Genomic DNA, 97,867 nt, shown 5'->3' with positions numbered 1-97,867 from the left:
ACCTTTACTATAGCTTGGTATTGGTGTTCGATTCGGCTTGTGTAGGATAGGTGGGAGACTGTGAAGCTGGCACGCCAGTGCTGGTGGAGTCATCGTTGAAATACCACTCTGGTCGTATTGGATGTCTAACCTCGGTCCGTGATCCGGATCAGGGACAGTGCCTGGTGGGTAGTTTAACTGGGGCGGTTGCCTCCCAAAGAGTAACGGAGGCGCTCAAAGGTTCCCTCAGCCTGGTTGGCAATCAGGTGTTGAGTGCAAGTGCACAAGGGAGCTTGACTGTGAGACTGACGGGTCGAGCAGGGACGAAAGTCGGAACTAGTGATCCGGCCATGGCTTGTGGAAGCGTGGTCGCTCAACGGATAAAAGGTACCCCGGGGATAACAGGCTGATCTTGCCCAAGAGTCCATATCGACGGCATGGTTTGGCACCTCGATGTCGGCTCGTCGCATCCTGGGGCTGGAGTAGGTCCCAAGGGTTGGGCTGTTCGCCCATTAAAGCGGTACGCGAGCTGGGTTTAGAACGTCGTGAGACAGTTCGGTCCCTATCCGCCGCGCGCGTAGGATACTTGAGGAAGGCTGTCCCTAGTACGAGAGGACCGGGACGGACGGACCGCTGGTGTGCCAGTTGTTCTGCCAAGAGCATTGCTGGTTGGCTACGTTCGGAAGGGATAACCGCTGAAGGCATCTAAGCGGGAAGCTCGTTCCAAGATGAGGTATCCCACTCTTCGTGAGTTAAGGCCCCCAGCTAGACCACTGGGTTGATAGGCCAGAGGTGGAAGACCGGTAACGGTTGGAGCTGACTGGTACTAATAGGCCGAGGACTTGTTACAAAGACGCTACGCATCCACTGTGCGGTTCTGGAAGAACCGAGCGGCACCGATCGCCGCAGGTACAACTCCACAGAGTTTCGGTGGTTATAGCGTTGGGGAAACACCCGGTCCCATTCCGAACCCGGTAGTTAAGCCCTTCTGCGCCGATGGTACTGCACTGGTTACGGTGTGGGAGAGTAGGTCGCCGCCGGACAATCTTTCAGAAGACCCCTGAGGGTCGAGCACTTCGGTGCTCCCCTCCGGGGTCTTTTGCGTGCCAGCGGCCGCACCACTTCAGATTTTCGCTTGCCCACCCTGGTCTGATGGACCCATGGACGCGGTCGTGCACAGCACCCTGGAATCGTTCGACGCCGCCACGCACGATCGGCTCGCAGCCGATCCGGTGCGCAACACCATCGCGCTCACCTCCCTGGACCGCATCCGCCGCCTGCCGGCCACCGACACCCCGCCGATCCTCATCACGTTCCACGAAAACGGCGAAGTAGTCGGCTCCCTGGTCCGCACCCCGCCCTGGCCCTTCCAAGCCGCCGACCTCCCCCTGACCGCGGCAGCCCTGGCGGCACGAATCGCAAGCGAGATCGACCCGGACGCCCCAGGCGTGACCGGTCCGCGACAGAGGTCAGAGGCGTTCGCCACAGCAACGGGCAAGAACTTCACCGAATCCCTGGCCACCAGGCTGTACCGCCTGGGCACCCTGGCCCCACCCACCATCGAAGGCGCCGGCCGCATGGCCACCGAGGCCGACGTGGAGCTCCTCGGCGCCTGGCGCAAAGCCTTCACGGCCGAAGCCGTGCCAGAGGCACCCCCAGAACAGGAAGTCGAGCTCATGCGAAGCTCCCTGCGCCTGGGCAACGGCCACGCGCTCTGGGAACACGACGGCGTGCCCGTGGCCTGGGCCGCAGCCAGCCTCCCCCACGCGGGCATGACCAGAGTCGGCCCGGTCTACACCCCACCCGAGCACCGCAGACACGGCTACGGCGCCGCAGTCAGCGCAATGGTCAGCCAGTGGGCCCTCGACCAGGGCGCCACCAACGTCCTCCTCTTCGCCGACCTGACCAACCCGATCTCGAACTCGATCTACCAACGCATCGGCTACCAACCACTCGACGACTGGGCGGAGTTCTGGTGGAAGCCCTGACTCACGCTCACCTTGACGACTGGCCGGAGTAGACGACTGGGCGGAGCAGTGGTGGAGGCAGTGACTCGCGACGACCTCGACAGCTGGTCGGAGATCTGGTGGTAGCGCTGACCCACGGCCACCTCGACAACTGGGCGGAGGCCTCGTGGAGGTGCTGACCCATGACGACCTCGACAACTGGGCGGAGGCCTGGTGGAAGCACTGACCCACAACGACCTCGAGGACTTCCTGGCGGTGGCCGGCGACTTCCTCAACGCCGACCCCGTGAACCACAGCGTGCACCTGACCACCGTGGACTCGGCTCGGCGCGGCATCAGGCAGCCCGCGGCCCTGATCTCGTTGCACGACAAGGGCTCCCTGGTAGGCGCGGTGACCCGCATGCAGGACCGCCCGCTTCACGTGGCGGCCATGCCACCCACCGCCGCGCAGGCCGTGGCGAACGCCCTGCGCGGCCAGGAGATCGACGCAGTCACCGGACCCCTGGACCGCGTGGAGGCGTTCCGATCCCTCTGGCGCGACGGCGGCCAGGAGATGTACCGCCTACGTCTCTACCGGCTGGGCGACCTCGTGGTCCCAGACGTGCCAGGCGAGTCCCGTCTCGCCGCCGCCGAGGACGACGACCTCATCACCGAGTGGTGGCTGCAGTTCGCCGCGGAGCTCGACGGCCTCGCCCGGGACGAGGCGGAAAAGGTGATGCGCGGCAGCCGGAACATGCCGGCGGGCCACGTCCTCTGGGTCGTCGACGGCACACCGGTCTCCTGGGCGGGCACCACCGAACCGGTTGCTGGAGTCTCGCGGGTCGGCCCGGTCTACACGCCGCCTGAGCACCGCCGGCACGGCTACGCGGCCGCGGCGACGGCGGCCGTCAGCCGGTGGGCGCACCGGGCCGGGGCCGACCAGGTCGTGCTGACCGCGGACCTGAAGGACCCGACGGCGAACTCCGTGTACCAAGGCATCGGGTTCGTGCCGGTCTCGGACTGGTCGGAGTACAGGTGGTGAGGCAGGTCTGCGGCGACGTCTGGGGGCTCCCATCGCGCGCTTCCTTCTCTCGCGGAGGTAGATGACCATGATTTCCGGACACGTACAAGGCGCCTCCAGGCGTGAATCCGGACATCAATCACTCGTGTGGGTGAGGAAGTGCCACCAGGCCCGAAGGAGATGGCGCCTCTAGGCCCAAAGCAACGTGGTGCTACCAGGCCCCAAGCGGCGTGGCGCCACCAGGCCCCAAGCGACGTTGTGCCACCAGACCCAAAGCGACGTAGCGCCACCAGGCCAAGCGGCGCGGCGCCACCAGGCCCAATCCGCAGTCGCCGTAACCGCCACCCCGACACCCTGCCCAGACCACCGCCACTCCCGACACCGCGCTCACCGCTCACTTCCGACCTCAGTGTCAGACCAGGCCCCCACGCCCTAGTCGAACAGCGCAGCCTCCACCGGCCGGTTGCGCACATGAGACGAGAACACCAGCGACGTCGTGGTGTCGCCGTACCGCTGCATCACCTCGACCAGTTCCTCGAGCTCGACCATCGACCGGCACACCACGCGCAGCAGCCAGCAGTCATCTCCTGTCACGTGGTCGGCGTCCCGGATCTGCGGCAGCGCCAGCACGTGGGAGCGGAACCGGGGCGTGTCCAGCGAGCGGACCCGCACCCGCACGATCGACTCGATCGGCAGGCCCAGCCTGGCCGGGGAGACCACGGCGACGAAGCCCGTGATCACGCCCAGGGCTTCCAGGCGGCGCACGCGTTCGGTCACGGCCGGGGCCGACAGCGACACGACGCGGCCCAGCGCGGTGTAGGACATCCGCCCGTCCTGCTGCAGGAGGTCCAGGATCTTCCAGTCCACGGCGTCGAGTTCCACCTGGAAATCATAAGGAGAACGGGCCGAACACCTGGACTTCCGCATGTCCTCATCCAGGACCGTCCAAGCAGGATCAAGGACATGACCAACGCACTGCGCTTCCCCGCCGCCGACCCGACCGCGGCCGTTATCTTCTTCGCCGCCGAGCTCGCGCTGGAGGCCGACCCCGACGACGTTCACCGGGACATGCTGGACGGCGACACGTCCGGCTACGTCCTGGTGGAGACGAGGAGTCCCGAGGCGTTCGCGAAGGCCCGCATCCCCGGCGCGATCAACCTGCCCTACCGCGACCTGCCGGAGCAGCTCGACCTCGACCCCGAGCTCGTCTACATCTGCTACTGCGAGAGCTTCCAGTGCAACGCGGCGACCAAAGGGGCTCTCGCGCTCGCGCAACGGGGCTACAAGGTGAAGCGGCTCGCCGGGGGTATCACCGCCTGGCAGGAGGCGGGCTATCCGGTCGAGTCGGATCAGCTCATCGGCGCCGGTGTTTCTAAGGTCGCGTGTCATTGCTGAGTCAACCCGACATAGGCTCACATGTGTGACCGCACCGCGTTTGCTCGTCCTGCAGCCCTCGCAGTCAGACCCTCTGGCCGAGCTCGGCGACTGGCTGGAGGCCGAGGGCATCGAGCTGCACCTCGTGTCGCTGAAGGACGAGCCCGCGCCGGAGAGCCTCGACGGCTACGACGGCGTCATCTGCCTCGGCGGTGAGATGGGGGCGCTCGACGACACCGAGCACCCGTGGCTCGCCGACGCCCGCCGGCTGCTGTCGAACGCGGTGGCGCGGAAGCTGCCCACGCTCGCGATCTGCCTCGGCGCGCAGCTGCTCGCCGTCGCCACCGGAGGTCAGGTGCGCAAGGGTCCACAAGGGCCGGAGGTCGGCGTGCTGCTGGTGGCGAAGCGGGACTCGTCGGCGAACGACCCGCTGTTCGCCGACCTGCCGTTCACGCCCGACGTCCTGCAGTTCCACTCGGACGAGGTTCACCTGTTGCCGCCCGGCGCCGAGCACCTGGCTGCCTCACCGAAATATCCGAATCAGGCGTTTCGGGTGGGGGCGTGCGCTTACGGGTTGCAGTTCCACATCGAGACGACCCCGGAAATCGTCTTGAACTGGGCGGCCAAGGACCCTGTCTCGGCGGCGTGCGCGCGCCCGCAGCACTTCGACCAGGACTTCCTCGCCGAGGCCCATCGGGACCTCGCGGAGGTCTGGCAGCCGTTCGTGGCCCGCTTCGCCAAGATGGTGCGGGGGGAACTGTCGCCCGCGGGGTGTTTGGGCACACAACTTCCGTTGGTGTGACACTACTTTCGTAAGTTATAGGGCATCCTGAGTACCCGGTACCGTCACCTGTCGGACACCTTGTTCGATCCAGCCGGAGGATCAGTGTGGATCCCGCACTTGTAGTGATCATCGTTGTCGTCACTGCTCTCATCTTCGACTTCACCAACGGGTTCCACGACACGGCCAACGCCATGGCCACCTCCATCGCCACCGGTGCTCTGAAGCCCCGGACGGCGGTCGCCCTGTCGGCGGTCCTCAACCTCGTCGGCGCGTTCCTGTCGGTCGAGGTGGCCAAGACCATCTCCGGCGGGATCGTCGACGACGCCCAGATCACGCCGGCCGTCATCTTCGGCGGGCTGGTCGGCGCGATCATGTGGAACCTCGTCACCTGGTACGTCGGCCTGCCGTCGAGCTCGTCGCACGCGCTGTTCGGCGGCCTGATCGGTGCGGCCTGGGTGTCGTCCGGAGTGGACGCCATCCACTTCGCCAAGGTGGTCGACAAGGTCCTGGTGCCCGCCATCGCGGCGCCGCTGATCGCCGGCCTGGTCGCGGCGATGGCCACGATCGTCGTCTACCGGCTCAAGAAGGCCGCCGACCCGCGCGTCTCGCACACCGGGTTCAAGGTCGGCCAGGTCGCGTCCGCCTCGCTGGTCTCGCTCGCGCACGGCACGAACGACGCGCAGAAGACCATGGGCATCATCACGCTGGCGCTGATCACGTCCGGCTCGCTCGCCCCCGGTTCGGCGCCGCCCACCTGGGTGATCGTCAGCGCCGGTCTCGCGATCGCGCTCGGCACGTACCTCGGCGGCTGGCGCATCACGCACACCCTGGGCCGCGGCCTGACGACCATCGAGCCCGCGCAGGGCTTCGCGGCGCAGACCTCGACCGCCACGGCGATCCTCGCGTCGTCGCACCTCGGCTTCGCGCTGTCCACCACGCACGTCGCGTCCGGCGGCATCATGGGTTCCGGCCTCGGCCGCGACCGGCACGGCGTCAGGTGGGGCACGATGGGCAAGATGGCCGCCGGCTGGCTGTTCACGCTCCCCGCCGCAGGCATCGTCGGCGCGACCGCCGGCAAGTGGGCGTCCAGCGGCACCACCGGCGTCATCGGTGTCGCCGTGATCGGCGCCGCGGTGTCGATCGGCATCTGGATCCTCGCGCGGCGTGAGCCGGTGAAGCCCGAACACATCGTCGACGAGGTCGCCGCCCAGGCCGAGCTGCACAAGGTGGCGGCATGACGATCAAGTGGGAAGCGCTGCTGCAGGTCTTCGGCGCCACGATGCTGACCACGTTGCTCGTGGTGACGCTGTTCGTGCTCGGCATCCGCGCGTTGTCGAGCGACAAGAAGGTTCCCGCGTACGCGAGCTTCGCCGGTTGCGTCGCGGTCGTGCTCTACGGGCTCTCTCTGATCGTCTTCTAGGGCTGTGAGGACTAGGTTGGCTCCTGATGAGCGAACCAGTCCGCCACGCGTCACCAGCAAGATTCGGACTCACCGAGCCGCGCAGCGAGGAAGTGCTGCGCGGCCTCGGCCTGTGGGCTGACCGCCGTCCCGCGGACGGCTCCGAGCCGGTGCTGGCCGCCCTCTCCCGCGCACCGGACCCCGATCTCGCGCTGCGCGGATTGGAGCGGCTCCAAGCGGTCACCGAGTGGGACGCCCTGTCGGTCGCGCTGCACCAGGACGAGGTGGTGCGAGGGCGGCTGCTCGCCGTGCTGGGGTCGTCGACCGCGCTGGCGGACTTCCTCGTCGTGAACCCGGACCGGTGGCGTTCGCTCACCGAAGACGTCGACGTGTCGCTGGAGCTGCCGGACGGCGCCGTGCTGCGCACCGAGTACCGGGCGAAGCTGCTGCTCGTTGCCGCCAACGACCTTGCGCACGTCGTCGAGCCCATTCTGCCGTTCGTCCCGTACGACACGGTGGCGGCGCAGCTGTCCGATCTCGCTGTGTCTGCGTTGCGCGCGTCGCTGACCCTCGCGGCGAAGCGGGTCAACGGTGCCGACCGCTGCCGGCTCGCGGTGATCGCGATGGGCAAGTGCGGCGCGAACGAGCTGAACTACGTGAGCGACGTCGACGTCGTGTTCGTCGCCGAGGGCGACCTGGGCGTGGCGACCCGGCTGGCCAGCACGATGATGCAGATCGCGGGCCAGTCGTGCTTCGAGGTCGACGCGGCGCTGCGGCCGGAGGGCAAGGCGGGAGCGCTGGTCCGCACGCTCGACGGGCACGCCTCCTACTACCAGAAGTGGGCGCGGACCTGGGAGTTCCAGGCGCTGCTGAAGGCACGGCCGGTCGCGGGCGACGCCGAGCTCGGGCAGGCGTACCTCGACGTCGTGCGGCCGTACGTGTGGACGGCGGCCGAGCGCGAGAACTTCGTCGAGGACGTGCAGGCGATGCGTCGGCGCGTCGAGGACCACGTGCCGTCAGGGCTCGCCGACCGGGAGCTGAAGCTCGGCCGCGGTGGCCTGCGGGACGTCGAGTTCGCGGTGCAGCTGCTGCAGCTCGTGCACGGCCGTTCGGACGAGGAGCTGCGCATCCAGGCGACGACGGCCGCATTGGCCGCGTTGGGCCGTGGCGGGTACGTCGGACGCAACGACGCGGCGGACTTCGGGCGTTCGTACCGGTTCCTGCGCACGTTGGAGCACCGGCTCCAGTTGCAGCGTTTACTGCGCACGCACCTCTTCCCCGCAGACGACGACGTCACGGCGTTGCGCTGGCTCGCGCGGTCGGTCGGTCTGCACGCCGATGGGCGGAAGTCGGAGGGGCAGGTGCTGCTCGCGGAGTTCCGCAAGCACGCCAACCAGGTCCGGCGGCTGCACGAAAAGCTGTTCTACCGGCCGCTGCTGCAGTCCGTTGCGGGTGTACCGACCGAGGCGTTGCGGCTCACCACCAAGGAGGCCGTGGCGAGGCTCGCGGCCCTCGGCTACACCTCGCCCGAGGGCGCGTTGCGGCACATCCAGGCGTTGACCCACGGCGTGTCCCGGCGTGCGCGCATCCAGGGCGCACTGCTGCCGGTGCTGCTGGACCTGTTCGCCGGCACACCCGATGCGGACGGTGGGCTGCTCGCGTACCGGAAGGTGTCCGAGGCGCTCGCCGAAACCCCCTGGTACCTGCGGCTGCTGCGGGACGAGGGCGCTGTCGTCGAACGGCTCGCGGTGCTGCTCGGCACCTCCCGCTTCGTGCCGGACCTGCTGGTGCGGGCGCCGGAGGTGCTGCGGCTGCTCGCGGACACCGAGGCGCTGGTCGGGCGTGATCCGCACGCGGTCGGCAACCCGCTGCGCAGCGCGGTCGCCCGGTACGACGACCTGACGCGCGCGGTCGCCGCCGCACGGTCGTTGCGGCGCCACGAGATGTTGCGCATCGCCGCGGCGGACCTGCTGGGGTTCATGCCGCTCGAGACGGTGTGCGTGTCGCTGTCCGAGGTGTGGGGCGCGGTGCTCCAGAGCGCTTTGGACGCGGCTGTGCGCGCGGCCGGGGAGCCGGTCGCCGCGCTGGCCGTGATCGGCATGGGACGGCTCGGCGGGCACGAGCTCGGCTACGGCTCCGACGCGGACGTGCTGTTCGTGTGCCGGCCGTTCGACGGCGTGTCCGACGCCGAGGCGGTGAAGTGGGCGAGCGGTGTCGTGGAGAAGATCCGGCGGCTGCTCGGCGCGCCGTCGCAGGACCCGCCGCTGCAGGTGGACGCGGACCTGCGGCCGGAGGGAAGGCAGGGCCCGCTCGTGCGGACCCTGGAGTCGTACCGCGCCTACTACCGGCAGTGGGCGGAGATCTGGGAGAAGCAGGCGCTGCTGCGGGCGCGTTTCATCGCCGGGGACGACTCGTTGGGCGCGGAGTTCAAGGCGTTGATCGATCCGTTGCGCTATCCGGCTGCCGGGCTGGACGCGGCGTCCGTGCGGGAGATCAGGCGGATCAAGGCGCGGGTCGACGCGGAACGGCTGCCGCGCGGAGCCGACCCGAGCACGCACACCAAGCTCGGCCGCGGCGGGCTCGCGGACGTGGAGTGGACCGTGCAGCTGTTGCAGCTCCAGCACGCCGGTGCTGTGCCTGACCTGCGCACACCGTCCACAATGGCCGCGATGGCCGCCGCCGTTGAGGCAGGGCTGCTCGCCGCTGACGACGCCGCCGCGCTGACCGCGGCGTGGAACCTCGCGACGCACGCCCGCAACGCCGTGACGCTGGTGCGGGGCAAGGCGTCGGACCAGCTGCCGACGTCCGGGCGCGACCTCGTCGCCGTCGCCTCGGTCATGGGGTACCCGCCCGGCGGTGATCCCGGCGAGTTCCTCGAGGAGTACCGGCGCACCACCCGTCGTGCGCGTGCGGTGGCGGAGCGGGTCTTCTACGGTGAGGGACTGTGAAAGCGATCGCGCTTACCGAGTTCGGCGACGCCGAGGTCATGTCGTTGCAGGAGCTGCCCGATCCGCTGCTGGGGCCCGACCAGGTCCTGGTGGAGGTCCGCGCGGCCGGGATCAACCCGGTGGACTTCAAGATCAGAGCCGGGTACCTGCGGGGCCTGATGCCGCACCACACGCCGTTGATCCCCGGCTGGGACGTGGCCGGCGTGGTGCGCGCCGTCGGCATCGGCGTGCAGGACTGGAAACCGGGCGACGAGGTGCTCGCCTACGCGCGCAAGGACCACGTCCAGTTCGGCGCCTACGCCGAGCTGATCTCGGTGCCGGACAGGATGATCGCGCGCAAACCGTCCACCGTGGACTTCGTGACCGCGGCCGCGCTGCCGCTCGCCGGGCTGACGGCGTTGCAGGCGTTGAAGGCCGTCGGCACCGGCGCCGGTGACGTCGTGCTCGTGCACGCCGCCGCCGGCGGTGTGGGACATCTCCAGGTGCAGATCGCGCTCGAGCTCGGTGCCGCGCGGGTGCTGGGCACCGCGTCGCCGCGCAACCACGACTTCGTGCGGTCGCTGGGCGCCGAACCGGTGGCCTACGGCGACGCGCTGGTCGACGCGGTGGCGGAGCTGGCCGGTGGCGACGGCAGGGTCGACGTGGTGATCGACAACGTCGGCGGACTCGCGTTCGACCAGTCGTTGCAGCTGGTGCGCGACCGGGAGCGGATGACGTCCATTGTGGACGGGCCGCGGGCGCTGGAGCACGGTGTGATCAACACCTGGGCCCGGCCGAACGCCGAGCAGACCCAGTGGCTCGTCGACCTGGTCGCGGCCGGGAAGTTGCGCGTCGAGGTGCAGCAGACGTTTCCGTTGGCCGACGCGGTGAAAGCGCACAAACTGCTCGAAGGCGGGCACGTGCGCGGAAAAGTCGTACTAACAGTCTGAAAGATTCATGTATTGCTTCAGGTTTGGGGGCACTCCTGGTGGGGTGCCCCCACTTCTGGGCTGCTCAGTCCTCGTCCTGGTCGGGGTCGACAGCGGGAGCGCTGGTGTAAACCTCGACCACCCACTCCTCCTCCAACGACTCGGCGTCGTCGGCGTCGGGAACGAGACGGTTGTAGACGCGGACCCCGAGGTCGAGCACGTCAGCGGCCTGAACCGCTTCGAGCGCCTCGGCTGCCGAGTCGACGATGTGGGTGGTGAGCAGCTGCGGAGCCGTGAATTCGGCGACATCTTGAGACACGGGCGGACCCTAGCGCATTGACGTTTCACCCGATCGAGATGAGACTAGCTGCGCTCAGCGGGGGAGCTGTTGTTTGTCACGGGGGTCGAACAGAGGAAGTCATGCAGCATCGTCGGGTCACGCGCCGAGGTAAGACCGTGATCGCCATTGCGGGCGTTGCTGTCGGTGTGCTCGCGTCACTGGGTGTGATCCAGTTTGCACTCAGCGGCGAGAACTCCGCCGCTCAGCCCAACACGACGTCGACGACGACTACGTCGAACGGCGTCCAAACCCCTGACGGCGCACTGGAAACCACCGAGCCTTCCGCCGACGTGAAGGTGCAGACGGGCTCGTTCAAGCAGCAGCGCGGCATGCTCACCATCGAAGTGACACGCGTGGAAGCCGCGAACGGCCGTGTGAAGCTCTTCGTGACGGCCACGAACGCCTCCCAGGCCAGAATGACCCTCCCCGTGAACGGCATCGCCGTCCTGGACGATCTGAAGCGCACTTACGCGGCATCGAGCAGCAAGTGGGACGGCCTCGTCACCCAGGGCACCACCGCCTCGGGCACCGTGGTGCTCGACGAGAAGGTCGGCGCGGGTGTGAACTCGCTCACGCTGACGTTCAACTCGATCTCCGGCCAGTTCGCCCCGACGGGCGCCGCGATCACGGTCACCGGGATCCCGCTGCCGAAGTGATTGAGCCCCGCCGAACGGGTACGCCTCCTGCATGGCACAACGCGGAAGTGATCAACACGGCTTCGTGGCGGACGACCACCTGAAGAAGGAGCTCGAGAACGAGCTGCGCGCCAACGGCCCGACCCGGTCGGAGGCGTGGCGCGAACCCGAGATGCCGGCGCCGGACGAAAACGACGAGGACTCACGCGACCAGGTCACCTAGCCTGTCGTGCGTGAAGTACCTGTTCTTCTGGGGCCATCAGCCCGAACGTGACGGCAGCATCGGCAAGGGATGCCTGTCGCAGTGGTGGCCGTGCTCCTTCGTCGTTGACGGGCAACAGTTCTCGTCGGCCGAGCACTACATGATGTGGCGCAAGGCCTTGCTGTTCGACGACACCTCGGTCGCCGAACGGGTGCTGGCCGCGCGCACTCCCGCCGAGGCCAAGGCTTTGGGCCGTCAGGTCTCGGGTTTCTCCGACGCCGAGTGGGTTTCGGCGCGGCTGGAGATCGTGGTCGACGGCAACCTGGCGAAGTTCGGGCAGGATCCCGCGCTGCGTTCCTACTTGCTGGGAACGGGTTCGCGGATCCTGGTCGAGGCCAGCCCGCAGGACCGCGTGTGGGGCATCGGTTTGGTGGCGTCCGACCCGCGGGCTGCCGACCCGTCGACCTGGTTGGGGCTGAACCTGCTCGGGGAGGCGCTGATGGAGGTCCGCACGCGGCTGTCCGCGTGACGGTCTGTCCATTGCGGACTGCGGGAGTGCGTCACCACTGCCAGCAGTACAGGTGAAGCGTCCCGGCCGACTCGAGAGCGGCGGAGGCCAGCTCCGCGACGCCCTGCACCACCCGCGAAAGGACGGTCAGGCGCGCTCTCGTCGTCGGGAGCGAGATAGCAAGAGTTCTGAACCCCGCGCCCGCCCCACTCGTGTGTCAGAGCATGTTCAGCTACTCAGGACCGGCCCGGCTCGTGTACGCGGACGGCAGTGCGGTCGAGCTGGATCGCGTGGACCTGATCGAGACGGTGGCCGACGGCGTCTGGCAGCTCTCCGGCGCGGGAACGGCCGCGGAGACTCTCGACGGCGGTGAGGCCCGGATCAAACTGCCGACCGGTGGTGAGGCCGACGTCGTGGTCTCCAACGTGCGGGTGCACACGGGCGCGCGTGGGCTGTCGTGCAGCGTGACGTTGTTCAGCGCCTGATCGCCGTTCGGAAAGCCGGAAGGCCCGGCGGGGGATCCCGCCGGGCCTTCCGGTAGAGCTCAGTCGATCACACGTCGTAGTACAGCGCGAACTCGTAGGGGTTCGGGCGCAGACGCAGCGGGTCGATTTCCTGCTCACGCTTGTACGAGATCCAGGTGTCGATCACGTCCGGGGTGAACACGCCGCCCTCGAGCAGGAACTCGTGGTCGGCCTCCAGGTTGTCCAGCACGGCGTCGAGCGTCGCGGGGACCTGCTTGACGTCGCGGGCCTCCTCGGGCGGGAGCTCGTAGAGGTCCTTGTCGATCGGGGCCGGCGGCTCGATCTTGTTCTTCACGCCGTCGAGGCCCGCCATGACCATCGCCGAGAAGGCGAGGTACGGGTTGCCCGAGGAGTCGGGGCAGCGGAACTCGATGCGCTTGGCCTTCGGGTTGTTGCCCGTGATCGGGATGCGGACACACGCCGAGCGGTTGCGCTGGGAGTAGACCAGCGAGACCGGGGCCTCGTAGCCGGGGACCAGGCGGTGGTAGGAGTTCACCGTCGGGTTGGTGAAGGCCAGCAGCGACGGCGCGTGGTGCAGGATGCCGCCGATGTAGTGGCGGGCGGTGTCGGACAGGCCCGCGTAGCCGCTCTCGTCGTGGAACAGCGGCGCGCCGTCCTTCCACAGCGACTGGTGCGTGTGCATGCCCGAGCCGTTGTCGCCGAACAGCGGCTTCGGCATGAAGGTGACGGTCTTGCCGGCCTGCCACGCGGTGTTCTTGATGATGTACTTGAACAGCATCAGGTCGTCGGCGGCGTGCAGCAGCGTGTTGAAGCGGTAGTTGATCTCCGCCTGGCCCGCGGTGCCGACCTCGTGGTGGGCGCGCTCGACCGCGAAGCCGTTCGCCTCCATGTTGAGGACCATCTGGTCGCGGAGGTCCGCGTAGTGGTCGGTCGGCGTGACGGGGAAGTAGCCGCCCTTGTACTTGACCTTGTAGCCGAGGTTGCCGCCCTCTTCGTCACGGCCCGTGTTCCACCAGCCGGACTCGGAGTCGATCTTGTGGAACGACCCGTTCGCCGTGGTGTCGAACTGGATCGAGTCGAAGATGTAGAACTCGGCCTCGGCACCGAAGTACGCGGTGTCGGCGATGCCCGAGTCGGTGATGTACTGCTCGGCCTTGCGCGCGATGTTGCGCGGGTCGCGGCTGTACGCCTCACGCGTGAACGGGTCGTGCACGAAGAAGTTGACGATCAGCGTCTTCTCGATGCGGAACGGGTCGAGACGCGCGGTGTAGAGGTCGGGCAGCAGCAGCATGTCCGACTCGTGGATGGACTGGAAGCCGCGCACGGAGGAGCCGTCGAAGGCGAGACCCTCTTCGATCGCGTCGGCGTCGAACGCCTTGGCCGGCAGCGTGAAGTGCTGCATCACGCCGGGCAGGTCGCTGAACCGCACGTCGACGAACTTGACGCCCTCGTCGGAGATGAACTTCAGCACCTCGTCGGAATTTTTGAACACCCTCGTCGACTCCTTGACTATGGACAACGGCTGGTCATCGCGAGCGACCGTATGTCGGCGGTGTTGCCCGTCCGTCACTCGGATGTTTCGCCAGTGTTAACGGGGCGGTCCGAGGCGGCAAGACGACCTGCCGGTCCTCACCCGATGTTCACAGGCTTACTCTGGTGGAGTGAGCAGGTGGACCGGTTCGTGGCTGTCAGGACCCCAATCGGTGCTGTCTCCGGGTGAGGACTCGAACGACGGCACTCAACAGCGCTGGCGTGGTGAGCGTCACGGCTTCCCGGAGAAGGGGCCGGGCTCCATCGCCTCGATCGGGAGGCGCACGTTCGCCATCCTGACCGACTTCGTCCTCGCGGCCGGTGTCGCCGCGGTGTTCACGCGGCCTGAGCTGCCGAAGAACTGGAGCCTGCTGGCCTGGTTCGTCATCACCGTGGTCGCGGTCGCGTTCTTCGGGTTCACGCCGGGGCACGCGCTGTTCGGCCTGCGGGTGGCGCGCATCGACGGCAAGGCCTTCGTGCACCTGCCCCGCGCGCTGCTGCGCACGATCCTCATCTTCCCGCTCATCCCGGCGCTGGTCTGGGACTCGGACGGGCGGTGCCTGCACGACAAGGCCGCGGGCACGGTCGTCATCAAGGTCAGGTAGTCCCGAGCACGCGAAAGGGCCCGCCGCACGAGTTGTGCGGCGGGCCCTTCCACGTGGTGGGAGCTGGTCAGGGACGACGACCTGAGGTCAGCGGCGGCGCAGCGTGCGCTGGACGTTGCGCATCTTGGCGCCTTGCGGCATCGGGCCCTTGGGCAGCGCGGCGCCGCGGCTGGCGAGCGCCGCGAGACGGGTCTCGAGCGCGTCGACCTGGGCGGCCGTGATGTTGCGCGGCAGCTTCATCAGCGTCGACTGGAGCTTCTTCAGCGGGACCTGGCCCTCGCCGGTGCCGATGATGAAGTCGTAGATCGGGGTCTCGCCGACGACACGCGAGATGCGCTTCTTCTCCTGGGCGAGGAGCGGCTTGACCCGCTGCGGCGCACCCTCGGCGACCAGGACGACACCGGGACGGCCGAGCACGCGGTGCACGGCGTCGAGCTGCGTGGTGCCCGCGACGGCGGGGGTGACACGCCAGCGGCCGCGCAGGTTCTCGAGCGCCCACGCGCCCGCGCCCGGCTGGCCGTCGGCCTTGCGGAAGACGTTGCTCTGCACGCGGCGGCCGAAGATGATCACGGCCAGCAGCGCGCCGATCGCGACGCCCAGCGGCACGAACATCCAGACCGCGTTGAAGATCAGGCCGAGGACCACGGCAATCGCCGTGACGCCGAGGACAGCCCCCAGCATCAGCGGGATCAGCGCCTTGTCCTCGCGGCGTTGCATCTTGAACGCCTCGAAGATCTGCTTGCGCCGTTCGCGTGATGCCGCGCGACGAGCCTTCGCCGCTTCCTTGGCAGCCGCCTTGTCCTGCTTACCAGCCATACCCATCAGGATACGTGCCCGGAAAAATTGGACACAGCGGTCTCAACAATGAGCGCGGATCGTCCGTCTGCGAGACTGCCGGGCATGGAGGCGTTGCTGGAGGGTCTTGATCCGGAACAGCGCGCAGCGGTCGAAGCGCCGCGCGGCCCGGTGTGCGTGCTCGCGGGCGCCGGTACCGGAAAAACGCGCACCATCACGCACCGCATCGCCTACCTGTGCCAACGCGGTCACGTCGCCCCGTCGCAGGTCCTCGCGGTCACGTTCACCAAACGCGCCGCAGGGGAGATGCGCACCCGTCTGCGTTCTCTGGACGTGCACGGCGCACAGGCCGTGACGTTCCACGCCGCCGCCTCACGTCAGTTGCGCTACTTCTGGCCACGCGTCATCGGCGGCCCGCGGTGGGAGCTCGTCGACCAGAAGATCCGCGTCGTCGCCCGTGCCGCGTCCCGGCTGGGCCTGCCGACCGAAGCCGACGCGCTGCGCGACCTGACCAGCGAGATCGAGTGGGCGAAGGCGTCGCTGCTGACGCCGGAGGACTACCCGGTTGCCGCCGCCCGCGCCGCGCGGGACATCCCGGCGCCCGCCGAGCAGATCATGAAGCTCTACACGACCTACGAGCAGCTCAAGAACGAGGCGCAGCTGCTCGACTTCGACGACCTGCTGCTCTACACGGCGGGGGCGCTGGAGGACAACGCGGAGGTCGCGCAGGAGTTCCGCGACCGCTACCGCTGCTTCGTCGTCGACGAGTACCAGGACGTGACGCCGTTGCAGCAGCGCGTGCTCGACGCGTGGCTCGGCGGCCGCGACGACCTGACCGTGGTCGGCGACGCGAACCAGACCATCTACTCGTTCGCCGGCGCCTCGCCGCAGCCGCTGCTCAACTTCGCGCGGCGGTTCCCCGAGGCCGTCGTCGTGCGGCTCGAGCGCGACTACCGGTCGACGCCCCAGGTCGTTGGGCTGGCCAACGACGTCATCAAGTGGGCACGCGGCCGTCCTGCCGGGTCGCGGCTGCAGCTGATCGGACAGCGGCCGGACGGGCCGATGCCGCGGTTCCACGAGTTCGACGACGAACCGGCCGAGGCGGACGCCGTCGCCGGGCGGATCAAGACACTGCTCGACGAGGGCGTGGCGGCGTCGGAGATCGCGATCCTCTACCGGGTCAACGCGCAGTCCGAGGCGTACGAGCAGGCGCTCGCGTCGCTCGGCATCCCGTACCTCGTGCGCGGTGGCGAACGGTTCTTCGAGCGCGCCGAGGTGCGCCAGGCGATGATCGCGCTGCGCTCTGCGGGCGAACGCGACGGGAGCCTGCCCGAGGTCGTCCGCGCGGTGCTGGGCCGGGTCGGGCTGACCGACGAACCGCCGACCGGCGGCTCGGCCCGTGAGCGCTGGGAGTCGTTGCTCGCGCTGGTCGAGCTCGCCGAGGAGTTCGCCGCCGCGGTGCCGGACGCCGACCTGCCGCGGTTCTGCGCGGAGCTGGACGTGCGGGCCGAGGCACAGCACCCGCCGACCGTCGAGGGAGTCACGCTCGCCTCGCTGCACGCGTCGAAGGGTCTGGAGTGGGACGCCGTGTTCCTCGTCGGACTCGTCGAGGGCACGATGCCGATCCAGTACGCCGACGGTGACGAGGCGAAGGTCGAAGAAGAACGCCGCCTTCTGTATGTAGGTGTCACGCGCGCGCGTGAGCACCTCTGGCTGTCGTGGGCGTTGTCGCGCGCGGCCGGTGGGCGCAAGTACCGCCGCCGGTCGAGGTTCCTGTACAGCCTCGTGCCCGAGAACCACCCCGCCGCACGGGTATCTGCGGGCGCTCAGCGGCCACCTCTGATGAAGAAGGAAAAACCGACCTGCCGGGTCTGCGCGGCGACTCTGGTCGAGGCGCAGGCCGTGAAGCTCGGTCGTTGCAGGTCCTGCCCGTCCGATGTGGACGAGGAACTGCTCGAGTCGCTCCGTCAGTGGCGTGCGGCGCGGGCGCGGGAGCTCAAGGTGCCCGCGTACGTGGTCTTCACCGACGCGACCCTGATGGCGATCGCGGAGCAGCGACCCACGGATTCGGCCGGACTCGTGGCGATCTCGGGCATCGGCGCGTCGAAGCTTGATAAGTTCGGCGACGACGTGTTGGGCCTGGTCCGGGCCGGTGTCGGGTACTCCGCCACCTGATCGGGACAAGTTTCGTTAAATAGGTTGCGAGCCCGTGGGACGGGGTCATAACCTGCTCATGCCGGGTCCGGAGGACCCGTCTGGGGAAGAAGAACTACTACTAGCTCTCTACAGCAGAGCTCTCTTGGAGGAGGTGGCCGTTGTGAAGCTCTTCACGACTTCGCGCGCGCTCGGCCTCCCGTTGACCGAGGGCCTCTGCACGTCCGCAGCCGCTCAGGCCATGTGGCACAAGTCTGCCCACAAGCCAGTGGCACTGCTGGGTCGTGAGCGCGGCACCGCCCTGCGCGGGATCGCACTGCGCGGCACCGAACTGACCAGCGAGCAGCCGATCGTGCTGCCGGTCGTCGATGACAACTACACGAATGCGCCGTCCGCGCATCAAGTGAGAAGGCTCCTGCCGACCCCATAAGGGGGTCGAAGGACCACCAGGCTCACGAAAGCCGCGGACTCGCACAGAGTCCGCGGCTTTCGTGTTTTTGCAGTACCCCACACAAGGAGAAAACCCAGATGTTGACCGCGACTGTCCCGCTCACCGGCGAGACACTTCCGGACCTCGCGGAGGGGCTCGACATCCCCTGCCGCACCCACAACCCCGACCTCTGGTTCGCTGACGCGCCGGCCGACCTCGAGAAGGCGAAGTCCTTCTGCGGGACCTGCCCGGTGCTGGCGGAGTGCCTCGCCGGCGCGCTCGCCCGTCACGAGCCGTGGGGCGTCTGGGGTGGAGAGATCTTCGAGCGCGGTGTCGTCATCGCGCGGAAGCGGCCGCGTGGCCGTCCGCGCAAGGACGCGGCAGTTGTTCCGGCCAGCAGGACGGAGTCGGCGGCGTGAACACCGTGCAGATCAACCACAGCGCACTGCCCGCCTACCTGAACGAGGGCCTGACACCCATGTCTCTGAACGAAGAATTCGTGCGAATACGAATACAAGAAGCCCAGAGGTTCGCTGAAGAGCAACGCCTGGCGAACCGCCTCGCGTCAGCGCAACGTTGGCGCAGGTTGTCGCGATGGGCGGGACGCAGAGCGGCTCGCTTCGACCTCTGACAGTCTCGAGCTGAGGCCGTCATCCACGAGAAGGTGGATGGCGGCCTCGGCCGTTCCTCCGTACCGTTCCCTTTGTGCCGCACCACACCCACGACGGAATCGACTGGTCCGCTCGACTGAGCGGAATGAGGCGCTACGGCGCCCTGCAAGAAGAGGCGTTGTCTCAGGTCGCACGGAGACTCGTCGCACCTCTCCCCGACTCGCCGGTGGTCATGGACGTCGGCTGCGGCGCGGGCTCCATGAGCGTGCCCCTGGTCTCAGCCCTGCGCGAACACGGCGGAGGCGTCCTCGTCCTGGTGGACGCCACCCCCGAACTCCTGGACGCAGCCTGCACCGCCGCGCGCGCCGAAGCAGACGGCGCCGTGTCGGTGAAGCCCGTCCTGGCAGACCTCGCCACCGAAGACCCGCTGTCGTTCGCCGGCCCGGTCGAGCTCATCTGGGGCTCGCGGGTGATCCACCACCTCCCTGACCAGCTGCGCGGCGTCCGCCGCCTGGTCTCCGCCCTGGCTCCGGGCGGCTGGCTGGCCCTGGCCGAGGGAGGCCTCGAAACTCGCTTCCTGCCCTGGGACCTGGGCGTCGGCGAACCGGGCCTGGCCGACCGCCTGGCCGCGGCCCGCGCCGAGTGGTTCGTGTCGATGCGCGAGGGCATGACCGGCGCGGTCCGGCTACCCGTCGGCTGGAACGTCGCGCTGGCCGACGCGGGCCTGGGCGAGATCAGCGCCTTCAGCTTCGTCGTCGATCACCCGGCCCCGGCCAAGCACTTCGTGCGCGAGTGGGCGGTGGACCGCCTGACCTGGCTGGCCGAGGTCACCTCGTCACGCCTGCACGCCGCCGACCGCGACGCGCTGCGCCGGCTGCTGAACCCCTCCGACTCGGAGTACGTCGGCGCACGTGAGGACGTGTTCCTGCTGGAGACGGACACCGTCCACCTGGGACGGCGCCGGTGACCGCGTGCCACAGATGTGGGCGGTTGCGCACCTCCGTTTCTGACCTGGAGTTCCTGGCCTGGTCGTCGGAGCGGATCGGTGGGTCGGTTCGGTGGTTGTGTCACGTCTGCGCGAAGACGCACGTGCGGGACATCGAAGGGAAGTTGCCGGACGAGTACTGGCGCTGATTCGCGGGGGTTGGGTCCGGTGTGGACGGTCGACCTCGTGTGGGCAGCGTTGGTGGTCGGGTGGGATCCAGGTCCGGGGTCGGGGTCGGGGTCGGGTGGGACCCAGGTCCGGGGTTGGTGGCCGGGTGGGATCACGGGTTGGGGTTGGTGGCCGGGGGATCCAGGTCCAGGGTTGGTGGCTGGGTGGGATCACGGGCTGGAGTTGGTGGCGGGGGACCCAGGTTCGGGGTCGGGGGACGGGCGGGACCCAGGTCCGGGGTCGGGGGCCAGGTGGGCCCAGGTCAGAGGTCGGAGCCGAGCGGAACCGAGGTTCGGGGTTGGCGGCCGGGCGGGACTCAGGTTCGGGGTTGCCGGCCGGTTCGAGTTCCAGGGCCAGGGTTGGCGGCCGGGTCGAACCCAGGTCCGGGATCGGTGGCCGGCTGGGACCACGGGCCGGGGTTGGCGCTCAGGTGTCCTTTCGGCGTTTGATGGCGTTGGTGTGCTGCTCGGGCGAGATGGTCGGTCGGCGGTGTTGGTCGCACGGCGCGGCCTTCGCGGCGTGGGTAGGTCTGGGCGGCCAGTTCGTCGGAAGGCGTCGGTGGATGGTCGAAGTCGTTGCCCGGCGCGGGTCGGTTCCTCGTCGGGAAGCGTTCGTGAGTGCTTGAAGTCGATGTCCGCCACGGCGTTCTGTCGGACGGGTGAGTGTGTTGGCGCGCTGCTCGGGCCGGTGTTCGGCAGAGGTGGGCAGATGCACGTCGCGCCTCATGCCTGGCAGGTCGGATGCGCTCGGCTCTCCGTCGGAAGTGCCGGTTGACTGAGTCGGGACAGCCCGGCAGGTCCGGATGTGCTCGGCTCTCCGTCGGAAGTGCCGGTTGACTGAGTCGGGACAGCCCGGCAGGTCCGGATGTGCTCGGCTCTCCGTCGGAAGTGCCGGTTGACTGAGTCGGGACAGCCCGGCAGGTCCGGATGTGCTCGGCTCTCCGTCGGAAGTGCCGGTTGACTGAGTCGGGACAGCCCGGCAGGTCCGGATGTGCTCGGCTCACGGTCGGAAGCGCCGGTTGACTGAGTCGGCACAGCCCTGCAGGTCGGATGTGCTCGGCTCACCGTCGGAAGCGTCGGTGGACCGAGGCGGCACAGCCCGGTCGGCCCTCCGCCGGTCAAACCGGAAACAGGTGGCGTAAGGCCTGCCTGACCAGCGCCGTTCCGCGTCGGCAGCTCCGCCGCAGCTCCTCGCGAAGATCACCCGGTGAACACAGCCGAGCCTGTACCACCGCGTCGAGGATCTCCACGACCGCTCGCGGGTTCGTCTCGCGGCGGGCCATGTCCAGTGCGGCCCGAGCCGGAAGAGCCAGCCGAAGTCCGTCGCGCGACACCACGCCCGGTGGCCGGGTCGTGCGTTCCAGCAGGATCGACGGATGGGCTCTTCGCGCGTTGCTGCCCGCCAGCACGTGGATGTGCCGGGGGAGTGGAAGCGTGGCGCCTTGCCGCGTCAGTGCGTCCGCGCCCGTGATGACCGCGGAAGGGCCCGCGTAGGACAGCACCGCGCGAAGCCGGTCCAGCCGGGTCGGGGGTGATGGCTTCTGCAGAACAACGCCGGGCAGCAGCTGTTGCCACTGTCCGGCCGGAGTGCAGTGGCGCAGGATCTCCCGCGAGGAGACACCGGATTTACGCAGGTCAGCGGTGGTTGTGATGGTTGCCATGGGGTCATCGTGGCCTACTGGCGAGCCAGCAAATGGGGCTCAGCACCAACCTGTGGACAACTCGAGCAATGTTCACTCGGACGAGTTAGGGCCTGTGTTGAAGACCAGTCCGCGACAGCCGGGCCTGAGGCGGCCGCCGGCGGCACGGCCGAGCGGCCCGTGTGCCACACCGGTGTGCGGGTCGCTCGGCTGCACCACCAGGAACCACCTCAAGCCCGACTCTCGTCGAACCAGACTTCGGCACGGGCTCTAGTCGTCGAACCCCGGCTGCCAGCGCGCGACGATGTCGCGTGCCGTCACGTGGGCGTCGAGCTGGCAGAGGATGCCCGTCGCGCCCAGCGTCACGCGGTGGATCAGCAGGTACTGCGGCGGAAGGTTCAACGACCTGCCCGTCTGCGAGTCCGGGCTGCGCAGGTCGCCCACCCGTTCCGCCTGCGACTGCAGCCAGCGGCGGGTGAAGTGGAACGACTCGGTGCGCAGCGGCTCCACGAACGGGGCCAGGTAGCCGAGCACGTCGTCGCCGTGCAGGACCATGCCCTCGCGGATGAAGTTCTCGGTGCGCAGGAGCTCCACCAGGTCCGCCGACCTGCCGTCCAGCGCGAGCCTGGTCATCAGACCGAGCGTCTTGGGCAGGCCGTCGGGGAGGCGGGCCACGGCGCCGAAGTCGATCACGCGCAGCAGGCCGTCGTCGCCCAGCATGAAGTTGCCCGGATGCGGGTCGGCGTGCAGCAGGCCGGAGCGCGACGGGGCCGAGAAGTGGAACTCGGCCAGCAGCTGTCCGGCCAGGTCTCGCTCTTCGACGGACCCCTCGCGGATGATCTGCGACAACGGCGTGCCCGAGGTCCACTCGGTCACCATGACCTTGGGTGCCGAGGCGACGACACGGGGGACCAGCACGCGCGGGTCGTTCTCGAAGGCCTTCGCGAACGTGCGCTGGTTCGCCGCCTCGTCGCGGTAGTCGAGCTCCTCCAGGTACCGGTCGCGCAGCTCCTCCAGCAGGGGGCGCACGTCGGTGCCGGGCATGATCGCCTGCAACAGCCTCGAGAACCGCAGCAGCTGCTTCAGGTCCGCGCGCAGGGCCTCGTCCGCGCCGGGGTACTGGACCTTCACCGCCACGTCGCGGCCGTCGTGCCACACGGCCCGGTGCACCTGGCCGATGGACGCCGACGCGGCCGGCTCGTCGTCGAACGACTGGAAGCGCTTCGCCCATGACGAGCCGAGCTGTTCGGCGAGCACGCGGTGCGTGGTGCGGGCGGGCATCGGCGGGGCCGCGGTCTGCAGCTTCGTCAGCGCCTCGCGGTACGGGGCCGCGAGCTCGTCCGGGACCGCAGCCTCGAACACGCTCAGCGCCTGGCCGAACTTCATGGCGCCGCCCTTGAGCTGGCCGAGCACCGCGAAGACCTGTTCCGCCGTCTTGGCCGTCACCTCGGCGTTGACCTCGTCGGCCGCGCGTCCGGTCAGTCGCTTCCCCCAGCCGCCCACCACCCGGCCGGCCACCCCGAGCGGGAGGCTCGCCAGCTTGGCGGTGCGCTGCACGGCCTTGCGCGGAATCTCGGTCACTCGGCCATGTTATGTGCGGAGCACTGACAGTCAGGGTGCGGATACCAGCTTCGTCTCTCAGCAACACCCGCGACGAGGTCGAGTTCGACAGTGGCGTTCAGCACGGGCGGCGGGGCGAGGTCGCGGCCCCGGACGAAGATCAGCGACTCCAGGATCTGCACCACCGCCAGCGCGGCCGTTCCCGTCGCGAACAGCACGTCCGTGGAGGCCGGTTTGCCGACGAGCTGGGCCGCGATGGCGGGCCAGGCGGGATCGTGGTCGGTGCGGTGCAGGTCCGCGCAGTTCAGGCAGCTCGTGCGGCCGGGGAGGACGAGCGGTCCGACGATGCCCACGCCCTCACGCACGCGCACGGTCAGATGCGGCGTCCGCGACGCCATCAGCCCGCTCACGACGGTCGGATCGGGGACGAGCGTGGCCGCCAGCACCACCAGATCGGCGTGGTGAGCCAGGCGAACGCCCGATTCAGCTAGAAGCGAAGTAATTGAAAGTGCAAGGTGTCCGGCGCCCTGGACGGCGACCGACGCGCCCTTCGCGGGGGAGCCGGTGTCGAGCAGACCGGCTTCTTCGAGTGCGGCGAGAACATCACTCAACTGGGTGGGGTCCTCGCCACGTGCTTTGAGTCTTTCACCCAGTTCGGCGACGGTGTGGCGGCCGTCGAGGATGATCAGTTCGTCGACCAGCGCCTCGGGCAGCGAGTCGATCACCACAGCGTGCTTCGGGTCCGTGCCGACCTGGACGACGCCGGGTCCGCGACGCACCACGGCGAGTCCTGCACGGACGCGAGGTCTGGTGTCCACATGAGAAAGACTGGCAGGGGGCGAGGCCCCCTGCCAGCGGAAACGTCAGACCTTGGCCTTGCCGAGGATCCGCGTCATCTTCGTTCCGCAGACAGGGCAGGTGCCCTTCGCCATGCGCCGGCCGTTGGTCTCCTCGACCTTGCCGTCGAAGTCGCGCTTCTCCCGGCACTTGACGCAGTAGCCGTTGTACTTCTCGGCCACAGCCCCTCCCTTGCAGTTGTGAGTGCGGACACACTCGGGGACCTTGGCGCGACGGTACCTCCGCGAGGCGGCGAAACCGCGCATGTCGATCCTGCGCGTGTCCAGCCGCCGTTCGGTGGAACTTCACCCGCCGGGTGCGCGGCTGCCGCCGGTTGGGGGCGGAAAATTGTCGGTGGCGCCGTTTACGGTGACTGCATGGCCGAACCGCGGGTGGAGGTGCGGCGGAGCCCCCGGCGCCGCCGCATGGTCAGCGCGTACCGGGAGGGCGACACCGTCGTCGTCCTTCTGCCGGCACGGATGACCAAGGGGGAAGAGAAGCACTGGGTGGCGGAGATGTTGAGCCGCCTCCAGCGCAGTGAGACGCGCAGGAAATCTCCTGCGCGGACGTCGGACGAGGCGCTGATGGCGCGGTGCGCCGAGCTGTCGGCGCGCTACCTGGACTCGCTCGCCGACCCCGTCAGCGTGCGCTGGGTGCCGCCCATGCGCACGCGCTGGGCGTCCTGCACGCCGACCGAGGGCACGATCAGGGTGTCCGAACGGCTGCGCGACGTGCCGCCGTGGGTGCTCGACTACGTGCTCGTGCACGAGTTGGCGCACCTGCTGGTGCCAGGGCACGGCAAGGACTTCTGGGAGTGGGTGCACCGCTACCCGAAGACCGATCGGGCCATGGGTTACCTGGAAGGTCTCTCGGCCGCCGCAGGCTGGGGGATCACCGAAGACTGACGAACCACTACGCGAAACGCCCGGCGAGGGTGTGCTCGCCGGGCGTTTCGCATGTTCAGGAGGTGATCAGCTCTCGTCGGGCTTGCCGCCGTCCTCCGGCTTGCCCTCGGTTTCGCGCATCGTGCGCTCGAGCTCGGCGATCGGGTCCTCGAGCGCCTTGCGGGTGTTGGCGAGGCGCTCGGCGAACTCCAGCGGGTCGTCGAGGTCCTCCGCGGTCGGGATGAGCTCGGCGTGGTCCCACACGCTGTCGCGCACCTCCACGCCGTGCTGGTCGCCGATGAGCTTCCACAGGGCGGAGGCGGCGCGCAGGCGGCGGGGACGCAGTTCGAGGCCGACCAGGGTCGCGAACGTCTGCTCGGCCGGGCCACCGGAGGCGCGGCGGCGGCGCAGCGTCTCGCGCAGGGCCGCGGAGCCGGGGAGACGCTCGGACACGGCCGCGTCGACGACGACGTCGACCCAGCCTTCGACCAGGGCCAGCAAGGTCTCCAGGCGGTTCAGCGCCGCTTTCTGCTCCGGGGTGGTCTGCGGTTCGAGCAGGCCCGAGCCCATGGCCTCCTCGATGGAGGCGGGGTTCGACGGGTCGATCTGGCCGGCGAGCTGCTCCAGGGCCGACGTGTCGACCTTGATGCCCTTGGCGAACTCCTCGACGGTGTCGAGCAGGCGCTGCCGCAGCCACGGCACGTGCGTGAAGAGGCGCTGGTGCGCGGCCTCGCGGGCGGCGAGGAACACCATCACCTCGGAGGCGGGGCGTTCCAGGCCCTCGGTGAACTTCTCGATGTTCGCGGGCAGCAGGGCCGCCGTGCCCTCGGGGCCGAGCGGCAGGCCGACGTCGGTCGAGGTGAGGACCTCGGAGCCGAGCTGCGCCAGCGCGTTGCCGAGCTGAGACCCGAAGGCCATGCCGCCCATCTGGCCGAGCATCGACAGCAGCGGACCGGCCGCCTGCTTCGCCTCGGCGGGCATCGCCTCGACCCACGCACCGGACATGCGCTGCGCGACCGGGTCGCACAGGCGCTGCCAGGTGGGGATGGTGCGCTCGATCCAGTCGCGGGCGGTCCACGCCTGCGTGGTGCGGGTGCCCGCGGGCAGTGACGTGACCGGGTCGAGCCACATCTCGGCCAGGTGCACGGCGTCGGTGACCGCGCTCGACTGGTCGGCGGCGAACCCGATGGTGGTCGTCGTCGAGGACAGCTGCTGGAACGCGATCTGCTTGGCGAGGTCGTAGTTCACCGGCCCGCTCGACGTCCCCGCGCTGCTCAGCATCGCGCCCAGCTGGCTCAGCATGTTGCCCAGCTGGCTGAAGTCGAACGGGTTGTCTCCCGGCTTCCCGCTCTTGTCGTCGGGGTCGTGCGGGCTGAACCCGAACGGCACGTCACTCATGCCTCTACCGTACGCGGATCCACATGGTCGTACGCTGTTCAGCCGTGAGTGAAACCGTCACGACCGCACCCGCTCCCGCGCCCCCGCCGAGGGAGCGCGGACTGACCCGCCGGACGTGGACGCTGATCGTCAGCTTCCTAGTGGTGGCGGCACTCGGACTGCTCGGCGGTTTCGCCAGAGTCCCGTACGTCGCGCTGGGCCCCGGCCCTACCTACGACGTGCTCGGCAAGGTCAAGGACACCGACGTGGTCGCGGTGGACGGCCAGAACACGTTCCCCACCGGCGGAACACTGCGCATGACGACGGTCTCGCTCACCGACGACGTGTCCCTCTTCGGCGCGCTCGGCCTGTGGCTGTCGGGCCGCTACGCCCTCGCGCCGCGCGAGGAGTTCTTCAAGCCCGGCGAGTCGGAGGAGCAGGTCCAGAAGAACAACGAGCTCGCGTTCAGCGAGTCCCAGACGGCCGCTGAGGTCGCGGCACTGCACTACCTCGGCTATCCCGGCAAGGTGATCGCCAACCAGGTCACCAAGGGCAGCCCCGCGGACAACGTCATCCCGCTCGGCGCCCGCATCATCTCGGTCAACGGCAAGCAGGTGCAGAGCGCCGCCGACGTCAGCGCGGCCCTGGAGAACACCAAGCCCGGCGACCGCATCGAGGTGGCGTTCGAGAAGGACGGCACCTCGAAGTCGACCCAGATCACCCTCGCCACCCGCGACGACGGCCGCCCGGCCGGCTTCATCGGCATCTCGCCGGTGGACCGCGCCGACGTGCCGTTCAAGATCAAGATCAGCCTCTCCGACGTCGGCGGTCCGTCGGCCGGCCTGATCTTCGCACTCGGCATCGTCGACAAGCTGACGCCCGGCGAGCTCAACGGCGGCAAGGCCATCGCGGGCACCGGCGAGATCACCGGCGACGGCACGGTGAAGCCCATCGGCGGCATCGCGTTCAAGATGGTCGCCGCGAAGGAGGCGGGCGCGACGGCGTTCCTCGTGCCGTCGGCCAACTGCACGGACGCGAAGCAGCAGGCTCCCGAGGGGCTCAAGCTGATCAAGGTCGAGAACCTGAAGGACGCGGTGTCGTCGCTGGAGGCGCTCAACGCCGGCAAGGACACGCCGGGCTGCTGACAACGGTCACCCTGACCAGGCACGACGGTTTTTGTCGGTGCTGTCTGGGAGAATTGAAAGCAGGGGACCCCCTGGAGGGGACCCCTGCTTCGGCTTGTGCCAGCCTGGACCGGTGGGGACCAGGCAGGTCAGGGGCGCAGCGTGGCGAGCAGGGCGTCGGTGAGGTTGGGCGCCAGCTCCGGGTGCTCGACGACCTCCTCCGGCACCTCGGCGGTGCCGCGCAGCCGCAGCACGCACGAGACGGAGCCGTCGCGCAGCACTGCCGCGACCAGGCGGGCCTCGCGGCGCGCCGGGTGTTCCGCGGCGAACCTGCGGGCTGCCTCGTCGTCGAGCTCGCCGTGGCTGAGCTCCGTTTCCGCCTCCGGGGGCAGCACGACGATCTCCTGGGCCAGGGCGCACCCCGTCACGGCCGGGGGCCACTCGATGCCCGCCAGCGCGTCGCCCAGATCGCCTTCCAGCGCGTCCTGGGCGATCGGGGTCAGCGGGCTCGACTCCGGGTCGAGCTGCGACCGCAGCTCCGGTTGCTGGGCGATCAGGTCTGACGTGGCCACGAGGGCGAAGAGTTGCGGTGGCTGCTCCCAGCCGCCTGCCGCTACGAACTCCTCTACCTCGCGGGCGACCGTCGGGAGGATGACCGCTGGCGTTTCACTCGCTGACACGCGTGTCATCGTAAGACTGCGGACTTCACGGGAACCCAGGGCGTCGTCCGTAGAGTTGGACTAAACGTACGTATTGAAATTCCGCGATCCAGGAGCGTGCCTCGTGGCCACACGGCCTCCAGTCGGACTGCCGAAACTGTCCCGACGCAGCCGAATCCTGCTCATCGTCGGTGTTGTGCTCCTGTTCGGTCTCATCACGGGATCGCGGCTGCTCGACACCTACGTGAACTGGCTGTGGTTCGGCGAGGTGAATTTCCGCAACGTCTACAGCACAGTCCTGCTCACCCGCCTGGGGCTGTTCGTGGCCGTCGGGGCGGTGGTCGGCGGCATCGTCGCGCTCAACCTGTACCTCGCGTACCGGTCGCGACCGGTGTTCGTCCCGGTCTCCGGGCCCGACGACCCGGTGGCGCGCTACCGCACGGTCGTCATGCGACGCATGCGGTTGTTCGCGATCGGCATCCCGCTGTTCGTCGGGTTGATCGCGGGAGCGTCCGCGCAGACCGAGTGGCAGCAGATCCAGCTCTTCCTCAACGCCCAGCCGTTCGGCGTGATCGACCCGCAGTTCGGGCACGACATCGGCTTCTACGCGTTCGAGCTGCCGTTCTACGAGTGGCTGCTGTCGTGGCTGTTCATCACGACCGCGGTGTCGTTCATCGGCGCGGTGATCGCGCACTACCTGTTCGGCGGCATCCGGCTGGCCGGTCGCGGCGGTCAGCTCTCCGGGCCCGCGCGGCTGCACCTGGCGCTGGTCGCCGGCACGTTCGTGCTGCTGAAGGCGGTCGCGTACTTCTTCGACCGGTACGAGCTTCTGCTGCACGAGAACGAGAAGTTCGTCGGCGCCAGCTACACCGACCTCAACGCGGTGCTGCCGGCCAAGCTGATCCTGCTGTGCATCGCGGTGTTCTGCGCGGTCGCGTTCTTCGCGGGCGCGTTCATGCGCAACGTGCAGCTGCCCGCCATCGCGACCGTTCTGCTGGTGCTGTCGAGCGTGCTCGTCGGTGCCGCGTGGCCCGCGGTGCTGGAGCAGTTCTCGGTCAAGCCGAACGCCATCCAGAAGGAAGCCACGTCGATCACCCGCAACATCGCGGCGACACGGCAGTCGTTCGGGCTGACCGAGGACAAGGTCTCCACCAAGCCCTACGAGGGCAAGCAGACCGTCACCAACGACCAGATCAAGACCAACGACCAGGCGACGCTCGGCAACATCCGCCTGCTCGACCCGGCCGTGCTGTCGCGGACCTTCACGCAGTTCACGCAGCTGCGGCCGTTCTACGGGTTCCCGAACAAGCTCGACGTCGACCGGTACACAGTGGACGGAAAGCTGCGCGACTACATCGTCGCGGTCCGCGAGCTCAAGCTCGACAGCCTGCCGCAGGGTCAGCGCGACTGGATCAACCAGCACCTCATCTACACGCACGGCAACGGTTTCGTGTACGCCGAGGCGAACAAGGTGAACGCGGTCGCCGACCAGACCAACGGCGGTTACCCGGACTTCAAGACTGGTGAGGTCAAGCCGAACGGCGACGTCGGCAACGAGCCGAACGGCATCAAGGTCGACCAGCCGCGCACGTACTACGGCGAGCTGTTCGGCATGAACGACTACTCGATCGTGGGTGGTCGTCCGGAGGGTTCGGCGGCGGAGTACGACACGGACTCCAAGTCCTACACCTACACCGGTGCCGGCGGTGTCCCGATCGGCAGCCTGTTCAACAAGCTCGCGTTCGCCGCGTACTACGGCGAGCGGAACATCCTGTTCAACCAGTCGATCGCGGACGACTCGAAGATCCTGTTCAAGCGCACGCCGCGCGACCGCGTGCAGGCCGTGGCGCCGTGGCTGACCGTGGACAGCGACCCGTACCCGGCCGTCGTCAACGGCCGCATCACGTGGATCGTCGACGGCTACACCACGCTCGACAACTACCCGTACGCGCAGCGCACGCAGCTCGGTGACGCGACGAACGACTCGCTCACCGCGGACGGCGTGGTGATCTCGCAGGTCAACAAGCCCGTCAACTACATCCGCAACTCGGTCAAGGCCACTGTGGACGCCTACGACGGCTCGGTGAACCTGTACGCGATCGACGACAAGGACCCGGTCCTCAAGGCGTGGATGGGCGTCTTCCCGGGCACGGTGAAGCCGGGCAGCGACATTTCCAACGAACTGCGCCAGCACTTCCGCTACCCCGAGGACCTCTTCAAGGTGCAGCGGCAGATCCTGTCGAAGTACCACGTCTCGTCGCCGTCGGACTTCTACTCCGGTGTGTCCTACTGGTCGCCGGCGCAGGACCCGACGATCGACAACGTGACCACGGCCGACGCCCAGCGCGACGCGGCGAGCAAGCGCAGGGACGCCCAGCCGCCGTTCTACGTCCTCGCCGGCGACCCGAGCGACGCGAGCAAGGTCCGCTTCCAGCTGACCAGCCCGCTCGTGCGGGAGAACCGGGAGTTCATGGCGGCCTACGTCTCCGTGGGATCCGACCCGGACAACTACGGCAAGATCAGCGTGCTCCAGCTCAACACCGACGCCAAGGGCCCGCAGCAGATCCAGACGCAGTTCCTCACGTCGGACAACGTCAGCCGCGAGCTGAACCTGCTGGCACAGCAGAAGACGACGGTCGTCTACGGCAACCTGCTCACGCTGCCGGTGGGTGGTGCGCTGCTCTACGTCGAACCGGTCTACATCGAGCGAGCGTCCAACAACACCTCGTATCCGCAGCTGTCGAAGGTCCTCGTCTGGTACGGCGACCGGGTCGGGTACGCGTCCACGTTGAACGAGGCGCTGGACCAGGTGCTCAGCGGTGCCGGAGCGGTCGTGCCGCCGCCGAGCAACAACAACGGCAACGGCCAGACCTCGACGACGCCGTCGACGCCGGCGCCCACCAACGGGGTGCTGAGCCCCGAACTGCAGAAGGCGATCAACGACATCGACGCGGCACTCGCGGACGTCCGCAAGGCGCAGCAGGACGGCAACTTCACCGAGCTCGGCCAGGCGTACTCACGTCTGGACGACGCGACGAAGAGGTTCAAGCAGTACAACACCGGGGCCGCGGCGCCGCCGGCGACGGGCCAGTCGTCCGTTGTGCCGAGCCCCACACCGTCAGGCTGACCTGACGATTTGCATCAACCGCTCCACCCCGCGTAAGGTTCTATTCATACCGACGCGGGGTGGAGCAGCTCGGTAGCTCGCTGGGCTCATAACCCAGAGGTCGCAGGTTCAAATCCTGTCCCCGCTACAAAGTGGGAGAGCCCTGTCTGCGGAGATCGCAGACAGGGCTTTTTCGCATTTCACATTGGGGGCGGAGCCCCCAAACCCCACCCTGGGGGCAAGCCCCCAGACCCCCGGCCGCCTTGCCTTCGGCTTCGGCAGACCCCCGGCCGCCTTGCCTTCGGCTTCGGCAGGCCCTATCCGATGAGTCGGCTTTCTGGGTCGGCCTTCCGCTGGGTCTTCCGAGTCGGCTTTCCTGCCGGGTCGCCCTCTTCCTGGTCGTGACCTGCGGGAACTCGGGTTGGAGGGGGTGGTGAAAATGGGGTTTTGGAGGGGTGTATAGTTCTACTTACAACAGCAAGGCAAGCTAGAAGCGGCGCGGGGTGGAGCAGCTCGGTAGCTCGCTGGGCTCATAACCCAGAGGTCGCAGGTTCAAATCCTGTCCCCGCTACTAGACAGAAGGCCGGAGCCATCAGGCTCCGGCCTTCTGCTTATTCCCGATCACGTGACCTGCCGCGACCGGCGAGGCCTTTCAGGTCATGTTCTCCGCCCAGTACTGGGCGCACAGCATGCTCGAGCAGATCCGGCCCTCTCCGTTGACCGTGCGGTGCTTGCGGATCTGTTTGCCGCACACCATGCACTCGTCCTTGCCCGCCTGCTCCGGAATGCCTCCGGTCATCCACGCCACCGTGTGCGCCGCCACCTTCTTGTGGTCCAGCCACTTGATGTTCATCGTCCCCGACCTCCGTGGGTCTCGCTCGGCCTGCCTGGCAATGATCATTTTCCCGGTCGGACGGCTCTGGGAAAGGGGTGCGCGCCGACATCACCGGGTCGTGCGACGAGGTCCCACGTCCGTCCATTCGGGTGGCTTCGGCCGGTGAGAGTCGTACCGCCGATCGAGTGAGATCGGGGGACTTTCGTTTCTGCGAAAGGGTTTTTCCATCCGGGATGGACACGGACGGTCAAGCGGCCAAACGCGTGAGTCACGAAAACTGCCGCTTACTCAGCGAGACTTTTCGTTGCTCCGCATGGCCCATCAGACTAGCCCGGTGATCAGCCACTGTGGACAGAACGGCTGACCATTGTGGACAGCTTCCCCCAGACGTGGGAACGTTGTCGTTGTGTCAGACCTGAATGCGACCGCAGCCGCCCTGCTCGGGCTGCTGCACGACGGACCCAAGACCGGTGGCCAGTTGGTGGCGGAGGCAGGAGACCGCTTCGGCGCGTTCTTCAGCGTGACCCGCAGCCAGGTGTACCGCGAGCTGCCCGCGCTGGCCGATCAGGGCCTGCTGCGACTCGGCAAGCAAGGACCGCGGTCAAGCCAGCAGTACGTGCTCACCGCGGCGGGCAAGAAGGCCTTCAAGAACTGGCTGCTGTCCGAGCCCGGCCCGGACCACCTGCGCAGCCCGCTCATCCTGCGCCTCGTGCACGCCGGCTCCCTGACCGCGAAGCAGCGCGAGTCGCTGATCACGACCGCGCGGTCGACGTACGGCCAGGAGCAGGAGAGCGCGAAGAGCGCGGCGAAGACGGCGGAGGACCCCTACGCCAAGGCGGTGGCCGAGTTCGGCCTCGCTCACGCGAAGGCCGTTCTCAAGCTGCTGGACGCGATTCCGACGGCCTGAAAGAGACCGCCAGCGAGCACCGGTCGCGAACGGTGACCGGTGCTGGCGTAATCTTTTGCCGTGAACCCGGACGTCGAAGCAGACATCAAGGACCTCTCCGCCACGCTCTCGAGCATCGAGGCGGTGATGGATCTCGATGCGTTGCGCGCCGCGGTCGCGGACCTGGAGGAGCAGGCGGCCAAGCCCGACCTCTGGAACGACCAGGAGAAGGCGCAGCAGGTCACCAGCCAGCTCTCCCACAAGCAGGGCGAGCTGCGCCGGGTCACCGGCCTGCGCGAACGCCTGGACGACCTCCCGCTGCTCTACGAGCTCGCGGAGGAGGCCGACGACTCGGACGCGCTGGCCGACGCCGACAACGACCGGGCGAAGCTGCGCGAGGAGATCGCGTCGCTCGAGGTCCGCACGCTGCTGTCCGGTGAGTACGACGAGCGCAACGCGCTGGTCACCATCCGCGCGGAGGCCGGCGGCGTCGACGCCGCGGACTTCGCGGAGATGCTGCTGCGCATGTACTCGCGCTGGGCCGAGCGCCACAACTACGGCATCGAGGTCTTCGACACCTCCTACGCCGAAGAGGCCGGCATCAAGTCCGCCACGTTCCGCGTCACCGCGCCGTACGCCTACGGCACGCTGAGCGTCGAGCAGGGCACGCACCGCCTCGTGCGCATCTCGCCGTTCGACAACCAGGGCCGCCGCCAGACGTCGTTCGCCGGCGTCGAGGTCGTGCCCGTCGTCGAGCAGACCGACCACGTCGAGATCGACGAGAAGGACCTGCGCGTCGACGTCTACCGCTCGTCCGGCCCCGGCGGCCAGGGCGTCAACACGACCGACTCGGCGGTGCGCCTCACGCACATCCCGACCGGCATCGTCGTGTCCTGCCAGAACGAGCGCTCGCAGCTGCAGAACAAGGCCACGGCCATGAACGTCCTGCAGGCCAAGCTGCTCGAGCGCCGCCGGCAGGAGGAGCAGGCGAAGATGGACGCGTTGAAGGACTCCGGTTCCAGCTGGGGCAACCAGATGCGCTCCTACGTGCTGCACCCGTACCAGATGGTCAAGGACCTGCGGAACAACCACGAGGTCGGCAACCCGTCGGCGGTGCTGGACGGCGAGATCGACGACTTCCTCGAGGCCGGCATCCGGTGGCGCAAGCAGAGCCAGGCGTAAGCGAGTTCCGGGGGTTCGTCCACGAGTTCGCCCGCCGCAGCCGGGGCGAGGTGGCCGAGTTCCGGCTGGCCCGGTACGACACCCCGAACTTCCACCAGGGCGTGCTCACCTACCGCGATCGCACGGTCGCGGTGGTGGGCACGCGCTACTACGGACGGATGGCCTTGGCTGAACCCAGGGTCATCGAGTTCACCAACGGGAGCGTGAGCACCTTGCCGCTCACGTTTCTCGACGAACCCGATCTGGTGGCCGTTCTCACGGATCTGGCAGCTCAGACGAAGTACCGGGTCTATCCCAAGGCCGAGCTGGACGGCCCGTTCGACCCCGCGGCCTGGCCGATGATGTCGGCGCACGACATCAGGTGCTGGCGGCCGGAAACCCTGGGCGCGGCGCTCTTCAACTGGTGGGACTGACCCCGCCCTTCGTGCTGATCTGAGTCGAAGAGCACGTTCGGTCCCGACGGTGGTCCGAACGTGCTCCTTTTTCAGCCCGTTGTGCCAGGTCGACCACGCCGTGTGGGGGGTCAGGACCGCCTTTCCGGGGTGGGAAGTTAACCGGAACGGGGGCTTTACCCCGGCCATGGGTAGACTCGCGCCTCGTGATTCGTCTCGAACACGTTTCCAAGGTCTACAAGACCTCCACGCGTCCCGCGCTCGACGACGTGTCCGTCGAGATGGAAAAGGGCGAGTTCGTCTTCCTGATCGGGCCCTCCGGGTCCGGCAAGTCGACGTTCCTGCGCCTGCTGCTGCGCGAAGAGGTGCCGACCAGGGGACGCGTCTACGTGTCCAACTTCGACGTCGCCAAGATGTCGCGGCGCAGGGTCCCCCGCCTGCGTCAGTCCATCGGCTGCGTGTTCCAGGACTTCCGCCTTCTGCCCACGAAGACGGTCGCCGAGAACGTCGCGTTCGCCCTGGAGGTCATCGGCAAGCCTCGCAACACCATCGTCAAGGTGGTGCCCGAGGTGCTGCAGCTGGTGGGCCTCGACGGCAAGGAGGACCGGTTCCCGACCGAGCTGTCCGGTGGTGAGCAGCAGCGCGTCGCGATCGCCCGTGCGTTCGTGAACCGCCCGCTGGTGCTGATCGCCGACGAGCCGACCGGAAACCTGGACCCCGACACGAGCCAGGACATCATGTTGCTGCTGGAGCGGATCAACCGCACCGGCACGACCGTCATCATGGCCACCCACGACCACGGCATCGTCGACTCGATGCGCCGCCGCGTCGTGGAGCTGTCGTACGGCAAGGTCGTCCGCGATGACGCGCGCGGTGTTTACGGCGTTGGCCGCTAAACACTCCTAGATCCCCGACCCCCAAGGAACCCCGCCCCCGATGCGTACCAGCTTCGTGTTCAGCGAGGTCATCACCGGACTTCGCCGGAACGTCACGATGACGATCGCGATGATCCTCACGACCGCCATCTCGCTCGGGCTGCTCGGCGGTGGCCTGCTCGTCGTCCGCATGGTCGACAAGATGCAGGCCAACTACGCGGGCAAGCTCGAGGTCTCCGTGCTGCTGACCAACGACGTCAGCGCCAACGACAAGGACTGCACCCAGCAGCCCTGCGCGGGTCTGCGTTCCCAGCTCGAGCAGACCTCCGGTGTCGAGACCGTGGTGTTCCAGAACCGCGACGAGGGCTTCGAGCGCTTCAAGAAGATCTTCGAAGCGCAGCCGGAGCTCCTCAAGCTCGCGCGTCCCGAGGCCATTCCGGCGACGTTCCGCGTCAAGCTGGAAGACCCGGAACGCACCGACGTGATCAAGCAGGCCTTCGAGGGCAAGCCCGGTGTGAAGGGCGTCGACGACCAGGGCAAGTTCCTGGACCGGTTCTTCGAGGGCCTCAACGGTCTGCGCGACGTCGCCCTGATCCTCGCGCTCATCCAGGCGTTCGCCGCGTTGCTGCTGATCTCGAACACCATCCAGGTGTCGGCGTTCACCCGCCGCGTCGAGGTCGGCATCATGCGCCTGGTCGGCGCGACCCGGTGGTACACGCAGCTGCCGTTCCTCATCGAGGCGGTCGTCGCGGGCATCATCGGCTCGGTCACCGCGGTCGCCGGCCTGGTGCTGTTCAAGGCGTTCTTCCTCGACCGGATCACCAGGAACCTCACCGAGTCGGGCATCATCCCGCCCACGGGGTACCTGGACATCCTGATCGTGTCGCCGTGGCTGTTCCTCGTCGCGATCGTCATCTCGGCCACGACGGGCTACGTCACTCTGCGGCTCTACGTGCGGCTTTAACGGTTTTACCGACCACGTAAAGTTGTCGCCATGGTCAAGGAACGCGGGCAGAAGGTCATCGCGTCGAACCGCAAGGCTCGGCACGACTGGACCATTCTCGACACCTACGAGGCCGGCATTCAGCTCGTCGGCACCGAGGTGAAGAGCCTGCGCATGGGACGGGCGTCCCTCGTGGACGCCTTCGCCCAGGTCGACGACGGCGAGATCTGGCTGCACGCGCTGCACATCCCGGAGTACGTCGCGGGGACGTGGACGAACCACGAGGTCCGGCGCAAGCGCAAGCTCCTGCTGCACAAGGCGGAGATCGAACGGCTGATCGGCAAGACCAAGGAGTCCGGTCTGTCGCTGATCCCGCTGCAGATGTACTTCAAGGACGGCTACGTCAAGGTCGAGATCGCCCTCGCGAAGGGCAAGAAGGCCTACGACAAGCGCCAGGACATCGCGAAGCGCGACGCCAACCGCGAGATCGCCAAGGCACACGGACGGGCCCTGAAGGGCCGTTACTGATGGCGTTGGTGGACATCCATGTTCACTCGCTCGGGTAGAAGTGTGTCCGCGGAAAGCGCGGACCATGCCTCGCTCAGTGTCTTGCGGGGACGCCCCGCACCCCGGGAATGCCTCAGAACGTCCTCGACAAGGTCTGGGCGTACTTCGACCGCGTGCGCGAATCCGGTGTCGACTGGTCCATCTGGTACCGCACAGACGAGAACGCCCGGCTCACCGCACTGCGGGAGCTGGGCGTCGTCGCGTTCGCACCACTGGTCTACCCGCACCGGCCGGGCATGGCGGAGTGGCTGAACGAGTGGGCGGCCGACTTCGCGGCGCGCGTTCCCGAAGCTGTCCAGACGGGCACCTTCTACGCGGAGCCGGGCGCCGAGGCGTACGTGCGCAAGGCGTTGGAGGCCGGTGCGCGGTGCTTCAAGTCGCACGTCCAGGTCGGCGGCTACGACCCGCGTGACGAGCTGCTGGACGGTGTCTGGGGCCAGCTCGCGGAGGCCGGTGTGCCGGTCGTCGTGCACTGCGGCGACGGGCCGGTGCCGGGTGAGTTCACCGGTCTCGGCGTCTTCGAAGGGGTGCTGCGCAGGCACCCGGCGTTGACCGCGGTGATCGCGCACGCCGGGATGCCGGACTACTCGGGTGCGTTGGACCTGGTGGAGCGCTACCGGAACGTGCACGTCGACACGACCATGGTGGGCGTGGCGTTCACCGAGCGGATGGTGCCGCTGCCCGCCGGCTGGACGTCCAGGATCGCCGGGCTCGCGGACAGGGTCGTGCTGGGCAGCGACTTCCCGAACATCCCGTACCCGTACGAGGTTCAGCTCGACGCCATCAGGTCGTGGGGCCTGGACGCCGCGGCCGAGCAGGCGGTCCTGCACGACAACGGCGTCCGTCTGCTTCAGCTGTCCAGGTAGGCCAGGACGGCCCGCACGCGGCGGTGTTCCGAGTTCGACGGTTCCAGGCCTAGCTTCGCGAAGATGTTGCCGACGTGCTTCTCCACGGCGCCGTCGGACACCACGAGCGTCGCGGCGATGGCGGTGTTGGACAGTCCCTGTGCCATCAGCCCGAGCACCTCGCGTTCGCGGGGCGTCAACGAGTCGACGGGGCTCTTCTTGCTGCGCACCATGAGCTGCGTGATCACCTCGTGGTCGATGCTCGTGCCGCCGTCGGCGACCCGCCGCACCGCGTCGACGAACTCCTTCACGTCCGCGACCCGTTCCTTGAGCAGGTAACCGACCCCGCTCGCACCGCCCGCGAGGAGCTCCACTGCGTAGCGCTCCTCCACGTACTGCGACAGCACAAGCACCGGCAGCCCCGGATAGCGGCGGCGGCACTCGATGGCGGCCCGCAGGCCCTCGTCCGTGAACGTCGGCGGCATCCGCACGTCCACCACGCACAGGTCCGGCTTGTGCTCGGTCACGGCGTCGAGCAGCCCGTCGCCGTTCTCCACGGCCGCAACGGTTTCGATGCCCTCGTCGGCGAGCAGCCGCTGCACGCCCTCCCTCAGCAGCACCGAGTCCTCGGCGATCACCACGCGCACGGCAACTCCGCTCGAATCACGGTCGGCCCACCAACGGGGCTGACGACGACAACCACACCGTCGATCGTGGCAGCCCGGTCGGCCAGGCCGGCGAGACCGCCGCCCGGCTTCAGCTCGGCGCCGCCCTGACCGTTGTCGGTGACCTCGACCAGCACCCCGGTCTCCACCCTGTTGACCCGCACGGTCGCCTTGGTGCCGTTGGAGTGCTTGGTGATGTTCGTGAGCGCCTCGCCGACGGTGAAGTACGCGGCGCTCTCCACCGCTGTCGGCGGGCGCGGGTCCACGTCGACCTGGAGGTCGACCTCGATCGGCACTCGCGCGGCCAGCGCGGACAGTGCCGCGTCGAGCCCGCGGTCGCCCAGCACGGACGGGTAGATCCCGCGCGCCAGGTCGCGCAGCTCCTTGATGGCGAGCTTCGCGTCCGCGTGCGCCTCCGCGATGAGCGCGGCCGCCGCCTCCGGATCCGAGTCCATTTTGGACTTCGCGCGGCCCAGCCCCATCGCCACCGCCACGAGCCGCTGCTGCGCGCCGTCGTGCAGGTCGCGTTCGATGCGCCGGCGCTCCGCCTCCGCCGCCTCGACCCCGCGGGCACGACTCGACTGCAGCCGCTCGGCCTCGACGGCCAGCTGGTCGGCACGCGTCGGCCCGAGCATGGCGCGGGCGAGCCCGCCGTGCAGCGCACCCATCCACCGCGTGCCCCACAGTGCGAACGGGATCAGCGCCAGCCCGACCGCCGCCACCGGCAGTGCCGAGTAGAACGAGTTGATCGTCCAGACCTCGCCCACGACCACGGCGAACGGCGCGTCGCCGATCCAGAACGGCACGGCGGCCAGTGCCGTCACGACCGTCCACATCGAGATCAACGCGGCGAACTCGGCCGCGCCCACCGGCACGGCCAGCGCGAGGTAACCGAGGTCACGCCAGGTGGCCGGGTCCGTGAACTGCTGCTTCCACTTCTGCCACACCGACCCCTGGACGCTCTCGCGGTACGGGTTGGGGATGTCCGTGCGCAACGCGACCCGAACCCACGACCGCTCGATCGAGGCCCCCACCCGCCCGGCGTTCATCGCGAGCCACAGGATCGGCAGACCGACCCACAGAACGGACGTCGCGAACCCGACCACGGTCAGCACGACGGTGAGGGTGAACCAGAAGAGGCCGGTCACCAGGTGGGTCAGCAGGTAGAACCCGGCTGCGAGCGCGTTCGGTTTCCTCATGACGTCCATGTTGTAGTTCTTGCTGGTCAGAGACCATGTGGCTAGCTATGCGGTCCGGGGTGGGGACAGCCCTACCTGCCTCGGGAAGAACTCGGTGGCCGCCATCGTTATGCTATGCGTACCACTACAAGGGGGTGAACGGTTTCGACTGTGGACGTTGATTCAGGGGAAGCGTGCCGGTGCAGGCGAGAGACCACCGCAAGCGTCATCGCAAACCAATAAGCGCCACGTCTAACGACAAGCGCGCGTTCGCTCTCGCCGCCTGAGGCGAGTAGCAACGCTGTCGGCCTAGGAGTGCCTTCGGCCTAGTTTCCGGCATCAGCTAGAGGGCTTACCAGCAGTCCCGGTCGCGGGGACTGTTCGGGAAACTCACAGCGACTGGGCCTGTCACATCAGCTCGTTCGCGTGACTGATGGGGTCAAGCAGAGGCAGAGCGAACTGCGCACGGAGAAGCCCTGATGAGCCGCCACAGGACCCGGGTTCGATTCCCGGCACCTCCACTCGGCCGAAGGCTGCTCGGTGGCCCTTTGGGCCACCTTCGCCGGCTCGTTCCGGGTGTTTGTCTGGGGGGCGACCCCCAGACCCCCGGTCGTTCGGGCGCTTGGCGCCCTCACGCGACCCTCGTGAGGTTGGCGTGGGAAGGCTTAAGCGGCGCCGACTGCTCCGTCACCTCCGTCTTGCCCTTCCTTGGGCTTGACCATGGCGCGCTGGCCTGGCGCCGCCTGCGAGGTGATCAAGAACGGTGCGTGGTCGGGATTACGTTGGCCAGGGACTTCAGGAAGTCCTCGGCGTCGAACATTGCTCCTGCTGAGGCCACGCCGGTGGTGTTGAAGCGGCCGGTCAGCAGGCGTTCGACTGCCTCTACGGCCAGTGGGGCGCTCACGGCGTAGATGTCGCGGCCGGCGACGGTCAGGCGGCGTTCTTCGGTGCCTCGGCGGACGCGCACGTCCACCTCGAACGTCTCGGGCTCCTGGCGGTCCTGGGCGTCGTGCAGGCCTTGGGCCGCGGTGGCTGACATGTACGAGGTCACCTCCGGGATCGCGAGGTGGCTCGGGACTGTGACGACGTCGGCCATCGAGAACTCGCCGATCACCGGGCGCGGTCCGCTCGGGAAGTCCCACTCCAGCGTCGGAGGGGTGTCGTCGTGGTACTGGAGCTCGCCGTCGCGGAAGCGGACGCGCCGGCCGTTGCGCCGGTCGCGGGAGACGGCACCGGCGGCGAGCGTGCCCGCAGTGGGCTGCCAGCCGCTCAGGCCGTAGGCGATGTGCGCGGAGTCCGCGTCGGTCCAGTCACCCATCGCGGCGGTGACCAGCAGGTCCGCCAGGCCGCCGAAGAACGCCATCGCGGGCACCACCGGCACCGAGGCGCCGCGGGCGACGGTGTCGGCGTTCGCCTCGATCTCGGCCGCCACGTCGACGTACGGGATGCCCGCACGTTCGGCCGCGGAGATCAGCGGGGCCGCCGTCACCGCGAACGGACCGGCGGTGTTGATCACCGCGGCGGCACCTTCCAGTGCGCGGTCAAGAGCCTCGGGGTCGTCTGCCGTTGCCTGCGCACGCCCGAAGGGGAGCGGCTCGAAGCCGCGCTTTTCCAGTTCTGCCAACACGAAACGCCCGGTGGTACCTGAAGCGCCGTAGACCGCGATCTTGTGTCCCATGCGAATCATTCAACTGGCGGAGACGAGAACGAACTAGTGTCTGGAACGACACGATGCGTACAATTTCGGACATGCTTGCGTTCGCCGTGACCGACGGGATGCTGCACTTCGAGCTGACCGCCACCTACGAGATCTTCACCGCCCCTCAGCTCGACTACGACGTCAAGGTCTGCGGCAACGGGCCGGTGCGCGTCGGCCGGTTCACGCTGGAGCCGGATCTGCCGCTCGACCAGCTCGGTCGCGCCGACACGGTGATCGTGCCCGCCGTCGCGGACGTGGACGAGCCGATCGACTTGGAGCTCGTCCAAGCCGTGCGGGCCGCCCACGACGCGGGCGCGCGGATCGTGTCGTTGTGCACGGGCGCGTTCGTGCTGGCTGAGGCGGGGCTGCTCGACGGCCTCAGGGCGACGACGCACTGGGCGCACACCGACGTGCTGGCCGAGCGGTATCCGCGCGTGGAGGTCGACCCGGACGTGCTGTACGTCGACAACGGCCAGGTGATGACGAGCGCGGGCAAGGCGGCGGCGATCGACCTCAGCCTGTACCTGATCCGCGGTGACCACGGGACCGCCACGGCCAACACGGCGGCCAGGAGGCTCGTCGTGTCACCGCACCGGGACGGCGGGCAGGCCCAGTTCGTGCTCGCGCCCGTGCCGTCCGACGAAGGTCATCCGCTCACGGAGCTGTTCGGCTGGGCGCTCACCCGGCTCGACCAGGCGCTGACGGTCGAGGACATGGCGCGGCAGGCGAACATGAGCTCGCGCCACCTCGCCCGGCTCTTCAAGGCCGTGACGGGCACCACGCCGTTGCAGTGGCTGCACGCCCAGCGGATCAGGCGCGCCCAGGAGCTGCTGGAGATGACGGACGACAGCGTCGAGATGATCGCGGAGGTCTCCGGGATGGGCACCGCCACGACGTTGCGCAGGCACTTCCACCGCACGGTCGGTGTGCCGCCGGACACTTACCGCCGCACGTTCCGCCCGGTTGGTGGCCGCCCATAACTGACTGACCGGTTAGGTTGTCCTGATGAGCAACGAGCAGCGCATCGGGGCGCGAGTGTTGCGGCGCAAGCCGATCGACCAGCTGACGCATCCCGGCAGCGAGATGAAGCGCACCATGGGCGTCGGTCACCTCACGATGATCAGCATCGGCGCCACGCTCGGCACCGGCATCTTCGTCGTGCTGGGGCAGGCTGTGCCGCTCGCCGGTCCCGCCATCGTGGTGTCGTTCGTGCTGGCCGGCATCACCGCGTTGTTCTCGGCGCTGTCCTACGCCGAACTGGCTGGCCTCATTCCGGCGTCGGGCTCCTCGTACTCCTACACCTACGCCACGCTCGGCGAGATCGTCGCGTGGGTGTGCGGCTGGTGTCTGGTGCTGGAGTACGGCGTCTCGGTCGCGGCGGTCGCGGTCGGGTGGGGCCAGTACGTCAACGAGCTGCTGGATCTGGTGACGGGGCTGCGCATTCCCGACGTGCTGAGCCAGCCGCCCGGTGCGGGCGGGATCGTGAACGTCCCCGCCGTGCTGGTCGTGGTCATCTCGATGCTCGTGTTGCTGGGCGGTGCCAAGGGCAGTGCGCGCACGAACACGATCCTGGTGTGGGTGAAGGTCGGCGCGCTGCTGATGTTCTGCGCGGTCGCGTTCACCGCGTTCAAGGCGGGCAACCTGCAGCCGCTGCTCCCGCTCGGTCTGGCGGGCATGAGCGCCGGCGCGGCCACGTTGTTCTTCTCCTACATCGGGTTCGACGCCGCGTCGACCGCCGGCGAGGAGGCGAAGAACCCGCAGCGCGACCTGCCGCGCGCGATCATCCTCTCCCTGGTCGTGATCACCGCGCTGTACTGCGCGGTGGCCCTGGCCGCGGTCGGTGCCATGCCGTGGCAGACGTTCGAGGGCACCGAGGCCGCGCTGAGCCGGGTGCTGACCGACAACGTGAGCGGTGCGATCTGGCCGATCCTGCTGTCCATCGGCGCTGTGGTCGCGACCACGTCCGTCGTGCTTACCGTCCTCTACGGACAGACGCGGATCCTTTACGCGATGTCCCGCGACGGGCTCGTGCCGTCGATCTTCGCGAAGCTCAGCCCGAAGACCGGTGTGCCGTTCGTGAACACGGTCGTCGTCGGCCTGTTCATCGCGGTGCTCGCCGCGCTGGTGCCCCTGGGTTCGCTGGCCGACGCGACCAGCATCGGCACGCTGTTCGCGTTCGCGCTGGTCAACATCGCGGTGATCATCCTGCGCCGCACCGAGCCGGACCGCCGGCGGACCTTCCGGGTGCCGTTCTCGCCGGTCACGCCGTTGCTGGGACTCGGTTTCTGCGTCTACATGATGTTCAGTCTCGGGCTGGACACGTGGATCGCGTTCGTGGCGTGGATGGTCCTGGGGTTCGTCATCTACTTCGGGTACAGCGTGAGGAAGGCCCGCCTTGCGGTTCCGAGTGATCTCTGACGTTCCCGGCATCGCCCGCGTCGCCGCCTACTACGCCGAGGTCTGGGAGACGACCGAGGACGTCCTGTCGACGGAGACGTTGCACTGCATCCGGCACGCGGGCGGCGCGACGATCGGAGCGTTCGACGGCGACGAGCTGATCGGCGCCACGACCGGGCTCTTCTGCCCGGACGGGTCGGTGTACTCGATGATCGCGGCGGCGCGGTCCGGCGTCGGGCACCCGTTGAAAGTCGCGCAGAAGGACTGGGCCGTCGGGCTCGGCGCCAGGTCGATGCGGTGGACCTACGACCCGCTGGTGGCGCGCAACGCCCGGTTCAACCTGGTCAAGCTCGGCGCCGTCGCCGTCGAGTACACAGTGGACTTCTACGGGCCGATGCGCGACGGCGTGAACGACGGCGACGAGAGCGACCGGCTGACCGTGCGGTGGGACCTCACCGGGTCCCGCGAGCCGCGAGAGTCGTTGCCCGCTGGTGAGGTCTTTCGTACCGCGCCGGACGGGGAACCGTTGGCGCGCACGGACGGTGAGCGGATCTGGTGCCGGGTGCCGCACGACGTCGTGCGGGTGCGCAAGGAGTCCGCGGAGCTCGCCCGGCAGTGGCGCGAGGCGGTGCGCGAAGTGTTCGTCGACGCCTTCGCGCGGGGTTGCGTGGCGACGTCGATGTCCCGTGACGGCTGGTACGGGTTGGAGCGTCTGTGAAGATCGAACGGGTAGAGCTGCTGCACGTCGCGATTCCGCTGGTGTCGCCGTTCCGCACGTCGTTCGGGACGATGACGACGAAGGACACGTTCCTGCTGCGCGTGGTCACGGACTCCGCCGAGGGCTGGTCGGAGTTCGCCGCCGACCCGGAACCGCTGTACTGCTCGGAGTTCGTCGGCGCCGCGGAGCTCGTGCTCTCTCAGCACCTCGTGCCGCGGGTGACGCCCGAGGTCACCGCCGCCGAGGTCGTCCAACGGACCGAGGCGGTCAAGGGCCACAAGCTCGCCAAGGCCGCGCTGGAGACCGCGGTCCTGGACGCCGAGCTGCGGTCGTACGGGATGGCGATCGGGACGTACCTGGGCGCCACGGCCGATCGCGTGCCCGCCGGGGTGTCGGTCGGGATCAAGGACTCGATCCCCGAGCTGCTCGCGGACGTCGAGGCTACCTCGCCGAGGGCTACGCCAGGATCAAGCTCAAGATCGAGCCGGGCTGGGACGTCGAACCGGTGCGGGCCGTGCGGGAACGGTTCGGGGACGTGCTGCTGCAGGTCGACGCGAACACCGCATACACGCTGGCCGACGCGGAACACCTGTGTCGCCTCGACGAGTTCGGTCTCCTGCTGGTGGAACAGCCGCTGGCGGAGGACGACATCCGCGGCCATTCGCTGCTCGCGCAACGGATCCGCACACCGATCTGCCTCGACGAGTCGATCACCTCCGCCAAGGACGCGGCGACGGCGATCGCGCTGGACGCGTGCCGGGTCATCAACATCAAGCCCGCGCGCGTCGGCGGGTACCTGGAGGCGCGGCGGATCCACGACGTCGCGGTCGCGCACGGGATCGCGGTGTGGTGTGGTGGAATGCTGGAGACCGGCATCGGGCGCGGGCCGAACCTCGCGCTGGCGGCGTTGCCCGGATTCGTGCTGCCGGGCGACGTTTCGGCGTCGCGCCGGTACTTCGCGGAGGACGTCACCGAGCCGTTCGAGCTGAAGGACGGGTTCATGCACGTGCCGACGGGGCCTGGTATCGGTGTCGAGCCGATTCCGGAGACGTTGCGGCGCTTCACCACCGCGACCCGAGTGCTCTACTCCAGCGACTGAAGTTCGCGCGCGAGGTTCGCCCGCGCGGTGGCGTCCCACAGCTGCCGTGCGGGTTCGGTGACGAACAGGACCTCGCGGTCCAGCAGGGTTTTCAGCACCTTGGCGCGTCCGAGGCGCCACGTGGCGTCGTCGTACTGCGCGTACTCCTGGCGCACGGCCCGGCTGTAGCGCTCGTACTGCTCCGGATCCGAGCCGAGGATCGCGAGGTCGGCGTCGAGCAGCACGTGCGCGAGCGGATCGCCGGACGAGTGCGTGATCGTGGCCAGCACCAGCGACTCCACGCGTGCGATGTACTCTTCTTCCAGCCCTGCCAGGTGTTCTCGCGCCCATGCCGCCGAGGCGCGTTCGTCGTCGCCCGGTTTGCCGTCGTAGATCACGTCGTGGGCGCAGGCGGCGAGCGTCAGGATCGCGCGTTCCTCCGCGGTGAACGCGAACGCGTCGGCCAGCTTCGCCGAGTCGCGCACGACGCACGCCACGTGAACGGCGTTGTGGTACGCCCGATGCGGTTCGGTGTAGCGCTCGACGAGATCGCCCGCGTCCGGTGTGCCGCCGAGCGTGCGGACCGCGTCGTCCCAGAACCGTCTCACCGCGCGAGCTCCTCCTCGACGACGTCCGCCGCGGCCGTGCCGCCGCCCGCACGCTGAATCATCCGCTGCATGTCCTTCACCCGTGCGGCGATCGAGGAATCCGACGTCAGCTGGTCGACCAGCGAGCGCACGCTCTCCTCTGTCACGGTGTCGAGCAGCACGCCGAGCCCGAGCTCCTCGACGCGCTGGCCGTTGAGCCGCTGGTCGGTCATGTGCGGGACGACGATCATGGGAACACCGTGGTGCAGCGCCTCCATGACGCCGCCGATGCCGCCGCGGGTGACGAACACGCTCGCGTGCCTCAACACGGCGAGCTGCGGCACCTCGTGGTGCACCTCGACGTTCGGCGCGGAAGTGCGGACCTTGCCCTTGGTGACGAGGTGCCACGGCATTCCGCGCGCCGCGTCGGCGCAGACCTGCGTGCCGGTCGTCGCGAGCACCACCGGTTTTCCGCCCGGAGGCTCCCAGGCGCCCTGGAACGCCCGTTCGGTGAGAGCCGGCCCCGTGAAGACGAACCGCTCGTCGAACGTGTCCCCCTCGGGCTGGAACTCCCTGGGGAACAGGGCGATCCGGCGCTGGGCGCCCGCGACGAACTCGGGCAGTGAGCCGCCGACAAAGCTTTGAACGCTGGTGAAGAACCTGATCGCCTCGCGGTCGAACGTCCGCGCCGGCAGGACCGCGGCGCCGAGTGACCAGTGCGCGTTGCTGGTCAGAAAGCTGTCCAGCAGGAGGTGCGGCACGCCGAGCCGGCGGGCGATCACCCCGCCCGCCCAGGCCGCGATGTCCCACACCACGAGGTCGGGACGGTCGTCGCGGAACCTGCCCTCCAGCTGCGGCAACGCCGATTCCGCCTCGGTGAGCGCGAGCCGCGCCGCGTCGTAGAGCGACTCGGGCAGCTGCGGCGGAAGCGTTGTGGTGTACGGGATCGCGTTCGCGCCGCACTCGGTGACGGCCGCGGTGAACGGGGCGGTGGCCGGGCAGCTCACGCGGTGACCGCGGCGCACGAGCTCGGCGATCATCCCGAGCACGGGCAGGAAGTGTCCGCGCTCGGGCATGAGGAAGATCGCGATGTGCGCCATAGACAACAATAACGTTGTTCGATTCCTAATGGTTCAAAGCGGTCGCTCATCTGCTCTTGTCGTAGGGCCGCTCGGGCCAGTGGTGCTTGGGATACCTGCCCTTGAGCTCACTGCGCACCCGCAGGTAGCCGTTGCGCCAGAAGGTCCTGAGATCGCTGGTCACGGCGGTGGGACGGCCCGCGGGGGAGAGCAGGTGCACCACGACGGGAACGCCCGCGATCTGCGGTGTGTCGGCCCACTTCATGGCGTCCTGGATGCGGACGTGCAGCGCGGGCTGGTCCTGGGTGTAGTCGACCTTGCCCTGGCCGATGCGTTCCGGAGCGAGCTGGTCGAACTCGGCCGCCTCCGGCCACGGCAGCAGGCCGCGCAACAACGCGGTCGTGTCGATCTTCGCCAGGTCGGAGCGCTTCTTCGCCTGACCGAGGTCGATCGCTTTGATCAGGCTCTCGTCGTCCACGCTCGGCCAGTCGCGGGTGCGGTGCAGGAACGCCATGCGCTCGCGCAAGCGTTTGGCGGCGTCGGTCCACTTGAGCAGGCCCAGGCCCTCGGCTTCGAGGCCCATGCGGAGTGCCTGCTGGGACTTGGCGAGGTCGGTGAGCTTGCGTTCGTCGAGCGTGATCGCTCCGAGCTTGCGGACGCTGTTCGCGATGACGTCACCGTTCCACCGGATGTCGTCCTCGGTGTGCACCAGGGCCGCGGCGGCGGTGACGGCCAGCTCTTCGTCGGCGGGGGCGGCGAGCCGGATGCGGCCGTGCTTGCTGCCCGGTTCGCGGTCGGCGATCGCGACGGCCAGCCACTTGGCGTGCGAGTCGGTGTGTTCGACGGCCGTGCCGTTGGCCATCAGGTAGACGGTGCTGTTCTTGGACCGGCGTTTCGCCAGCCGTTCCGGGTAGGCGAGTGCCACGACGAGCGCCGGGTCGCCGTTGCCCGCCGGGTTGCTGCCGAGCTTCTCGAGCTTCTTGGCTTCCTTGCGCCACTTGCCGGGGGCTTTCAACGCGGTCGCCAGGTCGGTCGTGCCGGGGTGGGTGCTGTCGTCGAGCAGGGCCACGACCTCGGCGGCGGTGCGGTTGCCCGCCAGCGCGCTGCCGTCGATGAGCGCGCGGCCGAGCCGGGGGTGCAGGCCGACGTTCGCGATGCGGTCGCGGCGGTCCGGTTCGAGGGCGCCGAGCGCGTTCAGGGTCTCCTGGGCGGCCTTGAGCGCACCCTCCGGCGGGGAGTCCCACCAGTTCAGGCCGGTGCCGTCCGGCGTGCCCCACACCGCGAGCTCCAGGGCGAGCCGGGTCAGGTCGGCCGTGCGGATCTCCGGTTCCGGGTAGCGGGGCAGCGTCGAGTGCTCGTGCTCGGGCCAGCAGCGGTAGACGCGGCCGGGGGCCTCGCGTCCCGCTCGTCCGGCGCGCTGGTCGGCCACCGCTTGGGAGACGCGGATCGTGGTGAGCCCGGCGAGGCCGCGCCGGTGGTCGACCCTGGGCACGCGGGCGAGGCCGGCGTCGACGACCGCGCGCACGCCGGGAACGGTGAGGCTCGACTCGGCGATGCTCGTGGCGAGCACGACCCGCTGGCGGCTACCGGGTTTCAGGGCGGCGTCCTGCGTCTGGGCGTTGAGCTGGCCGTGCAGGATCACGGTGTCGGCGTTGAGCAGGCTCGCCGTGCGGTTGATCTCTCGCACGCCGGGCAGGAACGCGAGGACGTCGCCGTCCACTTCGGACAGAGCCTTGGTGATGGCTCTGGCGACGGTGTTCTCGATGTGCTCGTTGCGCGCCGGCGGGACGTAGGTCATCTCCGTCGGGTACATGCGCGACTCGCTGTGCAGGACCGGGGCGTTGAGCAGGTCGGAGAGTCGTTGCGCGGCAACGGTTGCGCTCGTGGCCAGGAGCTTGAGGTCCGGGCGCAGGCCCGCCTTGGCGTCCAGGAGGAGCGTGAGGAGCAGGTCGGCGTCGAGGTGACGTTCGTGGCACTCGTCGAGCAGGACGGTCCCCACGCCCTTGAGCTCCTGGTCGTGCTGGAGCCTGCGGACGAGCAGCCCGCTGGTCACGACCTCGATCCGGGTGTGCCTGCTGGTCTTGCGGTCGCCGCGGACCGAGTAGCCGACGGTGTGACCCACGGGTTCGCCGAGCAGACTCGCCATGCGCGCGGCGGCTGCTCTGGCGGCGATCCTGCGCGGCTCGGCCACCACGACCCTGCCTTCGAGGGCGAGCGGGACGAGCGTGGTCTTGCCGGTGCCCGGTGGTGCGACGAGCACTGCCGCGCCGTGCTCGTCGAGCTGCTGGAGGAGCTCGGGGAGGACGGACTTCACGGGGAGATCGGGCAGGTGCACACCGTTGAGTGTGTCAGGGTGGACATATGGGGATGCTTGGTGCCGTGCACGCGGGGTTGTCCGTGTTGCGGTCCGCACGGAACGTGGCGCAGTGGCAGCACGTGGCGAAGCTGTCGTCGTCGACGAAGACCGCGTCCGTGCTGGCTGTCGTGCCGGCGCGCAACGAGGAAGCGACGTTGCCGTCGTTGCTGTCCGGGTTGGTCGGTCAGCCCGGTGTGCGCGTTGTGGTGGTGGACGACGCTTCTGCGGATGCGACCGCGTCTGTCGCTCGTTCTCGTGGTGCCGAAGTGATCGAGTCGTCCGGTCCTGCTGCTGGTTGGGCTGGCAAGACGCATGCGATGCATCTCGGCGTTGGGGCCGCACGGGACGAGGAATGGCTTCTGTTCGTGGACGCGGACGTGACGTGCGCGCCCGATCTGGTGGGACGGCTGGTGGCCACAGCCGGTGAGCTGGGCGCGGACCTCGTGTCGTCGTCGGGGCGTGGCTCGGGGGTGGCCTGGTGGTTCCTGCTGCCCGCGTTCAACACGCTGGTGTTCGAGGGTTCGCCGCCATCAGGGCGTGGTCCGACGGCGCTCGCGGTCGGGCACTGCGTCCTGGTGCGGCGGTCGGTGTTCGTGGCTGCCGGTGGCTGGCAGGCGCTCGCTCCGACCCACGCCGACGACGTCGGGCTGGCGACGTTGATCAGGGACTCCGGCGGGGTGGTCCGGTTCGTCGACGCCGCCGCGTTGCTGACCACGTCGGGGCTGGATTCTTTTGGTGACACGTGGCGGTCGTTGCGCAAGAGCATCCAACCCTCGATGAGGGAGATGTTCGGGCCGTGGGGGCGCGTGTTGTTGGTGGTTGCCGGGTTGTTGCACCTGGCGTACGGGTTGATGCCGGTGTTGCGCTGGCGTTCGCGGTGGTCGTGGCTGGCGTGGTTCGCGCAGGCCGTGTCGCACCGCGAGTTCGTGCGGCGGGTCGGTGCTCCTGAGGTGTCCGCCGTGCTGGCTCCGTTGTCGTGGGCGACGATCGGGGTGTTCCTGCTGGACTGCGCGGTGCGTCCAGGTGCTTCGTGGAAGGGCCGTCGAGTTGGTTGACCCGTTGCGTGATCCGGACGACCCGGAGCTGCTGGACCCGTACCAGGCGCGGTCGCTCGCGATCCTGGTGGAGGGAGCGCGGCTCGCGTCCGGTGCGGTGCGCTACGGCAAGGTCGGCAGGGTCGGATGCGCGGCGGTCGTGATCAACCGCGAGAACCCGCTGCCGTCCGGGAACTTCGGCTGCGCGCTGGACGGCTCGTCGGTCGAGGTCGCGTCCACGTTGTTGCAGCTGGAGCAGACGTTCGCGGACGTGGGACGCGCCGAGGCGGTGGTGTACGCGTCGCCGACGACCGTCGACGAGATCGAGGGGATCGCCGACGACTCCGGCTGGTACGCGGTCGAGGAGCTGTTGACCGTGGTTCACCGCGGGCCTGCTTCGGTGGCGTCCGAGGTCAGGAGGGCTGTCGACGCGGACCTGCCGGGGATCGTCGAGCTGCTGTCGGACGAGCTGGTCGGCAACCGGGAGAGGTTGGCGAGGTGGCTCGGGCATCGATTGGACGATCCGCGTTGTTCGTTGTTGGTGGTGGACGACGGCGACCGGATCGGCGGGTTCGTGTCGGGGTTCGCCGAACGCGGTGTGGGGTTGGTCGAGCAGTGCGTCGTGCGTCCGGCACGGCGGCGGCGTGGCGTTGGGCGGTCGTTGGTGGTGTCTGCTGCTGCGGTGCTGCGTTCTGCCGGTGCGCACCTGGTCGCGTCGCAGGTGGACGAGGGGCCGGGGGAGCGGTTCGCCGAGGCGTGCGGGTTCATGGCCGCCTATCCCGTGACGGCATATGTACGCAGAGTGGATGAGCTGCTCGACTGAGTTATTTAGTTGCCGCGTGACATATCCTTAGCAGGGCTAAAGGAGGCTGTGTGCGCGAGCGGTTACCGGTCGAGGTGTGGGTTCTGGTCGCGGCGAGCTTCATCATCGCCATCGGGTTCGGGATCGTGGCACCGGTGCTGCCGGTGTACGCCGCGTCGTTCGGCGTCGGTCACACCGCTGTCGCGGCTCTGATCAGCACGTTCGCGTTCGTGCGACTGGCGTTCGCGCCGATGAGCGGCAGACTCGTCAACAAGTTCGGCGAACCGCACGTCTACATCGTCGGCATCCTCATCGTGGCCGTCGGCACCGCGTTGTCGGGCTTCTCGTCGAGCTATCCCGAGATGCTGGGGTGGCGTGCGCTCGCCGGCATCGGGTCGACGATGTTCACGGTGGCCGCGCTGGGCCTGTTGATCCGCATCACGCCGGCGCCGATGCGCGGGCGGGCGTCCGGGCTGTGGGCGGCGGGCTTCCTCGTCGGCAACGTGTGCGGCCCGATCGTCGGTGCTGGCCTCGTGCCGTTCGGCGTGTGGGTGCCGTTCGTGTCGTACGGCCTGTTGCTGTGCCTCGCCGCGTTCGTGGTCTGGTTCTTCCTGCGCCGTTCGACTCTCGCTGCTCTCGACAAGACCAACACCGACATCCCGATGACGGTTCGTGAGGCCGTGCGGCACCGGGCCTACCGTGCGGCGTTGGCGTCCGGGTTCGCGAACGGCTGGGCCGTGTTCGGCGTGCGGATCTCGTTGGTGCCGGTGTTCGTCATCGAGGCGTTGCACCACAGCGCGGCCGTGGCGGGCATCTCGATGTCGGTGTTCGCCGCCGGCAACGCGTCGATGCTGTTCCTGTCCGGCAAGATCGCCGACACCCGCGGCCGCAAGCCCGTCGCCGTCGCCGGCCTGGTGGTGAGCGGTCTCGCGACGATCTGGATGGGCTTCACCGGTGACGTGTGGATGTTCATGGCCGCGTCGCTGATCGCGGGCATGGGCGCCGGCCTGCTGAACCCGCCGCAGAACGCCGTGGTGGCCGACGTGATCGGCGCCAAGGGCAAGGGCGGCCCGGTGCTGGCGGGCTTCCAGATGGTGACCGACCTGGGCGCGATCATCGGCCCGATGTGCGCAGGCCTGCTGGCCGACTCGTTCGGCTTCGAAGCCTCGTTCGCCATCACCGGCGCGTCGCTCCTGCTGGCCGTCGGCTTCTGGTTCGTCGCCCCCGAGACCCTGCCCACCCACGAGGAGGAGCACACGGCCGAGGCCGTCGCACCCGAGTGCGGCTGCCTGGACGAGAGCGCCGAGATCCCGACCGGCGAACGGGTCGGCGGCAAGCCACGCCACCCGGAAGCGTGATCGGGTACTCAGCTTTCCTTTAGTTTGTGTCGCTACCCTCGTCGCCGTGGGTGGAGCAGAGCGCAGTGCGCGGAAGAAGAAGCAGGCCGCGCGTGCGGTGGCCCAGGCCCGTTCGACGGGCGGTTCGGACCGGACCAAGATCATCGCAGGCGTGGCCGTCGTAGCGGTGCTGGCCATCGCCGTCATCGGCTACGTCGTGTTCCAGTCGACGAAGTCCGCGGCCCCCGCGTCCGACGGCGCGATCCCGCAAACGTCCCCGGACCACATCATCTCGGCCCCCGCGGTCCGCGACGGCAGCTCCGTGCTGGTCGGCAAGGACACCGCGACCGTGACGATCGACGTGTACGAGGACTTCCTCTGCCCGATCTGCGGCACGTTCGAGAAGACCTACGGCTCGAGCATCAAGAAGGCGGTCGAGGACGGCAAGGTCAAGATCCGCTACAACATCCTGCCGATGCTGAACCGCCTCTCGAAGCCCGAGGGCTACTCGACCGAGTCGGCCAACGCCGCGCTGTGCGTGGCCGACGGCGGCAAGTTCAACGAGTTCCACGCGGCGCTGTTCGGCGCGCAGCCGGAGGAAGGCGAAGCCGGCTACACCAAGGACCAGCTCATCAAGCTGGGCAAGGACCTCGGCGTCACGTCGGCAGGCTTCGAATCCTGCGTGCAGAACCAGACCTACAAGACGCAGCTCGACGAGCTGATGTCCAAGACCAGCAACGATCCTGTGCTGAAGGACCCGGACACCGGTCGCTTCCGCGGGACGCCGAGCGTTGCCGCGAACGGCAAGCTCGTCGACCTGGACAACAAGAACTGGCTGTCCGACCTCGCCAAGTAGCCCCGTCGATCAGCGCCTGGCCCTGTTCCACCGGGCCAGGCGTCGTTCGTGATGTCCTGTGTGTCCTGTGTGGACTCGACGGCCACGTGCAGCTGTGCCGCGCGTCACTCCAACTTCTCTCCGTCTGGAGCCTGGAAGCTGACGGTGCTCAAGAGGCGGTCTCCAGGGCCTCTGGGGTGCCGTTTGTGCAGCTCGCGGCGGGCCTCGGGGGCTGGGCACTCGATCTTCGGATCGACGGGGCTCTGGTGGTTGTCACCCGGCTCTACCAGGCCGAATGCGGTTCGGGTACCCCCGATTTTTATCTTGTGGCACGGGTGATGTACGGTATTGCCACACGAGAACGAGAGGGAAACCTCCCGGAAACGTGGACCTTCAAGGGGCTGTGGCGCAGCTGGTAGCGCATCACACTGGCAGTGTGAGGGTCAGGGGTTCGAGTCCCCTCAGCTCCACCAGATAACTCGATACACGAACACCCAGAGGGGCGGGCCCGGATAGTCGGGTTTCCGCCCCTTCTGCATCCGCGGCATCGGCGGCTGTGGGTGCTGGTGGCACTCGGAGAACGGGGACCATGCGGCCCGGTCCGGTGATCTTGATCTTGACTACGAAGGTCTCTACGACGGCCTTGCGTTGGTTGGGGTTGCCCGCCTTGATGATGGTGCGGATGTTGTTGTTGACGGTGTCCAGGGTGGCGGCGTCGGGCATGGTCGGCTCGTTCTCCAGGTCCTCCATGAGTTCGGCCTCTCGTGCCTGTAGCTGCTTCTGCGTGGTGCGGTGCCTGCGCATCCGTTCCTTGGCGGTGTCGTCGTCGGCGTCGAAGGTGTCGGCTTCGAACGCGTCGAGATACTTGTCGATCTTCGCGGTGACCTTGGTGATCTCGGATCTCACGGCCTTGAGTTCGGCGGTCACCTTCTCGTGGCTGGACTCGTAGACCTTGCGGGCCTCGGCGACGGCGTCGCGGATGAGTTGGTGCTGGTTGCCGTAGAAGCTGGCGACGGAGTCGAGTACGGCCTGGTCGAGCGCATCTGCGTTGATGCGGTCTTGGTCGCAGGAATCCGTGCCGTACTTCAGCCGCTTGTTGCACGTGTAGTAGCGGTAGGTCTTGGTCTTGCCAGTTGCCCTTGTGCCGACCATTGCCGTGTGGCACTTGGGGCAGGACAGGCGGCCGGTGGCCATGTAGTCCGAGCCGTTCGACCTGCGGCGCGAATGGCTTTCGCTGCGTGAGTCCATGATGCGTTCGGCTTCGTCGAACTGCTCGGGCGTGATGATGCCGGGGTGGGCATCGAGGGTGATGACGTCGCGGTAGTGGATCTCTCCGAGGTAGACGCGGTTCTCCAGGATCGTGAGAACCCTTTTGAAGGGCCAGAGTCCGCCGCTTCGGGTGCGGTACCCGCGTTCGTTGAGTTCGTTGGCGATCGCGTGGGAGCCGAGGCGGTCCTTTGTGTACAGATCGAAGATCAGCCGGATGATGACGGCCTCGGATTCGACCACGACCAGCTTGTGAGTGACCGGGTCCATCATGTAGCCGGGCGGGGCGTAGCCGCCCTTCCACTGTCCGGCTTCCGCCTTCTTCTCCATGCCCGCCGTGACACGGTCCACGATGAGATCCCGCTCGAACTGCGCGAACATCGACAGCAGCTGAAGCATCATCCGGCCGACCGGAGTCGAGGTGTCGAACGGCTCGGTCGCGGAGCGGAACGCCACGCCGACCTTGTCCAGCTCATCCAGCAGTGTCACGGTGTCACGCAGGTTGCGGGAGAACCGGTCTACTCGATACACGAGCAAGACGTCGATCATGTTCGCTTTGGCCCACTGCATCGCCTTTTGCAGGCCGGGCCGGTCGGTGTTCTTGCCTGACGCGTCGTCCTTGAACTTCTTGACGATCTTCCAACCCGGTTGCGACTGGACGTAGGCATCTAACCGGGTGTCCTGCGCCTCGATCGAGTAGGGCTGGTTCTCGTCGTCGGTGCTGCGCCGCAGGTAGATACCGACCCGCACGGTGTCCAGGTCGAGCCCCGCCGCAGCGGTGCTCACCCTTTTTGTTCTCGTCCGCCTAGACAAAGAAGTTCCCCCAAGTAATCGGCGTAGGCGCATGAATAGGCGCTGTTTTTGGCAAGACTCTGCTCATTCCGGTAATTCCCTCTGTCATGTTCCGGAATGTAGCACTCTTGGTCCCAATTTATTAATGGTCGGCTTTACGCGGAGCGCTGTATTTCATTCCAGGAATTGATGAGCGTCGCGAGAGTGCTCACGCCCTGGTCGCGCTGCGCGTCGTCCAAGGGCTCGGTCTCGATGTGGTCGACCGTCCAGGCGTCCGGCTGCTGGGCTGCTGCGGTCATTCGCGGGTCCCCCCGGTGAAGGCGCGGGAGTCCCCAGGCCAGCGCGAGGCCTAGGGACTCCTCGCGCTGGTGGGCGTGGGCTAGCTGTGCTGGTGGGTCACTCGACGTTGAGAGGGTGCAGGGGTCGGCCGGCGTCGTCGCGTGGGTCCAAGGTCGGGGTGACCTTGCGTTCTCCGGCGAGCGCGACGCCGAACGCGCCGAGCAGCGCGAGGACCGCGGCGACGGTGCCGTTGATGGCGTCGGCCTGGCCGGTGGTGAGTAGGCCGGAGCCGACCAGCCAGGAGACCAGCGCGGTGATCAGGCCTACCCAGGTCGCGACGGCGCGCAGCGGGCGGGGACGGGGTTCGAGCAAAGGAGCAACCTCCGGTGTGGGTTGGGTGTCGTCGTGGCGTTCGAGCCACAGCACGGCGGCCCGGCTGCCCTTGATGAGCAGCCAGACGACGAGGGCGAGGGAGATGACCCAGTGCCCGCCGGGCGTGAGCGCGGCGGGCACTGGTTGTGGGGTCATGGGCGGATGAGGTCGGCCCAGTCGTCCCACCAGACCTCGCCCCAGCGGGACGTGCTGTTGGGCCGGTAGGCGCGCTGCCAGGCGGAGACGGCGTCGGCGGTGGGCTGCTCGAATATTCCGTCGGCCCAGCCGGGGTAGTTGGGGGCGAAGCCGAGGCGCTGCAACTCTTCCTGGATGAGCCGGACGTAGTACTGCTCGTTCGGGATGCCGCCCATCGACTCGGGCGCACCACCGTGGGACTCGTTCGGTCCGGTGATCAGGCCGAAGTAGTGGCCTTCGGGCAGGGGGAACCGTGGCTTTGTCGGCGGCCGGGTCGGCGGCTGGGTGCTGGCGCCGCCGAGGATCGGCAGGTTCCACGGGCGCGGGTCGTCGCACAGCGGGGAGGCGACGACCGACAGGTGAAAGTGCGACGTGTGCGGGTTGTCGCCGGTGTAGCGGACCCACTGCCACGGGTTGAACTGCGGCCGGGTGTCCATGATCAGTCCGTTGGCGATAACGTACTTGATCCGCGGGTCGCGCGACGCCTGGAGTTCGTCGGTGATGCGGTCGATGTCCACGCCGTGGGCGGGGTCGTGGGTGATGTCGATGGCGGTGACGATGCCGCCGTACCAGGGGTTGTGGTCGCTGTCGGTGCCCTGGTGGCTGGGGTCGCCGATGGTGCCGTCACTGGCCTTGTTGCGGCCGGGGAACTTGGCGTTGAACTGGTCTCGGAGGGTGAGCAGGGAGTTGGCTACGCGCCAGGCCAATGTGTTCTCTTCCTGTTGGTGGGCAACAAAAAACGGCCGTCACCAGGCGGTGACGGCCGTTCGCTTGTGGGGGTGGGGTTAGGTGTGGCGTCGCACGGCGGCGGCGATGTCCTCGGCTGCGCGGCGGCGGTCGCGCTCGCGGTCGAGTTCGTCTTCCAGTTCGGCGATGCGCTCTTCGAGCACGGACACGCGATTGCGCAGCGCGGTCAGCGCCTCGGCGTGCGCGGTTTCGCGTGCGGCCAGGGCTTTGAGGTACTCGGCGCGGTCGGACCGGTTGGCGGTCATGAGCCTGTGGTTGGCGGTGAGTAGGTAGCCCACGACGATCACGAGCGCTGCGGCCACGCCGAGCTGGGGCAGCAGGGACGGGTCCATGAACCTCCGTCTCGGGTGGTCAGGGAACCCGGACGCCTTCACGCTGGAGCTGTGCGCGGGCGTCGGGGCTCAAGGCGGGATCGGGGAACAGGCCCGCGTCTGCGGGTGGGCCGGGGCTGGTGGTGGCGCGCAGGGTGAGGACCTGGCGGATGCGGCCGGTGCTGTCGCCGCTGATCTTGTTGCCGACGATCCAGGCCGGTGTGGACAGTGCCGCGCCGACGTCGTCGACCACGCGCACGAGGTCGCCGAGCTGGAGCCGCGGGTCCGGCAGGATCTCTACGTCGCCGAGGATCGGCAGCGGTGAAGCGGCCACGCTGAGGAGGTAGTCCGCGATGCGTCCGGCGGCGGTGGACATCTGAATCCACGGGGTGGCGGGGACGACGTAGACCTGGGAGCCGTAGCGGTCGCGGCTGGTCTGGTCGTAGCGGCGGATGGAGAACCGTTGCGGGCTACCGGATGCGAGCGTGATCGCGGCGATGGACACCGAGGGGGTGCCGGTGTTGGTGGTGAGGAAGAGGTCGTTTCCGGTGCGGTTGCGGAAGGTGATGATCAGCTGGTCGCCGTCGCGTTCGGTGGTGGACTCCACCGCGCCGTGCACGCCTCCGAGACCGTTGGACTGGTTGGAGAACCGGACGCGGCTGGTGTTGGCCGGGACGGTGTTGACGTAGACGATCGGGGGCGGGCTGTCGTACTCGGAGCTGTCGTAGTCGTAGCGCAACGTCAGCGTGCCGAACGCGGGAATCCACGAGCCTTCGGTGTCTGTGAACCGGGTGGTCGTCGCGCCCGCTGTGTACACGGAGTACGGGACGTCGATGACGTTGCGGACGGCGTCGATCGCTTCCGAGACGCGCAGCGAGGCGATCTCGCGTGCGCTGGTCACGGTCGCCATCGGCGAGCCCGGTGAGGTGAAGCGGGTGTTGCGGCGCCACCGGAAGATGCCGAACTCGTCGAACTCGGCCGTGGCCTGTTCGGCTTTGGCGACGGCGGTGATGATCTCCCACGCGGAGCCTTGGGTGGGTGGGATGGCGTTGAGCTGGGAGCCGACGTCATCGAGCACCGCGCCGCGCTGCCACGGTGGTTCCCAGTCGTCTTTGGTGTTGATGAACGTGTCCATCTTGGACACCTGCACCGCTTCGACGGGCAGACCGGCGACGAGCTCGACGTAGTTGAGCTGGGTGGCGGGCATGACCGGGAACCGGCCCATGTCGAGGGTGTAGAACGGGTCCGGTGCGTTGGGGCCGGACATGAAGAAGTAGCCGTGCAACACGCGGTCGAAGCCGACTGCCCAGTAGACCCCGCAGTGCCACCGGCCTTTGGTCCGTAACCGGCTGGTGTTGATGGTGGCCGAGGTGCCGTCGGTGCCCAGCGTGATGGCCTCGTTGACGAAGTCGACGCTGAAGCGGACGTTGTTGGTCTGCGTGTCGGCCTGGAAGAACAGGCCGAGCTGAACCTTTCCGCCGACCGATCCGAGGTTGGTGTTGTCCACCCAGAACTCGGCCAGCAACTGCGCGCCGGGAACGGTGGTGCGGGTACGCGGGTCCCAGCGTGCGGTGTACTGGCCCCAGCCGGGGACCGGGGCGATCTCCCACGGGGCCAGGTCGCGCCGCCAGTCCAGCAGGTTCAGGACGTGGTCACGGTAGAAGCCGATGTTGGGGGCCAGGCCGCCGTGCATCGAGGCGTAGAGGATGCAGCCGGGGCGCGGTGGCGGGCTGGTGTGGATGCCCGCGTTGCGCAACAGGTGATCGACCACCCACACCCCGGACGCGATGGGCGTGGTGTTCGCGGACACAGCCGCGGGCAACCTCGCCGCGTCGCGCAGCCGCTCGGCGCCGTCGAGCGCGGACAGCTCCACCACCCCTGTGGCGCTGGTGGCGGCGCGGTCGCGGACCATGCCCCGGAAGCCGGGCAGGGCCTCGCCCGCGATACCCCAGCCGTGCGTGACGGACTGGCGCGGCCGGGCGATGTCGGCGGTGGCGTGCGGAGCGTAGGGGCTGTAGAGCTGCGCGGCGGTCTTGCCGTCCGCGCCGGACAGCGTCATGCGCAGCTCGGCCGAGGCGCTGCCGTTCGCGGCGCGCATCTGCTCGGGCAGGTCCGAGTCGTAAGCGCGGTCGAGGCTCCATGACGTGACTTGGTCGGTGAGGTCGCGGCCGGCGAGCCGGGTCAGGCTGGTGTTGGTGCGCTCGGCGTCGAGCAGGGCGGAGATGAGGTTTCCGCTAGCGGGGAGTACGGCGCACCTCCACCAGGTTCAGTGTGAGGTCGTGGTGCGGCGGCCGGGCTTTGTCGCTGTAGGCGGTGACGGACATCGGCGGGCATCCGTCGCCGAGCGCGCCGAGGTCGCCGGGGGCGATCGGCTCGCCCATGCGCATCAGGACGGGGCCGATCGGCCTTGTTCCGCTCCACGCGCGCAGGATCACCCGAAGCGCGACGAACGCCGCGCCAGCAGGCGGCATGACGGTCAAGGTCGGCGCGGGTCCGTGTGAGCTGACGAACCCCTCAGTTGCTGTGTAGAACGTCATTTGGCACTGCGCGTCTGGCAGCCCTGCTGCCAGGTGTACGGGAAGGCCAGCGGTGACGGGGTAGCCGATCCAGTGCGAGTGGTCGTAGACCAGCTGGTCGTTGTCGCGGGGATCGGTGAGCGTCAGGACGTGGTCGTCGCGTTCGATGAGCGTGCCCCATCCGCCGTTGCTGATGGCGGAGCGGGGGCCGTAGCCCTGCGATTGGCCGCCCTCCAAGAGGTTGCGGGAGGCGGGGTCGATCACGGCCAGCGGCCCAGGCCCGTACACGTTGCGCGCCAACGCTTCCATCCACTGCGATTCACTGTCGGCGAGCGCGGACCAGGACAGCGACAGCCGTCGGGGCGGCGCGGCCAGACGGGTAGTGGTGACCCCGCCCGACAGCGCCGCGAACTCCTCGATCCCGAGCTGGACCGAGCGGTCGAACTCTGTTGCCGCGCTGCGGACTTCACGCATACGTCCGGGCGGTCCGATCCACAGCGAACCCATCAGATCACCTCCGGGACAACGCGTGCTGGCCTTCGGCCGTGGCGCGAGCGATCTCGGTCGCGCCGACCTGCACCACGACCGGCCGCGCGGCCAGGCGCTCGATCGCGTCGACCAGCGCGGCGAGGTCCGCGTCTGAGCCGCGGTCCCGGCCGGCCGTGGCAGCAGCCTGTCCGGCGAGTCGTTGCGCGGCAACGGGTCCGGTCTCGACGGCGAGCGTGGCGGCGGGGATACGGTCGGTCAGGTCTGTGAGGTAGCGGCGCACGGCCGGTTCCTCGGCCTCGAAGCCGTCCACGAGGGAGCGCATGATGAGTACACCGTTGGCGCGCAACAGTTTCGCGTCTCGCTCGGGCGGTCCCTTCCAGTCGGGCAGGAGGTCGGTCAGCTCCCGCAACTTCGCGCGGACGGTGGCGATCATGGACTCGATGCCGCGCAGGAAGCCCCGAATCAGCGACTTGCCCGCCTCCATCAGCAGCGAGCCGACGTTGCCGAAGCTGGCCAGGATCTGGCCGGGGACGCCGCCCAGGAAGCCGAGCAGGGACCGGATGCCCAGCTCGGCGCCGGAGACGAGCAGCCGCCACCCAGCCGCCGCGATCTCTTGCAGGCCGCGGAAGGCGCCGCTCCAGTCGCCGCGGAGCAGTGCGAGGGCGGTGTTGACCACGCCTTGGATGAGCGCGAGCGCGCTGGAGATGATCTCTACGGCGTTGCGGAAGGCGGGCGCGACGCCGTCGCTGACGAACAGCTTCAGCGCGGGGATCACGTAGTCGAGGAAGACACCGGCGAACTTGAGCAGCCCGGCGTTCCAGACGGTCATGATGCCGAGCGCCTGAGTGATCAGCGGCACGAGCTCGGCGAGCAGCGGCAGCAGCTCGGGCAGCAGCTCGGAGACGATGCGCAGCAACAGCGGCGTCATCGGCAGCAGGCCCTCGCTCCAGAATTGCACCCACGCCGCGACCAGCGGCGGGATCAGCGGAACGAGGTTGCGCAGCGCGTCAGCGAGGATCTTGCCCAGCAGCGAGCCGGTCTCGACCAGTGACGGCGTGGCGGCCGACAGGTCGAGCGCGGTCACGAGCTGCTTGATGGACTCGACCAAGATCGGTAGGACGGGCCGTGCCTGCTCCCAGGCTGCCAGCAGGACGTCCGACCAGATCGTCGCGAGGATCGTGACCAGCGGTAGCGCCGCTTCGATGGCCTGAACCAGCGCGCCGCCCAGCTCGGTCGCGATCGGGGTCAAGGCCTTGAGCAGCGCGGACGCGGCGGGCACGGCCGCTTGAAGGGCTTGAACGAGGAGGCGGCCGAGGGAGGCGACCAGCGGTTTCGCGGCGCGGGCGAGTTCGAGCAGGTCGGGTGTGAGTTCGCGGATGCCGTCGGCCAGTGCGCCGCCGACGAGCTCCTGTACGAGCTCGCCGACGACGGGCGCGAGCTCGGCCGCGATGCCCGAGACGGCGCCCAATGCCGGCACGAGCACCGAGGCGAGCGCCTGCGCGGCGACCCCCGCCAGGGGTGCGAGGACGGCCAGGATTTCAGCGGCGGGCTTCGCCCCGGCGGCCAGGATCGTGAAGGCCTGCCCCAGGGACGCGCCGAGCTGCCCAATAGCGGGCACCGTGTCGGAGGCGAACGCGCGGCCTACGGCCTGGAGCAGGGTCAGCAGCCCGGAGGCGGCGGCGTTGAGACCGCTGAAGAGCTGGTGCAGCGCGGTGGTTCCCTCCGCACTGCGGAGGAACGCGAGCATGGACCCGGTCAGTGCCGAGAGCGTGCCGAACAGGTTGGCGCCGTGGGTGTTGGCGGCCTGGAGGACCGTGAACACGATCCGGGCCAGGTTTCCCAGCGTGGTCAGGAAGTCGCCGACCGCCGAGAGCCCGGCGCTCATCCACTCGCGTAGCTGCCCGGTCTCGCGGGCACGGGCGACGAAGGCGGCCAGACTCGTTGCGCCATCGGCGAAGCCGGACGCGAAGCCGGGAAGGAACTGCGAGCCGACCGCCGCCAGGTCACGGATGATCTGGAGCAGTGGCGCGGCCCCGCCGGACAGTGCGCGGACGGACTGGCTGGTTTGGTCGAGGATCAGCCGGACGTCGTCGACGGTGCGGCCGTCGCGGGCGAACGTCGCGGCGTTGCGGGCCGCTTGGTTGAAGCCTCCGGCGATGTCGGCCAGGCCGTGCCGCAGCACCGGAAGGTAGGTGCCGCCGAGCTGCTCGACCTCCTTCCCGAGCCCGGCGAACAGGTTGGCGCGGACGTCGAGCTGGAGGCCGTCGAGTTGCGGCCGCAATGCCCGGACGGCGTCGGTGGTCTCCCGCATGGCGGGCGGGAAGTCCTTGACCGCCTTGGCGTAGTCCTGCGCGGACTCGGCCTTGAACGCATCGGACAGACCGTCAAGGCCGAGCTTGAGCGTGCGGACCGCGACGGCCGCGGCGACGCCCACGGCCGGGAGCACCAGCAGCGACCCCGACGCCGTGGCCACCGCCGCACCCAGGCCACCGGTGAGGCTGATGGCTTGGGCGAGCGCTCCGGCATACGCGCCGTACTTCAGCGCGGCAGCACCCACAGCGGCGGTGTTGCGGGTGATCTCGGTCGTGGTGCCGGTGAGTGCCCGGTCGAGCTGACCGAGGCCCGCCAGGCTGGTCGTGAACGACTTGTCCAGAACCGCCCGGATCTTGATTTCCTTGCGGCTCTGGCGTTCCCGCAGCGCGGCGGCTTCACGTTCGGCCGGGGCGGCGTCGAGCTGGGCGAGCAACCTTATGGCGGTCTGGTCGCCCTCGGCGGCGAGCCGTTGGAGCTGGGCGCGGGCGAGCGCGGTTTGGATCTGCGCACCCAGGCTGATGTCCGGGGCGCCGCGCTCCTCCTCGTTGATCGCCTTCTTCACCGCCGCGCCGAGGCCGACGAGGGTGGGCAGGACCTTGAGGTAGGTGTGTCCGACGAAGGTCAGGGGCGATCACCCGCCCCGCATCCACAACGCGATCTCGCGCAGGGACTTCGTCTCGGGCTCGGTGCCACCTCCTTCCGCAGCAGGGGCGGAGGACGAGGCGGTGAGCTGGTCGAGTGGACTGGTCACGTCGGCCTCGGTGACCTCGTGGCCCAGCGCGGTGGCGACGGTCGCCCACAGCAGCGTGACGCGGCGTTCCAGCGCGGCCAGCGCGAGATCCGCGCGAGTCCAGCCGGCGTCTGCCCCGCCCGTGCGCCAGACCGCCGCGTCCTCGGGCAGGTTCGCGACGAGCGCGCACACGCGGCGGTAGGACAAGCGGCCTCGGTAAAGGTCAAGCAGGTCGACGCCGTAGCGCAGTAGATCGGTTTCGAGGGCTTCGGCGGTGGTGTCGTCGGCCAGCAGACGGCCGACGACTACCGGTTTCCCCGCCCCAGCTCCCGCATGATCGCCTTGGAGAAGTCGTCGGCGTCGCCGGTGGTCTTGGCCAGCTCCCGAAACGTCAGGTACTGGTCTTCGCCGAGGATGAGCCGCAGCGCCTTGAGCGTGCGACCCTCCTCTTCGGCCTCAATCGCCTCCAGCGGGTAGTCCTCCGGCGCGGGCAGAGTAAACCGCTTCCCTCGCCACATCACCGAAGACGTGGGCGCGGGCGCGGGCTGGCCGCTCGCCTCACGGCGCTGGCGGTTGCTCACGGATGGGTCTCCTTCATGTCGTGGCCAAATGGGTGAACGGTGATCACGAACCTGGGCGGCTATGGTTCGGGGATGGCAACGCCGCTGGAAGACGAGCAGACGGCGGCATGGGTTCTTCAGACCGCTGTGCACGACGTGCTGGCAGCGATGATCAACGGTGAGGTGTGTGGTCCCCACGCCTTTCCCTACTTCGTGGCTCGGGGTGAGCTCAGCGCGTGGGACCGTGCCGCGATCCTGATCGCAGCAGTGGAGCCCTGGTTACGAGGGCTGCACCCAGACCTGATCGCAGCGCTGCACAGCGGGGTGCGGTGCGCGCTCGCCGGGAATGCCGATGAGGCGATGATTCACCTGTTTCGGGTGTGGGAGCCGCTGGTGGTCATGGCGCAGGCGGAACTGGATCTGCCGACCCGCCAGGTGGGTTGAGTCGGCTGAGGTCGTTAGCTCTCCGCCTTGGCGGCGGTCACCGTGGGTGTGACGAGCAGAACGGCGGGGTCATCGGTCAGCCACACGGCCAACGTGGTGCCGGATGCGGGCGAGAGTGCGGCGAAGGTGAGGCCCCAGCGGGCTTCCTGGGTGCGGGTCCACTGGGCGTCGGCGGTCTCGGAGACCTCGACGCGGGGCAGGTAGAGCCGGTGGTGGTAGATCTCGGTGGCGCTGATCTGGTCTGTCCAGTCCACGCACAGCGCGCGTTCGTCGCCCTTGGGGACGGCGCTGATCTCGGCGCGGTACTTCTTGCTGCCGGTGCCGGTCTCGGCGAAGGTCATCCCGCCGAAGTAGACGCCGAGCACCGCGCCCTTGGACTCCTGGAACACCGACGCCACGGTGAGTTCCTGGCTGGTGTAGATGTAGCGGGCGGGGGTGATCTGCTGCCAGTGCGTGGTGCCGGACTTCTCGATCGTGCGCTTGATCGTCACGCCGTCTTCGGTGGACAGACCGAGGCCGGTCCAGGCGGCGGGCAGGGCCGTGGTCGAGTCGGGCGGTTCGGGTGTGCCCGGTGGGGCGAGGGACAGTTCCCCGGTGCCGGGGACACGGACAAGGGTCGGATGCAGGCTCAAGCGGGAGGCCTCCAGAAGGGAGGCTCCGCGCGCTTCCGGAATCGTCTCGAGTACGGAGGGCGGCAGCCTCCGTAGCGGGACAGGGTCAGGGGCGGGCAGGTGTCCGGATATGGACGGCAACCGTCGCGGTCGCGAGGGGCTTGCGGGTGTGTGGGTCCGGTGCGGCGATCGGGCCGACGATCGGATCCACGTCGAGCAGGCCGCGCACGCCGCGCAGCGAGCACAGCACGGCGAGCGCGAGACCGGCCGCGGCTTTCGCGTCGTGGTCGGTGCGGTGCCAGCAGGTCAGCCGGATCACGACGCGTTGCACGGCGGGCCACCGCCAGGTGTGGCCTTCCTCGGTGAGCCGCAGCCACGGCAGCGACGGCGGCCCACCCTGCTGGCCGTGGCCGGTCTCGGTGCCGACCTTCAATCCGGTCAGGACGGGTTCGGGGCGGGCGGCCAGCAGCGGGCGCAGCACGGCGAGCACGAGTTCCACCGCGTCGACAGGGACCGGAATCGGAGACGGGCCGGTCATGTGTCGCGGTGGGTGTCGATGCCGTGCACGTCCAGGCCGAGGGCTTCGGCCGCGCGGGTCAGGACGCCGTGCTTGGCCTCCATGCCCATCCCGGCAGGGTGCTTGATCGCCACGGTGTAGCCGACACGATCAGGGGCGGGGTCGTGCAGGACGTCGACGGGCAGCAGTTCGCCGGAGGTGACGCGGTGGCCCTGCAAGCGGGCAGCGGTCGCGACCTCTTCCGCGAGTGCCTTGACGTGTGCGGCCAGCTCGGGCGAGCGCAGGATCTCGGCGACGCCGTCACGGTCGACGCGGAAACCCTCGAAAGCGCGAGGCATGCTCAGCCCTCCACTTCGACCAAGCGCACCCAGAACCGGGTCCGGCCGAACGCGGGTTCCCACATCTCCGGATCGCCGTCCACGCGGAACACCCGACCGCGCCACTCCACCTGTTCACGCGCGCCGACCGGCGAGTACGTGAACAACCGCCACCGCGTGATCTTCGGCTGACGGCCGGTCTCGGCGGGTTCGGTCGAGGTGTGCGGCTGCATGTAGCCGCGAATGTCGCGGCGCGGTGCGCCAGGGCCGTAGTCGGCCGCGGGGCTGGGGTTGCCGTACTGGTCTTCAACTTCCAGGGGCTCTACGAGGGTCACGATGTGGGGAAGTTGCACCCTCACCACCTTCCGTAACAGGGCACAGATCGAGGGGCGATACACCCACACCAGGGGGAATTGCGAGGAACCGTCATGGCCGAGCGGGACCTGACGAGCGGCGGAGCACAAGCGGTGCTCGGCTTGTCGGTGCTCGTGCTGCTGTCCTGCGCGGTGGGCAACGTGCTGCTCGCGGTCACCGAGTCGGTGTGGTGGCCGTTGTTCGTGGGCGTGGGCTGGTGGGGTGTCGCGGCCGGCGTGACGGCCTGGGCAACGGTGGCGGCTACGTCCAGATCGAGAACGCCCCACGCGGCACCGGAACGGGTGGGCGCAGGAGTTTCAGCTCATCGGCGGTGAAGTACAGGCCGCCGCCGTCGTGCGCGAGGGTGCGGGAGTGCCCGCCGATCGCCTCGTCTTTCAACCCTTCCGGTGGCGTGGCCAGCGCGCGCAGGACGGCGGCGCTGACCACGCCCACCGCCGTGGCGGGCGGCGGGTCGGTCATCGCGGGAACGAGGGTGCGCGCCATCGCCGAGGCGTCCGCGCACAGGACTGTGACGCGGGCGCGCTCGGCGGGCGTGAACTGCTGCTCGGTGCGGGCCTGGACGTCGTCGGCGGTGGCAAGAGGAGCGAGTGATGGCATGGCATCACCCGTTCGCGTGTCCGCAATGGAAGTCAGTAGCTGGGCTACAGCCTGCGGCATATTCTGACCGGTTCGACTCCGTCGAGTTGAGAGAGTGTGTGCAGAGATGAAGTTGTGGACGCCGCCTGGAACCGACCTCGGTGAGTTCGCGCCGCCAGACCCTGACCCGATGATGCTCAAGATGATCGGGGGCTTCGACGACAACGGCGAGGAACGACCGATGACCTACCGCCGCCTCAAAGAGGTGGCCCAAGACCTCGTCATCACGTCCACCACACCGGAAGGCCCTGCGAACCTTTTGGACGACGCCCGCGAGATGTTCGCGATGTCGTTCTACCGGTACCCGATGGTGACCGGGTCTGCGGTTTTCTCGATCTTCGCTGTTGAGGCTGCCTTGAAGCTACGCCTCAACAACAGGGACAACTTTCAGGCGAACATCCAGAGGGCAACGCAGCAGGGTTTGATCAGTGCCGAGGCTGCTGAAGCGGTGGACGCCGGGCGCCAGATTCGCAACAACTACCTCCACGAAGGTAAGCGGCCACAGTGGACGCTCGGCCAGGCCTATCCCGCCATCGGCGCGTCGTTTCGCCTGGTGAGTGAGCGGTACCCGGAGCCTGTGGGTCCGGGCGCGGGCTAACCCGACGGCGTTAGTTCGACTTGGAGGCTGGGGTAGGCGGGCGACCGCCGACCGCGCGCACGCCGAATTCCGCAGGCAGCCCGCGTAGCGCGTCGGCGGTGGCCTTGTCGGGCACCTCGGCCTCGCCGTCGACGAACGTCACGCCGAGGTCGTGCACGACGAGTTCCTTGTAGATGCTGGAGGTGAACCTCACGCGCCACCTCCGGCCGGGGCTGCGGTGGTCAGGCCGGTGACCTTGCCGTGGGCGATTTCCGGTCCGAACTCCAGCGAGATCTCACCGTAGATCTGCGCCTTGTCCGTGGAACCGGTGCGCGCCAACGGCTCGGAGAACAGGAAGCCCTTGCCGGGCGTCTCCAGCAGCACGGGGGCGCACTGGTCGAGGCTGACCACCTGCACGGTGTCGGCAGGCATGTACCGGTTCAACATGATGTTGAGCCGTCCGAAGTCCGTCTCGATCGTGGAGACGGCGACGCCGCCGACGTTGCGCGACTGCTCCTGATAGTTCTTCTTGGTGACGAACTCATTGGTGAGCTGACGCTTCTGCCACGCCGCGCACATCAGGGTGGCGGTCTCGGAGACCTGGATGCCGCCGTTCTCCCAGACCTTCTGCAACAGGTCGAGGATCATCGCCTCGGTCAGCGGCTTGGGCTGCGCGTTGGTGAGGACGTTGGTCTTGGTGGCCTCCAGGATGCCGCGCGTCTTGCGCACGGTGGAGTTGTCGGTGGGCTCCTGGAGCTTGCCGACGATGAACCCGAGTTCGACGTCGCGGCCGATCTGCGTGAGCGCCTGGCGGGTCTGCCAGTCCATTTCGTTCAGGACGGCGTTGGTGCCGCCGATGCTCGCCGCGTTCGGGTTCGGTGACCCGGTTCCGGCGAACATCTGCTGGGAGGCCTGCCGGGTGTAGGAGACGCCTACGGTTTCCTGGTGGATTTCCAGGACGTTGCGGTCCTGGCCTCGGACGCGGGTCTCTGCGGCGGGGGCGTCGCCGCCTTCGAGGCGCTGCCGGTTCGGGTCCGGTGGGCGCAGGTCGTACACCGACCAGGTGTGCACGATCCCGTTCGCGCGCTTGCCACCGGTCAGGCCGCCGATGGAGGACAGGAACGGGGTGTCGGTCGGGGTGAGCGCGAACAACTCGCCGACGAAGTTGGGGCTGTTGTAGGTGTTGGCAATGGCGGCTACGCCAGGCATGGAATCCTTTGCTGGTAAGGGATTCCTCGGCGTGTCACCAGGCGGGCGGCGGAGTGTTGCGCGTGCGTGTGCGTGACCTCGGCCGCCCGTCCCTGCTTGCGCGAGATGCGCGGTTGTGGCGGTGCCGAGGTTTCGTGGTGGCAGAGAAGGTGTTGCGGGTCAGCGCTGTTCGCGCGCGAGTGCGGCGAGTTGCTGGTTCTTCAGGCTGATGGCCGTGGCCCAGTCGCCGCGTGCTTCGGCGTCGCGGATCTGTTCCGCAGTGCCGGAAGGGCCGTGGCGCTGGCCCTGTGACGGGTCGGGAGCCGGGCGGCGTGGGCCGTCGACGCGGGCGAGGTGCGGGCGCTGGGTGAGCACCGCGGCGAGGTCCGCTGTGATGGCGGCGGTGTCGACCGTGCCGTCCTCGGTGAGGTAGCGGTCCCGGTCGTCGAGGTAGCGCGGCGCGTCGCTCGGGTCGGCCCATCCGGTTGCGGCAGCGCGGATCTCCGCGTCCACGGCGGTGCGGCGCATCGTCGCGAGCTGCTGTTCCACCGCCGTCGCGCGGGCGGTGGCGCGTTCGGCCTCGGTCTGCTGGGAGGCCTCGATCTCGTCCAGACGCTTGGCCTTAGCGCTGTGCTCCCGCGCCGTGCTCTCGGCCTTGGTGAGCTTGGTCTGTGCCTGCTCGTAGAGCGCCTTGTAGTCCGGGGTGGACGTGTCGGCGGGCGGCTCGGTGACGGGGGCTGGTGGCTGTGCCGGTGGGGTGGCCGGGGGCTGTGCGGGGGCGTGGGGCGGGTTCTCGGCAGGGTTGGCGGGTGGGCTGGTCGGCTGGGACAACGGGAGGAGAAACCCCCTTTCCGGGGCGAGGAGGAAACAGGAAACCCTCAGGTCAGCGCAGGTAGCCGAACCTGCGGAGCTGGCGGATCAGCTCGGCGCGGTCGGGGACGGTGTTGACCAGTTGGGCGGCGGTCGGGCGCGGGACGCGGGAGCGGCTGTACCGGCCGCCTTGCTTGGCCAGCTCGCCGAGCTGGCGGCCGTGGCCGCGCACGGTGGTGGCGTCGAGGGTGTATTCGTGCCCGCCCGCGACGTAGACCGCGTTCTTACGGCGGGCGTTGACCGTGCGGGAGATGTCCGCACCGGCCCGGATCGCCTCGGCGTCGCCGACCCCGAAGGCCTTGTTCTGCTGCTCCGGGGTCATCGAGTCGAACAGGCCGCGTGGGGTGTTGCCGGGGCGGTCGTCGTGCCACTGCTCGTGGGTGACGGGGCGCATGTCGCAGTCGCAGCGCGGGTGCCGTAGGAAGCCGGTGGAGAAGGTGTAGAGGCGTCCGGCCAGCAGGATGCAGCGTCCGCACGCGGGCAGCGTCACGACCCGTTCGTATCCGGCGAGCTCGGGTTCGAGGATCGCGGCGGCGTGGCGGGCGAGGCGGCCAGCGTCCGCGGCCTCGGTCGTGACGTAGGTCAGCAGCTTGGCCAGTCCGAGCGCGTGCGCCTCGGACGGGGGCACGCCGGCGAGCAGAGCCAGCCGGTAGCGGCGCAACGCGAAGTCCACCAACGCGGCCAGCGGCAGACCGTTGGCGGCCAGCCCGGAGAACATCGCCGACACGAGCGCACCGACCGGATTGGACAAAGCGCCGAGCGCGGCCAGCGTGGCGGCGACGTACAGCGGTGCCAACGATGCGGCCTCGGCCTGCGCCTCTTCGAGGGTCGCGACCACCTGCAAACGGACATCAGCGGCGGCGGCCGAGTCGATCGCCGCGCTGCCGAGCTCACGCCAGGCGGTCTGGGCCTGGTTGGCGGCGGTACGGACTATGCGCTGCTGTGCGGTGTAGAACTCGGCGTCCACTTCCGTCATGGGCGCGGTCATCGGGCATCACCACCAGATGGTCAGATCGCCGGTTGCGGCTCGATGAACTGCACGGCGGGCGGCGGGAGCACCTGGCCGCCGAGCTGCCCGACCGGACGACGCGGCGAGGGCAGCGACACGGCCGCGGTCTCACGTTCGCGTGGCTCGGGAAGCGGCTTCGGGCCGAACTCCGAGGCTTGATCGCCACCCGCGACGCGCGAATACGCCTCGGCGTCCTCGGCCTCCATGTCCCGGATGTCGGTGTCGGAGTAGCCCAGCGAACGGCGAGCGAAGCGGCGCGGCAACAGCCGGTCCGCCGAGTACAACTTGACGGCGGCGTCGGCCTGCGCGGCGAACGTCGGCGTGGCGGCGTCGGCCCACTGCGATTCCATCCGCAGCGCCTCGGCCGGAATGCGGCCGTCACGCACCATCAGCACGATGCGCATGATCTGTTCCCAGCTGTCGCCGAACGTGCGCTGACGGCGCTCCGCCCGCTTGATGTGCCGCGACTCCGACGAACGGATACCGTCCGCGCTGGCGGGGTTCTCGGTGGCATAACCGAGGTAGTGCGGCGGCAGGCCGGACAGGCTGGAGACGACGCGCGCCAGGGTGTTGAGCGTGTCGTGGAAGTTCGACAGGTTCGCCTCAGGGAACTGGCCGACGCTGACGCCGTCTTCCTTGGGGGACTTGGGAGACGCCCACAACACACCCGCGACGGACTCCCACGGCGTGAGCTGTCGCCCTTGCGCGTCAACGAAGTCGTCCTTGTCGAAGCCGAGCGCGTACCTGCGCGGCATCGCGTGATACTCGGCGCTGATCATCATGTCCGTGGCGATCTTGCAGGCTGCGTCGGACAGCGGAAGAACGCTGATCAGCTCGGAGCGCCCGAGCCGGGGCGGTGCGGTGCGGCGTCGGCGGATGCGCGGCCGGTTGATGATCGGGACCACGGGCACGGTGCCCATGCCGTGCTCGTCGCGGTTGAGCTCTACCCAGGTGCCGCCGCCGTTGTCGCTGGAGTACCAGACGGTTTCGTTCGGCAGGTAGAGCGTGGCGTAGGCCTCGGTGTAGCCGTCGCCGTCCTCCTCGTACTGCCGTTTCAACGCGGCCCGGACCTCGCGCGTGCGCGGGTCCAGGTCAACGTGGACCTCCAACGGAGATTCCACCGTCACCAGCGGAGTGGCGCGGTCGCGCTCGTTGCTGCCCACGATCGCGTAGGAGCGGCCCAGCGCGAGCGCGTCCACATGCGCCTGCTCGGAATGCAGGTCCAGCCGATTGGCCTGCCAGATGTGCCACAGCTCCCGATCGGCCGCCGCCTCACCGCCGAGCCGGAACCCGGTGACGTCCAGGCGCTCGTCCAGCGAGTCCACGATCAACTGAGGCCAGTTGATCACCACCGAGCGCAGGCGGGAGTCCAAGCGCCGCAACAACTCGGGGTGCATGTAGGACAGCGGCTGTTCGCCCTCGTAGTAGGCGTCCAGTAGTTCGAGCTCGGGGAGTTGCCGGTTGTGCAGCCGCGCGAGGCGGGTCACCCACTGCTCGGGTGACAACGTGAACTTCGTGGTAATGGCCAGCAAGACCACCACCATCGTGTAATCCACACCCGTGAGGGCAGTGGTTAGGGTTGGTACATGGGAATGTCGGTGCCATTGTGGGTCACGATCATGCTCGGCGTTCTCGCCGTGATCGGCACTGTCGGCGGTGCCTGGGGCGGTCAGATCCTTGCCGCGCGCCGCGATGACCGCCGCTGGGAGCGCGAGCAACAGCGTGAGGACCTGCGCTGGAGCCGCGAACGTGAAAGGGAACAGCGAAAGGAACTCGCCGAGCGAGCCCACGACAACGTCAAGGAACTTCGCCAACAACGAATCGAGCTCTACGCCAGGTACCTTGCCGCGTACCGGAAATGGCTGATCCAGTTGCACATCAACTGGTTGTTCGTGCGCGTGAACCAGAAATCTGACGACGTGATGGAGCTGGTCGAGCGAGACAAGATCTCAAAGGCAGAAGCGGACGTGACTGAGGCGCTTGCCATGATCGCCTTCATCGCTTCCGACCACGTTGTGGCGGTTACCACCGAGGCTCACCAGAAGGCTCTTCCACTGCAACGAGCGCTCACGGAAAAGGGCGGCAAAGTGGAGAACGTCCTGTCTGCACAGAGCCCCTACGAGGACCGTGACGGCACGGCAGCCGCGTTTATCGCGGCGTTCCGCCGGGACCTGGGTACATCTGGTGCGACGATCGTTGATCTTGAGGCCACCGATTAGCCCATCACGACCATCCTCCCTGACTTCTTCGGCTTCGCGCCGCGCAGCTTCCAGCCTCCTACAGCCATCGCGGCGGTGGGTACGGCGTCGATGCGCTTGCCTGTCTTGCCTCGTTCGGGCTTGTCGGGGCGGATGAGGTCGGGTTCGCCTGCGGGGTGGCGGACCTCGACGGAGTCGAAGCAGTATTCGGCGACGGGGTTTCCGTGGTGTGACCAGGCGCGGGACTTGGTCAGGGCCATGAGCTCGGTCATGCCGTGGGTCATGCCCTTGTAGGTCTGCGGCACGGGGTACATGGGGACGCCGGTGCGGCGTTCGAGGCGTTGACGGACGGGTTCGCCGGACCACTCGTCGTAGGAGATGTCCGCGACCCGCACCAGGCCGGTGTCCGCGGTGATGTCGTTCTCGATGACGTCATAGTCGATGACCTCGCCGTCCGTGGCCGTGATCCAGCCCTGCTCAACCCACTGCGAGACCTTGCCCTCAGTGCGCTTGTCCAGCGCCTCAACGGCCGACTCGGGCAGCCAGAACCGCCACAGCGCGGAGGCGTGGCCGTCGATGCCGGCCGGGATGATCAGGCACCACGCGGTCAGGTCCATTTTGGACGCGAGGTCGAGGCCACCCCACGCGGGGCGGCCGGCGTGCAGCTCCCGCAGCCGGTCCGCGGACGTCGCATCCGTGCCGACGCACAAGGCGTAGAGGTGCATAGGCATCCACCGCGACGACTGGCTGACCCACTGGTTCAGCCTGTACTGGCGGAACACGTTCTCTTTGGACGGATCGTTGCGGGCCTCGATCGCCTCTTCCCGCAACGCCTGCAACGAAAGGAAGTCGCCCAGCGCGGGGTTGGCGAGGTGCCAGTTGGCTTCGTCCCACGGGTCGGCGTCCTCGGGCAGGTTGCGCAGGTACACGAACCGGTGCGGGGCGCGGTCGGGGTTCTCGGCGATCTTCACGCACTCGTCGTGCTCGGCCTTGGCGAACGACGTGGGGTCGTTGCCTGCTGTGGTGGCGGCGATGAGCAGCGGCTCAAGCCGGGTGCCCATGCCGGTGCGCATCGCGTGCCAGAAGTCGCCGGAGGGCTGCGTCAAGACCTCGTCGAAGATCACGGCGGAGGGGTTGGAGCCGAGGTTGCCCAGCGCGTCGGAGGGCACGACCGCGTAGACGCTGTTGGTCTTCTCGTCGACGATGCGCGCCGAGTGCTCGATCACCCGCAACCGACGAGACAGAACGGGGCTCAACCGGACCATACGGGCGGCGACGTTGAACACCAGCTTCGCCTGCTCGGTGTCGCGCGCACAGCCGTAGATCTCCGCGGACTCGACACCGTCGCCGACCAGCATGTACAGCGCCACGAACGCCAGAAGCTCGCTCTTGCCGTTCTTCCTGGCAATCTCAATCCACGCGATCCTGAAGCGACGGACGTAGCAGGAAGCCTCAGCGTCCCAACGGACTTCGCCGAACAATGGCCTGACGATGTCGTCTCGCTGCCATGGCGCGAGGATGAACGGCTTACGTGCCCAACGGTCTTTCGTGTGGACGCAGATCTCCTGTGCGAACGCCTGCGCGTGATCTGCGCGCGGGACACAGAAGTGGTTGCCGCGCTTGCGGCAGCGCGATCCGTCGAACTCCCGGCCGCACACGGGAAGCCGCGGGGAGGACTTCGCGGTCTTGCGGGAGGTCTTAGGAGAGGAGGCGGTCCGCGCCGCCCTTGTTGCCATCGCGGCCCACCTCGACCTTGATGGACTGCCGATCGCTTGGCGTCAGCCCAAAGCGCGCGGCGACCTGCAAGAAAGTGCGCTCCGCTTCGGCCTGCACCTGCAACGCCGGGTTCTTCATCAGCCCCGAACCGCCTTGAACGAGCAGGGCGGAGCCGTTGACGAGCTGGGTTGCCGAGCGGTAGCGGGCCAGTGCCTCGCACAGCAGCAGGAACGCGTCCACGTCCCAGACGGTCAGCACCCCGCGTTCTTCCAGGCCGGGCGCGAGGCGCTGCCAGATTGAGCGCGCGTCCTCGGAAGCCCAGTCAGGACAACGGATCTCGTCCTCGGGCGGCTCGGGTTCGTCGGCGTTGATCCGGTCGGCCCTGTCACCGTGCAGGATGCGGAGCTTGGTTGGCTTCGCGGCCGGGCCGCGCTTGCCCATCGGCACCACCTCGCCGATGTGCGCAGGTGTGCGAGCTGTGTGCGAGATGTGTGCCAGCTGTTGCGCACATCGGCGGCACGCCTTGAAGATTGCTGTACGACCCTGGTGTCCAGCGCCACAAGTGGAGTTGCGTGCGACACCTGCGTGTGCTGGTCGGCAGAACGCACTCAGTGGGGGGACCGCTGATCAGCCATCAGCGTGGGATTAGCGATTTAGGGCAAGCGAAGGTCGTTCACCTGGGCATCTCTCGCTAGGCTGACGACCGCGAAACGGAAGCCACCACCCGATCGGGCTCCCCGATGATCAGCGGCCAGATAGGCTTCTGTACGTGCGGTTGCTGTTGCTGCCGCATCGCTCGGTTGGCAACTGTGTTCGGTCTTCCTCTACGACACGTGGGTAGGGGACGCCGACACCCCCTACGTCGACAAGTCGTGTCGGCAAGGAGGCACACAGTGGTCAAACGAGGTGGGCGAGACGACAAGCGTTCCGGCAGGAAGCCGAGACGCAAGCCGAGCCGCAGCTGTCACTGCGGCTCGACTCACGTCGTCGGACTCATGGGACTAGGCGTCAGGATCGCTCATTTCCTGTACGACGTCCTGGTCCCCTAGTGGTACCGGCCGGGTGGCGTGCCCACGTGGTGGGCGCGTCACCCGCTCCGGCAGGTCAGACAGACGTTGACAGTCTGACCCCGCTAGCCGTACTAACCGTACCAATTTCCTAACCACAAAATCGCGGGTACTCAATTGCGGCTCAGGTGCCGGAGCTGCGGCCTCGCGAGGGGCTGGCGGCGCGGCGCGAGATGGCGCGGCGGGCGCCTGCGATCAGTCGGCCGATACGGCCTCGCATGGTGATCACTCCTCTCCGGTGTCGGTGGTGGGCATGTCGACGCCGAGCACAGCGGCGGCGGCTCGGCCGTCGAGGTACTTGTCTCCGATGTGCATCAGGCCCGCGGCCTTGAGGAACGCGTCCTTGTCCTCTCGGGACTTGAAGCACAGGGCGAACCAGAACTCGGAGTCGGTGGCGAGGCGGAAGCGTTCGTCTTCGCGCTTGGTGCGTTCGCGGAACCCGATCGCCAGGGCGTCGAGCTCGGCGCCAGCGTCGACGGCGAGGTCGCCGGTGTACTCGACGTCCTGCAGGGGATCGGGCAGCGGTTCGGCGTTGAGCTGCGCGAGCAGGTCCGCGTTCGAGGCAGGGCCGCCGAGCACGGCGGTGGACTTGAGCTGTGCCAGCAGATCGGCGTTGGGGTCAGGCGGCGAGGTTACGGCGGAACACCTCCAGGTCGGCGAGCGGGAACCACTCAAGGATTCGCTCGTAGTCGTCGGGCGCGTGCTGGCGGATCGGGTCGAGGAACCGGAAGTCCAGTCCGTCGAACGACCGGCCGAACCACTCGTACTCGGGCGGCAGCGGGCAGTTGTGCCGCTTCAGCGCCTCGCGGACGTCGGCGATGCGCCAGTCCCACACGATCGACACCTTGCGCAGCTGTTCGCGTTTCGGGCCGTGGGTGACCATCGCCATGCGCCGGTTCGGCGAGTCCGCGGCGCGCACGCCATCGGCGTTCCACGAGCCGGCGAGCCCCAGGTCTTCCCGGAGCATGTCCGCGATCTCCTCGTACACGGGTTCGGGGAGCTGCGCGGCCTCGATCACCGCCGCCCGCTCCGGGGGCTGGAAGAGCAGGCCGTTGAGCCAGCGGTAGAGCGACGGGTGCGGCAGGTTCAGGATCTCGGTCTGGAAGAAGTCCTCGTAGAACTTCCTGGAGTCCTCGACGAACCGCAGGTTCGGGATCAGGTACAGGTGATACGGGACGACGGTGATCCCGGCTTCGCGCATCGCCAGCCACGCGGCCAGCGAGTCCTTGCCCCGGCTGAAGCCGAGCAGAACCGGGTTTCCTTCGGCGGCGAGCTCGGCGCGGATCTGTTCCGAGCTCGCGATGCCGTCGATCTCGATGGGCAGCGGGTCACCTCCAGGTGGTGTGATGCGCGGTGCATCGTGTGATGCGCGGTGCATCACGAACGGCGGTCGGCGGGGGAGTGCTCACGCGCGGCGAGGCGGGACACCGTGGACTGGTCCACGTTCGCGTGCGGCGCGATTCGCCGTTGCGGAATGCCACGTTCGACGGCTTGGCGCACAAGGGATTCCCAGCGCGCGGTCCACGCGGCCACCTGGTCGGCGGCCTGCTCGATCTCGTCGAGCAAATCCTCTGGGTCGGCGCCGGCGTCGGTGCTCACCCACTGGCCCCGCGGACGTGGGTTCGGGCGTCGGCAAAACCTGGCGGGACCCGGACGGCCCTCAGTGGCTTGTGCCCGGTTGCGCGGCGGAAGGGTCCTCCCCCTGGGTGGGGCGTGCGGCCGGATCGGGCGGCGTCGGCGGCGTGGCTCACGGGCTGTTCCACCCTCCTCGGGTGCGTGGGTCCAGGGCTGTTGCCTTGGCATGACAGGGGGCACACAGACCACGGCCACGGGCAGGCTGGTCAGGGTCCAGGCACGCGGCCACCAGCTCACGGCGGGTGAGCGGCCAGTGATCCGCCACGGTGGCCGGTTGTCGGCACGGCTGACCGGTGTGGGCGGCACAGTCCAGGCGGTCACAGCGGCACACCTGGTCACGGGCCAGCACAGCGGGGCGGAACCGGGATCGGTGCTGTCCGGTGTAGCCACGCTGCGCGCTGGTCCCGTAGGCCCTGCGGCCTCGGGAACGGCACGGCTGGCAGTGGCCACCGGTGGTAGTGGTGTTCGGGCAGCCCGGACGGGTGCACGGGCGCGCGGCACGGGACGGCACGGCCTCACCCCTCGGACATGAGACAGCCCCGGCACGGGGTGCCGGGGCTGTCGGGGGTTCAGTTGTACGGCGGCCAGTCGGACGGCGGGTGTTCCTTGCTGCGGATCATGTGCTGGTCCAGGGCTTCCCAGTCGGCGGCCAGCTGGTCCAGGTCAACCGGGTTGCCCTGGTAGTGCTGGTTGAACGCCTCCCGGATGCGGTGGAGCAGCCTGTCCGGGTCGGCGGTCATTTGGTGCCCTTGACTGCCTTGCGGGCCATGCGGAACGCGTCGTGTACGTAGTGCTTGGAGCTGAACAGCACATCCACGGCGCGTCCCTGCTCGTCCAGCTGCTCGTTCTCCAGCCTCTTGGCCGGGTCGAGGTGCTCGGCAATGATCATGACGGCCTGGAGTGCGGCCCACCACGTCCCGGCAATGGCGGCAGTGATGTCCACCTTGCCGTACACCAACGCCTTCATGGCTACGTAGACCAGGTTGTGCCGCTCGCGCTTGTCCTTGGGGGCGGTGTCACCGGGGAACGGGAACAGCATGTTGGTGAGCTTGGTGAACTCGTCATCGGTGATCTTCTTGCCCATCAGCTCATTGGCTGCCTGGGTGAACCACTCGGTGTAGGTGTTCAGCAGGTTCAGGGCATCGCTGGTCTCGGTGGTTCGCGTGTCCTTGTCATCGGCGGCCGACAGGTCGTAGACGTTCGGGCAGGGCTCACCAAAGCCGAACGGGAACGTGGTCTGACTTGCGGTCCGGACGGGGCTGATGATCACCTGGGACTTGCGGCCGGGCACCAGGGAGTTGACCAGGACCAGGCGGATCTCGACCGGGTCCTTGCCTCCCACCATCACCGGTTCGGGCAGGCGGATGCTGGCGAACGCTCCCTTGCCCTCCCACAGCGGCCCGGCGGGTCCGGTCTTGGCCTTGGTCTCCTTCATGATCGAGGTCAGCATCTCCGCGCGGACCTCGATCGGCACCGGAGGCTTTTCGGACTTGGTGTGTCCGAGCACGTCCCACCCGAACTCGGAATCCGGGTTCTCACGCATCAGCGCGAAGGATCCCAACATCGGGATCGGAATGCAGGTGTCATCCCTGATGACACGGGGGTTCGCGTCCGGCTCGTCCAGGCTCGGGCATTCCTTGGTGTGCAGCTCCCCGACCGCCCTCTCGCAGTCAATGCACAATCCGGTCGGCGCGAGGGCCACCACGCCTTCCGGCTGCACATTCCAACCGGACAATCCAGCCTTGTTCAACAGGTCGGAAATCGACCGGGAGCCATTGTTGCGGGTCGCGATCCTCGCCCACGAGTCCTTACCAGCCTTGATCGGCTCCGCCTTCACGGCGGCCTTGGCGCCCTTGTCGGCGGCGGCCTTGGGGCTGCCAGCCTTGGCAACCGGAGCCTTGGCGGGTGCCTTGTCGGCGGCGGCCTTGGCGGCCGGAGCCTTGGTAGCGGCGGCCTTGGTGGCAGCGGCCTTGATGGCGGTGGGCTTAGCGGCCGGGGCCTTGGCGGGTGCCTTGGCTGCGGCGGCCTTGGTGCTGCCCTTGGCGGCCGGAGCCTTGTCGGCGGTCTGATTGGGTGCCGGGGTGTTCTGGGCAGGCTTAACCGGTTCGGTCATTGGTTGTTCCTCTGGGATTCGGACAACACTCATTCACGGTGCTGTTCGGTGTGGGAGTTGGTGACACCACAAACACTACTGGTGAACCACGGCCACACAAGCAATTCAGAGGAATTCTGAACAAAGAGACTACGAACGGTCTAGCGTATTGTTTTTCGATCTTGCGCGAGTGATTGCGTAATGAGAAAAGGCCTGCGAACCGGAGTTCGCAGGCCTTTCCTGTCCTCGTGAAACTCGTGTCACCAAATCCCAGAGGAACGCGTGTCATCCTGCCGGGCAACCCGCGCGCTGTCGAGCATCCTCGGCGGCCTCGGGTCAGCCGCCATCGCGTGCGGCCCGAGCCCGTGCCTGGTCGGTCGCCGCGCGCATGGCCGCGCGCATCGTGATGCGTTCCTCGATGCGTGCCAGCTCGAACTCGGTCAGCATCCACGCCATGGTGACCGCGTAGCCGACCATCGTCACGGTGTAGCGGTGGTGCCGGTGGCAGTAGGACACCATCTCGCGGGCCAGCAGATCCGCCATGTCCAGGGGCGTGGTGGTCATCGTCACGAGGAGGGCGTCACCGTCGAGGCGGTTGATGTGCCGCATGACGTTCACGGCGCGGCGGTCACGCTCGATCTGTGCTCGCAGCATCTCCGCGCGCTCGGCCATCGTCCCGTGCACACCCTCGCCGTAGCGGGTGATGTCGGTGGCCTGTTCCGCCCATGTGCTCTGCGCACCGAGGCTGTGGAGCAGCCCGCACGCGCACGCCGGTACCGGCTCCCTGCTGAGCCGCACGTAAATAACCCTGTCAGTCAACGACTTTCCCCTTGTACGTCAACGAAAATGTGATCGGTGAAGGACTCGGCGGCGACCAGGACGGCCGCCGCCGAGCGGGTCTACTTCCAGGTCACGACGCGCCAGAGCGCGTCCACCTCGGACAGATGCCGGTGCGGGGTGATGCGCTCGATCCAGTCGAGAAGGTCGGCGCGGCCCGCGTCGGTGAGGTGGTACGGGACCAGTACGGCGTCCGGCTCACCCACGGGCGGAGCCACCAGGCCGCGCCTGATCGCCCGATTCCGCGCGGCCGGGATCGTGACGTCCTCCAGCAGCCACGGCCAGGTCCAGCCGGAGGCCAGCATCCACAGGACGCGTCGCACCGGAAGGTCCTCGGCCAGCTTCTTGAAGGCCTCGGAGTCGTGGGTCACGCGCTCGGGACCGGTGTCCTGTCCGGCCTCGGGATCGGTGACCAGGTCGACAGCCTCGACGAGTGCGTGCCGTCCGCACGCGCGTCGCATCGAGGGGATTCCGCCTGTGCTGGGCGTTGACGCCGTGGTGCTGGCCTGCCCGGTGTCGGTCGGCCGGGTCACCACGAGATCACGTCCCGCCAGAGCTGCGCGAAACGCTCGTCGCGCAGGTGCGGCCTGAGCGCCTCTTTCCAGTCCCACAACGCCCCGAGGCCTTCGGCCGTGAGCGCGAGTCGGCGATCTCCGGTGATCCAGCCCTGTTCGCGGGCGTGGTAGACGCTCGACGGCTCGGTCCGCTCGTGCACGGCCTGCGAGCCGAGGTCCAGGTACAGGAAGAACAGCACCCGGATCACGTCCTCGTCCTCACTCAGACGCTCGTGCAGTGCGGTGACCCGCTCGGCGGAGCGCTGGCGCGCGAACTGGAATCGCTCGTATGCCTCCACGAGGGATAGGCGTCTCTTGGGAGTTGGGCTAGCATGTTCCACGTTGGGCGTCCTCTCGGAGTTTCCTCTTTTGGTTTCCGCTCCGCGAGAAGGCCCGACCACACCCTGGGGGCTGTGCTAGCAGCCTGCCAGGGCCTTTTCATTCGGCCGGGCCTCCTCGCACGTGAGACGGCGGTCAGGAAGCGGCAGAAGCAGAGGACAGGAACACCCCGGACGGGTGTTCACGTTCCGCCTGCTGCGCCTCGTCCAGCAAATGCACGGAGAAGATGAACCGGCGGTCAAGGCCGTCATCCGGGTGCGTCCAGTTGAACGCCTCGAAGAACTCCTCGACCGAGTCGTACAACTCCTGTGCCTCGCAGGTGTACATCTCACCGTTGAACAGGAACTCGTCGGTGAGGCCCAGGACCTTCACCACGATGTTCTGTTCACCGTTGTGCACGAGCGCGAATTCCGTCCCTGTCGGCACGGTCACATGATTGACCGACCGGGTGAGCACCCTGTACATGCAGTCGACCAACTCGGAGAAATCTTTGGTCCGCGTGCGGCCGTACAGGGAGCCATACCTCCGGCCGGTGTCCTTGCGGGACATGGTGAGCCTTTCCGGACACGGAACCGGGGGTGAGGGGACACCCCCGGTCCCTGCCCTAGCTAGCGGGCGGTCCGGAACTGGCAGTCACACTCACCGGTGGTCAGGCTGACCACCTTGCCCACATCGGTCATGTGCCCGGAATCGGGCATACCCAGGAACCTGATTCCACACAGGATGAACCGGTTGAGATCCGGGTTCTCGGCATCCCAGGGACAGAACCAGTTGTACTGATTGATCGCCGACTCGTAGATCCCGCCCAACGAGCCATCCTGATCGGGGGCATCGGTGCCGGGGGTGTAGAACTCCCAGCCCTTCTCAAGCGGGTAGGCATTGCCCACAACCAGGGAAACGTGGTTGTTCGGGAAATGCCGGATGCTGAACTTGTCCTCGGACATGGCCATGATGTTGTTCAACATCACCTGGCACAGCTCACCAAGGCTGCTGATGTTCTTGCTCTCAAAGCATCCGGCCCCGAAAAGCCTCTCATCCGGGTTGGATGAAATCCAGACGGCCAGGCTCTTTCTGCGGTTCATTGCCTCATGTTTCCTTTCATTCCTGGTGTGGCCTGGTGTGCTAGCACCGGGCCACCCTCACTTGCAATTCCATGATCTCCCAATTCACGGATTCAGGCAAGCAAATGGAATGCGAGCGGAGAACTATTTTAGAGCTTTGTCGTCCACATTCCTGACCTGCGGAAATGTGGGCGCGAAGGCAAAAGAAATTTCGTCGCGGACCACGTGCTGAAAAGCCGGTTCCCGGCCGGTTGAGCGCGGTCCAGGGCGTGGTTCGCGGCTGCGTCGATGGGCAGCTCGGCGACGAGCGACCCTGAGCGCGGCGGCCGGCATAGGTACGCGGGACGAGGACGCCGGGGTGCGGGCGGCGGCGTCGCGCTCGGCGCGACGGGGAACGATCGCGACGTGCAGCGGTGCGCCACCGCCCGCGGGGACGAAGACGGCGGCGAGGACGGGCGCCTGCGTCTTCGTGGACTGGAAAGCCTGATGTGGTCCCGAAACGCCACGATGCCCGCCGCACCGGGGGGGAGGCGCGACGGGCATCGGGTTGGGGGGTCTGGGCACACGTATCCCAGTGCTGACCATTATGCCGACTGAAACGACTAAAGGTCAACTACTTCGGCTGTTGCCGGGCGTGATCCCGGTCACTGCCAGGGTTTCGTGGGTGAGCTGCTGGTCCAGCAGCGTGTTGAGCTGCGCCCACACGTCCAGGCCCCACCGCTGCCCGCACGCGGCGCACACGGCTTCCACCTGGTCGGCGTCGATGCGCAGCGCGGGGCGGCGGACGTAGTCGCCTTCGTCGTCGGACCAGACCTGCACGACGTCGACGCGGCAGACCGGGCAGGCCCGGCCGCGCAGCGGAAGCCGCGGTTCGGGGTCGAGCAGCTGCCGGGCCTGCGCCACCCAGCGCGTGGACTTCTCGGCGGCCCACACCACGTAGTCCGGTGCCGCGTGCTGCCAGTGCTCGGCGTGCTCGCCCCACGCCCGCACCTGATCGGACAGCGTCGCCCACAGCTCGTGTCCGTGGCCACGGCAGCACAAGCGGACTTCTCGCCGGATCGAGGCCAGCAGCGACAGCGCGCCCAGACTGGCCGGGGGACGGGAACCCTGCGACGGCCTGCCCGAGACCGCCGAGCCGGGCAACACGGCCTCCTCGACCTGGCGCAGCAGGGTCAGCACCTCGGCGGTCTCGGTGGTGCCGTTCGCGCGGCGCACGACGTGCAGGCCGGGCCGGACGAGCTGGTCCACCGCGACCTCCCAGGACAACCGGGCGGTCGCGGCCTCGTCGCGGCTGGGGACAACCGTGTGGACAGAGTCCGTGTCGGTGTGGACAACCTCGTCGGCGATGTACTGGCGTGCGGCGGTCATGCGGAAGCTCCTTGCGTGGCGGTGCCGGACGCGGCAGCGCCGGACGAAGTCGAGTTGGTGCGCTGGCGCTCGGTCGCGGCCTTGAGCCGGGACGGGTGCATCCGGGTCTCCCGGTCGCGGACCTCGCGCTGGCGCAGGCGGTTGCGGGTCAGAGGGCTGCACGGAACTCCGGCCAGCGCCCTGCAGAACGGGCACGGCACCGAACGGGCGAGCGCGTGCTTCTCGTGCCCGCTCCAGCCCATCGCCGCGTAGACCTTGCCGACGCCCCGCGCGCCCGCCGCCTGGTCGGCGACCCTGTCGCGCGGCAGCGGCGGCCTGGCCGAGCTCGGCGTGCCCGTGGCGGCCGGCCTGGACCGCGCGAGCTCGATCAACCGGGCGACCTCGGCCGCAGTGGCGCGCTGAACCCGGTTCGGTGCCATCGAGCTCAACGCCGCGTGGCACTCGCCGACGCTCCGGCCCCACAGCGTCCGCAGCCAGTCGGTCACCACGTCCTCGGACGCGGTGTCGTCGGCGGTGATCCGGTAGTGCGCCAACAGCGCCCGCATGGCACTGCGGTTGAGCTGCTGGGCTCCGTGCTCGCTCACGCCGCCGCCCCCGTCAACGCGCTCTCCGCGCCGTCGTGTGCGGGTTCATCGGCGGGGTCGTCGGCTGCTGGCGTGTCGAGCCCTGCGGCCTGGTGCAGCGCGCGTTCCAGGATCGCGTCCAGCGTCGCCGCATCGGCGTGGCCGGGCAGCTCGCCACGCACCGCCAGCCCGATCGGGCTGGTGTCGTCGTCGGCGATCGCGTCGGCCCTGATCGCCTCCCAGTTCGCCGCCGCCACCTGCTCCCGCCGACGCGCCTCAGGCGACGCGGCAGTGCAGCGGGCGCGCATCGCCTCGCCGACCAGCTCGGCCAGCATCGACGTCGAAAGCTGCTTTCCCGCCCACAACCGCAGCCCTGAAGCGATGGCCGCGGGCTCGACCTCGTCGCGCAACAGCCCGATCACCTCGCCGCGCAAGCGGTCGAGGACCTGCCGGGGTTGACGTGGGCAGTGGGCGGACACCAGCCTCTCGGCTTCACGGCGGCGCAGCTGCCGCACCGAAGACGCCTCGAGTTCGCCCTCCACGCCGGCGACAGCGGGAGCCTCGGCGGAAACCCTGGCGAGCGGAGCGGCCTCGCGTGTACGCGCGGGCGTGTCCGCGTCCGTGTGCGCAGGCACAGGCGCGGGAACACCCACTTGAGTTTTAACCAACGTAAGAGGGACTACTCCAAGCTCCATCTCCCTACTCCCTTCTCCCCTACCTCGCGGCGAAGGGTTCGCGGAAGGGTTCGGCGAAGGGTTCGCGGCAGGGTTCACCGCAGGTGTGGGCACGGTCGGCGGGGCGGTGTCGGGCGTGGGCGCCGGGCCGGTGGTGACGGTGTCGGCCGGAGTGGTGGGCGTGGTGCGGGCAGTACCGCGCACGGTCATCGCGGCCATGACCGAGGCGGGCAGCTCCCGCGCGCCTGCCTCCAGCTCGTCGGCGGCGACGGCCGGAGACGGCCCGGTGATCTCGACCGGCAGCCGCCGCAGCTCCGCGGCGAGCGCCCGGCGCAGCAACGGCGATTCGATCTCGAACGCCGAGCGCAGTGCGGCCCGCAGGACGTTGGGCTGCTTGTAGAGCTTGTCCGAGCGGATGAACGAGCGGATCAGCAGCTCGTCGGTGTCGTGGTCGACGACGATGAAGCGGGCGGCGTCCAGCTCGGCCAGCGCGGCGCGGATGCTGTCGGTGCTCTGGTCCGGGTGCGCCTTGGCCCAGCGCTTCACCGAGACGGTGAGCTCGCCGGAGTAGGCGAGTTTGCGTTGCATGCACAGCTGGACGTACATGATCTTGGCGAGTGCGGACAGGGTGATGAAGTCCTGGTCGTCCCACATGGACAGGTAGAAGCGAGCGTGGTCGCGTGCCACAGAAACGTTCCCCCGTAACGGAAATGGCGAGTGGTCAGCACGAGATGGCCGCGCGACGGTGCACGGCAACGAAGACAGAGGTTCAGGCGGCTGGGTGCGCGGCGGCGCGTGCGTGGAGTAGCGCGGGCGCGGCGAGATTGAGCGCGTAGACGCGCATCAGCTTCCCGCCGTTCTTGCCCCTGGTATCGGTCGAGCGCACGTAACGGCCGGTCGGCACCAGCACGTCCAGCGAGAGCATCCGCCGCACGGTCACGCCCACCATCGGTGGCGCGACCCAGGACGGAATGCCTGTGCGCCAGCGGTTCGCGGTGGTCTCGCGGAACGGATCGCGCAGCGCGTCGTCCACGATCACGGCCGTCACCGCGCACACGCTTGCGCGGTTGCGCGGCTCGGCCGCCAGCAGGGCGGCGATCTGCTCGACGGTGCTGCCGTAGTCCAGCGGCAGGCCGATCAGGTGCTTGGCGACCTCGGCGGCGAGATCACCCAGCACGGTCGGGGCATCCCCAGGGCGAGCCCGGCCGGTCTCCCGTGACCGGCCGGGCTTCCTCCGGGTGCTCACGCCGCGTCCAGCAACCAGAACTTCCGGACGGGTGCGATCTCCTCGCACTCACGCGCGACCTCAGGATGCCGTGCTCTCAACAGCTTCGGCGAGATCGTCACGCGCAACTCGTTGGACCAGCGGACGACGGGAACACCGTTGACGGTGCCGAACTCCCGATCGCCAAGGCGGTCCTTGACGGTGCCGCGCAACGTGTTGCGCAAGCTGGTGAGCTTGCCGATCTGCTCCTCGACGATGCGGAGCAGGGTGATGTCGTGCGCCTGGTCGTCCAGCGCAACGGTTGGGACAGTGGACACGGTGATGCTGTTCTCGGTCATCGCGATGACCGCCCTCCCTGGGCGGTCGACAAGCGGGCTGTGGTGGTCAGCGGCCCTCGCGGCCGGACACCCGCAGGTATCCGGCCCTCGATAGCTCGGCCATCCACGCCGACAACATCGCTTCCACATCAGCCGACACACGCCCGTGAACGCGTCGCTTCCTCATGAAGCCCCCCAGGACTCGTGACGAAAGTTGTTGACCTTGCAATTCCACGTTGCCTGAACTCCACCAGAGCGTCAAGCGAAAACGCGACACTCGTTCATATCGTCGCGCAGCGTGTCGACACGTGCGGTGTGGGTCAAGTGGGTGATCCGGACGCTGATCGGGCACGATCTGCACTACGATTCGGCCCCGAACAACGGTGGGGATGTTCGTGACGAGACCAACGGCGGGTCGCGGTCGTCCACTGGATGGTCGAAAATTGGCCTATGGGTGCGCCGGTTGGTAGGAATGGCGCACTTCGCAACTGGGTACAGCCGGACTGCCTCAGGGGAAGCACGACGCAGGACGGCGCGGGGGGACAACCATGACCACAGGTGAACCGGGCAACGACAACGCCGGTAACCGAGAGACCCACATCGGCAGACTCGTCCGGAAGTACGCGGGCGGGCGGTCGATCAGGTCGATCGAGCGAAGCAACAACCTGCCGCACGACAGCTTGTCGCGCTACGTCCGTGGAAAGTGGGATCACCGCAGCCTGAACCTGGACGTCATGGAGCGCCTGGCCGCAGCACTCGGGACGAGCATCGACGAGGTCAGCGAGGCCTTCGCGCTCGACTCCGAGTTCCCCGTTCAAGGTCGCCCGCTCAAGATCGAGGAAGCCAACCTCCTGGACTTCTACGAGGAACTCACCCCAGACGGACGCGTCGCCCTGCTGGCGCTGGCCCAAGCACTCCGCGACAAGTTCCCAGCCCAGCCGTCCCCCTGAAACGACCTGCAGGGTTGCCAAAGCGGTTGAAGGCGCAACCGTTGTACGGTGGGGCCTCCGAATCTGACTGACCAGCCAACGACGGCCAGGTCCAGCGCGTCTACTCGTCGGGGAGGACCAGACGACGCGCTAGGGAAGCGGCTCGAAGACAACGTCGTCGGACCGCACGATGGGGGATGTGCTTTGTGGAACCACTTGTCACGTTCGTAGAAGGCCAGAGACCGCACTGGACGATCAGCACCGACCGACACGGCAACCGAGTCCTGCACATCCGACAGGGCGCACCCATCACCGCGTTCCTCTACAACCTGATCGGCGAGCTGGCCGTACAACGGGGCCTCATCGACGAACTGCCGCAAGCGCTTGGTCCGCGGAAGGCCAACACCGTTCCGGTGCCCCGACGCGAAGCAGACGCGTTTCTCCAGTGCCTTCAGGAACTGTGCGCCGAAGACGGCTAACGTTCGACCGTTGGTGACGGACTTTGTTGTTTGTCCTCGTCGAGATCCAGTGAATCACGCGCTGGCGGTGTCGGCTGGACTCGACCGACTGATCTTCGCGAGGATGGCGGCATGGGCGTACTGGTGCTGGGTGGCAGTTGGTTCCTTGGTCGTGCGGTGGTGGACGCCGCACTCGCAGCGCAGCTCGACGTGACCACGTTTCGGCGTGGTCAGTCAGGGGAAGGCGCAGCCGGCGTAAAGCTGGTGCGCGGCGACCGCACCAACGCGGCGGACCTTGCGCGACTGGCCGGCGAGGGGCCTTGGGATCTGGTGCTGGACACGACGGGCTATGTCCCCCGCGAGGCGCTCGCCGTGGCTCGTGCCCTGGAGTCCACGGCGGCCCGTTACGTCTTCGTCAGCACGGTGTCGGTCTATGAGGGCTGGCCCACCGAGCCACTAACCGATGACTCCCCGGTGCTCGATTGTCCATCGGACGCAGGCCCGGACTATGGGTACGACGGTGATCCGGGACCGTCTACCTACGGGTTCGGCAAGGCGGGTTGTGAGCGGGCGATCCTGGAGACCTTCGGCCCAGAGCGGACAACCGTCCTACGCCCCGGCGTGATCCTCGGCCCGCGTGAGTACGTCGGTCGGTTGCCCTGGTGGTTGCGACGATTCGAGCGCGGCGGACAAGTCCTGTGCCCTGGCGATCCAGGACGGTCGATCCAGCCGGTTGACGTCCGCGACGTTGCACAGTTCGCTCTTGACGCTCCAGCTGGTGTCTTCAACGTTACTGCTCCAGGAACGGACACGTTCGGCTCGTTCTTGGGTGCGTGTGCCGAGGTGACGAAGTCCTCGGCAGAAGCGGTGTGGGTTGACGAAAGCTACTTGGTCGGCCAAGGCCTCAAGCAATGGACCGAGCTTCCCTTGTGGCGCACCTACGCAGGAGCCTGGGACGTTGACTCCTCGCGTGCTCGTGCCACCGGGCTCACAACGAGGCCGCTACGTGACACCGTCGTGGACACGTGGAACTGGATGCACGACGGCGAGTTGGTCGCGCATGAGCGAGCGGGCGAGCTCGGGATCGCCCCAGAGCAAGAAGCCGCCGTGCTGACTGCATGGGCCGAACGCCGGGGCGGCCGGTAGACCGCTCAGGAACCGATGGCGCGGCGCGCAGCGGTGCGGGGCAAGCTGCGCTCCGCGAAGTCCTCGATGGCTTCACCGAGCCTTCCAGCTTCGACAGCGCCGCGGAATCGTCCAGCCCCCAGCACCCCGCCGAGGCGGGTCAAGCGCCGAACCAACGCTTCGGTGCGCCGGTCAGGCTCAAGTCCGAACACGGACGCCAACGCATCCTCTGCCCCTGCCAGGTCGCCCCGAAGAACCCGTGCAGTTCCAAGGTCGATCCGTGCACCCTGTTCTCCGGCTCCCCACCTGACGTCGTCGGGCATCTGACCGAACAGTTCCAGGGCGGCGGTCGCCTCCGCTTCGGCACGGTTCCCATCTCCGAGCGCCACGTAAACCGCGCCTGCGCACAAAGCGCGGCGCGAACGGTCGAACCCCAGCTCTCCACCGACCTCGTCAAGAAGTGGATCACTGCCCGCCCGCTCAAGTTCAGCAGAGGCCGCGTCGAGGGCGCTGGCTGCCTCATCTCGCGCGCCAATCAATGCAAGTGCCCGCGCCTGAACTGACAGCAATCGCGCTCGGGCGGTCCCACTCGGTGCCGTCGTCAACGCAGCCTCCGCGATGCGGACCGCCCGACGAGGTTGGTCCGACCAGAACGCGCATGTCACCTGATGTGCTCGCGCCCACGCCTGCAACGACAGGTGGTCGATCACCGATCCATAAGTGTGCGCAGCGCGAGCGTGCTCCTCGGCGACGTCGGGATAGCCGAGGTCCCAGGAAACGGACGAGAGAAGTCCGCTCACCTGGCCAGCGATCAGATACAGCTCAGCCTTCTGCCGAGGCTTCTCGATGCGATCCAGCTGGGTGTAGACCACCTGCCGGAGTTGCATGAGGTCGGTGAACATCTCGAACGACGGCGTGACGTAGTAGGCATGGGCCGCTCGTCGCGCCTCCGCGTGAAGCTGTTCAAGAGCGGACGGGTCTAGCGCAGACGCAGCCTGGACAGCGTGCTCCACGGAATCCCGACCAGCCTTCACAATCAATTCCTCCTCGCTCAACTCGACGATCGGCACAACGTTCGCCGCGCCGTGATCGGGTGGCCCGAGTAGTTGCGCGACTGGCTCCTTCCACATGTGCTGAAGCACGCGGCGCGCAACGGGTAGCGGGCTTGACGAGCCGCCTCTGAGCCAGCGCCTCGCCTGCGGTTCGCTGACCGTTGCCGTTTCGCCGATCTCAGTAGCAGCGGCTGCGTAGCTCGCCATGAAGTCGGCCACGGTCATGGTGGCACCTTGTACGAGCTGCTCAAGCCGCGTGCGCGGTTCAGGCTGCGCCATCTTCCGACCTCCGTCGTCGACTCAACAGTAAGCGGCGAATGGCGGCCTTCGCCCCGCCCGCGGGGCCGTGATCACCAGATGATCACCAGATGATCGGTCCGTGATCTGCCGATGATTGGCCCAAACGACCATCTTGGTGTCTTGGCAAGCGACCTGTTGCGAACGTCACCCGCGATGCGGCCGATGCCCACAGGTTCGAGTCGAGCAACGGCACAGCGAGGAAGTTCTCCATGACCACGCAGACCGATGGCAGACGCGTTGCCCAACACTCTCCGACGGGCACGCGGTCGGTACTGCACCCTGAGGCCGCGAGGTGCACCCCCAGTACGGCATCGCCGGCCTCGTCGGGGGGTGAGTTGTCTCGTGGCGGCGCGGTGGCAGCTCACCCCCCGGTTCCCGCTACCCACCTCTACGCGAGCGGACTTGACTGGCCCGTGCTCACGAAGGGTGCGAGCATCTACCTCCTGTGCGGCCAGCGTGTGGACATCGTTTCGATGCCGAGCGGGCTTGCGGGTGAGGTCAACAACTCGTTGAAGCTGCTGGGGTTGGATGCGGCTGTCCTGGAGATCCAAGGCACGTCGCGCCATTGGGCGTTCTTCTGCCAGTCGCAGCCACCAAGTATCACGAGCCTGGGAGCGCTGGAACACCGCGGCGTCAGGCACTACGGCACGAACGCGCTTTTTCAGCTGCCGCCGAGTCCTAGCTGTGACTCGGAATCGCTGCGCTGGATTTGCCCGCCGATAGAAGGCCTGTCAGTCCTTCCGTTGATCGGCGCGGTTGTCTCCTGTGCACAGACAGCCTTGCGGCGTTAGTCGGGTTCGGATTGCTCTGGGGGTAACCGTGGACGTAGACACGATCTTTAGGCAACTGTATGGAGCGGGCTTTCGGTCGCTGCCAATGCCGAGTACGACCGCGCAGGACGATGGCCTGTTGTGGTACCGGGCCGGGGCGGATCGCATCGACACCCTTGCAGCTTGGGGGCCTGGTTATTCGGCAGGCTTGCTAGTCCCGTCCGCCAGAAACTGGACTCGCCCGTTCGCGCCGTCGACGGCGATCTATCGGCATGTCGGACCACTGGAAGAAGTGGCTAAAGCGCTTATCGAGTTTGACTAGCGCCTCGATTTTCCCTGCCGCAGTTGTTGTAGTCGACGGTGGGGAGCAAGAGGAAATAGGCGACGGAAGAAGTCGCCCGGATTAGGAGGATGGCGAGGATGAACAGGTCAGGTCAGATTCAGGTGGTTGCAGCGCCGGACGACGACCCGGAGCTGATGGTCGAGCTCGGCGACGTCGCGGACCTGACGCTCGGAGGCCCTGGGGAGGGCCGCGAGAACAAGCGCCGCGAGGTCGGCTGATCCATTCGTGTGCGTTGGTGCCCGGCTCTGCCCAGCCGGGCACCAACGCCACCTGGGGAGGTAAACACATGTTCTGGTACGGCGGCTTTCGAGGGCCAGCTCAAGCGCGACGCGAACCGCGACACTCCAGCAGAATGTGGTTCGACGTCGCCGACTGCTGGCTGGTCGGATCACGGCAGGAACAGGAGATCCGAACGGCCCGGACCGCCAGCCGGAGTGTTGCCGTCGTCGGTTCGTGTGGTGCCTCTGAGGCTGACCTCGCGCGTCTGGCCACGCATGGCGTACCGGATGACATCGTGCGACGTTGGCCGGGTGCATACACCGTGGTGGAGACCACCGACGAGGCCACGACGGTGTGGACTGACCTCGGCGGGGTCTGGCCGATCTACACCCTGGCCGCCGACAACGGGGTCTACTGGGCGTCGAGTTCGCGTGCCTTGGCGGCGCTGACCGCGCAGGAACTCGACTCCCACCAACTCGCCGTCGAACTGCTTGCTCCGGCCGTCGCGCGGATGTCGCACGATCGGTCGATGTTCGCCGGCGTCGCCCTGGCGCCGTCCGGCCACCGCGTGGTGCTGTCCAACACCGGGCAGCTGGACGTTCAGCAGGTGTGGCGCCCGCAGTCGCGTTCGGGAGACCTGCCGTTCCAGCTTCGAGTTGAACTGTCGTTGGCCGCGGCAGTGCGCGTGGAGAGCGCGAAGAATCCCACCGTGGACCTGTCGGGAGGACTCGACTCCACAACTCTGGCTCTCCTCTCGGCCGAGTACTTGTGTCCTGACAGGACGATCACCGGGGTAACCGTCCACGCCACCGACGCAACCACAGAGGGGGATCTCGGGTACGCCCGTGAAGCTGGGTTGCACCCCGGCATCACGCACCGGTTCATGCCGATCGGCGCCACCGGATACGAGCCGTACCGCGCTCTCGACACGGTGCCGGTCACTGACGAGCCCGCCCCGTCCACCATCGCGTACAAGCACTTTGCTGCTCAGCTCGACTGGATGCGCGACCAGTTCGGAACCGACTGTCACATGACCGGAGACGGCGGCGACAGTCTGCTGTGCACTGAGCCGATCATGCTCGCCGACCTGGTCGCTAGCCGTCGGCTCCGCCGCGCGTGGACCGAATCTGTTGCCTTGGCTCGACTACGCCGCTATGCGGTGTGGCCGTTGCTCGCGGACTCCATCCGCACTGCTCGAAGTGATCGACCAAATGCGCTGTGGTCGCTTGCCCGAGCGTGGCGCACAGGCACACCCGCTCGAAACGCCTCGGCGGTCAACTGGGTCCCAGTGGCGTTGCAACCGCGCTGGTCCACGGCCGAGGCTCGCGAACTGGCAGCATCCCTGGTCACTGGTATCGCTGCGCATTCGGCCCCTTTGCCTCGATCGGGCTTCACGTCGCTTGTAGCCGCTGAGGCAATGTCTGTGGTTGGCCGGACTGCGAGGGCGGACGTACAGCTTGCGGAACATCACGGTGTGCCGCTGCATAACCCGTTCCTTGATTCCCGCGTCGTCGACACGTACTTGTCGATTTCGTTGGATTCTCGGCCTGGGCCTGCCGAGTACAAACCCGTGCTGCGGCGCGCAATGGAGGACTTGTTTCCGCCTGCACTTGCGAGGCGTACCACGAAAGGTAGCTTCACGTCCGACTTCTACCAGGGAATTCGGGCGAACCTCGGCGCGCTTCACGAGCTTGCCGACGGGCATCTCGCCACCCTCGGGCTGGTCGACCCCGCCAGGCTCCGTCATGCGCTTTCCTCTGCTGCGGCCGGAGTGCCGGGCGCGTTCGAGTCTGTCGACCCGGTCATCAGTGCCGAGGCGTGGCTACGGGCTTTGTTCTCAGCAGAACCCGTCGAGTGGTCGCCCACCCAGCGAGCCGGAGAAGATGCTTCGTGATCCGCTACCTCACTGCCCCGGCGCACATCGTGGCGTGCGATCTTGGCCCGGCCACGGTCGTTGTGAACTACCGCTCCGGCGGCGTGCACACCCTGATCGGACCGTCGGCACGGTGGTGGGCGGAACTGGCAGCCACAGGTGATCTGTCCAGGTCGAACGGCCTGGACTCGCAGCCGATGATGGACGTGTGCGAGCGATTGCGCCAGGCCGAAGTCTTGATCGAGGCGGCGACGCCCACGCCGTGGACGGCGCCGGTCGCCGGACAGTCGTGGACCTTGAGTTTTGGTACGCAGGAGGCACAAGCCGGATGGTCCAGCCCGCGACGTGCACCACGAGGAGCGTTGTTGATTGCGGGGATGGCCCTGGTGCTGGTTTTGGGGACGCTTCGTGTTGGTCGGCGGCGCAGGAGGATGGCGCGGATTCTCCGTTTGCTGAGCTGGGTCAACCGGCGACCTGCTCAGCTGGCCACCGTCGGCCACGCGGACGAGGTCCTGAACGCAGTGCGTTGGGTCGCGCTGTTCGTGCCGAGTCGGGTGGCGTGTCTTGAGGAATCTGTTGCCGCCGTGCTGGCGCTGAGCTTGTCCGGACGGCGGGCTACATGGTGCCACGGCGTGGCCGCAGACCCCATTCGGTTCCACTGCTGGGTGGACGTGAACGGACAGCCCGTTGCGGAGCCCTCGTCAACGCTTCGATACACACCATTGAAAACCGTTCCGGAACAGAACTAAGAGGAGACGATCACCATCAGCGAGAACACCAGCGAACCGATCATCTGGCTGAGCGACGGCAAGGTTGGACTCGGGCCGTTCGACAGCGCCCTGGCCGAGTCCTACTGGCGATGGGAGAGCGACCCACGGGTGCGCGTTGGCTACGGCCAGCAGACCCCTGAATCGCTGGAAGAGCGCATCGCCAACGTCGCGATCCAGGTCAAGAACACGATGCACTCAGCCCGGTTCACCATCTACGACCTGTCGGGCGACGAGCCCGTGCCGGTAGGCACCACGACGCTGGAGATCGACCACCGCCAGCGCAGCGCCGAGTTCTTCATCCTGATCGGTCCTGCCGAGAACCGCGGTCGGGGGATCGGTAGCGCCGCGACCCGGCTCACCCTGGACTACGGCTTCCATGTGACGAACCTGCGTTGCATCTACCTGTCAGTGCTGGCGCCCAACGTCGCGGGTGTCAAGGCCTACGAGAAGGCCGGGTTCCGGCAGATCGGCGAGCGTCGCCAGTCTGGTTACTGGGCAGGCGAACCGTGCAACGAAGTGCTGATGGACGCGATTCCTGCTGACTTCCCCGGCCTCTCCGTGGTGAAGCAGCAAGTCAACGAATCGCGATAGGGGACGCCGCAGCGGCGGGCTCCGGCCCGCCCTCGGCGAAGGCCGAAGGGGGATTGATGTCCCGAGTGTTCGCGGGACGGGTGCCGTGGGGGACCAGCCAAGCGACAGGCGAGCCGGAATGCGCCGGCTCGGCGGTCCGAAAGGTTGAGAGCTTCGAGTGTCCGGCAGGTCACCAATTCGACATGCCGTTCGCGCACGATGCCGAGCTGCCCGACACGTGGGAGTGCCGACGTCACGGCCGGGAGTCACAGCGGCTCGCGGTCGTGCCAACGCCCAAAGTCCTCAAGCCTCCGCGCACGCACTGGGACATGTTGCTGGAGCGGCGTTCGATCTGGGACCTGCAAGTGCTGTTGGACGAGGCGTTGGAGAAGCTCCGCCGAGACCGGCGGGCCGTTGTCGCACCTGTCGACTAGTCCGATTGGTCGATAACCGTCCATCCGTCGCAGATTCAGCGGATCGTAATGTGACGATTGCGCGGAGTGATCGAAGTAGGGGGATGCAGTGTCAGTCAAGAGCCGCGCACTTCTGGTAGTCGTGGCCGTTGCTGCGGTGGCAGTCGCGGTGCCCGAGGTAGGAACGATGATCGGCGACGGGTTCAAGAACCTCATCGGCGGCGTCGAACTCGTGGGTGAGGGCGAAACCCAGTTCATGGTGGCGGCGTCGGCGGCCTCGCAGGTGAGCCGGTGCACCCCTCAGAAGAGCCTCGAAGAGAAGGCGTGCGAGGACCTGAAGTTCGTGATCCTCGACGCGGCCAAGATGCCCTTCATCACGCGCAACGTGTCCACCGCGTGGAAGGCCGGTCACCCTGGCGTGCTGACGAAGGACTCGACGCGTCAGGCGGACAACCGCAAGAAGGTGTGCCTGCCCAGCTTCCCCCGCCCCTACGGCGGGCAGTGCGACGAGTACCCCTTCGCGAGCTCCAGGCAGGGCGGCGCGGGCTCGCAGGAGCACGAGGTGCCTGCACGTGAAAATCAGTGCCAAGGTGGCACACTGAGTACCAAGTACGTCGCAGCTCGGATCGTGGATGGAGATGACTTTCTCGTCGTGATCACCCACCCGGACAAGATCGCTCCCGGACCGTTCCAAGGCATCGACATCGCGTTGGGACAGAGCTGCTGATGACCTCCCCGAACACCACGATGGACGTGGAAGTCCAGATCGATCACGGTCAGGTCTACGTCTACGGCGTTGCCCCCGATCCAGAGCGCGAATCGGTACTCAAAGCGCTCGACGATGCCCATCAGACGCGCCGCTTCGTCGGTGTGGCTGACGGCCTGGTTGACGTCCTCACCCCAGTGCAGTGGAACCTGAACGCTCCGATGCGGATCGAGGTGTGGGAAGCCGAGCCGCCGGACGATGACGACAACTGGGATCAGGTGGTCGATGTCGATCTCGACGTACCGGACGGGCGGCTCTACTTCGAGGCGTCTGGCGGCTGGAATCCACTGAACTTTGAGGTGCCGACCGGGCGCTATCGGGCGCGTGTCTCCAGCCAGGGCTATACGGAGGCCAGAGAGGGAGCGGAGGGCCTCGACTCGTATCGGTTCCGCCTGTGGCCACGGGACCAGGAGTCCGCTCCGCAGCTCCGCAAGGCATGGCCCGGCTGGGACAGCATGATCTGAGGGTCGGGCCGGAGGGCAAGGGCGACGCCCTCCGGCCAGCACAAATCAGCGGCAGGTGCCACGGGGTCCAACGATCTTGATGGCCAGTTCAGGCCCCTGAGCTGCTACAACAGAGTTCTCATACTGTGTAGTCAGGTCCACTCTTCGGAGAACCCCTCTGATCTTGCGGTTTACGCAGGTCAGAGGGGTTTCTTTGTGTTTCACCGGTGATCACCTCTTGATCGCCTTGTGCTGCTCTGGTGGAGAGGTTCTGGAGCGGCTTTCTCCAGGGATGATCGTTTCCTGGGTCGGTGGCCTGCGTGGATGTGGTGTCCCTCTTACCAACGGGGTGAGGGTCGCTGTGTCTGGTTATGAGGCAACGGGACCGGAGAGTCGCCGAGTGATTGGTTCTGGTGCCGGTGGGTGTGCTTTGACGGCTGAGCCAGGTTTGTGGCTGTGACGCTGTCCGTGGAACGTGAGGCCCGGCAGGATGGGAACGGTGCGGGCGCGTGTGCGTGGCCTGTCCTCGTTGCCGTTGACGGCTGGTTCAAGGATCCGTTGAGCAAAGGTGCTGCGCCACAAACAGGTTCCATCGTCCGCTGTGAACACGAGCTCGCTGTCGTGCCGCTGGAGGTGGTCGCGCAGAATCTTGATCAGAAATGGCGGAGGCTCGGACACGTAGTCGATCGCCGGCCCCAACGAGTCGCCAGGCCGCTGGTGCCACTGATGCCAGGCGGGTACGCGGTTGGCGCGCGTGCCACCAGGGACAGCGGCAAGACGTTCTGGTGCCACGTGCGCCGGGCGTCCATCGCGGCCACGATCAACGCCTTCGCCGCCGGTGGCGCCGTTTCGAACCGTTGCAGCAACGCGGGCCTACCCGCCAGGTGCTGCGTAATCCGTCCGAGGCGCGTTCGACCGCCCAGGCGGCCGTGGATCCTGGTGGGCGATGCGATCGGTGTCGCAGACCAGCGGCTCCGCAGACGATTCCCAGGTGAAGATCACGGAGTTGTGCTGTCAGATCGACAGCTCTGCTGCTCGCGGGAGACGAACGGTGAACAGCGCCCCGCCCGGCGACTCGGCGGTCACGCTGCCGCCGTGGGCCTCGACGAGGTGTCGCACGATGGGCAGACCTAGTCCGCTGCCGCCAGTGTGCCGTGCCCGCGATCGATCCGCTCGCCAGAACCGGTCGAAGACGTGCGGCAGGTCGCCTGGGTCGATACCGGGGCCGGTGTCACGCACCGTGATCACCGCTTCGCCGCCCTCGACGAACGCGGTCACCGTCACCTCGCCGGTGATGGGGGTGTGCCGCAGCGCGTTCGACACCAGGTTGCCGAGAGCCTGCCTCAGGCGTGCCTCGTCGGCGACGATCACCGGATCACCTGCCGTCGAGCCGGTCAGCCGGGCTGTTCCCACTCCACGGTGGGTGGTGACGACCTGGTCGACGATGTCGGAGAGGCGCAGCGGTTCGGGATTCAGGCGCAGCTGTCCGGCGTCGGCGGCAGCGAGGTCCTGCAGGTCGCTGACGATTCGTTGGAGCAGCAGCGTTTCGTCCAGCACGATCGAGGCGAGCCCGCGGTCCAGCGGTAACAGGCCGTCCTCCACCGCTTCCAGGCGGCCGCGGATGGTGTTGAGCGGGTTGCGCAACTCGTGGGCGATGTCGCCGACCATCCGGCGGCGCTGCTCGTCGAGATCCTGGCGGCGATCCTGCAGTGAGTTGAACGCCTGCGCCAGATAGCCGATCTCGTCACGCGTGCTCACCGGAGCGCGCTCGTCCCGGACGGCCGCCGCGGTCAG

The 97,867-nt window shown here is 68.0% G+C and carries 103 protein-coding genes, 3 tRNA genes, 2 rRNA genes, 1 other RNA gene and 1 pseudogene (1 of these 110 only partly in view); 54 read left to right on the top strand and 56 right to left on the bottom strand.

What is annotated here, in order from left to right; genetic code table 11:
- The 4 genes from AOM45_RS37915 to AOM45_RS37900 form a co-directional block, all read left to right on the top strand.
- Positions 1–829, top strand: a 23S ribosomal RNA gene (locus AOM45_RS37915); the annotation flags it as partial.
- 76 nt (positions 830–905) lie between these two features.
- Positions 906–1,022, top strand: a 5S ribosomal RNA gene (gene rrf, locus AOM45_RS37910).
- Between the two features lie 117 nt (positions 1,023–1,139).
- Positions 1,140–1,967: a GNAT family N-acetyltransferase gene (locus AOM45_RS37905; protein WP_030470353.1), complete on the top strand. Its 828-nt coding sequence runs from the start codon at positions 1,140–1,142 to the stop codon at positions 1,965–1,967.
- Between the two features lie 192 nt (positions 1,968–2,159).
- Entirely contained in the window at positions 2,160–2,966 is an 807-nt protein-coding gene (locus AOM45_RS37900; RefSeq protein ID WP_030470354.1) for a GNAT family N-acetyltransferase, read from the top strand.
- Positions 2,967–3,377: 411 nt separating this feature from the next.
- Here the strand turns inward: AOM45_RS37900 and AOM45_RS37895 are convergent, their stop codons facing one another.
- Positions 3,378–3,827 carry an Lrp/AsnC family transcriptional regulator gene (locus AOM45_RS37895; protein ID WP_030470355.1) on the bottom strand — a complete coding sequence of 150 codons (450 nt, stop codon included), beginning with the start codon at positions 3,825–3,827 and terminating at the stop codon, positions 3,378–3,380.
- An 81-nt stretch (positions 3,828–3,908) separates the two neighbouring features.
- Here AOM45_RS37895 and AOM45_RS37890 point away from each other — a divergent pair, with 81 nt between their 5' ends.
- From AOM45_RS37890 to AOM45_RS37865, 6 genes are all read left to right on the top strand, one after another.
- Positions 3,909–4,340, top strand: coding sequence for a rhodanese-like domain-containing protein (locus AOM45_RS37890; protein WP_030470356.1), 432 nt, complete (start codon positions 3,909–3,911; stop codon positions 4,338–4,340).
- Between the two features lie 25 nt (positions 4,341–4,365).
- A complete protein-coding gene (locus AOM45_RS37885) occupies positions 4,366–5,121 on the top strand; it encodes a type 1 glutamine amidotransferase (RefSeq protein ID WP_030470357.1) in 756 nt (251 codons plus the stop codon).
- 86 nt (positions 5,122–5,207) lie between these two features.
- Positions 5,208–6,341 carry an inorganic phosphate transporter gene (locus AOM45_RS37880; protein WP_030470358.1) on the top strand — a complete coding sequence of 378 codons (1,134 nt, stop codon included), beginning with the start codon at positions 5,208–5,210 and terminating at the stop codon, positions 6,339–6,341.
- A complete protein-coding gene (locus tag AOM45_RS37875) occupies positions 6,338–6,523 on the top strand; it encodes a hypothetical protein (RefSeq protein ID WP_030470359.1) in 186 nt (61 codons plus the stop codon). The genes AOM45_RS37880 and AOM45_RS37875 overlap by 4 nt, the downstream gene beginning before the upstream one ends.
- 26 nt (positions 6,524–6,549) lie before the next feature.
- Entirely contained in the window at positions 6,550–9,450 is a 2,901-nt protein-coding gene (locus tag AOM45_RS37870) for a bifunctional [glutamine synthetase] adenylyltransferase/[glutamine synthetase]-adenylyl-L-tyrosine phosphorylase (RefSeq protein ID WP_030470360.1), read from the top strand.
- The gene (locus AOM45_RS37865) at positions 9,447–10,379 is read left to right on the top strand and encodes an NADP-dependent oxidoreductase (protein WP_030470361.1); all 933 of its coding nucleotides are present in this window, start codon (positions 9,447–9,449) and stop codon (positions 10,377–10,379) included. Before AOM45_RS37870 ends, AOM45_RS37865 begins: the two co-directional genes overlap by 4 nt.
- 64 nt (positions 10,380–10,443) lie before the next feature.
- Here AOM45_RS37865 and AOM45_RS37860 read toward each other — a convergent pair whose 3' ends face one another.
- Positions 10,444–10,677 carry a hypothetical protein gene (locus AOM45_RS37860; RefSeq protein ID WP_030470362.1) on the bottom strand — a complete coding sequence of 78 codons (234 nt, stop codon included), beginning with the start codon at positions 10,675–10,677 and terminating at the stop codon, positions 10,444–10,446.
- 137 nt (positions 10,678–10,814) lie between these two features.
- Between AOM45_RS37860 and AOM45_RS37855 the strand changes: the two genes are divergently transcribed.
- The 4 genes from AOM45_RS37855 to AOM45_RS37845 all read left to right on the top strand — a co-directional run bounded on the left by AOM45_RS37855 (position 10,815) and on the right by AOM45_RS37845 (position 12,528).
- A complete protein-coding gene (locus AOM45_RS37855; RefSeq protein WP_030470363.1) occupies positions 10,815–11,354 on the top strand; it encodes a hypothetical protein in 540 nt (179 codons plus the stop codon).
- Positions 11,355–11,385: 31 nt separating this feature from the next.
- Positions 11,386–11,556, top strand: a complete 171-nt coding sequence (locus AOM45_RS51975; RefSeq protein ID WP_169774273.1) for a hypothetical protein — start codon at positions 11,386–11,388, stop codon at positions 11,554–11,556.
- Between the two features lie 10 nt (positions 11,557–11,566).
- On the top strand, positions 11,567–12,064 hold the full coding sequence (ybiA, locus tag AOM45_RS37850) for a riboflavin biosynthesis intermediates N-glycosidase (RefSeq protein ID WP_236703973.1): 498 nt from the start codon (positions 11,567–11,569) through the stop codon (positions 12,062–12,064).
- 203 nt (positions 12,065–12,267) lie between these two features.
- The gene (locus AOM45_RS37845) at positions 12,268–12,528 is read left to right on the top strand and encodes a hypothetical protein (protein ID WP_030470365.1); all 261 of its coding nucleotides are present in this window, start codon (positions 12,268–12,270) and stop codon (positions 12,526–12,528) included.
- 67 nt (positions 12,529–12,595) lie between these two features.
- Here AOM45_RS37845 and glnA read toward each other — a convergent pair whose 3' ends face one another.
- On the bottom strand, positions 12,596–14,020 hold the full coding sequence (gene glnA, locus AOM45_RS37840; RefSeq protein ID WP_030470366.1) for a type I glutamate--ammonia ligase: 1,425 nt from the start codon (positions 14,018–14,020) through the stop codon (positions 12,596–12,598).
- A gap of 169 nt (positions 14,021–14,189) precedes the next feature.
- Here glnA and AOM45_RS37835 point away from each other — a divergent pair, with 169 nt between their 5' ends.
- Entirely contained in the window at positions 14,190–14,663 is a 474-nt protein-coding gene (locus AOM45_RS37835) for an RDD family protein (protein WP_030470367.1), read from the top strand.
- 87 nt (positions 14,664–14,750) lie between these two features.
- On the opposite strand, the gene AOM45_RS37830 is transcribed toward AOM45_RS37835, so the two are convergent.
- Positions 14,751–15,479, bottom strand: coding sequence for a DUF4191 domain-containing protein (locus tag AOM45_RS37830; RefSeq protein WP_030470368.1), 729 nt, complete (start codon positions 15,477–15,479; stop codon positions 14,751–14,753).
- A gap of 84 nt (positions 15,480–15,563) precedes the next feature.
- Here AOM45_RS37830 and AOM45_RS37825 point away from each other — a divergent pair, with 84 nt between their 5' ends.
- The 5 genes from AOM45_RS37825 to AOM45_RS53185 all read left to right on the top strand — a co-directional run bounded on the left by AOM45_RS37825 (position 15,564) and on the right by AOM45_RS53185 (position 19,787).
- Entirely contained in the window at positions 15,564–17,633 is a 2,070-nt protein-coding gene (locus AOM45_RS37825) for an ATP-dependent DNA helicase UvrD2 (RefSeq protein WP_030470369.1), read from the top strand.
- 142 nt (positions 17,634–17,775) lie between these two features.
- Entirely contained in the window at positions 17,776–18,042 is a 267-nt protein-coding gene (locus AOM45_RS37820) for a hypothetical protein (protein ID WP_030470370.1), read from the top strand.
- Between the two features lie 98 nt (positions 18,043–18,140).
- Complete coding sequence (locus AOM45_RS37815; RefSeq protein WP_035911966.1) at positions 18,141–18,461, top strand: WhiB family transcriptional regulator; 321 nt, start codon at positions 18,141–18,143, stop codon at positions 18,459–18,461.
- 337 nt (positions 18,462–18,798) lie between these two features.
- Positions 18,799–19,620, top strand: a complete 822-nt coding sequence (locus AOM45_RS37810) for a class I SAM-dependent methyltransferase (protein ID WP_174517953.1) — start codon at positions 18,799–18,801, stop codon at positions 19,618–19,620.
- A gap of 23 nt (positions 19,621–19,643) precedes the next feature.
- Positions 19,644–19,787, top strand: coding sequence for a hypothetical protein (locus AOM45_RS53185; RefSeq protein WP_162185712.1), 144 nt, complete (start codon positions 19,644–19,646; stop codon positions 19,785–19,787).
- A gap of 1,136 nt (positions 19,788–20,923) precedes the next feature.
- On the opposite strand, the gene AOM45_RS37805 is transcribed toward AOM45_RS53185, so the two are convergent.
- From AOM45_RS37805 to AOM45_RS51970, 4 genes are all read right to left on the bottom strand, one after another.
- Entirely contained in the window at positions 20,924–21,466 is a 543-nt protein-coding gene (locus AOM45_RS37805; protein WP_030470373.1) for a hypothetical protein, read from the bottom strand.
- 249 nt (positions 21,467–21,715) lie between these two features.
- Positions 21,716–23,026, bottom strand: a complete 1,311-nt coding sequence (locus AOM45_RS37800; protein ID WP_030470374.1) for an ABC1 kinase family protein — start codon at positions 23,024–23,026, stop codon at positions 21,716–21,718.
- Positions 23,023–23,730 carry a hypothetical protein gene (locus AOM45_RS37795; RefSeq protein ID WP_236703972.1) on the bottom strand — a complete coding sequence of 236 codons (708 nt, stop codon included), beginning with the start codon at positions 23,728–23,730 and terminating at the stop codon, positions 23,023–23,025. The genes AOM45_RS37800 and AOM45_RS37795 overlap by 4 nt, the downstream gene beginning before the upstream one ends.
- Before the next feature lie 138 nt (positions 23,731–23,868).
- Entirely contained in the window at positions 23,869–24,024 is a 156-nt protein-coding gene (locus AOM45_RS51970) for a DUF5679 domain-containing protein (RefSeq protein WP_169774275.1), read from the bottom strand.
- 195 nt (positions 24,025–24,219) lie between these two features.
- Here AOM45_RS51970 and AOM45_RS37790 point away from each other — a divergent pair, with 195 nt between their 5' ends.
- A complete protein-coding gene (locus AOM45_RS37790) occupies positions 24,220–24,747 on the top strand; it encodes a M48 metallopeptidase family protein (RefSeq protein WP_030470376.1) in 528 nt (175 codons plus the stop codon).
- Between the two features lie 66 nt (positions 24,748–24,813).
- Here the strand turns inward: AOM45_RS37790 and AOM45_RS37785 are convergent, their stop codons facing one another.
- Complete coding sequence (locus AOM45_RS37785) at positions 24,814–26,124, bottom strand: zinc-dependent metalloprotease (RefSeq protein WP_030470377.1); 1,311 nt, start codon at positions 26,122–26,124, stop codon at positions 24,814–24,816.
- A gap of 44 nt (positions 26,125–26,168) precedes the next feature.
- Here AOM45_RS37785 and AOM45_RS37780 point away from each other — a divergent pair, with 44 nt between their 5' ends.
- A complete protein-coding gene (locus AOM45_RS37780; protein WP_236703971.1) occupies positions 26,169–27,248 on the top strand; it encodes a YlbL family protein in 1,080 nt (359 codons plus the stop codon).
- Positions 27,249–27,376: 128 nt separating this feature from the next.
- On the opposite strand, the gene AOM45_RS37775 is transcribed toward AOM45_RS37780, so the two are convergent.
- A complete protein-coding gene (locus AOM45_RS37775) occupies positions 27,377–27,916 on the bottom strand; it encodes a PPA1309 family protein (protein ID WP_030470379.1) in 540 nt (179 codons plus the stop codon).
- 118 nt (positions 27,917–28,034) lie between these two features.
- Here AOM45_RS37775 and AOM45_RS37770 point away from each other — a divergent pair, with 118 nt between their 5' ends.
- The 3 genes from AOM45_RS37770 (at position 28,035) to AOM45_RS37760 (ending at position 31,563) form a co-directional block, all read left to right on the top strand.
- Positions 28,035–31,013: a UPF0182 family protein gene (locus AOM45_RS37770; RefSeq protein ID WP_051784181.1), complete on the top strand. Its 2,979-nt coding sequence runs from the start codon at positions 28,035–28,037 to the stop codon at positions 31,011–31,013.
- 53 nt (positions 31,014–31,066) lie between these two features.
- A tRNA-Met gene (locus AOM45_RS37765) sits at positions 31,067–31,140 on the top strand.
- A 349-nt stretch (positions 31,141–31,489) separates the two neighbouring features.
- Positions 31,490–31,563 (top strand) — tRNA-Met (locus AOM45_RS37760).
- 81 nt (positions 31,564–31,644) lie between these two features.
- Here the strand turns inward: AOM45_RS37760 and AOM45_RS37755 are convergent.
- Positions 31,645–31,845 (bottom strand): hypothetical protein, encoded by a 201-nt coding sequence (locus tag AOM45_RS37755; RefSeq protein WP_030470381.1) that lies wholly within the window; start codon positions 31,843–31,845, stop codon positions 31,645–31,647.
- A 388-nt stretch (positions 31,846–32,233) separates the two neighbouring features.
- On the opposite strand from AOM45_RS37755, the gene AOM45_RS37750 reads away from it, so the two are divergent.
- The 7 genes from AOM45_RS37750 to AOM45_RS37720 all read left to right on the top strand — a co-directional run bounded on the left by AOM45_RS37750 (position 32,234) and on the right by AOM45_RS37720 (position 37,538).
- Complete coding sequence (locus AOM45_RS37750) at positions 32,234–32,734, top strand: PadR family transcriptional regulator (protein ID WP_030470382.1); 501 nt, start codon at positions 32,234–32,236, stop codon at positions 32,732–32,734.
- A gap of 60 nt (positions 32,735–32,794) precedes the next feature.
- Entirely contained in the window at positions 32,795–33,895 is a 1,101-nt protein-coding gene (prfB, locus tag AOM45_RS37745; RefSeq protein WP_030470383.1) for a peptide chain release factor 2, read from the top strand.
- Positions 33,871–34,308, top strand: a complete 438-nt coding sequence (locus tag AOM45_RS37740; RefSeq protein ID WP_030470384.1) for a hypothetical protein — start codon at positions 33,871–33,873, stop codon at positions 34,306–34,308. The genes prfB and AOM45_RS37740 overlap by 25 nt, the downstream gene beginning before the upstream one ends.
- A gap of 185 nt (positions 34,309–34,493) precedes the next feature.
- On the top strand, positions 34,494–35,183 hold the full coding sequence (ftsE, locus tag AOM45_RS37735) for a cell division ATP-binding protein FtsE (RefSeq protein WP_030470385.1): 690 nt from the start codon (positions 34,494–34,496) through the stop codon (positions 35,181–35,183).
- A 40-nt stretch (positions 35,184–35,223) separates the two neighbouring features.
- Positions 35,224–36,126, top strand: a complete 903-nt coding sequence (gene ftsX / locus AOM45_RS37730; protein ID WP_030470386.1) for a permease-like cell division protein FtsX — start codon at positions 35,224–35,226, stop codon at positions 36,124–36,126.
- Positions 36,127–36,156: 30 nt separating this feature from the next.
- Positions 36,157–36,633, top strand: a complete 477-nt coding sequence (gene smpB, locus AOM45_RS37725; protein ID WP_030470387.1) for an SsrA-binding protein SmpB — start codon at positions 36,157–36,159, stop codon at positions 36,631–36,633.
- Positions 36,634–36,740: 107 nt separating this feature from the next.
- A complete protein-coding gene (locus AOM45_RS37720; protein WP_035911969.1) occupies positions 36,741–37,538 on the top strand; it encodes an amidohydrolase family protein in 798 nt (265 codons plus the stop codon).
- Here the strand turns inward: AOM45_RS37720 and AOM45_RS37715 are convergent.
- Both AOM45_RS37715 and AOM45_RS37710 read right to left on the bottom strand, forming a co-directional pair.
- Entirely contained in the window at positions 37,523–38,164 is a 642-nt protein-coding gene (locus AOM45_RS37715; RefSeq protein ID WP_030470389.1) for a response regulator transcription factor, read from the bottom strand. The genes AOM45_RS37720 and AOM45_RS37715 overlap by 16 nt on opposite strands.
- Entirely contained in the window at positions 38,152–39,390 is a 1,239-nt protein-coding gene (locus tag AOM45_RS37710) for a sensor histidine kinase (protein WP_030470390.1), read from the bottom strand. Before AOM45_RS37710 ends, AOM45_RS37715 begins: the two co-directional genes overlap by 13 nt.
- A gap of 121 nt (positions 39,391–39,511) precedes the next feature.
- Between AOM45_RS37710 and ssrA the strand changes: the two genes are divergently transcribed.
- Positions 39,512–39,884, top strand: a transfer-messenger RNA (tmRNA) gene (ssrA, locus tag AOM45_RS37705).
- A gap of 230 nt (positions 39,885–40,114) precedes the next feature.
- Here ssrA and AOM45_RS37700 read toward each other — a convergent pair.
- Positions 40,115–41,038: a saccharopine dehydrogenase NADP-binding domain-containing protein gene (locus AOM45_RS37700; RefSeq protein WP_030470391.1), complete on the bottom strand. Its 924-nt coding sequence runs from the start codon at positions 41,036–41,038 to the stop codon at positions 40,115–40,117.
- Between the two features lie 53 nt (positions 41,039–41,091).
- Between AOM45_RS37700 and AOM45_RS37695 the strand changes: the two genes are divergently transcribed.
- From AOM45_RS37695 to menC, 4 genes and pseudogenes are all read left to right on the top strand, one after another.
- Entirely contained in the window at positions 41,092–42,039 is a 948-nt protein-coding gene (locus AOM45_RS37695) for a GlxA family transcriptional regulator (protein WP_030470392.1), read from the top strand.
- A gap of 25 nt (positions 42,040–42,064) precedes the next feature.
- Positions 42,065–43,477 (top strand): amino acid permease, encoded by a 1,413-nt coding sequence (locus AOM45_RS37690; RefSeq protein ID WP_030470393.1) that lies wholly within the window; start codon positions 42,065–42,067, stop codon positions 43,475–43,477.
- Complete coding sequence (locus tag AOM45_RS37685) at positions 43,467–44,174, top strand: hypothetical protein (RefSeq protein WP_030470394.1); 708 nt, start codon at positions 43,467–43,469, stop codon at positions 44,172–44,174. The genes AOM45_RS37690 and AOM45_RS37685 overlap by 11 nt, the downstream gene beginning before the upstream one ends.
- Positions 44,171–45,273, top strand: a pseudogene (gene menC / locus AOM45_RS37680) (o-succinylbenzoate synthase). The gene AOM45_RS37685 and the pseudogene menC overlap by 4 nt, the downstream one beginning before the upstream one ends.
- Here menC and AOM45_RS37675 read toward each other — a convergent pair.
- Genes AOM45_RS37675 through hrpB form a run of 3 tightly spaced genes read right to left on the bottom strand, consistent with a single transcriptional unit; the run spans position 45,258 to position 49,253 of the window.
- Positions 45,258–45,860 carry an HD domain-containing protein gene (locus AOM45_RS37675; RefSeq protein ID WP_030470395.1) on the bottom strand — a complete coding sequence of 201 codons (603 nt, stop codon included), beginning with the start codon at positions 45,858–45,860 and terminating at the stop codon, positions 45,258–45,260. The pseudogene menC and the gene AOM45_RS37675 overlap by 16 nt on opposite strands.
- Positions 45,857–46,939: a macrolide family glycosyltransferase gene (locus AOM45_RS37670; RefSeq protein WP_030470396.1), complete on the bottom strand. Its 1,083-nt coding sequence runs from the start codon at positions 46,937–46,939 to the stop codon at positions 45,857–45,859. Before AOM45_RS37670 ends, AOM45_RS37675 begins: the two co-directional genes overlap by 4 nt.
- Before the next feature lie 46 nt (positions 46,940–46,985).
- A complete protein-coding gene (hrpB, locus tag AOM45_RS37665; protein ID WP_030470397.1) occupies positions 46,986–49,253 on the bottom strand; it encodes an ATP-dependent helicase HrpB in 2,268 nt (755 codons plus the stop codon).
- A gap of 26 nt (positions 49,254–49,279) precedes the next feature.
- Between hrpB and AOM45_RS37660 the strand changes: the two genes are divergently transcribed.
- The 5 genes from AOM45_RS37660 to AOM45_RS37640 all read left to right on the top strand — a co-directional run bounded on the left by AOM45_RS37660 (position 49,280) and on the right by AOM45_RS37640 (position 53,755).
- The gene (locus AOM45_RS37660) at positions 49,280–50,329 is read left to right on the top strand and encodes a glycosyltransferase family 2 protein (RefSeq protein WP_051784164.1); all 1,050 of its coding nucleotides are present in this window, start codon (positions 49,280–49,282) and stop codon (positions 50,327–50,329) included.
- On the top strand, positions 50,298–51,131 hold the full coding sequence (locus AOM45_RS37655) for a GNAT family N-acetyltransferase (RefSeq protein ID WP_236703970.1): 834 nt from the start codon (positions 50,298–50,300) through the stop codon (positions 51,129–51,131). Before AOM45_RS37660 ends, AOM45_RS37655 begins: the two co-directional genes overlap by 32 nt.
- 50 nt (positions 51,132–51,181) lie before the next feature.
- Complete coding sequence (locus AOM45_RS37650) at positions 51,182–52,468, top strand: MFS transporter (protein WP_030470400.1); 1,287 nt, start codon at positions 51,182–51,184, stop codon at positions 52,466–52,468.
- Between the two features lie 46 nt (positions 52,469–52,514).
- Positions 52,515–53,303 (top strand): DsbA family protein, encoded by a 789-nt coding sequence (locus AOM45_RS37645; RefSeq protein ID WP_030470401.1) that lies wholly within the window; start codon positions 52,515–52,517, stop codon positions 53,301–53,303.
- 376 nt (positions 53,304–53,679) lie between these two features.
- Positions 53,680–53,755 (top strand) — tRNA-Ala (locus tag AOM45_RS37640).
- On the opposite strand, the gene AOM45_RS53895 is transcribed toward AOM45_RS37640, so the two are convergent.
- The 10 genes from AOM45_RS53895 to AOM45_RS37590 form a co-directional block, all read right to left on the bottom strand.
- On the bottom strand, positions 53,706–55,394 hold the full coding sequence (locus AOM45_RS53895) for a recombinase family protein (RefSeq protein ID WP_369406710.1): 1,689 nt from the start codon (positions 55,392–55,394) through the stop codon (positions 53,706–53,708). The genes AOM45_RS37640 and AOM45_RS53895 overlap by 50 nt on opposite strands.
- A 101-nt stretch (positions 55,395–55,495) precedes the next feature.
- Complete coding sequence (locus AOM45_RS51345; RefSeq protein WP_156094113.1) at positions 55,496–55,639, bottom strand: hypothetical protein; 144 nt, start codon at positions 55,637–55,639, stop codon at positions 55,496–55,498.
- Between the two features lie 97 nt (positions 55,640–55,736).
- Positions 55,737–56,147 (bottom strand): hypothetical protein, encoded by a 411-nt coding sequence (locus AOM45_RS53175; protein WP_236703969.1) that lies wholly within the window; start codon positions 56,145–56,147, stop codon positions 55,737–55,739.
- Entirely contained in the window at positions 56,144–56,893 is a 750-nt protein-coding gene (locus tag AOM45_RS37620; RefSeq protein WP_051784165.1) for a peptidoglycan-binding domain-containing protein, read from the bottom strand. Before AOM45_RS37620 ends, AOM45_RS53175 begins: the two co-directional genes overlap by 4 nt.
- 78 nt (positions 56,894–56,971) lie before the next feature.
- Positions 56,972–57,265 carry a hypothetical protein gene (locus tag AOM45_RS37615; RefSeq protein WP_030470407.1) on the bottom strand — a complete coding sequence of 98 codons (294 nt, stop codon included), beginning with the start codon at positions 57,263–57,265 and terminating at the stop codon, positions 56,972–56,974.
- Positions 57,266–57,284: 19 nt separating this feature from the next.
- Complete coding sequence (locus AOM45_RS37610; protein WP_030470408.1) at positions 57,285–59,342, bottom strand: hypothetical protein; 2,058 nt, start codon at positions 59,340–59,342, stop codon at positions 57,285–57,287.
- A gap of 136 nt (positions 59,343–59,478) precedes the next feature.
- Positions 59,479–60,267 (bottom strand): hypothetical protein, encoded by a 789-nt coding sequence (locus tag AOM45_RS37605; protein ID WP_156094114.1) that lies wholly within the window; start codon positions 60,265–60,267, stop codon positions 59,479–59,481.
- A gap of 4 nt (positions 60,268–60,271) precedes the next feature.
- Positions 60,272–63,124 carry a phage tail protein gene (locus AOM45_RS37600; protein WP_051784166.1) on the bottom strand — a complete coding sequence of 951 codons (2,853 nt, stop codon included), beginning with the start codon at positions 63,122–63,124 and terminating at the stop codon, positions 60,272–60,274.
- A gap of 69 nt (positions 63,125–63,193) precedes the next feature.
- Positions 63,194–63,499 (bottom strand): hypothetical protein, encoded by a 306-nt coding sequence (locus tag AOM45_RS52180; RefSeq protein WP_063778356.1) that lies wholly within the window; start codon positions 63,497–63,499, stop codon positions 63,194–63,196.
- Between the two features lie 98 nt (positions 63,500–63,597).
- Positions 63,598–63,873 (bottom strand): hypothetical protein, encoded by a 276-nt coding sequence (locus AOM45_RS37590; protein WP_030470412.1) that lies wholly within the window; start codon positions 63,871–63,873, stop codon positions 63,598–63,600.
- Between the two features lie 39 nt (positions 63,874–63,912).
- Here AOM45_RS37590 and AOM45_RS37585 point away from each other — a divergent pair, with 39 nt between their 5' ends.
- Positions 63,913–64,296, top strand: coding sequence for a hypothetical protein (locus AOM45_RS37585; protein ID WP_059362908.1), 384 nt, complete (start codon positions 63,913–63,915; stop codon positions 64,294–64,296).
- 14 nt (positions 64,297–64,310) lie between these two features.
- Here the strand turns inward: AOM45_RS37585 and AOM45_RS37580 are convergent, their stop codons facing one another.
- The 5 genes from AOM45_RS37580 to AOM45_RS37560 form a co-directional block, all read right to left on the bottom strand.
- A complete protein-coding gene (locus AOM45_RS37580; protein ID WP_030470414.1) occupies positions 64,311–64,928 on the bottom strand; it encodes a phage tail tube protein in 618 nt (205 codons plus the stop codon).
- 85 nt (positions 64,929–65,013) lie between these two features.
- Positions 65,014–65,445 carry a hypothetical protein gene (locus tag AOM45_RS37575; protein ID WP_030470415.1) on the bottom strand — a complete coding sequence of 144 codons (432 nt, stop codon included), beginning with the start codon at positions 65,443–65,445 and terminating at the stop codon, positions 65,014–65,016.
- A complete protein-coding gene (locus tag AOM45_RS37570; protein WP_030470416.1) occupies positions 65,442–65,762 on the bottom strand; it encodes a hypothetical protein in 321 nt (106 codons plus the stop codon). Before AOM45_RS37570 ends, AOM45_RS37575 begins: the two co-directional genes overlap by 4 nt.
- A gap of 2 nt (positions 65,763–65,764) precedes the next feature.
- A complete protein-coding gene (locus AOM45_RS37565) occupies positions 65,765–66,094 on the bottom strand; it encodes a hypothetical protein (RefSeq protein WP_030470417.1) in 330 nt (109 codons plus the stop codon).
- Between the two features lie 262 nt (positions 66,095–66,356).
- Positions 66,357–66,713 (bottom strand): hypothetical protein, encoded by a 357-nt coding sequence (locus AOM45_RS37560; RefSeq protein ID WP_030470418.1) that lies wholly within the window; start codon positions 66,711–66,713, stop codon positions 66,357–66,359.
- A gap of 169 nt (positions 66,714–66,882) precedes the next feature.
- Here AOM45_RS37560 and AOM45_RS37555 point away from each other — a divergent pair, with 169 nt between their 5' ends.
- Entirely contained in the window at positions 66,883–67,350 is a 468-nt protein-coding gene (locus AOM45_RS37555) for a DUF4145 domain-containing protein (RefSeq protein ID WP_156094116.1), read from the top strand.
- Positions 67,351–67,360: 10 nt separating this feature from the next.
- Here the strand turns inward: AOM45_RS37555 and AOM45_RS37550 are convergent, their stop codons facing one another.
- The 5 genes from AOM45_RS37550 to AOM45_RS37530 all read right to left on the bottom strand — a co-directional run bounded on the left by AOM45_RS37550 (position 67,361) and on the right by AOM45_RS37530 (position 71,940).
- Positions 67,361–67,543, bottom strand: a complete 183-nt coding sequence (locus AOM45_RS37550; RefSeq protein ID WP_030470420.1) for a hypothetical protein — start codon at positions 67,541–67,543, stop codon at positions 67,361–67,363.
- On the bottom strand, positions 67,540–68,538 hold the full coding sequence (locus AOM45_RS37545; RefSeq protein WP_030470421.1) for an SU10 major capsid protein: 999 nt from the start codon (positions 68,536–68,538) through the stop codon (positions 67,540–67,542). Before AOM45_RS37545 ends, AOM45_RS37550 begins: the two co-directional genes overlap by 4 nt.
- A 159-nt stretch (positions 68,539–68,697) precedes the next feature.
- Positions 68,698–69,348, bottom strand: a complete 651-nt coding sequence (locus AOM45_RS37540; protein WP_051784167.1) for a hypothetical protein — start codon at positions 69,346–69,348, stop codon at positions 68,698–68,700.
- A 52-nt stretch (positions 69,349–69,400) separates the two neighbouring features.
- On the bottom strand, positions 69,401–70,375 hold the full coding sequence (locus AOM45_RS37535) for a hypothetical protein (protein ID WP_051784168.1): 975 nt from the start codon (positions 70,373–70,375) through the stop codon (positions 69,401–69,403).
- Between the two features lie 20 nt (positions 70,376–70,395).
- Positions 70,396–71,940 carry a phage portal protein gene (locus tag AOM45_RS37530; RefSeq protein ID WP_081902434.1) on the bottom strand — a complete coding sequence of 515 codons (1,545 nt, stop codon included), beginning with the start codon at positions 71,938–71,940 and terminating at the stop codon, positions 70,396–70,398.
- 42 nt (positions 71,941–71,982) lie between these two features.
- On the opposite strand from AOM45_RS37530, the gene AOM45_RS37525 reads away from it, so the two are divergent.
- Positions 71,983–72,615, top strand: coding sequence for a hypothetical protein (locus AOM45_RS37525; protein ID WP_059362904.1), 633 nt, complete (start codon positions 71,983–71,985; stop codon positions 72,613–72,615).
- On the opposite strand, the gene AOM45_RS37520 is transcribed toward AOM45_RS37525, so the two are convergent.
- From AOM45_RS37520 to AOM45_RS37445, 17 genes are all read right to left on the bottom strand, one after another.
- Positions 72,612–74,330, bottom strand: coding sequence for a terminase large subunit (locus AOM45_RS37520; RefSeq protein WP_236703968.1), 1,719 nt, complete (start codon positions 74,328–74,330; stop codon positions 72,612–72,614). The genes AOM45_RS37525 and AOM45_RS37520 overlap by 4 nt on opposite strands.
- A complete protein-coding gene (locus AOM45_RS37515; RefSeq protein WP_030470427.1) occupies positions 74,293–74,751 on the bottom strand; it encodes a phage terminase small subunit P27 family in 459 nt (152 codons plus the stop codon). Before AOM45_RS37515 ends, AOM45_RS37520 begins: the two co-directional genes overlap by 38 nt.
- 851 nt (positions 74,752–75,602) lie before the next feature.
- Positions 75,603–75,956, bottom strand: coding sequence for a hypothetical protein (locus AOM45_RS37510; protein WP_236703967.1), 354 nt, complete (start codon positions 75,954–75,956; stop codon positions 75,603–75,605).
- A gap of 40 nt (positions 75,957–75,996) precedes the next feature.
- The gene (locus AOM45_RS37505) at positions 75,997–76,755 is read right to left on the bottom strand and encodes an adenine nucleotide alpha hydrolase family protein (RefSeq protein ID WP_201780147.1); all 759 of its coding nucleotides are present in this window, start codon (positions 76,753–76,755) and stop codon (positions 75,997–75,999) included.
- Complete coding sequence (locus tag AOM45_RS37500; RefSeq protein WP_030470430.1) at positions 76,755–76,976, bottom strand: helix-turn-helix domain-containing protein; 222 nt, start codon at positions 76,974–76,976, stop codon at positions 76,755–76,757. Before AOM45_RS37500 ends, AOM45_RS37505 begins: the two co-directional genes overlap by 1 nt.
- A 605-nt stretch (positions 76,977–77,581) precedes the next feature.
- Positions 77,582–77,752: a hypothetical protein gene (locus AOM45_RS51340; protein WP_156094117.1), complete on the bottom strand. Its 171-nt coding sequence runs from the start codon at positions 77,750–77,752 to the stop codon at positions 77,582–77,584.
- Positions 77,749–79,125 (bottom strand): DUF932 domain-containing protein, encoded by a 1,377-nt coding sequence (locus AOM45_RS37495; RefSeq protein ID WP_051784170.1) that lies wholly within the window; start codon positions 79,123–79,125, stop codon positions 77,749–77,751. Before AOM45_RS37495 ends, AOM45_RS51340 begins: the two co-directional genes overlap by 4 nt.
- 315 nt (positions 79,126–79,440) lie before the next feature.
- The gene (locus AOM45_RS37490) at positions 79,441–79,923 is read right to left on the bottom strand and encodes a hypothetical protein (protein WP_156094118.1); all 483 of its coding nucleotides are present in this window, start codon (positions 79,921–79,923) and stop codon (positions 79,441–79,443) included.
- An 80-nt stretch (positions 79,924–80,003) separates the two neighbouring features.
- Positions 80,004–80,402, bottom strand: a complete 399-nt coding sequence (locus tag AOM45_RS37485; RefSeq protein WP_156094119.1) for a hypothetical protein — start codon at positions 80,400–80,402, stop codon at positions 80,004–80,006.
- Positions 80,403–80,470: 68 nt separating this feature from the next.
- On the bottom strand, positions 80,471–80,794 hold the full coding sequence (locus tag AOM45_RS37480) for a hypothetical protein (protein ID WP_030470434.1): 324 nt from the start codon (positions 80,792–80,794) through the stop codon (positions 80,471–80,473).
- A gap of 175 nt (positions 80,795–80,969) precedes the next feature.
- On the bottom strand, positions 80,970–81,260 hold the full coding sequence (locus AOM45_RS37475; protein ID WP_156094120.1) for a hypothetical protein: 291 nt from the start codon (positions 81,258–81,260) through the stop codon (positions 80,970–80,972).
- A gap of 182 nt (positions 81,261–81,442) precedes the next feature.
- Positions 81,443–81,916, bottom strand: coding sequence for a hypothetical protein (locus AOM45_RS37470; protein ID WP_030470436.1), 474 nt, complete (start codon positions 81,914–81,916; stop codon positions 81,443–81,445).
- Positions 81,917–82,504: 588 nt separating this feature from the next.
- Positions 82,505–83,263, bottom strand: a complete 759-nt coding sequence (locus tag AOM45_RS37465) for a DUF7341 domain-containing protein (protein ID WP_030470437.1) — start codon at positions 83,261–83,263, stop codon at positions 82,505–82,507.
- Complete coding sequence (locus tag AOM45_RS37460; RefSeq protein WP_030470438.1) at positions 83,260–83,847, bottom strand: zinc finger domain-containing protein; 588 nt, start codon at positions 83,845–83,847, stop codon at positions 83,260–83,262. Before AOM45_RS37460 ends, AOM45_RS37465 begins: the two co-directional genes overlap by 4 nt.
- Positions 83,844–85,187 (bottom strand): hypothetical protein, encoded by a 1,344-nt coding sequence (locus AOM45_RS37455; RefSeq protein WP_030470439.1) that lies wholly within the window; start codon positions 85,185–85,187, stop codon positions 83,844–83,846. Before AOM45_RS37455 ends, AOM45_RS37460 begins: the two co-directional genes overlap by 4 nt.
- Before the next feature lie 82 nt (positions 85,188–85,269).
- On the bottom strand, positions 85,270–85,746 hold the full coding sequence (locus AOM45_RS37450; protein WP_156094121.1) for a hypothetical protein: 477 nt from the start codon (positions 85,744–85,746) through the stop codon (positions 85,270–85,272).
- Positions 85,743–86,063 (bottom strand): hypothetical protein, encoded by a 321-nt coding sequence (locus AOM45_RS37445; protein ID WP_030470441.1) that lies wholly within the window; start codon positions 86,061–86,063, stop codon positions 85,743–85,745. The genes AOM45_RS37450 and AOM45_RS37445 overlap by 4 nt, the downstream gene beginning before the upstream one ends.
- A gap of 527 nt (positions 86,064–86,590) precedes the next feature.
- Between AOM45_RS37445 and AOM45_RS37440 the strand changes: the two genes are divergently transcribed.
- Entirely contained in the window at positions 86,591–86,992 is a 402-nt protein-coding gene (locus AOM45_RS37440; protein WP_030470442.1) for a helix-turn-helix domain-containing protein, read from the top strand.
- Positions 86,993–87,561: 569 nt separating this feature from the next.
- Positions 87,562–88,575 carry an NAD-dependent epimerase/dehydratase family protein gene (locus tag AOM45_RS37430; RefSeq protein WP_030470444.1) on the top strand — a complete coding sequence of 338 codons (1,014 nt, stop codon included), beginning with the start codon at positions 87,562–87,564 and terminating at the stop codon, positions 88,573–88,575.
- Positions 88,576–88,580: 5 nt separating this feature from the next.
- Here AOM45_RS37430 and AOM45_RS37425 read toward each other — a convergent pair whose 3' ends face one another.
- Positions 88,581–89,885 (bottom strand): NsdA family TPR-like regulatory protein, encoded by a 1,305-nt coding sequence (locus tag AOM45_RS37425; RefSeq protein ID WP_051784171.1) that lies wholly within the window; start codon positions 89,883–89,885, stop codon positions 88,581–88,583.
- Between the two features lie 1,211 nt (positions 89,886–91,096).
- On the opposite strand from AOM45_RS37425, the gene AOM45_RS51335 reads away from it, so the two are divergent.
- The 7 genes from AOM45_RS51335 to AOM45_RS37395 all read left to right on the top strand — a co-directional run bounded on the left by AOM45_RS51335 (position 91,097) and on the right by AOM45_RS37395 (position 96,094).
- Positions 91,097–91,237, top strand: coding sequence for an albusnodin family lasso peptide (locus AOM45_RS51335; RefSeq protein ID WP_162185713.1), 141 nt, complete (start codon positions 91,097–91,099; stop codon positions 91,235–91,237).
- A 68-nt stretch (positions 91,238–91,305) separates the two neighbouring features.
- Complete coding sequence (locus AOM45_RS37415) at positions 91,306–93,132, top strand: albusnodin/ikarugamycin family macrolactam cyclase (protein WP_030470447.1); 1,827 nt, start codon at positions 91,306–91,308, stop codon at positions 93,130–93,132.
- The gene (locus tag AOM45_RS50085) at positions 93,129–93,860 is read left to right on the top strand and encodes a lasso peptide biosynthesis B2 protein (RefSeq protein ID WP_081902437.1); all 732 of its coding nucleotides are present in this window, start codon (positions 93,129–93,131) and stop codon (positions 93,858–93,860) included. Before AOM45_RS37415 ends, AOM45_RS50085 begins: the two co-directional genes overlap by 4 nt.
- A gap of 9 nt (positions 93,861–93,869) precedes the next feature.
- Positions 93,870–94,472 (top strand): GNAT family N-acetyltransferase, encoded by a 603-nt coding sequence (locus tag AOM45_RS37410; RefSeq protein ID WP_308202644.1) that lies wholly within the window; start codon positions 93,870–93,872, stop codon positions 94,470–94,472.
- Positions 94,473–94,528: 56 nt separating this feature from the next.
- On the top strand, positions 94,529–94,885 hold the full coding sequence (locus AOM45_RS37405; RefSeq protein ID WP_081902442.1) for an RNA polymerase-binding protein RbpA: 357 nt from the start codon (positions 94,529–94,531) through the stop codon (positions 94,883–94,885).
- Between the two features lie 88 nt (positions 94,886–94,973).
- A complete protein-coding gene (locus AOM45_RS37400; protein WP_156094124.1) occupies positions 94,974–95,591 on the top strand; it encodes a NucA/NucB deoxyribonuclease domain-containing protein in 618 nt (205 codons plus the stop codon).
- Positions 95,591–96,094, top strand: a complete 504-nt coding sequence (locus AOM45_RS37395; RefSeq protein WP_030470451.1) for a hypothetical protein — start codon at positions 95,591–95,593, stop codon at positions 96,092–96,094. The genes AOM45_RS37400 and AOM45_RS37395 overlap by 1 nt, the downstream gene beginning before the upstream one ends.
- Positions 96,095–97,087: 993 nt before the next feature.
- Here AOM45_RS37395 and AOM45_RS37390 read toward each other — a convergent pair.
- Positions 97,088–97,867, bottom strand: partial view of a sensor histidine kinase gene (locus AOM45_RS37390; RefSeq protein ID WP_035911974.1) — the 3' portion only. Its footprint extends 969 nt past the window's final position; only the last 780 of its 1,749 coding nucleotides appear in the window; its start codon lies off the right edge, out of view; its stop codon occupies positions 97,088–97,090.

The sequence above is a fragment of the Lentzea aerocolonigenes genome, assembly GCF_000974445.1.
In the GTDB taxonomy this organism is placed as follows: Bacteria; Actinomycetota; Actinomycetes; order Mycobacteriales; family Pseudonocardiaceae; genus Lentzea; species Lentzea aerocolonigenes.
Note: the sequence above shows the minus strand (reverse complement) of the source record. Positions and strands in the feature narration are given on the sequence as shown.

What these genes read in the sequence shown, in the direction of transcription:
- AOM45_RS37905 (WP_030470353.1), top strand. Translation starts at nt 1,140, where the DNA reads ATGGACGCGGTCGTGCACAGCACCCTGGAATCGTTCGACGCCGCCACG.
- AOM45_RS37890 (WP_030470356.1), top strand. Translation starts at nt 3,909, where the DNA reads ATGACCAACGCACTGCGCTTCCCCGCCGCCGACCCGACCGCGGCCGTT.
- AOM45_RS37875 (WP_030470359.1), top strand. Translation starts at nt 6,338, where the DNA reads ATGACGATCAAGTGGGAAGCGCTGCTGCAGGTCTTCGGCGCCACGATG.
- AOM45_RS37870 (WP_030470360.1), top strand. Translation starts at nt 6,550, where the DNA reads ATGAGCGAACCAGTCCGCCACGCGTCACCAGCAAGATTCGGACTCACC.
- AOM45_RS51975 (WP_169774273.1), top strand. Translation starts at nt 11,386, where the DNA reads ATGGCACAACGCGGAAGTGATCAACACGGCTTCGTGGCGGACGACCAC.
- AOM45_RS37845 (WP_030470365.1), top strand. Translation starts at nt 12,268, where the DNA reads ATGTTCAGCTACTCAGGACCGGCCCGGCTCGTGTACGCGGACGGCAGT.
- AOM45_RS37830 (WP_030470368.1), bottom strand. Translation starts at nt 15,479, where the DNA reads ATGGCTGGTAAGCAGGACAAGGCGGCTGCCAAGGAAGCGGCGAAGGCT.
- AOM45_RS37825 (WP_030470369.1), top strand. Translation starts at nt 15,564, where the DNA reads ATGGAGGCGTTGCTGGAGGGTCTTGATCCGGAACAGCGCGCAGCGGTC.
- AOM45_RS37815 (WP_035911966.1), top strand. Translation starts at nt 18,141, where the DNA reads ATGTTGACCGCGACTGTCCCGCTCACCGGCGAGACACTTCCGGACCTC.
- AOM45_RS37810 (WP_174517953.1), top strand. Translation starts at nt 18,799, where the DNA reads ATGAGGCGCTACGGCGCCCTGCAAGAAGAGGCGTTGTCTCAGGTCGCA.
- AOM45_RS37805 (WP_030470373.1), bottom strand. Translation starts at nt 21,466, where the DNA reads ATGGCAACCATCACAACCACCGCTGACCTGCGTAAATCCGGTGTCTCC.
- AOM45_RS37790 (WP_030470376.1), top strand. Translation starts at nt 24,220, where the DNA reads ATGGCCGAACCGCGGGTGGAGGTGCGGCGGAGCCCCCGGCGCCGCCGC.
- AOM45_RS37785 (WP_030470377.1), bottom strand. Translation starts at nt 26,124, where the DNA reads ATGAGTGACGTGCCGTTCGGGTTCAGCCCGCACGACCCCGACGACAAG.
- AOM45_RS37775 (WP_030470379.1), bottom strand. Translation starts at nt 27,916, where the DNA reads ATGACACGCGTGTCAGCGAGTGAAACGCCAGCGGTCATCCTCCCGACG.
- AOM45_RS37755 (WP_030470381.1), bottom strand. Translation starts at nt 31,845, where the DNA reads ATGAACATCAAGTGGCTGGACCACAAGAAGGTGGCGGCGCACACGGTG.
- ftsX (WP_030470386.1), top strand. Translation starts at nt 35,224, where the DNA reads ATGCGTACCAGCTTCGTGTTCAGCGAGGTCATCACCGGACTTCGCCGG.
- smpB (WP_030470387.1), top strand. Translation starts at nt 36,157, where the DNA reads ATGGTCAAGGAACGCGGGCAGAAGGTCATCGCGTCGAACCGCAAGGCT.
- AOM45_RS37720 (WP_035911969.1), top strand. Translation starts at nt 36,741, where the DNA reads ATGCCTCAGAACGTCCTCGACAAGGTCTGGGCGTACTTCGACCGCGTG.
- AOM45_RS37710 (WP_030470390.1), bottom strand. Translation starts at nt 39,390, where the DNA reads ATGGACGTCATGAGGAAACCGAACGCGCTCGCAGCCGGGTTCTACCTG.
- AOM45_RS37700 (WP_030470391.1), bottom strand. Translation starts at nt 41,038, where the DNA reads ATGGGACACAAGATCGCGGTCTACGGCGCTTCAGGTACCACCGGGCGT.
- AOM45_RS37695 (WP_030470392.1), top strand. Translation starts at nt 41,092, where the DNA reads ATGCGTACAATTTCGGACATGCTTGCGTTCGCCGTGACCGACGGGATG.
- AOM45_RS37690 (WP_030470393.1), top strand. Translation starts at nt 42,065, where the DNA reads ATGAGCAACGAGCAGCGCATCGGGGCGCGAGTGTTGCGGCGCAAGCCG.
- AOM45_RS37670 (WP_030470396.1), bottom strand. Translation starts at nt 46,939, where the DNA reads ATGGCGCACATCGCGATCTTCCTCATGCCCGAGCGCGGACACTTCCTG.
- AOM45_RS37660 (WP_051784164.1), top strand. Translation starts at nt 49,280, where the DNA reads ATGGGGATGCTTGGTGCCGTGCACGCGGGGTTGTCCGTGTTGCGGTCC.
- AOM45_RS53895 (WP_369406710.1), bottom strand. Translation starts at nt 55,394, where the DNA reads ATGCGCCTACGCCGATTACTTGGGGGAACTTCTTTGTCTAGGCGGACG.
- AOM45_RS51345 (WP_156094113.1), bottom strand. Translation starts at nt 55,639, where the DNA reads ATGACCGCAGCAGCCCAGCAGCCGGACGCCTGGACGGTCGACCACATC.
- AOM45_RS53175 (WP_236703969.1), bottom strand. Translation starts at nt 56,147, where the DNA reads ATGACCCCACAACCAGTGCCCGCCGCGCTCACGCCCGGCGGGCACTGG.
- AOM45_RS37615 (WP_030470407.1), bottom strand. Translation starts at nt 57,265, where the DNA reads ATGGACCCGTCCCTGCTGCCCCAGCTCGGCGTGGCCGCAGCGCTCGTG.
- AOM45_RS37610 (WP_030470408.1), bottom strand. Translation starts at nt 59,342, where the DNA reads ATGCGCGCCGCGAACGGCAGCGCCTCGGCCGAGCTGCGCATGACGCTG.
- AOM45_RS37605 (WP_156094114.1), bottom strand. Translation starts at nt 60,267, where the DNA reads ATGGGTTCGCTGTGGATCGGACCGCCCGGACGTATGCGTGAAGTCCGC.
- AOM45_RS37575 (WP_030470415.1), bottom strand. Translation starts at nt 65,445, where the DNA reads ATGACCGGCCCGTCTCCGATTCCGGTCCCTGTCGACGCGGTGGAACTC.
- AOM45_RS37570 (WP_030470416.1), bottom strand. Translation starts at nt 65,762, where the DNA reads ATGCCTCGCGCTTTCGAGGGTTTCCGCGTCGACCGTGACGGCGTCGCC.
- AOM45_RS37560 (WP_030470418.1), bottom strand. Translation starts at nt 66,713, where the DNA reads ATGCCATCACTCGCTCCTCTTGCCACCGCCGACGACGTCCAGGCCCGC.
- AOM45_RS37555 (WP_156094116.1), top strand. Translation starts at nt 66,883, where the DNA reads ATGATGCTCAAGATGATCGGGGGCTTCGACGACAACGGCGAGGAACGA.
- AOM45_RS37545 (WP_030470421.1), bottom strand. Translation starts at nt 68,538, where the DNA reads ATGCCTGGCGTAGCCGCCATTGCCAACACCTACAACAGCCCCAACTTC.
- AOM45_RS37535 (WP_051784168.1), bottom strand. Translation starts at nt 70,375, where the DNA reads ATGACCGCGCCCATGACGGAAGTGGACGCCGAGTTCTACACCGCACAG.
- AOM45_RS37530 (WP_081902434.1), bottom strand. Translation starts at nt 71,940, where the DNA reads ATGGTGGTGGTCTTGCTGGCCATTACCACGAAGTTCACGTTGTCACCC.
- AOM45_RS37525 (WP_059362904.1), top strand. Translation starts at nt 71,983, where the DNA reads ATGGGAATGTCGGTGCCATTGTGGGTCACGATCATGCTCGGCGTTCTC.
- AOM45_RS37520 (WP_236703968.1), bottom strand. Translation starts at nt 74,330, where the DNA reads ATGGCAACAAGGGCGGCGCGGACCGCCTCCTCTCCTAAGACCTCCCGC.
- AOM45_RS37515 (WP_030470427.1), bottom strand. Translation starts at nt 74,751, where the DNA reads ATGGGCAAGCGCGGCCCGGCCGCGAAGCCAACCAAGCTCCGCATCCTG.
- AOM45_RS37505 (WP_201780147.1), bottom strand. Translation starts at nt 76,755, where the DNA reads ATGCACCGCGCATCACACGATGCACCGCGCATCACACCACCTGGAGGT.
- AOM45_RS51340 (WP_156094117.1), bottom strand. Translation starts at nt 77,752, where the DNA reads ATGACCGCCGACCCGGACAGGCTGCTCCACCGCATCCGGGAGGCGTTC.
- AOM45_RS37495 (WP_051784170.1), bottom strand. Translation starts at nt 79,125, where the DNA reads ATGACCGAACCGGTTAAGCCTGCCCAGAACACCCCGGCACCCAATCAG.
- AOM45_RS37485 (WP_156094119.1), bottom strand. Translation starts at nt 80,402, where the DNA reads ATGCGACGCGCGTGCGGACGGCACGCACTCGTCGAGGCTGTCGACCTG.
- AOM45_RS37470 (WP_030470436.1), bottom strand. Translation starts at nt 81,916, where the DNA reads ATGAACCGCAGAAAGAGCCTGGCCGTCTGGATTTCATCCAACCCGGAT.
- AOM45_RS37465 (WP_030470437.1), bottom strand. Translation starts at nt 83,263, where the DNA reads ATGACCGCCGCACGCCAGTACATCGCCGACGAGGTTGTCCACACCGAC.
- AOM45_RS37445 (WP_030470441.1), bottom strand. Translation starts at nt 86,063, where the DNA reads ATGACCGAGAACAGCATCACCGTGTCCACTGTCCCAACCGTTGCGCTG.
- AOM45_RS37440 (WP_030470442.1), top strand. Translation starts at nt 86,591, where the DNA reads ATGACCACAGGTGAACCGGGCAACGACAACGCCGGTAACCGAGAGACC.
- AOM45_RS37430 (WP_030470444.1), top strand. Translation starts at nt 87,562, where the DNA reads ATGGGCGTACTGGTGCTGGGTGGCAGTTGGTTCCTTGGTCGTGCGGTG.
- AOM45_RS37425 (WP_051784171.1), bottom strand. Translation starts at nt 89,885, where the DNA reads ATGGCGCAGCCTGAACCGCGCACGCGGCTTGAGCAGCTCGTACAAGGT.
- AOM45_RS51335 (WP_162185713.1), top strand. Translation starts at nt 91,097, where the DNA reads ATGAACAGGTCAGGTCAGATTCAGGTGGTTGCAGCGCCGGACGACGAC.
- AOM45_RS37415 (WP_030470447.1), top strand. Translation starts at nt 91,306, where the DNA reads ATGTTCTGGTACGGCGGCTTTCGAGGGCCAGCTCAAGCGCGACGCGAA.
- AOM45_RS37405 (WP_081902442.1), top strand. Translation starts at nt 94,529, where the DNA reads ATGTCCCGAGTGTTCGCGGGACGGGTGCCGTGGGGGACCAGCCAAGCG.
- AOM45_RS37395 (WP_030470451.1), top strand. Translation starts at nt 95,591, where the DNA reads ATGACCTCCCCGAACACCACGATGGACGTGGAAGTCCAGATCGATCAC.